At 55.2% G+C, this 115,343-nt stretch carries 101 protein-coding genes and 7 tRNA genes (2 of these 108 running past the window's edge); 44 read left to right on the top strand and 64 right to left on the bottom strand.

The annotated features are described in order from the left end of the window. From Q3Y66_RS15015 to Q3Y66_RS15035, 5 genes are all read left to right on the top strand, one after another. Positions 1-123: the 3' end of an efflux RND transporter permease subunit gene (locus Q3Y66_RS15015; protein WP_008956037.1), read on the top strand. The gene continues 3,015 nt to the left of window position 1, outside the view; the window shows 123 of its 3,138 coding nt (coding positions 3,016-3,138); its start codon lies off the left edge, out of view; it ends in the stop codon at positions 121-123. Beyond that, complete coding sequence (locus Q3Y66_RS15020; protein WP_008956036.1) at positions 123-1,529, top strand: ATP-binding protein; 1,407 nt, start codon at positions 123-125, stop codon at positions 1,527-1,529. The genes Q3Y66_RS15015 and Q3Y66_RS15020 overlap by 1 nt, the downstream gene beginning before the upstream one ends. A 74-nt stretch (positions 1,530-1,603) precedes the next feature. After that, complete coding sequence (locus Q3Y66_RS15025) at positions 1,604-2,299, top strand: response regulator (RefSeq protein ID WP_008956035.1); 696 nt, start codon at positions 1,604-1,606, stop codon at positions 2,297-2,299. 166 nt (positions 2,300-2,465) lie between these two features. After that, complete coding sequence (locus Q3Y66_RS15030; protein WP_008956034.1) at positions 2,466-2,756, top strand: hypothetical protein; 291 nt, start codon at positions 2,466-2,468, stop codon at positions 2,754-2,756. Positions 2,757-2,785: 29 nt separating this feature from the next. Continuing rightward, positions 2,786-2,965 carry a hypothetical protein gene (locus tag Q3Y66_RS15035; RefSeq protein ID WP_008956033.1) on the top strand — a complete coding sequence of 60 codons (180 nt, stop codon included), beginning with the start codon at positions 2,786-2,788 and terminating at the stop codon, positions 2,963-2,965. A gap of 13 nt (positions 2,966-2,978) precedes the next feature. Here the strand turns inward: Q3Y66_RS15035 and Q3Y66_RS15040 are convergent, their stop codons facing one another. Continuing rightward, the gene (locus Q3Y66_RS15040; RefSeq protein ID WP_008956032.1) at positions 2,979-3,929 is read right to left on the bottom strand and encodes an alpha/beta hydrolase; all 951 of its coding nucleotides are present in this window, start codon (positions 3,927-3,929) and stop codon (positions 2,979-2,981) included. 149 nt (positions 3,930-4,078) lie between these two features. On the opposite strand from Q3Y66_RS15040, the gene Q3Y66_RS15045 reads away from it, so the two are divergent. The 3 genes from Q3Y66_RS15045 to dauA all read left to right on the top strand — a co-directional run bounded on the left by Q3Y66_RS15045 (position 4,079) and on the right by dauA (position 8,646). Continuing rightward, complete coding sequence (locus Q3Y66_RS15045; RefSeq protein WP_008956031.1) at positions 4,079-4,498, top strand: hypothetical protein; 420 nt, start codon at positions 4,079-4,081, stop codon at positions 4,496-4,498. 213 nt (positions 4,499-4,711) lie between these two features. Next, the gene (betT, locus tag Q3Y66_RS15050; RefSeq protein WP_008956030.1) at positions 4,712-6,760 is read left to right on the top strand and encodes a choline BCCT transporter BetT; all 2,049 of its coding nucleotides are present in this window, start codon (positions 4,712-4,714) and stop codon (positions 6,758-6,760) included. A gap of 149 nt (positions 6,761-6,909) precedes the next feature. After that, complete coding sequence (dauA, locus tag Q3Y66_RS15055) at positions 6,910-8,646, top strand: C4-dicarboxylic acid transporter DauA (RefSeq protein WP_008956029.1); 1,737 nt, start codon at positions 6,910-6,912, stop codon at positions 8,644-8,646. Between the two features lie 86 nt (positions 8,647-8,732). On the opposite strand, the gene Q3Y66_RS15060 is transcribed toward dauA, so the two are convergent. Further along, positions 8,733-10,253, bottom strand: a complete 1,521-nt coding sequence (locus tag Q3Y66_RS15060; RefSeq protein WP_008956028.1) for an aldehyde dehydrogenase family protein — start codon at positions 10,251-10,253, stop codon at positions 8,733-8,735. 129 nt (positions 10,254-10,382) lie between these two features. On the opposite strand from Q3Y66_RS15060, the gene Q3Y66_RS15065 reads away from it, so the two are divergent. Then, the gene (locus tag Q3Y66_RS15065) at positions 10,383-11,060 is read left to right on the top strand and encodes a response regulator transcription factor (RefSeq protein ID WP_008956027.1); all 678 of its coding nucleotides are present in this window, start codon (positions 10,383-10,385) and stop codon (positions 11,058-11,060) included. On the opposite strand, the gene Q3Y66_RS15070 is transcribed toward Q3Y66_RS15065, so the two are convergent. From Q3Y66_RS15070 to Q3Y66_RS15120, 11 genes are all read right to left on the bottom strand, one after another. Then, positions 11,057-12,448, bottom strand: coding sequence for a hybrid sensor histidine kinase/response regulator (locus tag Q3Y66_RS15070; protein WP_008956026.1), 1,392 nt, complete (start codon positions 12,446-12,448; stop codon positions 11,057-11,059). The genes Q3Y66_RS15065 and Q3Y66_RS15070 overlap by 4 nt on opposite strands. Continuing rightward, the gene (gene nosP, locus Q3Y66_RS15075; protein ID WP_008956025.1) at positions 12,417-13,583 is read right to left on the bottom strand and encodes a nitric oxide-sensing protein NosP; all 1,167 of its coding nucleotides are present in this window, start codon (positions 13,581-13,583) and stop codon (positions 12,417-12,419) included. The genes Q3Y66_RS15070 and nosP overlap by 32 nt, the downstream gene beginning before the upstream one ends. After that, positions 13,564-15,828 carry an ATP-binding protein gene (locus Q3Y66_RS15080; protein WP_008956024.1) on the bottom strand — a complete coding sequence of 755 codons (2,265 nt, stop codon included), beginning with the start codon at positions 15,826-15,828 and terminating at the stop codon, positions 13,564-13,566. The genes nosP and Q3Y66_RS15080 overlap by 20 nt, the downstream gene beginning before the upstream one ends. After that, complete coding sequence (locus Q3Y66_RS15085) at positions 15,818-16,315, bottom strand: molybdopterin-dependent oxidoreductase (RefSeq protein WP_035586018.1); 498 nt, start codon at positions 16,313-16,315, stop codon at positions 15,818-15,820. The genes Q3Y66_RS15080 and Q3Y66_RS15085 overlap by 11 nt, the downstream gene beginning before the upstream one ends. Before the next feature lie 175 nt (positions 16,316-16,490). After that, positions 16,491-17,309 (bottom strand): DUF2189 domain-containing protein, encoded by an 819-nt coding sequence (locus Q3Y66_RS15090; protein ID WP_008956022.1) that lies wholly within the window; start codon positions 17,307-17,309, stop codon positions 16,491-16,493. A gap of 346 nt (positions 17,310-17,655) precedes the next feature. Continuing rightward, positions 17,656-18,084 (bottom strand): universal stress protein, encoded by a 429-nt coding sequence (locus Q3Y66_RS15095; protein ID WP_008956021.1) that lies wholly within the window; start codon positions 18,082-18,084, stop codon positions 17,656-17,658. An 11-nt stretch (positions 18,085-18,095) separates the two neighbouring features. Beyond that, complete coding sequence (locus Q3Y66_RS15100) at positions 18,096-20,690, bottom strand: TRAP transporter permease (protein WP_035586009.1); 2,595 nt, start codon at positions 20,688-20,690, stop codon at positions 18,096-18,098. Positions 20,691-20,847: 157 nt separating this feature from the next. Next, positions 20,848-21,828 (bottom strand): TAXI family TRAP transporter solute-binding subunit, encoded by a 981-nt coding sequence (locus Q3Y66_RS15105; RefSeq protein ID WP_008956019.1) that lies wholly within the window; start codon positions 21,826-21,828, stop codon positions 20,848-20,850. A 394-nt stretch (positions 21,829-22,222) separates the two neighbouring features. Then, positions 22,223-23,527 (bottom strand): TRAP transporter large permease, encoded by a 1,305-nt coding sequence (locus tag Q3Y66_RS15110; protein ID WP_008956018.1) that lies wholly within the window; start codon positions 23,525-23,527, stop codon positions 22,223-22,225. Then, entirely contained in the window at positions 23,517-23,996 is a 480-nt protein-coding gene (locus tag Q3Y66_RS15115) for a TRAP transporter small permease (RefSeq protein ID WP_008956017.1), read from the bottom strand. Before Q3Y66_RS15115 ends, Q3Y66_RS15110 begins: the two co-directional genes overlap by 11 nt. A 61-nt stretch (positions 23,997-24,057) precedes the next feature. Next, entirely contained in the window at positions 24,058-25,068 is a 1,011-nt protein-coding gene (locus Q3Y66_RS15120; RefSeq protein ID WP_008956016.1) for a DctP family TRAP transporter solute-binding subunit, read from the bottom strand. Positions 25,069-25,347: 279 nt separating this feature from the next. Between Q3Y66_RS15120 and Q3Y66_RS15125 the strand changes: the two genes are divergently transcribed. Together Q3Y66_RS15125 and Q3Y66_RS15130 are read left to right on the top strand one after the other, a co-directional pair. Next, complete coding sequence (locus Q3Y66_RS15125) at positions 25,348-26,082, top strand: ParA family protein (RefSeq protein ID WP_008956015.1); 735 nt, start codon at positions 25,348-25,350, stop codon at positions 26,080-26,082. Positions 26,083-26,257: 175 nt separating this feature from the next. Beyond that, on the top strand, positions 26,258-27,118 hold the full coding sequence (locus tag Q3Y66_RS15130; RefSeq protein WP_008956014.1) for a DMT family transporter: 861 nt from the start codon (positions 26,258-26,260) through the stop codon (positions 27,116-27,118). Here the strand turns inward: Q3Y66_RS15130 and Q3Y66_RS15135 are convergent. The 8 genes from Q3Y66_RS15135 to puuE all read right to left on the bottom strand — a co-directional run bounded on the left by Q3Y66_RS15135 (position 27,115) and on the right by puuE (position 34,111). Then, entirely contained in the window at positions 27,115-27,645 is a 531-nt protein-coding gene (locus Q3Y66_RS15135; RefSeq protein WP_008956013.1) for a DUF192 domain-containing protein, read from the bottom strand. The genes Q3Y66_RS15130 and Q3Y66_RS15135 overlap by 4 nt on opposite strands. A gap of 2 nt (positions 27,646-27,647) precedes the next feature. Further along, positions 27,648-28,796, bottom strand: coding sequence for an ABC transporter ATP-binding protein (locus Q3Y66_RS15140; RefSeq protein WP_238528406.1), 1,149 nt, complete (start codon positions 28,794-28,796; stop codon positions 27,648-27,650). After that, complete coding sequence (gene modB, locus Q3Y66_RS15145) at positions 28,789-29,457, bottom strand: molybdate ABC transporter permease subunit (RefSeq protein WP_008956011.1); 669 nt, start codon at positions 29,455-29,457, stop codon at positions 28,789-28,791. The genes Q3Y66_RS15140 and modB overlap by 8 nt, the downstream gene beginning before the upstream one ends. A 13-nt stretch (positions 29,458-29,470) precedes the next feature. Next, positions 29,471-30,262 carry a molybdate ABC transporter substrate-binding protein gene (gene modA, locus Q3Y66_RS15150; RefSeq protein ID WP_008956010.1) on the bottom strand — a complete coding sequence of 264 codons (792 nt, stop codon included), beginning with the start codon at positions 30,260-30,262 and terminating at the stop codon, positions 29,471-29,473. After that, entirely contained in the window at positions 30,240-31,724 is a 1,485-nt protein-coding gene (pyk, locus tag Q3Y66_RS15155; protein ID WP_008956009.1) for a pyruvate kinase, read from the bottom strand. The genes modA and pyk overlap by 23 nt, the downstream gene beginning before the upstream one ends. Before the next feature lie 105 nt (positions 31,725-31,829). After that, a complete protein-coding gene (locus tag Q3Y66_RS15160) occupies positions 31,830-32,318 on the bottom strand; it encodes an ureidoglycolate lyase (protein ID WP_008956008.1) in 489 nt (162 codons plus the stop codon). Between the two features lie 9 nt (positions 32,319-32,327). Beyond that, positions 32,328-33,161 carry a bifunctional allantoicase/(S)-ureidoglycine aminohydrolase gene (locus tag Q3Y66_RS15165; RefSeq protein WP_008956007.1) on the bottom strand — a complete coding sequence of 278 codons (834 nt, stop codon included), beginning with the start codon at positions 33,159-33,161 and terminating at the stop codon, positions 32,328-32,330. Between the two features lie 11 nt (positions 33,162-33,172). Then, positions 33,173-34,111 (bottom strand): allantoinase PuuE, encoded by a 939-nt coding sequence (gene puuE / locus Q3Y66_RS15170; protein ID WP_008956006.1) that lies wholly within the window; start codon positions 34,109-34,111, stop codon positions 33,173-33,175. A gap of 319 nt (positions 34,112-34,430) precedes the next feature. Between puuE and Q3Y66_RS15175 the strand changes: the two genes are divergently transcribed. From Q3Y66_RS15175 to Q3Y66_RS15190, 4 genes are all read left to right on the top strand, one after another. Beyond that, positions 34,431-35,186 carry an aspartate/glutamate racemase family protein gene (locus Q3Y66_RS15175; protein WP_008956005.1) on the top strand — a complete coding sequence of 252 codons (756 nt, stop codon included), beginning with the start codon at positions 34,431-34,433 and terminating at the stop codon, positions 35,184-35,186. 180 nt (positions 35,187-35,366) lie between these two features. Next, positions 35,367-36,725: an NCS1 family transporter gene (locus tag Q3Y66_RS15180; protein WP_008956004.1), complete on the top strand. Its 1,359-nt coding sequence runs from the start codon at positions 35,367-35,369 to the stop codon at positions 36,723-36,725. A 29-nt stretch (positions 36,726-36,754) separates the two neighbouring features. Then, positions 36,755-38,224, top strand: coding sequence for an NCS1 family nucleobase:cation symporter-1 (locus tag Q3Y66_RS15185; RefSeq protein WP_008956003.1), 1,470 nt, complete (start codon positions 36,755-36,757; stop codon positions 38,222-38,224). A 563-nt stretch (positions 38,225-38,787) separates the two neighbouring features. Next, entirely contained in the window at positions 38,788-39,366 is a 579-nt protein-coding gene (locus Q3Y66_RS15190; protein ID WP_008956001.1) for a hypothetical protein, read from the top strand. A 1,278-nt stretch (positions 39,367-40,644) separates the two neighbouring features. Here the strand turns inward: Q3Y66_RS15190 and Q3Y66_RS15195 are convergent. Genes Q3Y66_RS15195 through uraH form a run of 4 tightly spaced genes read right to left on the bottom strand, consistent with a single transcriptional unit; the run spans position 40,645 to position 43,229 of the window. Continuing rightward, positions 40,645-40,866, bottom strand: a complete 222-nt coding sequence (locus Q3Y66_RS15195; protein ID WP_008955999.1) for a hypothetical protein — start codon at positions 40,864-40,866, stop codon at positions 40,645-40,647. 41 nt (positions 40,867-40,907) lie between these two features. Further along, positions 40,908-41,642, bottom strand: coding sequence for a GntR family transcriptional regulator (locus Q3Y66_RS15200; protein WP_008955998.1), 735 nt, complete (start codon positions 41,640-41,642; stop codon positions 40,908-40,910). 15 nt (positions 41,643-41,657) lie between these two features. Next, entirely contained in the window at positions 41,658-42,860 is a 1,203-nt protein-coding gene (locus tag Q3Y66_RS15205; protein ID WP_008955997.1) for a urate hydroxylase PuuD, read from the bottom strand. A gap of 15 nt (positions 42,861-42,875) precedes the next feature. Further along, a complete protein-coding gene (gene uraH, locus Q3Y66_RS15210) occupies positions 42,876-43,229 on the bottom strand; it encodes a hydroxyisourate hydrolase (RefSeq protein ID WP_008955996.1) in 354 nt (117 codons plus the stop codon). A 146-nt stretch (positions 43,230-43,375) separates the two neighbouring features. Here uraH and uraD point away from each other — a divergent pair, with 146 nt between their 5' ends. Continuing rightward, the gene (gene uraD / locus Q3Y66_RS15215; RefSeq protein ID WP_008955995.1) at positions 43,376-43,912 is read left to right on the top strand and encodes a 2-oxo-4-hydroxy-4-carboxy-5-ureidoimidazoline decarboxylase; all 537 of its coding nucleotides are present in this window, start codon (positions 43,376-43,378) and stop codon (positions 43,910-43,912) included. Between the two features lie 119 nt (positions 43,913-44,031). Further along, on the top strand, positions 44,032-45,402 hold the full coding sequence (locus Q3Y66_RS15220) for a uracil-xanthine permease family protein (protein ID WP_008955994.1): 1,371 nt from the start codon (positions 44,032-44,034) through the stop codon (positions 45,400-45,402). Between the two features lie 88 nt (positions 45,403-45,490). Here Q3Y66_RS15220 and Q3Y66_RS15225 read toward each other — a convergent pair whose 3' ends face one another. The 3 genes from Q3Y66_RS15225 to Q3Y66_RS15235 form a co-directional block, all read right to left on the bottom strand. Next, positions 45,491-45,847 carry a phasin family protein gene (locus Q3Y66_RS15225; protein ID WP_008955993.1) on the bottom strand — a complete coding sequence of 119 codons (357 nt, stop codon included), beginning with the start codon at positions 45,845-45,847 and terminating at the stop codon, positions 45,491-45,493. 180 nt (positions 45,848-46,027) lie between these two features. Then, the gene (locus Q3Y66_RS15230) at positions 46,028-46,717 is read right to left on the bottom strand and encodes a glutathione binding-like protein (protein WP_008955992.1); all 690 of its coding nucleotides are present in this window, start codon (positions 46,715-46,717) and stop codon (positions 46,028-46,030) included. Between the two features lie 114 nt (positions 46,718-46,831). Further along, a complete protein-coding gene (locus Q3Y66_RS15235; RefSeq protein WP_008955991.1) occupies positions 46,832-47,524 on the bottom strand; it encodes a glutathione S-transferase family protein in 693 nt (230 codons plus the stop codon). A gap of 389 nt (positions 47,525-47,913) precedes the next feature. On the opposite strand from Q3Y66_RS15235, the gene Q3Y66_RS15240 reads away from it, so the two are divergent. Then, positions 47,914-49,605 carry an L-lactate permease gene (locus Q3Y66_RS15240; RefSeq protein ID WP_008955990.1) on the top strand — a complete coding sequence of 564 codons (1,692 nt, stop codon included), beginning with the start codon at positions 47,914-47,916 and terminating at the stop codon, positions 49,603-49,605. A 96-nt stretch (positions 49,606-49,701) separates the two neighbouring features. Here Q3Y66_RS15240 and Q3Y66_RS15245 read toward each other — a convergent pair whose 3' ends face one another. Both Q3Y66_RS15245 and glcC read right to left on the bottom strand, forming a co-directional pair. Then, the gene (locus Q3Y66_RS15245; protein ID WP_008955989.1) at positions 49,702-50,226 is read right to left on the bottom strand and encodes a gamma carbonic anhydrase family protein; all 525 of its coding nucleotides are present in this window, start codon (positions 50,224-50,226) and stop codon (positions 49,702-49,704) included. Between the two features lie 44 nt (positions 50,227-50,270). Then, positions 50,271-51,050: a transcriptional regulator GlcC gene (gene glcC / locus Q3Y66_RS15250; protein WP_008955988.1), complete on the bottom strand. Its 780-nt coding sequence runs from the start codon at positions 51,048-51,050 to the stop codon at positions 50,271-50,273. Between the two features lie 215 nt (positions 51,051-51,265). On the opposite strand from glcC, the gene glcD reads away from it, so the two are divergent. The 4 genes from glcD to Q3Y66_RS15270 all read left to right on the top strand — a co-directional run bounded on the left by glcD (position 51,266) and on the right by Q3Y66_RS15270 (position 55,618). Continuing rightward, positions 51,266-52,765, top strand: a complete 1,500-nt coding sequence (glcD, locus tag Q3Y66_RS15255; protein WP_008955987.1) for a glycolate oxidase subunit GlcD — start codon at positions 51,266-51,268, stop codon at positions 52,763-52,765. A gap of 17 nt (positions 52,766-52,782) precedes the next feature. Further along, positions 52,783-53,883, top strand: a complete 1,101-nt coding sequence (gene glcE / locus Q3Y66_RS15260) for a glycolate oxidase subunit GlcE (RefSeq protein WP_008955986.1) — start codon at positions 52,783-52,785, stop codon at positions 53,881-53,883. A gap of 14 nt (positions 53,884-53,897) precedes the next feature. Then, a complete protein-coding gene (gene glcF / locus Q3Y66_RS15265) occupies positions 53,898-55,130 on the top strand; it encodes a glycolate oxidase subunit GlcF (protein ID WP_008955985.1) in 1,233 nt (410 codons plus the stop codon). Between the two features lie 86 nt (positions 55,131-55,216). Continuing rightward, positions 55,217-55,618 carry a heme-binding protein gene (locus tag Q3Y66_RS15270; protein ID WP_008955984.1) on the top strand — a complete coding sequence of 134 codons (402 nt, stop codon included), beginning with the start codon at positions 55,217-55,219 and terminating at the stop codon, positions 55,616-55,618. A gap of 116 nt (positions 55,619-55,734) precedes the next feature. On the opposite strand, the gene Q3Y66_RS15275 is transcribed toward Q3Y66_RS15270, so the two are convergent. From Q3Y66_RS15275 to Q3Y66_RS15300, 6 genes are all read right to left on the bottom strand, one after another. Then, positions 55,735-55,811, bottom strand: a tRNA-Asp gene (locus tag Q3Y66_RS15275). Between the two features lie 79 nt (positions 55,812-55,890). Continuing rightward, positions 55,891-55,966: transfer RNA gene (locus Q3Y66_RS15280), tRNA-Val, on the bottom strand. A 52-nt stretch (positions 55,967-56,018) separates the two neighbouring features. After that, a tRNA-Asp gene (locus tag Q3Y66_RS15285) sits at positions 56,019-56,095 on the bottom strand. Positions 56,096-56,153: 58 nt separating this feature from the next. Then, positions 56,154-56,230 (bottom strand) — tRNA-Asp (locus Q3Y66_RS15290). 69 nt (positions 56,231-56,299) lie between these two features. Then, a tRNA-Val gene (locus Q3Y66_RS15295) sits at positions 56,300-56,375 on the bottom strand. Positions 56,376-56,445: 70 nt separating this feature from the next. Then, a complete protein-coding gene (locus Q3Y66_RS15300; protein ID WP_008955983.1) occupies positions 56,446-57,201 on the bottom strand; it encodes an alpha/beta fold hydrolase in 756 nt (251 codons plus the stop codon). A gap of 164 nt (positions 57,202-57,365) precedes the next feature. Here Q3Y66_RS15300 and ccoN point away from each other — a divergent pair, with 164 nt between their 5' ends. The 11 genes from ccoN (at position 57,366) to fnr (ending at position 68,477) form a co-directional block, all read left to right on the top strand. Beyond that, positions 57,366-58,790 carry a cytochrome-c oxidase, cbb3-type subunit I gene (gene ccoN / locus Q3Y66_RS15305; RefSeq protein ID WP_008955982.1) on the top strand — a complete coding sequence of 475 codons (1,425 nt, stop codon included), beginning with the start codon at positions 57,366-57,368 and terminating at the stop codon, positions 58,788-58,790. 19 nt (positions 58,791-58,809) lie between these two features. Continuing rightward, a complete protein-coding gene (gene ccoO, locus Q3Y66_RS15310; RefSeq protein ID WP_008955981.1) occupies positions 58,810-59,418 on the top strand; it encodes a cytochrome-c oxidase, cbb3-type subunit II in 609 nt (202 codons plus the stop codon). 3 nt (positions 59,419-59,421) lie between these two features. Then, positions 59,422-59,646: a CcoQ/FixQ family Cbb3-type cytochrome c oxidase assembly chaperone gene (locus Q3Y66_RS15315; protein ID WP_008955980.1), complete on the top strand. Its 225-nt coding sequence runs from the start codon at positions 59,422-59,424 to the stop codon at positions 59,644-59,646. Then, positions 59,643-60,572: a cytochrome-c oxidase, cbb3-type subunit III gene (ccoP, locus tag Q3Y66_RS15320; RefSeq protein ID WP_008955979.1), complete on the top strand. Its 930-nt coding sequence runs from the start codon at positions 59,643-59,645 to the stop codon at positions 60,570-60,572. The genes Q3Y66_RS15315 and ccoP overlap by 4 nt, the downstream gene beginning before the upstream one ends. A gap of 147 nt (positions 60,573-60,719) precedes the next feature. Then, positions 60,720-62,159 (top strand): cytochrome c oxidase accessory protein CcoG, encoded by a 1,440-nt coding sequence (ccoG, locus tag Q3Y66_RS15325; RefSeq protein WP_008955978.1) that lies wholly within the window; start codon positions 60,720-60,722, stop codon positions 62,157-62,159. A 6-nt stretch (positions 62,160-62,165) separates the two neighbouring features. Then, complete coding sequence (locus Q3Y66_RS15330; RefSeq protein ID WP_008955977.1) at positions 62,166-62,699, top strand: FixH family protein; 534 nt, start codon at positions 62,166-62,168, stop codon at positions 62,697-62,699. Next, complete coding sequence (locus Q3Y66_RS15335; RefSeq protein WP_008955976.1) at positions 62,696-65,155, top strand: heavy metal translocating P-type ATPase; 2,460 nt, start codon at positions 62,696-62,698, stop codon at positions 65,153-65,155. The genes Q3Y66_RS15330 and Q3Y66_RS15335 overlap by 4 nt, the downstream gene beginning before the upstream one ends. Further along, the gene (ccoS, locus tag Q3Y66_RS15340; RefSeq protein WP_008955975.1) at positions 65,152-65,394 is read left to right on the top strand and encodes a cbb3-type cytochrome oxidase assembly protein CcoS; all 243 of its coding nucleotides are present in this window, start codon (positions 65,152-65,154) and stop codon (positions 65,392-65,394) included. The genes Q3Y66_RS15335 and ccoS overlap by 4 nt, the downstream gene beginning before the upstream one ends. Beyond that, positions 65,391-66,086: a sulfite exporter TauE/SafE family protein gene (locus Q3Y66_RS15345; RefSeq protein ID WP_008955974.1), complete on the top strand. Its 696-nt coding sequence runs from the start codon at positions 65,391-65,393 to the stop codon at positions 66,084-66,086. The genes ccoS and Q3Y66_RS15345 overlap by 4 nt, the downstream gene beginning before the upstream one ends. A gap of 101 nt (positions 66,087-66,187) precedes the next feature. After that, on the top strand, positions 66,188-67,627 hold the full coding sequence (gene hemN, locus Q3Y66_RS15350) for an oxygen-independent coproporphyrinogen III oxidase (protein WP_008955973.1): 1,440 nt from the start codon (positions 66,188-66,190) through the stop codon (positions 67,625-67,627). Positions 67,628-67,730: 103 nt separating this feature from the next. After that, positions 67,731-68,477, top strand: a complete 747-nt coding sequence (gene fnr / locus Q3Y66_RS15355) for a fumarate/nitrate reduction transcriptional regulator Fnr (RefSeq protein ID WP_008955972.1) — start codon at positions 67,731-67,733, stop codon at positions 68,475-68,477. Here the strand turns inward: fnr and ttcA are convergent. From ttcA to Q3Y66_RS15370, 3 genes are all read right to left on the bottom strand, one after another. Then, positions 68,470-69,381, bottom strand: a complete 912-nt coding sequence (ttcA, locus tag Q3Y66_RS15360) for a tRNA 2-thiocytidine(32) synthetase TtcA (protein ID WP_035586014.1) — start codon at positions 69,379-69,381, stop codon at positions 68,470-68,472. The genes fnr and ttcA overlap by 8 nt on opposite strands. A 106-nt stretch (positions 69,382-69,487) precedes the next feature. Further along, positions 69,488-70,141: a DNA polymerase III subunit epsilon gene (locus tag Q3Y66_RS15365; protein ID WP_008955970.1), complete on the bottom strand. Its 654-nt coding sequence runs from the start codon at positions 70,139-70,141 to the stop codon at positions 69,488-69,490. A gap of 5 nt (positions 70,142-70,146) precedes the next feature. Beyond that, complete coding sequence (locus tag Q3Y66_RS15370; RefSeq protein WP_008955969.1) at positions 70,147-71,976, bottom strand: DUF294 nucleotidyltransferase-like domain-containing protein; 1,830 nt, start codon at positions 71,974-71,976, stop codon at positions 70,147-70,149. Between the two features lie 675 nt (positions 71,977-72,651). Here Q3Y66_RS15370 and Q3Y66_RS15375 point away from each other — a divergent pair. From Q3Y66_RS15375 to Q3Y66_RS15390, 4 genes are all read left to right on the top strand, one after another. Then, positions 72,652-72,912, top strand: coding sequence for a DUF4212 domain-containing protein (locus tag Q3Y66_RS15375; protein WP_008955968.1), 261 nt, complete (start codon positions 72,652-72,654; stop codon positions 72,910-72,912). 6 nt (positions 72,913-72,918) lie between these two features. Beyond that, a complete protein-coding gene (locus Q3Y66_RS15380) occupies positions 72,919-74,700 on the top strand; it encodes a sodium:solute symporter family protein (RefSeq protein ID WP_008955967.1) in 1,782 nt (593 codons plus the stop codon). A 135-nt stretch (positions 74,701-74,835) separates the two neighbouring features. After that, a complete protein-coding gene (locus Q3Y66_RS15385; protein ID WP_008955966.1) occupies positions 74,836-75,345 on the top strand; it encodes a hypothetical protein in 510 nt (169 codons plus the stop codon). A gap of 157 nt (positions 75,346-75,502) precedes the next feature. Then, positions 75,503-79,444 carry a NahK/ErcS family hybrid sensor histidine kinase/response regulator gene (locus tag Q3Y66_RS15390; protein ID WP_008955965.1) on the top strand — a complete coding sequence of 1,314 codons (3,942 nt, stop codon included), beginning with the start codon at positions 75,503-75,505 and terminating at the stop codon, positions 79,442-79,444. A gap of 27 nt (positions 79,445-79,471) precedes the next feature. Here the strand turns inward: Q3Y66_RS15390 and Q3Y66_RS15395 are convergent, their stop codons facing one another. The 3 genes from Q3Y66_RS15395 to Q3Y66_RS15405 all read right to left on the bottom strand — a co-directional run bounded on the left by Q3Y66_RS15395 (position 79,472) and on the right by Q3Y66_RS15405 (position 83,110). Further along, the gene (locus Q3Y66_RS15395; protein WP_007113812.1) at positions 79,472-80,134 is read right to left on the bottom strand and encodes a response regulator transcription factor; all 663 of its coding nucleotides are present in this window, start codon (positions 80,132-80,134) and stop codon (positions 79,472-79,474) included. A 232-nt stretch (positions 80,135-80,366) separates the two neighbouring features. After that, positions 80,367-82,316: an acetate--CoA ligase gene (gene acs / locus Q3Y66_RS15400; protein ID WP_008955964.1), complete on the bottom strand. Its 1,950-nt coding sequence runs from the start codon at positions 82,314-82,316 to the stop codon at positions 80,367-80,369. Positions 82,317-82,561: 245 nt separating this feature from the next. Next, complete coding sequence (locus Q3Y66_RS15405; protein WP_008955963.1) at positions 82,562-83,110, bottom strand: SprT-like domain-containing protein; 549 nt, start codon at positions 83,108-83,110, stop codon at positions 82,562-82,564. Positions 83,111-83,181: 71 nt separating this feature from the next. Here Q3Y66_RS15405 and Q3Y66_RS15410 point away from each other — a divergent pair, with 71 nt between their 5' ends. Continuing rightward, entirely contained in the window at positions 83,182-83,841 is a 660-nt protein-coding gene (locus Q3Y66_RS15410) for a YecA family protein (protein ID WP_008955962.1), read from the top strand. Positions 83,842-83,856: 15 nt separating this feature from the next. Here Q3Y66_RS15410 and Q3Y66_RS15415 read toward each other — a convergent pair whose 3' ends face one another. The 7 genes from Q3Y66_RS15415 to ampD form a co-directional block, all read right to left on the bottom strand. Further along, the gene (locus Q3Y66_RS15415; RefSeq protein WP_008955961.1) at positions 83,857-84,978 is read right to left on the bottom strand and encodes a phosphatidylserine/phosphatidylglycerophosphate/cardiolipin synthase family protein; all 1,122 of its coding nucleotides are present in this window, start codon (positions 84,976-84,978) and stop codon (positions 83,857-83,859) included. Between the two features lie 33 nt (positions 84,979-85,011). Next, on the bottom strand, positions 85,012-85,755 hold the full coding sequence (locus tag Q3Y66_RS15420; RefSeq protein WP_008955960.1) for a class I SAM-dependent methyltransferase: 744 nt from the start codon (positions 85,753-85,755) through the stop codon (positions 85,012-85,014). Beyond that, the gene (tsaB, locus tag Q3Y66_RS15425) at positions 85,752-86,450 is read right to left on the bottom strand and encodes a tRNA (adenosine(37)-N6)-threonylcarbamoyltransferase complex dimerization subunit type 1 TsaB (protein WP_008955959.1); all 699 of its coding nucleotides are present in this window, start codon (positions 86,448-86,450) and stop codon (positions 85,752-85,754) included. Before tsaB ends, Q3Y66_RS15420 begins: the two co-directional genes overlap by 4 nt. Before the next feature lie 123 nt (positions 86,451-86,573). After that, positions 86,574-87,227: an adenylate kinase gene (gene adk, locus Q3Y66_RS15430; RefSeq protein ID WP_008955958.1), complete on the bottom strand. Its 654-nt coding sequence runs from the start codon at positions 87,225-87,227 to the stop codon at positions 86,574-86,576. Between the two features lie 242 nt (positions 87,228-87,469). Further along, complete coding sequence (gene aceF / locus Q3Y66_RS15435; protein ID WP_008955957.1) at positions 87,470-89,500, bottom strand: pyruvate dehydrogenase complex dihydrolipoyllysine-residue acetyltransferase; 2,031 nt, start codon at positions 89,498-89,500, stop codon at positions 87,470-87,472. 57 nt (positions 89,501-89,557) lie between these two features. Beyond that, positions 89,558-92,230 (bottom strand): pyruvate dehydrogenase (acetyl-transferring), homodimeric type, encoded by a 2,673-nt coding sequence (gene aceE / locus Q3Y66_RS15440; protein WP_008955956.1) that lies wholly within the window; start codon positions 92,228-92,230, stop codon positions 89,558-89,560. A gap of 402 nt (positions 92,231-92,632) precedes the next feature. Beyond that, entirely contained in the window at positions 92,633-93,214 is a 582-nt protein-coding gene (gene ampD / locus Q3Y66_RS15445) for a 1,6-anhydro-N-acetylmuramyl-L-alanine amidase AmpD (protein WP_008955955.1), read from the bottom strand. A 93-nt stretch (positions 93,215-93,307) separates the two neighbouring features. On the opposite strand from ampD, the gene nadC reads away from it, so the two are divergent. Further along, positions 93,308-94,162, top strand: a complete 855-nt coding sequence (nadC, locus tag Q3Y66_RS15450; RefSeq protein WP_008955954.1) for a carboxylating nicotinate-nucleotide diphosphorylase — start codon at positions 93,308-93,310, stop codon at positions 94,160-94,162. A gap of 6 nt (positions 94,163-94,168) precedes the next feature. Here nadC and Q3Y66_RS15455 read toward each other — a convergent pair whose 3' ends face one another. Continuing rightward, the gene (locus tag Q3Y66_RS15455) at positions 94,169-94,693 is read right to left on the bottom strand and encodes a GNAT family N-acetyltransferase (RefSeq protein ID WP_008955953.1); all 525 of its coding nucleotides are present in this window, start codon (positions 94,691-94,693) and stop codon (positions 94,169-94,171) included. A gap of 164 nt (positions 94,694-94,857) precedes the next feature. Here Q3Y66_RS15455 and tsaA point away from each other — a divergent pair, with 164 nt between their 5' ends. Next, entirely contained in the window at positions 94,858-95,595 is a 738-nt protein-coding gene (gene tsaA, locus Q3Y66_RS15460) for a tRNA (N6-threonylcarbamoyladenosine(37)-N6)-methyltransferase TrmO (RefSeq protein WP_008955952.1), read from the top strand. Between the two features lie 15 nt (positions 95,596-95,610). Here the strand turns inward: tsaA and purC are convergent, their stop codons facing one another. The 3 genes from purC to dapA form a co-directional block, all read right to left on the bottom strand. Next, a complete protein-coding gene (purC, locus tag Q3Y66_RS15465) occupies positions 95,611-96,327 on the bottom strand; it encodes a phosphoribosylaminoimidazolesuccinocarboxamide synthase (protein WP_008955951.1) in 717 nt (238 codons plus the stop codon). A gap of 32 nt (positions 96,328-96,359) precedes the next feature. Further along, positions 96,360-97,343 carry an outer membrane protein assembly factor BamC gene (bamC, locus tag Q3Y66_RS15470; protein WP_008955950.1) on the bottom strand — a complete coding sequence of 328 codons (984 nt, stop codon included), beginning with the start codon at positions 97,341-97,343 and terminating at the stop codon, positions 96,360-96,362. A gap of 78 nt (positions 97,344-97,421) precedes the next feature. Further along, complete coding sequence (dapA, locus tag Q3Y66_RS15475; protein WP_008955949.1) at positions 97,422-98,306, bottom strand: 4-hydroxy-tetrahydrodipicolinate synthase; 885 nt, start codon at positions 98,304-98,306, stop codon at positions 97,422-97,424. Between the two features lie 283 nt (positions 98,307-98,589). Here dapA and Q3Y66_RS15480 point away from each other — a divergent pair, with 283 nt between their 5' ends. Then, a complete protein-coding gene (locus tag Q3Y66_RS15480) occupies positions 98,590-99,066 on the top strand; it encodes a peroxiredoxin (protein ID WP_008955948.1) in 477 nt (158 codons plus the stop codon). Between the two features lie 53 nt (positions 99,067-99,119). Here Q3Y66_RS15480 and Q3Y66_RS15485 read toward each other — a convergent pair whose 3' ends face one another. Both Q3Y66_RS15485 and Q3Y66_RS15490 read right to left on the bottom strand, forming a co-directional pair. After that, positions 99,120-100,220 (bottom strand): AI-2E family transporter, encoded by a 1,101-nt coding sequence (locus tag Q3Y66_RS15485; RefSeq protein ID WP_008955947.1) that lies wholly within the window; start codon positions 100,218-100,220, stop codon positions 99,120-99,122. Further along, complete coding sequence (locus tag Q3Y66_RS15490; protein WP_008955946.1) at positions 100,217-100,480, bottom strand: sulfurtransferase TusA family protein; 264 nt, start codon at positions 100,478-100,480, stop codon at positions 100,217-100,219. Before Q3Y66_RS15490 ends, Q3Y66_RS15485 begins: the two co-directional genes overlap by 4 nt. 218 nt (positions 100,481-100,698) lie before the next feature. On the opposite strand from Q3Y66_RS15490, the gene Q3Y66_RS15495 reads away from it, so the two are divergent. Further along, a complete protein-coding gene (locus tag Q3Y66_RS15495) occupies positions 100,699-102,162 on the top strand; it encodes a M48 family metalloprotease (RefSeq protein ID WP_008955945.1) in 1,464 nt (487 codons plus the stop codon). A 291-nt stretch (positions 102,163-102,453) separates the two neighbouring features. On the opposite strand, the gene Q3Y66_RS15500 is transcribed toward Q3Y66_RS15495, so the two are convergent. The 8 genes from Q3Y66_RS15500 to Q3Y66_RS15535 all read right to left on the bottom strand — a co-directional run bounded on the left by Q3Y66_RS15500 (position 102,454) and on the right by Q3Y66_RS15535 (position 109,915). Further along, the gene (locus Q3Y66_RS15500) at positions 102,454-103,503 is read right to left on the bottom strand and encodes an IS110 family transposase (RefSeq protein WP_303319501.1); all 1,050 of its coding nucleotides are present in this window, start codon (positions 103,501-103,503) and stop codon (positions 102,454-102,456) included. A 177-nt stretch (positions 103,504-103,680) separates the two neighbouring features. Further along, a complete protein-coding gene (gene nadA, locus Q3Y66_RS15505) occupies positions 103,681-104,709 on the bottom strand; it encodes a quinolinate synthase NadA (protein WP_008957530.1) in 1,029 nt (342 codons plus the stop codon). Positions 104,710-104,979: 270 nt separating this feature from the next. After that, positions 104,980-105,055 (bottom strand) — tRNA-Lys (locus Q3Y66_RS15510). Positions 105,056-105,147: 92 nt separating this feature from the next. After that, positions 105,148-105,223 (bottom strand) — tRNA-Lys (locus tag Q3Y66_RS15515). A gap of 147 nt (positions 105,224-105,370) precedes the next feature. Beyond that, positions 105,371-106,246 carry a 23S rRNA pseudouridine(2605) synthase RluB gene (gene rluB, locus Q3Y66_RS15520; RefSeq protein WP_008957531.1) on the bottom strand — a complete coding sequence of 292 codons (876 nt, stop codon included), beginning with the start codon at positions 106,244-106,246 and terminating at the stop codon, positions 105,371-105,373. After that, positions 106,233-107,072 (bottom strand): SMC-Scp complex subunit ScpB, encoded by an 840-nt coding sequence (scpB, locus tag Q3Y66_RS15525; protein ID WP_008957532.1) that lies wholly within the window; start codon positions 107,070-107,072, stop codon positions 106,233-106,235. The genes rluB and scpB overlap by 14 nt, the downstream gene beginning before the upstream one ends. Continuing rightward, positions 107,069-108,019, bottom strand: a complete 951-nt coding sequence (locus tag Q3Y66_RS15530) for a ScpA family protein (RefSeq protein ID WP_008957533.1) — start codon at positions 108,017-108,019, stop codon at positions 107,069-107,071. Before Q3Y66_RS15530 ends, scpB begins: the two co-directional genes overlap by 4 nt. A gap of 99 nt (positions 108,020-108,118) precedes the next feature. Further along, positions 108,119-109,915 carry a DEAD/DEAH box helicase gene (locus Q3Y66_RS15535; RefSeq protein WP_083832226.1) on the bottom strand — a complete coding sequence of 599 codons (1,797 nt, stop codon included), beginning with the start codon at positions 109,913-109,915 and terminating at the stop codon, positions 108,119-108,121. A gap of 109 nt (positions 109,916-110,024) precedes the next feature. Between Q3Y66_RS15535 and Q3Y66_RS15540 the strand changes: the two genes are divergently transcribed. Next, the gene (locus Q3Y66_RS15540; protein WP_083832227.1) at positions 110,025-110,264 is read left to right on the top strand and encodes a hypothetical protein; all 240 of its coding nucleotides are present in this window, start codon (positions 110,025-110,027) and stop codon (positions 110,262-110,264) included. Positions 110,265-110,362: 98 nt separating this feature from the next. Here the strand turns inward: Q3Y66_RS15540 and purL are convergent, their stop codons facing one another. Further along, a complete protein-coding gene (purL, locus tag Q3Y66_RS15545) occupies positions 110,363-114,325 on the bottom strand; it encodes a phosphoribosylformylglycinamidine synthase (protein ID WP_008957536.1) in 3,963 nt (1,320 codons plus the stop codon). Positions 114,326-114,509: 184 nt separating this feature from the next. Between purL and mltF the strand changes: the two genes are divergently transcribed. Further along, positions 114,510-115,343: the 5' portion of a membrane-bound lytic murein transglycosylase MltF gene (gene mltF / locus Q3Y66_RS15550; protein ID WP_008957537.1), read on the top strand. It continues 630 nt past the right edge of the window; the window shows 834 of its 1,464 coding nt (coding positions 1-834); its start codon is at positions 114,510-114,512; its stop codon lies beyond the right edge, outside the window.

Here is a 115,343-nt window from a genome sequence, read left to right on the forward strand (position 1 = left end):
CTGGTGCCCTGCCTCTATCTGGGCATGGAGAATGTTCGCGAACGGCTTAGTGCCCCGCGCCAGCCCTCACCCAGCAACAAATTGAGCGACAACAAATCGAGTCAAGAAGAGGGAGCTCATTAATGGCAGTGCTCACCGCGATACGCCAATGGCGGCCCTCTCGGCTGGGCCTGAAGCTGTTTGTGATTATCTTAAGCGTCAATGTGGCCATCTCAGCCAGTATGTTTCTGGCCGTCTCCTACAGTATTGACCGTGGCTTTCTCGACTATCTCAACCAAGCTCAGGAGCGCCGCGCCACGCTGCTGGCAGACGGTCTTGTCACACGCTGGGAAACCCAGCAGAGCTGGGAGTGGTTGGAGCAGTCACCGGAACGCTGGCCGTTTATTGTTCGTTTTGAGCTTGGCCAGGAGCATCGCGACCGACCCTCACCGCTTGGCGAAGCGCGGGATTTTAGCCTGCGCGCAGCAGATGGTCGCTTTGTCGTGCCACCCCATAGCGGGCGCGAAAACTCGGGCAACTGGCATTGGCTAACCCTGCAAAGCGGTGAAACCACTATCGGTTCGCTGGGGTTCAGGCCGCCGCGGGAAATGATGGAGCGCATGGAGAGCCGCTTTCTGGAGCGCCAGCAGCGTAATCTGGTGCTTATCGTCATCTCACTCTGCGTTGCTTCATTGCTACTGGCGGGCGGGCTTTCCTGGTGGCTGGGGCGTCGTACCCGGGCATTGGCCGGCGCTACGCTGCGCCTTACCGAAGGCGACTACCACACCCGGCTACCGGAACGCGGCCGCGACGAGCTCTCGCGCCTGGCGCGGGATTTCAATGTGCTTGCCGCCACGCTGGAAGCCAGCCGTGATGCCCGCGCCCGCTGGGTATCAGATACGGCCCATGAGCTGCGCACGCCGCTGGCGGTGCTGCGCGGAGAGATCGAAGCCATGCAGGATGGCATTCGACCCCTGAATCAGGAGAACCTCGGCTCGCTCGCCCAAGAGGTGGGTCAACTAGAGCGTTTGGTGGCGGATTTACGCCTGCTTTCCCAAAGCGACGCGGGCGCGCTGGATATACAGCTGGCCCCGATGGATCTTAGCGACTGCCTGGCTAGCCGCCTGGCTGACGCTGACCGCTGGTTAGTGGACAGCGGCTTAACGCTGACCGAACAGATCGAGCCTGGCATTATGATTCGTGGCGATGCCCAGCGTCTGCGCCAGCTGTGGAACAACCTGTTGGATAACAGCTGCGCTTACACTCAGCCGCCGGGAGAGCTGCGTGTTACGCTCACGACTCAACAAGGGGAAGCGGTGGTCACTTGGGAAGATAGTGCGCCGGGGGTACCGGAAGGTGAGCTGGCCCGTTTGACCGAGCGACTCTATCGAGTGGAAGGATCACGCAGCCGTGCTAGTGGCGGCAGCGGTCTAGGGCTCTCTATTGCGAGCGCCTTGGTCAATGCCCATGGTGCAACGCTGACGCCCTCTACCTCAACGCTAGGTGGGCTGCGCTGGACGCTGCGCTTTCCTCTGTTGGCCGCTAATTAATGTTTTTCAGAGTTCGTGTTTAAAAACTGTTTTAAGCCATGCTTTCCCGTTCACTGCTAAGCGAGTCTACCGCTATGTCTCATGCTGCCTCTTTGCTCGTTGTCGAGGATGAACCGAAAATTGCCCGCCTGATGGCGGACTACTTAACCACCCATGGCTTTGAGGTGACGACCCTGGGCCACGGGGATGAAGTGATGCCGTGGCTGGAACAACACTCCCCAGCCCTGGTGCTGCTCGATATTATGCTACCGGGTAAAGATGGCCTTACTCTGAGCCGGGAAATTCGCCAGCTGTGGCCCTCCATTGCACTCATCATGGTCACCGCCAAGGTAGAAGAGGTCGACCGCCTGCTGGGACTGGAGCTAGGCGCCGATGACTATATCTGCAAGCCTTTTAGCCCTCGTGAAGTCGTCGCTCGGGTCAAAGCCGTACTGCGCCGCAGCCAAGCGGCAGCCGAGGCGCCGAGTGAAGTACAAAACGCCCCGGTGGTGTTAAACGAAGACGGCTGGCAAGCCCTCGCCCACGGACAGGACCTGGGCCTGACCGCGGTGGAGTTTCAGTTATTGCGCGTAATGATGCAGGCACCGGGGCGCATCTTCAGCCGCGAACAGCTGATGGATCACATGTACCGCGATAACCGCATCGTCTCAGAGCGCACCGTGGACAGCCACATTAAAAAACTGCGCAAGAAGATCCACGAAGCGCTGCCAGAACTGGAAATCATCCGCTCGGTATATGGTGTCGGCTATAAGTATCAGCCGGAGGGGTAAGGTTATTAGCTAGGCGAGATACTCACGCTTATCAGTGTAAGCTAAAGTATTGTCTCGGGCTGTCGATAACACTATTAGCCTGCTTAGAACCTAATTTCCCTAAGCAAGTCTGTGTAGACGCAGTCGCGCCTGCTTAAAATAGCCTTAACACTAACGAGAGATTGCCATGACCATCTCTTTATCTACCGGGAGTGCCCCTTTAAACGCACATCCTTTACGTAGTGAGCCGTTAAATGTCGATAAGGTAACAACTACACCGATCACTTCTAACGCCGCAACGACGGATTCCAACACCAGCATTCACTTGGATCTTTCTCCCGTGGCTAGAGGCATCGCCTCAGCTTCAGAAAAGGCTGGCAATACACAGGAAGCCAAGAACACCAAAATCGATGAAAGCGATCTCCCGCAGGAGATTAAAGAACTACTAAAGCGAATTGTTGAAATAGAGAAAAATTAAGGGAGAAACAGCAGGAACTGGAAGAGGTTATGCGCGACCAGTCCCTAAACGATGAGCAACGCCAAGCAAAACTCGACGCCCTGCAACAGGAAATCAGTAGCCTCAATAATTCGCTTCAAGAGGCTATGAGCCAACTAAGCAAACTCGTCACTCAGCTGGATCTTGATGATGATGCTGTTGTCGGAATGATGTCATTGGCCATGTCTTGATGACGTACAGCCGTTAAGGATTGACCTGCCGATTAAGAAACGCGATGCCCGCATCTATGGCGCCGCCACGCAGCAGGAAGCTGGTGATGTGGCCGCGCCAGCGCTGCAGGTATAGTTCGCTTTCGATGTTGTTAGCCTGCAGGGCTTGATAGAAGTCCGTAGCGTGATCCACCGGCACGAGTTTGTCCCACTTGCCGTGAAAGAGAAAAAAAGGCGGTGCCTGTGGGGTAATTTGCCAGGCAGGCGACGCTAGCCGGTACGTCTCGGTCTCTTCTGCGCGGGTGCCGCCAATAAAATCAACCACCAGCGGCCCATCCTCAAACTTGAGCAAATCACTGGGAAGACCACCAGCAAGCACCGCGGCCAGACGGCTCTGCTCACCGCCGTATGGCTCCGCCAATGGCCCTTCGACGCCCGCTAGCGCCAACAAACTTACCAGGTGAGCACCGGATGAAAAGCCAACGCCCACAATGCGATCGGTATCCACCTGCCACTCATCGGCGTTAGCGTGAATCCAGCTCATGGCCTGCTGCAAATCGTGTAACTGGTTGGGAAAGCGGTATTCCGGCGCAAAACGGTACTCAACATTCACCGTCACATAACCTTGCCCGGCTAGCTGTTCGGCAATGCCCTGCATATCTTGCGGTGTACGATTGCGCCAGCCGCCGCCATGCACTACTAATGCCGCGGGTCGCCGCGTATCCGTTGATCCATTGGGCAGATAAACAGTCGCCTTTAACGCCTGTGGCCATGCCTCGGGTGTGTAAGTAACTGGGGCCAAGCGCTCAAAAGGCTGGGGTTCATGCAAAGGGTTACTCTCAACAGCAGGCTCGCCCTGGCTAATATGTTGGGAAGCGCTACAGCCATTTAATAGCAAGGCAAGCGCCCCCAGGCCAGTAACACGACGTAGGGTGGTAAACGCGCAACGCTGTTGCCACACGCGAAAGTATTCGATTCGCGACATTAAGTTGCTCCTTGATAATTAGGTAACCCCTCACCTATCGACTACGACCTGCCACGGGCTAATAAGATCATGATTGTTGCACACTATCTGCAAACGGTTTGCACGCCTCCTAGCGATACTGGCATCGTCAACTCACCAGGAGAGAACTTATGAAACTTACAAATGCTAAGAAACTGTCAATTCGCCAACTGTTCGCCCCGGCCCTGCTAGCTATTGCGATTGCCCCGCTAGCGCTTACCGCTCAAGCGGATAGCCACGGTGACCATGAAGGTAAAGGCCCTGATCGCGAGCGCATGGAAGAGCGCATGGAGGAGCGTCGCCAAGAGGTATATCAGCGCGCTGAAATCTCTGAAGAGAAGCAGGCTGAGCTCAACGAAGCTCACGCTGAGCATCGTGAAGCCATGCACGCGCTGCGTGAAGAGCACCACGAGCGGGTCGCCGAGATCCTCTCTGAGGAAGAGCAGGAAGCGCTGCGCAACGCCATGCACGAAGCCCATGAAGAGTATCGGGGTAAGCACGGCAAGCGCGGCCACCACGGTGATAACGACGACAACGCCGATAGTGAATAAGCGTTGATTAGTTTTTAAACGTTAGCGTGAACGCCCGGCTTGCCGGGCGTTTTTGCATCTGCCTTTGCATTTTTCTCATCGCTCACTGCACGCTTATTCACCCCACACAAGGGAGGTTAACTTGAAGGGGATGGTTTAATCGCGTATTTTATTTGAACGTTCATTCAAAATAAATATTACCGCCCCCCCCTTCAACAAAAGGAGTCCACCCCGATGGCGAAAGACAATCCCGTCCTTCCCTCACGCGACCGCCTCAATCCCGTGGTTTTCCACGGCAGTGTGGCGGGCATACTTATTTTTCTAGTGCTCACTATGCTGTTTACCGAGCAAGCTGGGGCCTTTTTCGATGCCGGGCTTGCCTGGGTGAGCAAAACCTTTGGCTGGTACTACATGCTCGCCATCGTGGCTTACTTGGTTTTCGTGGTCGCCATTGGTATGTCCCGCTTTGGCAGCATTCGTCTGGGGCCTGATCACTCTCGGCCTGAGTTCTCGCTACTCTCCTGGTCGGCCATGCTGTTTGCCGCGGGTATCGGTATCGACCTGCTATTCTTCAGCGTTGCCGAACCGGTTGCCCACTATTTGGCACCGCCGGATTTAACCCCGGAAAGCCAGGAAGCGATGCGTAACGCCGTCGTTCAAACCTATCTGCACTGGGGGCTCTCCGGCTGGGGGCTGTACGTGTTGATGGGTATGGCGCTGGCCTACTTCAGCTACCGTCACCGTTTGCCGCTGGCGATTCGTAGCGCTCTCTACCCAATCCTCGGTAAACGTATCCACGGCCCGATTGGTAACGCGGTGGACATTACCGCAGTGATCTCCACCGTGTTCGGCATTGCTACCAGTCTCGGTATTGGGGTAATGCAGCTCAACTACGGCCTCACCTATATGTTCGGTGTGCCGGAAACCCTCACCGTGCAGGTGATCTTGATTGTGCTGGTGGTCGTATTAGCGACTATTTCCGTGGTGACCGGGGTTGAGAAAGGCATTCGCCGCTTATCAGAGTTCAACATGCTGCTGGCGTTGGCGCTGATGCTGTTTGTACTCTTTTCGGGCGACACACTGATGTTGCTGGATAAAGTGGTCAACAACGCCGGTGATTATTTATCGGGCTTTGTCGGCGCTAGCTTCGACACTTACGCCTTTGCCGATGAGGGCGCACAAGAGTGGAAGATGTGGTGGACGATCTTCTTCTGGGGCTGGTGGATTGCCTGGACGCCTTTCGTGGGGCTGTTCCTGGCACGTATCTCCCGTGGCCGTACCATTCGCGAATTTGTCGCCGGTGCACTGTTTATTCCGCTGGCCTTTATGATGGTGTGGATGTCGGTCTTCGGTAACAGCGGCATTGAGCTGGTCGCCAACCAAGGCGTTGCCGAGCTGGGTGAACAGGCCCTTAACACCCCGCAAACCACGCTTTACACGCTGCTTGAGTACTACCCATACGTTGGCCTTACCGCGGCGGTCGTCACCGTACTGGGTATTGTGTTCTTTATTACCTCAGCGGACTCCGGTGCACTGGTATTGGCCAACTTCACCTCTATTTTGAGCGATGTGAACCACGATGCGCCGGTGAAGCTGCGTATTTTCTGGTCGGTGATGATCGGTTTGATCACCATAGCTCTGCTGATGGCAGGTGGCTTGAATGCCCTGCAGAGCGCCGTGGTCATCACCGCACTGCCCTTCTCGCTGGTGATTTTCGCGGTCATGGTAGGCATGTATAAAGCCCTGAAAATGGAAGGCAGCAAGGCCGATGCGCGCCGCATGATTGCCGGTAGCGCCCCTGGCGGCGACTGGAAAGAGCGTTTGGATCGCGCCCTGGATACCTCTAACCGCGCGGGTGCGGCCGCCACCATCGAGCATGCGATTCGCCCGGCGATGACGCAGTTCGCCCAGGAGCTTGAGAGCCGAGGCCAAACCGCCAATGTGACCGAAGAGCACGTTGAGGGTGAAACGCTTCCCAACTTGATGCTCCAGGTCGATTTTGGCGAAGCCACCAGTTTTGTTTACCAAGTGTGCCCGCATCGCATGCGTACACCGAGCTTTATCCCGGCAGACGATGACTTCTATGTACGCCTGGATGTGTACTTGGCGGAAGGCGGGCAGGATAAAGACCTTAACGGCTACACCCGTGGTCAGGTGATTGGTGATTTGGTCTGCGAATATGAGCGCCATCTTCACTTCCTCACCCTGGCGGGTCAGCAGATGGGCCATATGCAGGCAATGCCAGGCACGATTGGCGAGCCGCCTGAAGACGCTCAGATGTAACGGCGTCCACATTGAAGCAACCTTAATCCCGGCCTCTGTGCCGGGATTTTTTGTGCGCGAACGGCTCTGAAAAAACGCTTTGTTGTGGGAACTCCAGGGTAGGCGTAGCTTGGTAGCCTGTTTTCCCAAACACTTAGGAGGCTGGCCACATGTCCCGCGCACATCGACCCTCGGGGTACGTTTTCCCGATGCCTGGCAGTGCGTTACTCAACGCCTGGCGTGAAGGTTATTCGCTGGGTAAATTAAAGCGCGACGTGATGGCGGGGCTGACAATTGGCGTCGTTGCCGTACCGCTTTCCATGGCGCTGGCGATTGCCACTGGGGTGCCGCCCCAACACGGGCTCTATACAGCCATTGTGGCGGGGGCGGTGATCGCGCTAACCGGCGGCTCACGATTTAACATCTCCGGCCCCACCGCTGCGTTTGTGGTTATTCTCTTCCCGATTGTTGCCAACCATGGCTTGGGGGGGCTGCTGATTGCCACCTTTATGGCGGGCGCTATTTTGGTCGCGCTGGGTCTTTCGCGATTGGGCAGTCTCATTCAGTACGTGCCTTACCCGGTCATTCTTGGCTTTACGGCGGGCATCGGCGTGGTGATTGCGCTGTTACAGCTGCCGGACTTTTTGGGTTTGGCGGGTGTCGAGCTTGGCGATAGCACCCTGGATAACTTGATGCTGATCGGCCAAGCGCTGCCCACGCTGTCGCTGGCGGAGATCAGCGTCGGACTTATCACCTTAGCAACACTGCTCGTTTGGCCGCGCTTAAATACCCCAATACCTGCCCCGCTGGTAGGGTTAGCGGTGGGTACGCTGGCAGCCTCGCTACTGCTGATGAGTGGCGTTGAAGTGGATACGATCGCCTCGCGGTTTAGCTGGGAGTTTCAGGGTGAAAGCGGCAGCGGCATTCCGCCCTTTGCGCCCAGTTTCGTGGCCCCTTGGCATCTCCCGGGTGCAGATGGCACGCCGCTTGAAATCGACTTTGCGTTGATTCAAGCGCTGCTGGGCCCGGCACTGGCGATCGCTTTACTCGCTGCGATTGAATCGTTGCTGTGCGCCGTTGTCGCAGATGGCTTAACCCGCACCCGCCATGACCCCAATGCAGAACTAATTGGCCAAGGGCTCGGCAATCTAGTGGTGCCCTTCTTTGGCGGTATTACCGCCACGGCCGCACTGGCACGCACCGCGACCAACATCAAAAGTGGCGCGTTTTCACCTGTTGCGGCGCTGGTGCACTCGTTAGTGGTGCTGCTGTCCGTTGTCGCGCTGGCGGGCGTGTTGGGATATGTACCGATGGCTGCGTTGGCCGCGCTGCTGTTTATTATTGCCTGGAACATGAGTGAAGCGCGGCATTTTATGCATACGCTAAAAAGCGCACCTGCCAGCGATGTATGGGTATTGGTAATCTGTTTCGCACTGACGGTTATTTTCGACATGGTGATCGCCGTGGCCGTCGGTATTGGCCTAGCCGCCGCGCTATTTATTCGCCGAATGGCGCAGCTAACCCATACCCAGCGTCTAGACGCCCTCTCTACGGGTGAGCACTTCCCACCAGAAGTAGCGCTCTACAAAATTAGCGGCCCGCTGTTTTTTGGCGCCGCAGAAAAAGCCATTGCCACGCTGCGGATCATTGATCACAGCGTGAGAATCGTCGTTTTGGATATGCGCGATGTGCCTAGCCTGGATACCACTGCGATGGTGGCGCTAGACACACTGCGCCGCGAGCTCGGCGAGCAAGGCGTGGGAGTAATGTTTGTTGGGCTGCCGCCGCGCTTGGCGTTGAAAATAAAGCGTGCGGGCATTCGTCGCGAAGTGGGTAAATTAGCCGTGGTTAACAACCTTGCCCACGCCGAGCGTATGTCACGCCGCTGGTTAGGAACGACTGATTAGAAAGGGCTGGCCAGGCAAGTTGGGGCTACAAAAAAGCCTCCCGGCAAACAGCGCAGGGAGGCTATTAAGTTACAAAACGTCAGGCTTTAAAAGAAGCCTAGCGGATTGATATCGTAGCTGACCAGCAGGTTTTTGGTTTGCTGGTAGTGCTCAAGCGCCACCTTGTGGGTTTCACGACCCACACCGGATTTCTTGTAACCACCGAAGGCTGCATGGGCCGGATATTGGTGGTAGCAGTTGGTCCACACACGCCCGGCTTGAATGCCTCGGCCCATGCGGAAAGCGACGTTGATATCGCGGCTCCACACGCCTGCGCCCAAGCCAAACTCGGTGTCGTTGGCAATCGCCAGGGCTTCTTCTTCATCTTTAAAGGTAGTGACGGCCACCACCGGGCCAAAGATCTCTTCCTGAAAGACGCGCATCTGGTTGGTACCCTTCAGCAGCGTGGGCTGAATGTAGTAACCGCTGTTAATGCTGTCGTCCATGGTCTCTTTATTACCGCCGGTGAGGAATTCGGCCCCTTCATCCCGGGCGATATCCATGTAGGACATGATCTTGTCGAACTGCTCCTGGGAAGCCTGGGCACCTACCTGTACATCGGTATCTAGCGGGTTACCGCGCTTGATGGTTTTGGTGCGCTCGATGACCTTGGCCATGAACTCGTCGTACATGCTCTCTTGGATCAGCGCGCGCGAGGGGCAGGTACACACTTCGCCCTGGTTGAAGAACGCCAGCACCAAGCCCTCTACCGCTTTATCAATAAACGTCGGTTCGGCGTTCATGATGTCAGCAAAGTAGATGTTGGGGGATTTGCCGCCTAGCTCCACGGTAGAGGGAATAATGTTTTCTGCCGCGCATTTCAAAATATGCGAACCGACAGGCGTGGAGCCGGTAAAAGCGATCTTGGCGATACGCTTGCTGCTGGCCAGTGCCTGACCCGCTTCAGCGCCAAAGCCGTTGACGATATTGAGAACGCCAGGCGGTAGCAGATCGCCAATCACTTCCATCACTTTCAGAATCGACGCGGGGGTTTGTTCCGCGGGCTTCAAGACCACACAGTTACCCGCAGCCAGCGCAGGCGCCAGTTTCCAGGCGGCCATTAGGATCGGGAAGTTCCAGGGGATGATCTGGCCCACCACGCCTAGCGGTTCGTGGAAGTGATAGGAAACCGTGTTGGCATCGATATCCGCTGCAGTGCCCTCCTGCGAGCGCAGGCAGCCGGCAAAGTAGCGGAAGTGATCGACAGCCAATGGAATATCGGCATTGATGGTTTCGCGTACCGCTTTACCATTATCCCAGGTTTCGGCGACGGCGAGCATTTCCAGATTTTGCTCAATGCGGTCGGCGATTTTCAACAGAATATTGCTGCGCTCTTGAACAGAGGTTTTACCCCAGGCAGGCGCCGCTTTGTGGGCAGCATCTAAGGCCTTATCGATATCTTCTGCCGTCGAGCGGGGAATTTCGCAAAAAACATGGCCATTAACAGGGCTGATGTTATCAAAGTACTGGCCTTTGACCGGGGCAACGAATTCGCCGCCGATATAGTTGCCATAGCGCTTTTCAAATGACACCAGTGAACCGGTGTCACCAGGGTTGGCGTAGATCATTGTCATGCTCCTGAGTATTATGATTATTAAAGGTGCTTTTTTAAGATGCCTAAACAGTGTTGTTCACTAAAGCAAATGGCGATATAGCCCGATGGCAGGATTAGCCCTCATCCCTTGGTAGGAGACGCCATGTATTCCCTGTTAGTGGCAGATGACCACCCGCTGCTCCGTGATGCGCTGCAAACCGTGATTAGCGGGGGCTTGGCAGGCAGCCAACTGGCGGAAGCGGAGAGTCTCGCTGATGCGATGACGTTGGTGGAACAGCATGCGGAGTTGGATTTGCTGCTACTGGATTTAAGCCTGCCTGATGCCGAGGGACTAGAAGGGCTGACCCGCCTGCGCGAGGTGTTTCCATGGCTGCCGGTAGCAATTGTCTCTGCGCATCAAGAGCGCCAACTGGTGCTGGATGCCATTACCCTGGGCGCGGTGGGCTATATCCCCAAATCTACGCCCCGGGAAGCAATGCTGGCAGCCTTAACGCAGATTCTTGAAGGCCAGCTTTACCTGCCGCCCGACATCATGCGACGGCCTGCGCCCCGCGCGTCATTGCCCCCCACGACCGTCACCGCCACAACGCCCAGCGAGCGCCTGGCGCGCCTGACCGAAAAGCAGTTGATGGTCTTGGGCTGTATGGCCAAAGGCATGTCCAATAAGCATATTGCGCGAGAATTGTTGATTGCCGAAACCACCGTTAAAACCCATGTCTCGGCGATTTTGCGTAAATTAAATGCGACCAGTCGGGTACATGCGATCGTCATTGCCGGAGAGGAGGATTTAAGTTTTTATCGCGCCAACCGGGCTCACTAATGCTTATGCAACAGCGAGCCAAGCAGCATGCGCAGCCGCAGCGGTTTGAGCGGTTTTAGCAAACAGTGCATGCCCGCCTCACGGGTGGCCCGCTTAATCTCTGCCTCATGATTCGCCGTTATGACCACGGCGGCCAACCCGGGATAGCGCCGCTGTAAGCGCGCGGCCAGATCAATACCGGTTTCACGATGTTCACCCAAGTGGTAATCGACCAGCAGCACCGCAGGGCGCTCACCATCGCTGGCGGCCTCAAGGGCGCTCACCGTGGCGGCCGCACGTACCCGGCAACCCCAACTGCTTAGCAGTGCCTGCATGCCCTCAATAATGGCCAAATCATCATCGATCACCCAGACGATACAGCCCTGCAGCGGATCACCTATCTCAGACGAAGGCGAGGCATAGCGCGTGGGCAGTGCCGATGACGGGACCGCCGCGTAAGGCACGGTGATCGAGAAAAGAGCTCCTGCACCGGGGCGGGAAGCAAGGGATACCGGTTGCTCCAGCATGCTACTGATCCGGTCAACGATGGCTAGCCCCAGCCCTAATCCACGGCTATTAGCACTATGGGGCTGGTTAACCCGCCGGAACTCCAGAAAGATCGCTTCGCGCTGCTGCTCTGGAATGCCAGGGCCGGTATCGCCCACCATAATTTCCAATCCATGAGGGCGTCGTCGGCAGCCCAGCAGCACGCGGCCATGTTCGGTATAGCGCACCGCATTACTGAGGAAGTTGCGTATGACCCGTGCTAGCAGCGCCAAGTCTGATTCAATCATCATACTGGAGGGCACATAGTGCAACGCTAAGCCACGCACGCCCGCCACTTGGCGGTACTCTTCAGCCAGCGTATCGAGCAGTGTACTCACCGCGAACGGTGATTTATCGGCGCGCAGCACCCCCGCATCCAAGCGCGAGATATCCACCAGCGTGCCGATCAGGCCTTCCACATCTTTCAGCGAGCGGCCGATATGGCCCACTAGTTTTTGCGAGTTTTCAGGCAGTGAGTGGGTTTCTAAAGCGCTGGCAAACAGGCGGGCCGCGTTAAGCGGTTGCAACAGGTCATGGCTGACCGCCGCAAGGAATTTTGTTTTAGAGAGGTTGGCCGCTTCAGCCTCGGCTTTGGCCGCCAGTAATCGCGTATTGACCTGACCCAATTCATCCAAGGTACGGTGCAAGGTATCGGTACGTTCCCGAACTTGCTCGGCAAGTAGCACTGAACGCTCAAAGGCGGCATAAGGGGCGCCCTCGGCACTACCATCACCTTCCACCCGCTCCATTAGCGCTTGGCAGACTTTTCGCAGGCGACGGTTCTCTTCGCGCAGCGCAGCGACCTCGGCCTCGTCCTGGCTATTGGTGGCTTCAGTGGTTGTCGTTAGTTGGAAGAGATCCAAACGCCACCCCCGTAAACGTTTGATTCACATGCATGCCATGGTGCTGCTCACCGTAGGTATTGAACCCCACTACCCCAGCCTGGCGCAGCAGCTGCGACGCCTGATCTAGATGGGCTAGCGCTTCAAGCTCCATACGGCGTAAAAAGCAGTCGCAGGCAATGATCACACTAGGCGTACCCAGCCTGGCGCTCACCCCGGCAAGCATCTCTTCAAGGTTATCGAGTAGCGGCGTTGGTTGCATCGCCGTCAGCACGATGCCATTTTCTACTGCACAGTAAAAACTTAGGCTGCTATCGCTATTAACGCGCTGAATGGAGCGCACATAGTGCTGCCCACCGATACGTACCGCCAATGGATGATGGGCAAAAATCGCCGCATTGAGCTGCGCAGGTGCCACGCCCACTAAGTCGGCATATACCTGCGCGGCGGGTAGACCATTGAGCTCGATTACCCGACGCTGCTCACGATTCGCCTCCGTTACCACGAGTTTGTGGGCCAATGGGGTCAAATGATGAGTCGAAAAGACGTCAAAGGGCAGCTGGGTATTAATCATCACCACCACCGCAGCCCGGGTATGAAAGCGCCCGGCGGTGTACACATGGGTATGGCTGAGATGATTATCATCGCCAGCAGAGCCGCCAAAGCTGGGTATACGCCCCAGCGCGGCATCCAAGGTGGCAAGCACTTGCTCTTCGCGACTCGATAAGCCATCCAATAAGGTGAGCGCAAAGCTGTGCTCATTAATGGGCGCGACGGCTTGTCGACGGCAACGCTCCAATAGGGTATCGACTAGCGGCTGAGCGTTGGCCAACTCAAAATGATCCAGGTCATCGATCAGCGCTGTTTCGATGGCAAACCAACGACGATCAAAGCCCATCGCGACGATCGAACCGCGATCATAACCAAGCGGCGTTATTTCCCCAGCGGTAGTGCAGCCGCTAAGCGGCGTGGAGGGAAAGCTTCGCTCTAAAGCGGCCGCCAGCCCCGCTAAATCATACTCCGCACTGCAGAAGAACAGCACGAAGCCCAAATGCTCGTGACATAGGGCGCAAGCTAGCTCGGCTGCAGCGTAGGAAGCGTCGGGATGCTGGCTAGCCGCCGTAATAATGCCCTTTTCAACGGGATAAGTGGTCACGACACCACCTCTCCAGTGCGGCATGGGTATGCGCCGCAGAAAGCCTTAACGTGCTGAACACATCATTGAGTTGGCGGGCAGTGGCTTGCTTTGTCTTGGCCAATATCTCCAACTGCTTCGCCAATTCGGCAAGCTGGTCAGCGCCCATGCTCACTGACTCGCCGCGCAGCTGGTGCGCCAAACGCATGACTTGATGATGCTGTTCTGGTGTCAGTGGGGTTGCTGCCAGGCAGGCAGCCAGTTGCTCGGTGTAATCGCTGACTTGCTGATGGTAAAGCATCGCCAGTTGGATCAGGCTCGATTCTCCCAGTGACGCTTTCAGCATGGAGAGAGTGTCGTCATTCAGTAACGGCGGCCCCTCGGTTGGCGTTTGTGTTCCCGCTAATGCTTGTACAGGAGCCGTGTCGGGAGTGGCAAAAAGCTGTAACGCCAGCACGTTACTTAACACCGAAAGTGACAGTGGCTTGGTAATGTAATCGTTCATGCCCGCCGCCAGGCAGCGTTGTCGGTCATCTTCAGCGCCGCCTGCCGTCATGGCGACGATAGGAACACTCGCCAGCCAGCCACCCTGTTCGCGTAAGCGCTGAGTGACTAACAAGCCATCCATATCGGGCAACTGGATATCCATAAAGATGAGTTGTACCTGCTGTGACTGGGCCATTGCCAAGGCGTCATGACCGTTCTCGGCCCAGACCACATCGCAGCCTAGGCGCGATAACAAGCCAATGGCGACTTTGCGGTTGACCGCATTGTCCTCCACCAGCAGCAGCGTTGTGCCGGAAAAATCGCGTTTAGGCATTACGGGCAGTGACGCTGAAACAGGGTCAGCTTCAACCAAGGGCAACTGGCACCAGAAGGTACTTCCCTGGCCTACTTGGCTCTTGACCCCTAACCGCCCTTGCATGGCTTCGCTTAACCGCTTGCAGATTGCAAGCCCCAACCCCGTTCCACCAAAGCGGCGGGCCACTGACTCATCCGCCTGCTGAAAAGGCTGAAAAAGCCGCTCTTGCTGCTGCTCGCTTAAGCCACAACCGGTGTCGATCACCTCAAATAATAGCTGCTCTACCGTAGAGGAGACCTTGACGCTTACCTCGCCATGGTCAGTGAACTTGATCGCATTGGCGATCAGGTTTAGCAGTATCTGCCGCAGGCGGGCAGCATCGACCAACACCCACGCAGGCACCAGGGGGTCGACGTTAACCGTAAGCGTCAATCCTTTAACTTTTGCCCTGGGTGCAAGCAGCACCACCACACTATCGATAAGTGGTTTTAGCGCAGTAGGCGATGTTTCCAGGGTTAAGTGACCGGCTTCGATTTTAGAAAAATCGAGGATTTCATTAATCATTGCCAGCAGTTGATTGGCACTATCGTGAATCGTGTGAGCGTAATCCTCTACCTGAGCGGGACTCGCCGATTCCCGTAATAACTCACTCATACCAATCACACCGTTCAGCGGGGTACGAATTTCGTGACTGACCATGGCGAGGAAGTCTGACTTAGCTTGATTCGCCGCCTGCGCCTGTTTGGCAGTAACTTCCAATTGCTGGCCTAATTGCTCCTGCTCGCGCCTGACCGCCGCACTTTCGCGCATTTCGCGCACCAGGAAAGCAATCACCAGAAAAGCCGCTAAGCTCATTCCGACGATTAGTGACATGAGGAGCTTGTAGAGCAGGCTGAGCTGGGCGCGCTCTTCGGTCGCCGACTCGGCCAAATAGCCATTAATCGCAATAACCAGACGCTCTGTTAACTGCGTTAGCGCCTGCAATTCCTCTTCCAGCACCGCCACCGGTAATGGATCAATTCTCCCATCGATTTCAGGCCCACCATAGGGATAAAACATACTATCCAGCACATCCAGCTGTTGCTGGATTTGGCCCAATAATTCCCGAGCCGTACCAATCTGTTGCAATAACGTGCTGACCTCACCCTCATTGAGCAGCGTAATGCGGCTATATAACAGCTCAAAGCGTAGGTTTAGCTCATCATGCGTCTCGGACGTAAGCGGCTCACGCGTCACTGCCAATAGATGGTTCAGGAGCTGTACCGCATCGCGGTCCAGCTTATAAACCACCCAGGCGGTATCTTCACGCAGGCTCTGAGTGAGATTTTCCTGCCGCCAGGCAGCCAGGGTAGCGACGACCAACGCCGCGGCAAATAGCGATACCGCAACGATGGCAACGAGCTTAAAACGGCGAGGATAACGCAGCAGGTTGGAAGCCTGTGCGGTTGAAGCGCTAGCGGACATCAATATGCATAACCTGCCATACCGCCCTGAAGCGTATTTTCTCGCTTAACAGCGCTTCATCCTGATCAAAGGGATAAAGTACCCATAACGGACCGTATTCACGAATCGGGATCGCTTTTTCATCCTTTTCAAGGGCTAAGATAACGTCATACTCTTCGAAATCGCTCACCGGTATTTCCGCTTCGTAGCCGTTCAGGGCGGCGACATGTACCGTATCGCTTTCCGCGTTTAAACGCGCCAGCAGTTCGCGCATTAAAGGTCCACGATAGTGGTTACTAGCTTCTGTCCAGGGTGTGGTGGTATCGAACTCGTGCTGTGGTAACGCCTCTAACATGGCGCGGTCAAACTGCGCCTCACTACCAACGTTCGTAAGGCCAACATTACCGCTAACGGTCAAAATAACCGGCCCACTGGGTTCCTCTAAGTCATCGGCTGTTTCAGCGAGTCCCGCTAGGGGAATGCTGAATATCAGCACAACCCACCCCATTAATAACGCTTTCACAGTCAACACCTCACGCCAAAAGACCCGTTGGTTTAAATGCCCAGAAATAAAAGGAGACAGCATAAAGATTACGCTATCTCCTTAAATAGGTCAGGCTCAATACTGTTTTTGGGTAATGTTTTTTTCGTAATGGAAGCGTTATTCGCTATTCACAGTCGAGTTACGAGCTAATTTTCTCAATCGGGTCGAAGCGCACTAAATCTTCATAGGCATGCCAGCTGGCGTGACCTAATACTGGCAAGATTAGCGCCAAGCCAATATAGAATGTCATCACACCCACCAACACACACAGCGTTAAAATCACCGCCCACAACAGCATCACGCGAAAGTTCCGGGCAACACAGCGTACGCTGGCTTCAATCCCTTCCATAAAGGTTAAGTCTTGATCCATCAATGTGGGTATCGCCACGACGCTAATAGCAAACGCGCCGAAGGCTAAAATGCCACCAGCGACCGTACCGACAGCGAGCATGCCCAACCCTTCAGACGTCGTCAGTAGCGCGGTATACAGTGTGGCGGGGCTGGGAACTTCGAAACCAAAAAACAGGGCAAACAGCAGAGTAGCCAAACGAATCCAGGCCAGAAAGAAGATCATCATCATGACCCCCATCATCGCCAATTGACCGGCGTGGGGTCTCCAGCTTCCGAATGCATCCCCCAGGTTAGGCACTTGCCCCCGTTCTAAGGCTCGGCTGATGCCATACGAACCTACCGCGACCAAGGGCCCAATAAACATAAAGCCAGCAATCATGGGTAGCAGCCAATACCAGTACCCCAGCGTGAATGCGCCCAGGGTGATAGCAATACTCAAGCCGACCCAAAACATGCCATACGAAAGACTGACCACCGTTGCGCGGCGAAAATCCTCTACACCCGCGGCCAACCACGCTCTAGGCCGATCCAATCCGACCTTATTAATAGTAATTTTAACGCTGGGCTGATCTGAATGGTGGTTTGTTTTTGTTGTAGCCGCATTCATGGCATCACTCCTGTTGTACCTGATACTAGGTCCTGAATTCAGGATTTACCTCAAAGCATCAGCGCTTGTTAGCGCTGCTGGCATTAATGCCAACTTAATGGCTTAACACTATTTTCAGTGCATTCTCTCAGTGCTTTCTTAATGCTCTCTTAATGTAGCTGACCTGAAGACACGAGGCGTTGCCTGAAAGGTTATGCGTACAAAAAATCCATGAGAAGGTCTTAAAACGCCAATTTAATTGCTGCGTTAGCAAAAGCGTATGTAGCTAACTTTAGGTACCAGCCATAAAAAACTCCGGACTAGCTGCCCGGAGTTTTTGGTTTTTGCTACGTGACGCTTTGAATGTCTAGCGCACAATCATTACCGACATTTTGGCATGGTGCACAACGTGCTCTGCATTAGGGCCGAGCACATAATCGACAAACTTACGCTTATTGTGAGAGGCCATGACGATCAGATCCACATCCAGTTTCTTAGCGGCTTTGATAATGGCCTCCCAAGGCGAACCATCCACAATGACACTTTGCACCTGAATATCATCGGGCACATTCGTTTTGATGAACGCGTGAAGCGCATCGGTGATCGCAATATGCGCTTTTTGGGCGAAGTCCTTGGGGAAGTAGGAACCCACCATGGGCATGCGATAGTCCGGCAGTACCGTGACCACATGAAGCGAGGCGCCGAAAGTTCGGCATAGCGTCAATGCCGTGGGCAGCGCCTTCGTCCAGGAAGCCTCCTCGTTCAAATCCACCGGCAACATGATCTTACTGTACATGGCACTCTCCTTCATGCGGTGGCGGTCGCTTGGGTGTCATCACGACGCCGACGCTGCATCAACACAATCAACCCAAAGAGCAAGAAGGCAGGAATCCACATGATCTCTTTCGTCCAGCGGTTCACGGGGGCTAACACTTCGATGATTTCTTGATCGAAGTCGAAACCGAGTTCAGCCGCTTGGCTGCCGTAGGTCACCATATCAACGGTCGCCGTGCCATCTTCAATAAATAGCTCCATACCCAAGTTATCAAGCCGCTCTTGACCTGTTTCACCTTCAGGCACCGGCAATGTCATGTAAGTGGTCATGGGATCGCCATAATCATCAAGACCGGCAATCTGCAAGCGCAGCGTCGAGTCTTCATCGACACCACCCAATGCTTCGACAAATTGCGCGGGCGGGATGGACTCGTAGGGATCATGAATCATGTCCATCCAGAAGCCGGGGCGGAACAGCGTGAACGCAATCAGCAGCAGTACAATAGACTCATACCAACGGTTGCGCGTAATCATGAAGCCCTGGGTCGCCGCGGCGAAAATCAGCATCGCGATGGTCGACACCACAAAGATCAGCACTCCCTGAAGGAAGGTCACATCGATGAGCAGCAGGTCGGTATTAAAGATGAACAGGAACGGCAGCGCTGCGGTACGAAGGCTGTAATAGAACGCCTGAAAGCCGGTTCGAATAGGGTCACCACCGGATACTGCCGCCGCCGCAAAGGACGCAAGCCCCACCGGCGGGGTAACGTCGGCCATGATGCCGAAATAGAACACGAACAGGTGTACCGCAATCAACGGCACCAGCAAGCCATTTTCAGCGCCCAAGTTAACGATGACCGGCGCCAGTAGTGCCGAGACGACGATGTAGTTAGCCGTTGTAGGTAGCCCCATGCCGAGAATCAAACTAAGCACTGCGGTAAGCAGCAAGATCAGCATCAAGTTGCCCATGGCCAGCGTTTCCACCACCTCGGCTAGCACCAGGCCCACCCCGGTCTGCGAGACGGCACCGACGATAATACCGGCGGTAGCCGTCGCAATGCCGATGCCGATCATGTTGCGGGCGCCGGTGACCAGGCCATTCCATAGATCCATCGCACCTTCACGCAGATCCGCACGCATATCGCTGCGTCCGCGAAAAATCGACGTGATCGGGCGCTGAGTAAGAATGATAAAAATCATGAACACAGTGGCCCAGAACGCCGACAATCCTGGCGATAAGCGCTCCACCATCAGACACCAGACCAGCACAATCACCGGCAGGATGTACTGCAAGCCAACCAGCACCGTGGGCTTGGTTTGCGGCAGCGAATAAATCGGTTCGTTAGGATCATCGAGCTCAAGCTCGGGGTAACCGGCCGCCAGCTTGAGCAGGGCGATATAAATAACCGTAAGCCCAACAGCCACCACCCAGGGCGTCGCCTCACCCAACACCGGCTTGAGCCAGCCAAGACCGTAATAGACTGCCAACGCGGTGACCATCATCAGTAGCAAGCCACCAAGAAAACCGATCACTTTATTGACCAGCGGCTTAGGTGGATTGCTGCTTTGCAGCCCCTTCATATTGGCTTTTAGGGCCTCAAGGTGAACGATATAGACCAGCGCGATATAGGAGATTAGCGCGGGCAGGAAAGCATGCTTAATCACTTCGACATAAGAAATACCGACATACTCGACCATCAAGAAAGCGGCCGCCCCCATCACCGGCGGCATAATCTGTCCATTGACCGATGACGCCACTTCGACAGCACCCGCCTTTTCCGCGGAAAACCCAACACGTTTCATCATCGGCACCGTAAAGGTACCGGTGGTTACCACGTTAGCAATAGAGGACCCGGAAATCAGACCGGTCATGGCCGACGCCACCACGGCGGCTTTCGCTGGCCCACCGCGATAGTGACCAAGCAGCGAAAACGCCACCTTGATAAAGTAATTGCCAGCGCCCGCCTTATCGAGCAGAGCACCGAACAACACAAATAGGAATACGAAGCTGGTTGAGACGCCCAGCGCAATACCGAAGACCCCTTGAGTTGTTAACCACTGATGATTAATCAAACCAAAGAGACTCACCCCACCATGGGAAAGAATCCCCGGCATCCAAGGGCCAGCCAAGCTATAGAGAAGAAAAACAGACGCCACAATCATTAACGGCGGGCCAAGCGCTCGACGTGTCGCCTCGAGCAACAGCAGTATCCCGGCTATACCAATAATAACGTCCTGCAGTATCGGTGCGCCGGGGCGTTGCGATAACTGCTCATAAAACATGAACATGTAAGCGCCACAAAAGGCCGCCGCCGCCGCCAGTACCCAATCCTGGATCGGCACACGGTCTCGCGGCGAGCGCTTGAGTGCCGGATAGGCCATATACGCCAGGAACAACGCAAAGGCTAAATGAATAGAGCGGGCTTCCGTGGCACTAAACACGCCAAAGCCCAGAACGAAGGGCACTGGGGATGCAATCCACAATTGAAAAAGGGACCACGCTGCCGCAATGCTTACCAAGAGCTTGCCGGGCATACCGGCCGGTTTGCGGGCTCCCGTATCGCTGGAGGCGACCATATCCTCCAAGTCTCCTCCGACTCCCGAAGGCCTGTTCTTATCTTCTGTCATATGCCTGCCCTTCTCCGAGTCGATTGACGCATCATTGCCATATCGAAATGCCCTATCAACATTCTAAGTGCCCTATCAACATTCTAAACCAAAATGCGCGGCACCCTGGGGTAACCGCGCATTTCTTACTAAGGTAGCAACACCTCAGGCTGAAGGATTACTCAATCCAGCCTTGCTCACGGTAGTAACGCGCCGCCCCATCATGCAACGGTGCGGAAAGGCCCTGAGTTACCATCTCTTCTGGAACTAGGTTCTCGAAAGCCGGATGCAGCTGCTTGAAACGATCAAAGTTATCAAAAACCGCTTTTACAGTCTGGTAGATAACTTCTTCGTCAGCTTCAGCAGTGGTGACAAATGTCGCTGCTACACCGAAAGTTTCGACATCTTCGTCATTGCCGCGATACAGACCACCCGGAATAACCGATGCGGAGTAGTACGGGTATTCATCGATGATGCCCTGAATGTCTTCGTCATTCAGCGGAATCAAACGAGCATCAACAGTGGTGGTCGCTTCTTGGATGGAACCATTGGGGTGACCAACGACATACACCATGGCATCGACGTTATTGTCGGAGAGTGCCGCTGCTTGCTCGGCCGCATCAAGCTGAGATGCCAAAGAGAAAGTATCTTCGGTCCAGCCCTTGGCGTCCATCACCACTTCCATGGTGTTGCGCTGGCCTGAGCCTGGGTTACCGATATTGACGCGTTTGCCCTCCAAATCATCGAGTGTCTCGATGCCTGAATCAGCACGTGCAAGCAGGGTCAATGGCTCACCGTGGACACGGAACACAGCCCGCAGGTCCTCATAGGGCTCGCCTTCGAAATTCCCGGTACCATTGTAGGCTTGGTACTGAACATCCGATTGAGCGACACCCATGTCCAATTCGCCGGACTTGATGCCATTGATATTGGCGACAGAACCACCGGTGGAAGGTGCGTTACACTTAATATCAGCGTCTTCAAGACGATTAACCAAACGACAGATCGACTGCCCTACGACGTAGTAAACGCCGGTTTGGCCACCGGTGCCGATGGTGATGAATTGCTCGTCATCCTGTGCCATCGCCGGAGAGGCGAAAGCAGCGGCGGCCAGTAGCGCACCGGAGAAAGCAGCGGTAGAAAACGTATGGCGTTTCATGAACACACCTCTTTATATTGATGTTATGAGCACTACACGCTTTGGGCTCACCTAGTGAATTGTTCCCATAGGTGATTCTGCTCCAAAACGTTTTTCAAGACATTCTATTTTCAAGACAAACTGTTTTTAAGACAATCTGTTACAAGCACCCGTTGGATGCCTGCTAATACTACTTTAGCGAAAAACTAAGCCTTTAGCGAAAAAAGCGTGCTTAACGACATGCCGCAGTACCTATCGCTATTTAAAACGCATTTCAGCTTGGTAGATAGTAGTTTAGTGGTTGGTAACGTTTAGTAAGCGTTAATCCCTATACCGTTTTGGCATAGGGGATAAGGATATGCGCTGCTTGTTAGACATGAGCAATGCCTTGTGATCACTAATTTCTGAGCCCGCATCAAATGTTATAGCCCAACACGGTAGGCAACCACAGCGCGATAGCGGGGAAAATAGCCACCAGCGCCAGCGCACACCCCATTGCCACCACAAACAGCAGCGCCCAGCCGAGCGTTTGCTCCAAGCGAATTTTGGCCACCTCGGTCGTCACCATCAAATTCACCGCCACCGGCGGGGTAAACTGGCCAATAGCAATGTTCATTGCCAATAGAATGCCGAACCACACCGGGTTCCATTCAAAGTGCTGCATCACGGGTATCAAGATCGGCATCATAATCAGATAAATCGAGATCGCATCCAGCAGCATCCCGGCGACCAGCACCGCCAACATCACCAGAATAAGCAGCAGCACGCCGTTATCGGTCAGGCTAATGATCCACTCCGCCAAGTGGCGGAAGGTGCCCAGCATGGTGCCCGCCCAGGCAAAAATACCAGCCAGCGCGATAATCAGCATCACCACCCCCGAGATAATCGCCGCCTCGCCTAACAGCTCCCACAAATCGCGTAGCGACAGTTCACGAGTAAGAAAAAGCCCGACAATCGCGCCATAGGCCACCGCCACCACGGCGGCTTCAGTGGGTGTAAACAAGCCTGAACGCAAGCCGCCTAAAATCAGCACAGGAGCAAACAGCGCCGGTATCGCCTGCTTAAAAGTGGTTTTTACACTGAGTCGTTCGGCACCTTCTACTGGCGTGCCGCCCTCCCAACCGTAGTGTTTGGAAACGATCATGGCAGGCACCAGCAGTGCTATCCCCGCCAACATGCCAGGAAACAGCCCCGCCGCAAACAGCGCCCGCAAATCAACACCGGGCACCACAATCGAGTAAAGAATCAGCGCCACAGACGGCGGAATCAGAATAGCGGTCGAGGCAGAGGCCGCAATCAGCGTGGCCGAAAACGGCTTGGGGTAGCCCGCTTTGGTCATGCTGGGCAGCATCACCATCGCCACGGCCGCCGCATCGGCAGGGCCAGAGCCGCTCATGCCGCCCATAATCATACACACCAACACCGCGACCAGCGCCAAGCCGCCGTGGCGAGGACCAATCAGCGCCTGGGCAAAACGCACCAAGCGAAGCGCCACACCGGAACGCTCAAAGATAAGCCCGGTTAAAATGAATAACGGAATCGCAATCAAGGGGTACTTGGCGATGCTGTTATAGGTATTAGTGCCCAGGGTCGCCAGCATATCCGGCGACAAACCCAGCAAGATGCCGACAGCCCCGGAAAGCGCTAATGAAAACGCCACCGGCACACCCGCAATCAGCAAGCCTGCAAAGGCCAGAATCATCCAAACATCAGGACTCATCGGTGAGCCTCCCCGTCAAACGGTCAGCGGTTTGCTGGAACAAGCGCCATAACATGGCCGCGGAAAGCATCGGCAACCAGACTAAATACCACCACTGAGGTAACCCCAGCCCCGGCGAAAGCGACTCCCACTGGTACTCCTGCCAAGCCAACTTGCCGCCATGCCAAGTGATCAAACCCAGCACAATGGCAACGCACAGCGCTTGAAAAAGGATTAAGGCACGGCGGTATTTAGGCGGCAAGGCACGCTCCAGAAAGCCAATACGGATATGGCGATTGCGCCGCAACGCCACCGAGGCCCCGGCAAACGTCAGCACTACCAACAAAAACACCGAAAACTCCTCCGTAAATGAAAAAGAGCCACCGGTCAGATAGCGGGTAATGACATTACCCAGGCTGATCAATGAGATAATGATTAACGCCAGCGCGCCCAGCCAGCGCTCGGGGCGTGCATCAGGAAAGCCTTTCATGGCAGCCTCACAGCAAAAAACTCCCAGCCTTGAGGGCCGGGAGTTAGAACATCATAGGTAATTAACGTGCGTCGATAGCCGTTTGTGCGGCGTTGACCACCTCTTCACCAATGCGCGGCGCCCATTTCTCATAAACGGACTGTGTCGCATCGACAAACGCCTGGTACTGCTCATCAGAAAGCTTGGTCACCGTTACACCGCGCTCTTGAATCGCCGCTAAGCGTTCGCTCTCCTCTTCACGGGTCATGGCGATTTCCCACTCGCCAGCTTCCTTGGCGGTTTCACGCAGCATGGTTTGCTGCTCTTCATCCAGCGACTGCCATACCTGCTGATTGACGGCAAAAATCAGCGGATCATTCATGTAGTTCCAGAGCGTTAAGTGCGCCTGGCCCACTTGATCAATACGCGCTACGTCAAACACCGAAAGCGGATTTTCCTGGCCGTCCACCGCGCCAGTCGTTAACGCTGGCTGAGCATCGGTCCAGCTCATTTGGGTGGGGTCGGCGCCCAGTGCAGAGAAGGTATCCTGGAACAGTGGCGAACCCACCACACGAATTTTCAGACCGTCCAGGTCATCCGGCTGACTGATTGGCCCGCGTGAGTTGGAGACCTGACGGAAACCGTTTTCACCCCAGGCTAACGGGATAACCCCACGTGATTCGATTGCTTCAAACACTAGCTCCCCCGCTTCACCACCGGTGACCGCATCCACGGCGGCTTCACCGGGAATGAAGAACGGTAAGGAGAATAGATTGAGTTCCGGCACCTGGGGCGACCAGTTAATCGTCGAGCCCACAGCAGCGTCGATTAGCCCAGAACGCATAGCGGAAAATTCGCGGGTTTGGTCGCCGGAAACCAGTTGAGAGTTGGGGTAAACACGCAGCGTGAGTTCACCACCGCTGCGTTCCTCGACCAATTCTGCCCACTTCTCCGCCGCCTGACCCCAGGGGAAAGCGTCAGACAAAACGGTAGAAACCGAGAGTTCACGAGCTTGTGCTGATAGAGAAGCGGAAAGCAGTGCCGCACCGGCCAAGCCGGCAGTGAAACGAGCCATTGAGCGTTTCAGCGTCATAGTAGATCCTTTTTTATCGATTTTTATGGTGACTTTATTAGGAGGTCTATCACTGTATCGCCTAAATAACGGTGCGCATTGCGTGCATGTTGGCGATAAGCACTCCATTGTAGGTATTCTTGAGGGGAAGGAAAGCCATTCTATCGGCTATTAACGACCGACTTTCGGCGTGTATCACAGCGGTGTGGAGCTACTAACACCAACGCCGTCATAGAAACGTCACGTATCCGTGTGGGCCAATCGGTTAGACTAAAACAGTTACCAATCAAGGAGTTTCCCATGCAGATGCTGGCGCTTTACAGTATCAAGGGCGGCGTGGGCAAGACCGCTTCCGCCGTCAATCTCGCCGCTGAAGCGGCACGCGACGGCAAGCGAGTATTGCTGTGGGATATCGACCCCCAGGCAGCCACCACCTTCTACCTGCGTAGCAAACCCAAAGTGCGCGGTGGTGTCGACAAACTGGTCAAGGGCAAGGCCGACCTTGATCGGGCGATCCGCGAGACCGACATTGAGCGGCTCGACCTGCTGCCTGCGGCGCTGGGTTCACGCGATCTGGAAGCGTCGATGGAAACCCGCAAACCTAGTCGACTGCGCAAGATCCTCAAACCAGTAATGACCAGTTACGACCTGGTGATACTCGACTGCCCGCCGAGCCTGTCGGCACTCGCCGACCAGATATTCTCCAGCGTCGATGCCCTACTGGTGCCGGTGGTGCCGACGACCCTGTCTTTGCGCACCCTCGAGCAACTGGACGGTCATCTTGACGCGGTCGAGCAGGCCTGCCCGATCTGGCCGTTCGTCACCCTCGCCGACCGCCGCAAAACCCTCCACCGCGAGGTGATGGAGAGTCTCAGCGAGCGCTGGCCGAGGCGCCTGTCCACGACCGTGCCAAACGCCAGTGCGGTCGAGCGCATGGGTGTCGAACGCGCGCCGGTCGGGCATTTCGCCCGCAGCAGTCCTGGCGGTCGCGCCTACACCGCACTATGGCGAGAGATCGCGCAGCGTCTGCAATAACCTGGATGTCTCGCTCCTGGGTGTGGCGATGACGATCGAACTTACAACACATCCGCACCCTAAAAGCAGCAAATTTGTCAGTTAGCAGCGGCAGGACTCAGCACTACCCCGTTATTTTTGTAGAGAAGCAAACTGGTACAATGGCTATCGTTTCCATCTACTAACGGACATCAACGTGCCCCTACGCGACCTGCTGCTTGGCCTATTTGTTATCGTCATTTGGGCGCTGAATATCATTGTGATCAAGGTCGGTGTGGTGGAGCTGCCGCCGCTGTTGATGACCACGCTGCGCTTTATGCTGGTCGCGGCGCTGCTGGTGCCCTTCTACCCGGTAGCGCGGGCACAGCTGCCGTTTTTGCTGCTGTTATCCATCACCTTCGGCAGTCTCCACTTTGCCCTGCTATTTATTGGCTTGGGGCAGGCCGAAGCAGGCACGGGGGCGCTGTTGGTACAAATGGGTACGCCTTTTGCGACGCTGCTAGCCGTGGTATTTCTTAAAGAGAAGCTGGGACCCAAACGTATCGCGGGGCTGCTACTCTCGTTTGCCGGAGTGATCGTGCTCGCCGGAGGGCCCACACTGCCTTCGCCTCTGCCGCTCAGTATTTTATTGATGAGCGCTCTCGGTTGGGCGGTATCGCAGCTATTGATTAAACGTGGCCCACCCATCGCCCCCTTAGCGCTTGCAGGTTGGGTGGCGCTATTTGCAGTGCCCCAGGTAGCGCTGGGCTCGTGGCTGTTTGAAAGCGGTCAGTGGCAGGCGATGCGGCAGGCAAGCTGGGTAGGCTGGGGGGCGATGGTGTACACCGCGGTCATGTCATCGATTGTGGCTTACGGGATTTGGTACGCGCTGTTGCGCCGCCATCCGGTTAATCGCGTAGTACCCATGACGCTGCTCGTACCGGTATTGGCGGTCGGCCTAGGCGCGCTATTGATGGGCGACAGCCTAGGCTTTCATAAACTGGTGGGCGGTGGCTTAGTAGTCGCGGGTATCGCTCTGATTGTGCTGAAGTTTCGCCGCAACCCTCGCCCCGCTTAATTCTCAGGTTGGCAGAAGCCGGCGTCTTCAGGGATGGAAACACAGTCGCCTACTTTGATGCCGCGCTCGGCAAAGTAGCCGCCATTAACCTCTAGCGCTGAATGATACGTCGCACCCGCTGGATAAGAGGGGCATTCACTCGGTGAAGTGGTCTCACAGGGCGGCATGGTATTAATCGCCACGATACGGCCACTCGCATCGATAAAAGCAATGTCGAGAGGAATCAGCGTGTTATACATCCAAAAGGCGTTACTGGCCGATTGCTCATTCTCAAAACGAAATAGCATGCCCTGCGCTTCCGGCAGGCTCTCACGCCCCATCAATCCGCGCTGTCGCTGAGAGGATGTTTCCGCCACCTCAACGTCTAAGCGGTGCGGTCCGCCCTCGCTATGAATAGCCAGCGCCAGCGTCTGCATCTCTTTCGTTGCCTGCCCCCAGGCAAACGAGCTGAGTAACGACATCGGCAGCAGCGCTGCCAGCGGTAACAGTAACGATGCTTTAAGCAGCGTGCGACGCGTGTGATCCATGCTTACTTCCTTTTATCATGCGCATCTGCGCGAACTCGGTGGCCTGGCAACAGGTGTATTCCTGCCGCCAGCAGTGAAACATTCACTACTGCCCCGCGGGTTAACTGATTGCGACGTGCAGCATGAGTGGCGATGTCGAAACGTAACATATCACCGTGGCCAACGCTTAAGGAAACTGACGTAATGCCGCCCAACACCACTACCTCACTGACCGTGGCAGCCAGCGGGTTTTCCCGCTCGCCTTGCGAAGGCCGATCACGACGGTGAAGCACAATATCGGAGGGCGGCAAATACCAAGTCACGGTCTCTCCCAGTGGCAGGTTGGCGAGTTCTTCAGCAACTTCCAGGTAAGTTTCCCCCCACTGCAGGCGGCGCTGCCCTTCTAACTCTACAACAGTGCCTTCAAACAGATTATGGCGGTCCAGCAAGCGTGCCACTAACGGCGAGGCTGGGCGACTGAACAGTGCCTCGGGCGAATCCTGCTGAAGGCTTACACCGTTATGCAACACGCAGATTTGATCAGCCAGTGCAGTGGCTTCCTCCAGGTCATGCGTCACCAGCACGATGGGAATCTCGATTTGCTGGCGGAGCAGTGCCAGTTCGCGCTGCAAACGCCGACGGGTCACTTGATCCACCGCTGAAAACGGTTCATCGAGCAACAGCACTTTCGGATCGCGGGCCAAGGCGCGGGCTAGCGCGACACGCTGGCGTTGCCCACCGGAAAGCGCGTTGGAGTAGCGCTTGCCCAGCCCGTCTAAACGCACCTTGGCCAGCCACTGTTCCGCTTGTTCTCGGCGCTGAGGTTGAGGCAGATGACGCAGCGGCAGTTGAATATTTTCTAACGCGGTTAAGTGGGGAAACAGCGCATAGTCCTGAAACACCATGCCGACTTGCCGACGCTGGGGCGGAAGTGAATGCTTACGTTCAGCATCAAACCAAACGTCGCCAGCGCATTCCACACGCCCATTTTGAGGGCGATAAAGCCCGGCAATAGTCCGCAGCAGCGTGGTTTTCCCGCTGCCCGACGGCCCTACCAGCGCCAGCAGTTCGCCGGGTTGGCAGATAAACTCGGCGGCCAGCGGAATCGGCCCCGTTTGGTGGACCGCCACGCCTAGTCCTTCGATCGGCCCGGTGATGCGCGAATTAGCCACGTACCCACCGCCTGCGCCCGGCCAGTCCATAGACAAGCCCCAAGGTAATAAACGACACCAACAGCAACAGCGCCGACATCTGTGCCGCGCCCTGTTCGTCAAAGGCTTGAACGCGATCATAGATGGCAATGGCAAGGGTGCGGGTTTCGCCATCAATAGCGCCCCCCACCATCAAGATGACGCCGAATTCGCCCAGCGTATGGGCAAAGGTGAGCGCTGCCGCTGACATAATGCCTGGCCACACCAAGGGCAGTTCGATACGCAGCAGCGTTTGCCAGGGGCTCAAGCCGCTGCACCAGGCCGCTTCTCGTAGGTTGTGGGGCACATGTTCAAAGGCGCGCTGAATGGGCTGCACGGCAAACGGCAGATTGGCGATCAGGGAGGCCAGTAATATGCCTGTGAAGGTAAAATTCAGCCCGCTGCCGGTCATTTCTGCCCAAAACGAACCCACCGGCGCATCGCGGCCAAAGCTCAACAGCAGATAAAAGCCCAGTACGGTAGGCGGCAGTACTAGCGGGAGGGCAATCAGCGCTTCGCATAGACCTTTGCCCCGGAAACGCGCGTAGGCCAGGGCGCGGCCTAGCCAAATAGCGATGGGGATAAGTAGTAAGCAGGTAAAGCCTGCAAGGCGTAGCGAGACCGAGAGTGCCGACCAATCCATTAAGAGCCATCCATTATTCGACGCTAAACCCGTAGCGGCGCAAGATGGATTGCCCTTCGTCTTGCTGTAACCAGTGATAAAAATCACTGGCCACTTCTCCCGCCCGATTAGTCAACACCATGCGTTGTCGAAGCGGGCTATGCCAGCCCTCAGGTATAAGTACGTACTCACTTCGTTCACTAAGCGCAGGCGCTAAGGCCAAGGAATAAGCCACCAGACCACCGCGCGCATCATCGGAAAGCGCAAACTGCGCCGCTTGTGAGACATTTTCGCCCAGCACTCGCAGCGGCTCTGTTGGCTCCCAAAGCCCGGCGTGCTCAAGCGTCTGCTTCGCCGCCACGCCATAAGGCGCGTGCTCAGGATTCGCCAGGGCGATACGTTCCGTAGTTCCTTGTGCTTTCAGCGCGGCCTCTACCCCAGTAAGCGGCTCATCAGCACTGGGCAAATCACCGCGCCCTGCGCGCTTCAGCCACACTAACCGACCAATGGCGTAAATAACGCCCTCGTCTTTGGTGTGGCCCTCATTATAAAGCGCCTGAACATAGCGCTCATCAGCAGAAAGATACAGCTCGAAAGGTGCGCCCTGGGCGATTTGGCGACGGAAGTTGCCCGACGAACCAAAGTTCAACCGCAGCGCGTGGCCGGTTTCTTGTTGAAACTGCTCCGCGGCCTCCGTCAGCGCAAACTGCAGATCAGAGGCCGCCGCCACAATAGGAGGTTCCCCTGCTTTCACGGGGGAAGCTGTTAATAACAAGCAGACCAGCAGCAGCCCGCGAGCTACATTAGCTGTTGCTAGGCTCAGCATGCTGATCGGTAATCTCCATCACCTTCATGGTATTGGTACCGCCATGAGCGTTCATATGGTCGCCGCGGGTAAGGATCACGTGATCCCCTGCCTTGGAGATACCGGTCTTCACCAGCAGTTCCAGCGCACGGTCGTTTAGCTCGGTGGGTGTCATATCAGAGGTATCGAACGGCAGCGAAACGACCCCACGGTAGAGTGCCATGCGGCGCTGAGCGATAGGGTTATGCGCCAAGCCCACAATCGGTAGGCCGGAACGAATGCGCGACGCGATCAATGGCGTATAGCCCGACGATGTCATGCAGGCAATCGCGGTAATGCCAGTCATATGGTTCGCAGCATACATAGCGGAAAGCGCGATGGTTTCATCTGGGCGAGTAAAGCCTTCATGAATACGGTGACCAGACTCCTGGGCAGATTTTTCACGCTCAGCGCCCAGGCAAACACGCGACATTGCTTCTACCGTTTCCAACGGATAGTCACCCGCGGCGGTTTCCGCTGAGAGCATGACCGCATCGCTGCCATCCAATACCGCGTTGGCCACATCAAACACTTCGGCACGAGTGGGTAGCGGCGCCGAAATCATGCTTTCCATCATCTGCGTTGCGGTAATCACAGCACGGTTAAGAGAACGCGCCCGCTTGATCATACGTTTCTGAACGCCAACCAACTTGGCATCGCCAATTTCTACGCCTAAATCACCGCGTGCCACCATGACCGCTTCGGAAGCTTCGATAATGCCGTCCAGGGTGGCGTCATCAGCGACCGCTTCAGCGCGCTCGACCTTGGCGACCAGGCCAATGTCCTTACCCGCTTCGCCCAGTAAACGGCGTGCTTCCAGCATATCTTCGGCATGACGAGGGAAGGAAATCGCGAGATAGTCGACGCCAATATCAACAGCGGTTTTGAGGTCTTCTTTGTCTTTCTCGGTCAACGCCGGGGCGGAGAGGCCGCCGCCCTGCTTGTTGATGCCTTTATGGTTGGAGAGCTTGCCACCCACAACCACGGTGGTATGTACCTGTTGCCCTTCAACGCGAGCCACATCCAGCACCAAACGTCCGTCATCTAGCAGCAGACGATCACCAGCAGCCACATCTTGTGACAAGGTTTTGTAGTCACAACCCACTTGGTGGATATCACCGGCATCGCCGTCGAGTTCCATATCGAGAATAAACGGCTGGCCTTCTTTAAGCACTACGGAGCCATCTCTAAACCGCGCAATGCGGATCTTGGGGCCTTGGAGGTCGCCTAGAGCCGCTACGCTGCGGCCCAGTTTGGCAGCAATTTCACGTACCTCGGTTAACCGGCGGCGGTGATCATCGGCGGTACCGTGAGAGAAATTAAGACGCACCACATCAACACCCGCCTTGAGCATGGCCTCCAATACGCCTTCACGGTCGCTGGCAGGCCCAAGGGTGGCGACAATTTTGGTACGACGGATCGTAGAGAAGTGCAGTGCGTTCATAATATTCCAACCATGCTAATGAGCGTGTAGTGACTTTGTTTAATAACACTAGCTTATCAGTTTAACGCGTTCTATATGACAGCCCTGCAACACGAAATGTACGTATTATTCCAACGTAACGGTAATTGCCAGGGGAAACTCATCGCAGTTATTGCCATCGCCGCCCCGATCCACCACCAAGAACTCGCCCTCACGTTCTAGCACTGACTGAATGGCGTGCCAAGTGCCTGCGCGGTAATTCACGCCTTGTCGGCCATCGGTCACATAAGCACGCACTTCGTCAGGATTGATATGTTCACCGGGCGGCGCCACTACAACGATAAAGCGCTCCTCATGCAGCGGCATAAACGCCTGACTGCCCTGGGGATGGCGCTCTAAAAACGTGAGCTCCAACGGCAGTGTAATCGGCTGGCTCACGAAGATATTAATCAGCGTGTGAGCGTTTTCGCCCAGGGTTTCCACCTTGGCCAGATCGTGATGGCGCTGGGTGCGCCCGGCATTAATGGGAAACGAGGCGGAGGTGCGCGCATCCATCACATCGCCAAAAGGGGCAAAGGCCTCGGCCGTCAGCGGCTCGGCGTTCAGTGTCAACATTACAGCTCCTTAGCGTGACGACAATTTGAGAGAAGCGTGGCGGTTAACATCTTTATACAACAAATAACGGAACGGCCCTGGGCCAGCGGCGTAGCAGGCCTGGGGACAGAAAGCGCGTAGCCACATAAAATCGCCCGCCTCTACTTCTACCCAGTTTTGATTCAAGTGATAAACGGCTTTGCCTTCCAGCACGTAAAGCCCGTGTTCCATGACATGGGTTTCATCAAAGGGAATCACGCCGCCGGGCTGGAACGTCACGATATTGACGTGCATATCGTGGCGGACGTCCGCCGGGTCGACAAAACGCGTGGTAGCCCAGCGCCCTTCGGTGCCCGGCATCTCGATAGGCGCAATATCCTGCTCGTTGGTCACAAACGCTTGTGGCACCTCGAGCCCTTCCACAAATTCATACGCCTTGCGTACCCAGTGGAAACGCACCGGCACGTTAGATTCGTTTCGCACCTGCCAGTTACTACCAGAAGGAATAAACGCATAGCCGCCGGGCTGCATAACGTGGCGCTCGCCTGACAAAGTAAGCGTTAACTCACCTTCCACAATAAACAGCACGCCTTCCGCCTGGGGGTCTGGCTCAGGCTTATCACTACCGCCCTGGGGCTGGACTTCCATAATGTACTGGGAGAACGTTTCAGCAAACCCTGACAGCGGCCGCGCCAGCACCCACAGCCGAGTGCTTTCCCAAAACGGTAGGTTGCTGGTGACGATATCGCGCATCACGCCTTTAGGAATCAGCGCATAGGCTTCAGTAAATACAGCACGGTCAGCGGTTATTTGGGTTTGCGGCGGGTGCCCGCCGGCGGGGGCGTAGTAAGTAGGTTGTTTCATTATTTTGCCTTTCAACGGGTTGGCGCCGGGTGGTGCTCTGCCCAGTGAAGGGCGATATCGACCCGGCGGGCCACCCAAACGCGGTCGTGGGTTTCGATGTAATCCAAAAAGCGCTGCAGCGCGCGAAAACGCCCCGGGCGCCCCAACAAGCGGCAGTGCATACCTATTGAGAGCATTTTGGGCGCCTCCTCCCCTTCTGCGTAAAGCACATCGAAGGCATCGCGCAGGTAGGTAAAGAAGTGATCCGCGGTGTTAAAACCTTGCGGGGCAGCAAAGCGCATATCGTTGCTGTCCAACGTGTAGGGCACAATCAGGTGGTTGTGGTCACTGCCCTGACTATCGGTCACCTGCGTCCAAAAAGGCAAGTCGTCGCCGTAGTAGTCGCTATCGTAAAGGAAACCGCCTTCGTCTAGCACCAGCCGCCGGGTATTGGGGCTATCGCGGCCGGTGTACCAGCCTTGGGGCTTTTCGCCGTAGAGGCGCTGAAAAATCTCCATGGCCTGCTGCAGATGCTCCCGCTCCACGTGTTCGGGCACTTCCTGATAATGAATCCAGCGATAGCCGTGGCAGGCAATCTCATGGCCTAGCTCTTTAAAGGCCATAGCCACCTCTGGATTGCGCTCCAGCGCCATAGCCACGCCAAACACCGTGAGCGGTAGATCGCGTTTTTCAAACTCGCGCAAAATGCGCCACACCCCGGCGCGGGAGCCATATTCGTAAATAGACTCCATACTCAAGTGGCGATCTGGATAAGCCGGTGCACCGATGATTTCCGACAGAAACTGCTCCGAGCCGGTATCGCCATGCAGCACGCTATTTTCGCCGCCTTCTTCGTAATTAAGCACGAACTGGACGGCAATTTTGGCTTTATTGGGCCAATTGGCGTGAGGCGGGTTGCGTCCGTAACCGATCAAATCACGGGGGTAATGCACCATGGATGAGGACGACATCGTTATCTCCTTCGGTCATATTTCTGACCAACACTGGTTAGCTTCTATTCGATGAGCAATGCCAGTGCGGCAACTAATTATTTGTATACAAAATAGCGGCATTAATAGCGTACCGCAACGCAGCTTGCCGCTAATCCTCTGACACTAATAGCGTTTCTCAGTTTAAACGTCGTTAAACCTTTGAATCCTGAACAATTGGTCAAACTTTTAGCCTATCACTTTCGTCGTGTATTCGCGGCTAGACCCTTGCGTCTCGCTAGAAACCGCCCTATTTTTGTATACAAGAAAAGTTATATTGTTTACATGCGGATTATTTAACGTGCATATACGAATTATTAACCCTAACACCACGGCCTCGATGACCGCTGCTATTCATCAGGCAGCACAGCAGCATGCAGGCCCTGGCATCTCGGTGAGCGCTTCGCAGCCTGACGCAGGGCCGGTTTCAATCGAGAGCCATTTTGACGAAGTGGTCAGTGCGGTAGGGGTGGCCGAAGAAGTCCTCAAGGGCGAGCGCGAAGGCGGCATTGATGCCTATATAGTGGCCTGTTTTGGCGACCCTGGCTTGCTTGCCGCACGAGAACTGACCCGTGCGCCGGTGATTGGGATTGCCGAAGCAGCATTTCATCTGGCCACGCTGGTAAGCACTCGCTTTTCCATCGTCACCACCCTGGGACGCACCGGCATTATCGCCGAGCATCTGCTTCAGCAGTATGGCTTTAGCCACCACTGCCGTCGTATACGTGCCGCTGAAATCCCCGTGTTGGATCTTGAGCATCACCCTGACGCGGCGTTTACGCGCATTGTTGAAGAGTGCTGCCGCGCGAGGGATGAAGATGGCATTGGCGCCATCGTTTTAGGCTGCGGCGGTATGGCCAACTTGACCCAACAGATTAGTCACGAAGTGGGCCTACCGGTAGTAGAAGGTGTTACCGCCGCGCTGAAACTGGCGGAATCGCTGGTCAGTTTAGGACTGCATACCAGTAAGCATGGTGATCTTGCCTACCCACGGCCAAAGACCTTCACCGGTAAGTTTTCTGAACTTTCCAATCTGCATTTACCGCATAAGTCATAACAGCTGAAAAAAACATAACAACGACTACAAAACATCCAATAACAATAGCTTAAACAGAATTTCGAAAACTATATTTAAAAAAACCAGTACGTCCATTAGCACGCCACGCCGCAAGCGTTGCCTGGGTAATCAAATTACCCAAGCTGCCAATAAAACCGATAATCTTGCGAGGACGACATCATGAGCGCTTCACCCTCGGCTCTTGCGTCAGAAGAACGATCCGATGCTGGATCAAAAGCACTCGGGGCAGAAAGCCTGGCCCCTCAACAGACCCGGATTATGGGGCGAGGCTCCTACTTTCTGGCTTGGTTCGGCGGCTGCGTTTCCATCGGCACCTTTGCCATGGGCTCCAGCGTGGTCGGCACCCTGAACCTGTTACAAGCCACCCTGGCCATTGCCATCGGCTGCTTCGTGATCGGTATAGCACTCGCCATTAACGGGGCTGCGGGCTACAAGTATGGCATTCCGTTTATGGTGCAGGCGCGCAGCGCGTTTGGCTTTACCGGCACGCGTTTACCGGGCCTAGTGCGCGCGGTACCGGCGGTAGTGTGGTACGGCTTTCAAAGCTGGATTGGGGCCGGGGCGCTCAATATGGTCTCGGCTACCCTGTTCGGTTTCGACAACCTTATCTTCTACTTCATTACCTTCCAGTTTCTGCAAATTGGCCTGTCGGTGATGGGTTTCCAGGGCATCAAGTGGTTAGAGAATATCGGCAGTGCCTTTATCCTCGCCTCGCTGGTGTATATGTTTTACGCCACGGTGCAACGCTATGGCGATGAGCTTTCCGCCAGCCTGCTGACCATGGAAGGCTCCTGGGGCATGCCGTTCTGGGGCGCGACCATGCTGTTCCTGGGCATCTACAGCACCATGATGCTCAACGTCAGCGACTACTCCCGCGAGCATAAGAAGGGCACCGCCCAGAGCCTGCTGACCACCATCTACGCCATGTCGATTCTGCCCTGTACGCTGTTTATGGGCTTGATCGGCTATATGGTCTCCCAGGCTACTGGCACCGCCGATCCTATTCAGGTGTTTGCCAATGCCGTCGACAACACCCCGCTGTTAATGACCACCCTGCTGTTCATCGCCTTTGCCCAGGTCACCACCAACGTCCTTAACAACGTGGTACCGCCGACCTATGTGTTAATGGCCATCTTCAAGATCAAGTTCTCGGTCGCCACGGTGATCGTCGGGCTGCTGGCCTTCGCCACTTTCCCCTGGAAACTGGTTCAACCGGGTTCTGCGGCAGGCCTTCAGCTGTTTGTACAAACTTACTCTGCTTTCCTAGGCCCCATCTTCGCCATTCTGGTGGTCGATTATTATGTGATTCGCCGTCGCACGCTGGATATCGACAAACTGTATGACGTTAACGGACCTTATCAGGGTATTAACTTGGCCGCTTTCATCGCCACGGCGGTGGGTATTGTGGCGGCGCTCTCTTTCTCGGCGATCTCGTGGTACGCCAGCCTGATCCCCGCCGGTGTTACCTACTATCTGTTGATGAAGTACTGGGCTCCCTGCCAGCGCTTTAGTCAGTAACTCCATTTGCCAACCGAAGAGCTAATAAGATGAAAGAGAGTAACGACGTTAGTGACCTGGATATTAAGCACATTGATCCCAAGCTGTATAACGAGGATCTCGCGCCGCTTAAACCCCAGGATCGTAACTGGGGCGCGTTTGAGATATTTAACGTTTGGTCTAACGATATCCAGAGCCTGTTTGGTTATACACTCGCCGCCTCACTGTTTTTAACCTACGGCCTGAACGGCTGGGCGGTAATGGCGGCGATTATTCTGGCGGGGGTGATCGTGATGTTTCTGGTCAACCTCACCGGTAAGCCCAGCGTTAAATACGGCATTCCTTTCCCCGTCATGGTACGCGCCAGCATGGGCGTCCGCGGTGCGAACCTACCCGCGATGCTGCGCGCCATCGTGGGAATTTTCTGGTATGGCGTGCAGACCTACTTCGCCTCCACCGCTGTCACCCTACTCATTACCGCCTTTGTGGGCGCAGGCAGCGGCAGCACCTTCCTGGGGCTTTCCGGCGTGGCCTGGGTGTCGTTTGTGATTGTATGGCTGTTTCAGATCGCAATTTTCTGGCAAGGCATTGAGCGCATTAAGCACTTCCTGAACTGGGCGGGCCCGCTGGTCTACGTGGTCATGTTAGTGCTGATGGTCATTGTCTGGTACCAGGCGGGAAGTGAGCTGATTCCTGCCATTGGCACCATCTTCAGCGGCGGCAGTGAAACCAGCGGAAGCTCAATCGCGGCCTTTATGGCGATTGTGGGCACCATGGTGGCGTACTTCGCAGCGGTGGTGATCAACTTCGGTGACTTCACCCGCTTTGTAAAAACCGAACGCCAGATGAAGCTAGGCAACCTGTTGGGCTTGCCACTCAATGTGGCGTTCTTCTCGTTTATCGCACTGATTATTACCGCCGGTACTTTGGTGCTGTTTGGCGAGGCGCTGACCAACCCCGCTGATATCGTTGAACGGGTCGATTCGCTGCCGCTGACGATTATCGCCGCCCTCACCTTCTTTGCCGCCACGGTAGGTATCAACCTGGTCGCCAACTTCATTCCCCCCGCCTACGACCTTGCCAACCTGTTTCCCAGCAAAATCAGCTTTAAGATGGGCGGCCTGATTACCGCGGTGATTGCGTTTTTTGTCGGCGCGCTATGGCTTTCGGTGATCAGCCAGATTGGCGTTCCCGGCTTTGTAAATGCGCTAGGCGCCATCGTCGCGCCCTTCTACGGCATTATCGTGGTTGATTATTACCTGATTAAGCGTCAGCACTTGAACATGCAGGAGCTATTCTCATCAGCACCCGGCAGCGCCTACTACTACGTAAACGGCTGGAACACTCGTGCGCTTATCGCCTTTGGCGTAGCAGCACTGTTCTCGCTCTCAACCGTGTTAGTACCTGCGCTATCCGCGCTTGGCGGCTACGGCTGGCTGATCGGTGCAGGCTTAGGTGGGCTGTTCTACTACGGTTTGATGCGGCAGTTTAAGGCTGCACCTGCATTTTCTGGGCAGTAAGTAGGTAGGTTGAGACAGCAAAACCGTCACTGACGGCTCAAGCCAACTGCTCGCACAAGCGCCGTCGGCCTTGTACCGATGGCGCTATTAATTTTGCAATACGCCTGCTCCCTTGAACATGGAAAACATTTTTAACCTGCAATGCGCGTTTTTCTGCCATGATTAACAGAGCACATACACATTGTTTTAGCGATCTTCATCCGGAGAAAAATTTAGGAATTACAGAAAATTGCGCATGCGTATTAACAATAACGCTACAAATCTCACGCTTTAGTGCAACCTCTGCAGACTGGACAATTGACGGTGTGCTATGCTGAGTTAATAAATAAAGCACTGCTGAAAATTTTACTCAACGTGTTGATATAGACAGCCCTTTGAGGTGAAAGGAATGGAAAAGCTACGAAAAGTTAAACTTAATCGAAGATCGTCTGGAAATTACCGTTTTGTGAAGGTCAACGGTGAGATGACCAAAGTTAGCGTCAGTGCGGCCGATTCTGCGTTCGAAGCTGCAATGAAAGTGAGGAATGGGAAGCGTAAAAACTTGGATAAGGAGCTTCTGATTCATGGTGTCACAAGCTAACACAAGCTCGCATCCTGATTACAATAACATCTTTGAAAAATTGGTAGTGGAGGCCGGTCCTGATTCCAAAGAGCGATTAATTGGGATGCTCGCGTATGCTGACTACAAAGAAGAAAAGTATCAGTGGAAGGAGCAATATCGGTTAACCCAACAAGTTGACACAATTCCAGCTGACGATGTTAATAAATTTTTATTGGCCTATCATGATGGAAAGTTAGAAAAGTTGCGCAGTGACGCCGAGGAAGTACTGTACGTATTCGCAGAACATTACGCAGAAGAGCGAGCTGAAGAGGCATACAATGAAGCTTTAGGAAGTGAATTGCTATCCCAAGTAAAAGCCCAAAAAGATGGTTGGTGGATATCTGGGGGAAAGGGGGCATTGGGATCATTCTTATTTGCATCTTTTGCAGTGGTTGTTTCCATATTTTTTTCTGTAGCTAGCCCTGATTCCAATTATGCAAAATTAGTACATTTTGTTATTGGAAATAAAGATTTTTTAGTTCTGGAAGAAGACGACTGTAGGCTCAAAAGCTCGGACGTTGACTGTATCAACAGAGAGTAAGGCTCAATGAACATTCTTCGTCCCCTAATCCATTGCGGCTTTTCCTCCTTCCGTAGCCGCGCATTCTGTTGTCGTTATGCAGCTTGAGAAGGGCTGTAAAAACAGCCCCAGAATCTGTAGCTAGTTTTTGCAGCCATTTTTGTTACACGTAATAGCGCTATTGGTGTTAGTCCAATGAGAGGAATTATCGTTGGTATTGACCCCGCAACCAGTGAATCCGCCTTTTTGCCCTTTGTGAACGATGCTTTCTCCGCTTGGTGGAGAATGTTTTACGGCCATGGTCTTATTCCTTATTCTGGTTTAATTTAAATGCCGGTCAATAATAACCAAAACCAATCATTAGCAAAGCAATATATCTAAGTCAATAAATTCGTTCTCTAAACCATTTTTGAGAAGAATTTGCATCACTAAGCCAATCACGGCGACAGATTTTTCGTTGGGCTGCGACTCCGCTACTAAACTGTCGGTGGCGTTGAGGCTGTAGAAAAACCCCGCTGACGTCTAAGTATTGGTAGGATCGAGAAAAAAACGATGACTGGTCAGCATACCGCGCTTCAAGGCTTATAACTACGATCAGAACGCCATGGTGGTTATTAACTACCAAGATTAGCTCCTGCCAAGCACCTTTGAACACACAGTGCACTATATCCAAACGAGCACAAGCTCGACTTGTCCGTTTTGCCATCCTGCTTAAGATCATCTTGTTTGACTACTTCAAAAGCATTATCTCCAGACGCGGGATGTAGAGGCGCTTGAATACCGTTCCACATTTCACACACTGGCAAGCTTCTTCAGCCGCGATGCCAAAGAGATTGAAGCACTGTCGAAAAAATACTGGTGGTGTGCCATGAACAAAGCTTGTTGGCTGGGACATTAAAATAGGGCGACAAGCGGCAGAGGTGGTTCGAAATTGGGTTTTCTACAGATTTTTTATGAGCAAAAGAGAGTAGATGAATGACTAGCATATACAACTATAGGGGCAATGAAGCTGAAGAGGAAAAGGCCTCAGGTGTACCAGGGGTTTTGTTTTTGTGCAGGGATTCGGCAGGAAGCTATTTCTTCAGGCTGTATCACTCGGACACGTCTTTTACGGACTACGATTTGCTCCACGACGATTTGTCAGTGACAATTTCACCAGACGCATTAGCATCATTTTACAAAGTAAACGGACACAATTTTCTCGATCACAGCCCCGAGGTCTTGGGGTTGAAACGAAAATAAATGTCCTTCCTTCTTCTGCTCCTAAGGGCCGGGATCAGCATTAACTCTTTGGCAGCTTTAACCAAAATCGTAGGGCTCCAGCTTCCCGGCTTCACGTTCTGTTTTTGCAATAATAGCTTGCTTCACGAATTCATAAGGCAAATCAGGATTGTCTTCCACCTTTTCACCGATTTTTGCCCAATGCTCGATTTGCTCAGGAGTCGTTCGATTAAGCGTTTTGGCTATAATGGCTGCCTTTTCAATTAGACGCTGATCTAAGCGGATGCTATTAGTGGTCATTTGGATGCCCCTTTAAAATTGTTGAAATGCGCCTAGCGCAATTACCCCCCAAATATCTGCTGCAAATCCGGTACATTCTCCTCCTCTTCGACCATCGATAGCGACGCTTCAATCGCTTTTAAGTGACGGCTCATAAAGGCTTTGGCGCGCTCGCCGTTGCCCGTTTCCAGATAGCCGATCAGGTCATCGTGGTCATGGGATTCGCAGCCTAAATGGCCACGATGGCCGTAGACAGCGAGAATCAGAGATGAGCGCGAGCAGAGCCGTTCCACAAACTCTGCCAGGGTGGCGTTGCCTGAGAGCTGTGCTAGGCGCACATGGAAATCTGCAGAGAGCCGAATGGCCACGCTCTGCTGGCCACTGCGCAGCGCTTGGCGCTCTTGGCGGGCCATTTCGCGCAGCTCTGCCGCTTCTTTTTCGCTCATGCGCCGCGCCACATCGGGCATCAGCCCGCACTCGATTAACTGGCGTGCATCGAATACGTCTTTGGCTTCGTCGGCGGTAGGCCGGGTAACGCTGGCGCCACGACGCGGTGTCAGCGTGACTAATTGCTCCAACGCCAGGCGCTGCAGGATTTTACGAATACCGGTACGGCTAATGCCGAATACGTCCGCCAGCGCATCTTCGCGCAGCCGTGCGCCGGGTTTTAAGCGCTGCTCGACAATGGCATCGCTCACGGAGCGGTAGATAGCATCGTGGCGCTCATCGCCCTCTTTGCTATTTTTAGCTTCTTTAGCAGGAGCGCGCCGTTTTTCCGGCGCCTGCGCATCACTCATAGCTAGCCTCTTTGATCATTCCTCCCAAGCGGCAATGATATCGCGCTCTTCGTCACTCATGTTGGTCATATTGCCCAACGGCATATATTGGCTGGCGACAACCTGCTGAATTTGCGCCTTTTGGCCCAAAATCTCGTCCCAGCTATCGAAAGCAAACCCGGCGGGCGGTGCTGAAAAACCGGCATGTTCAGGGTTGCGAGCGTGACATTGAACACAGTGCTGCTCGATTAGGCCGGTGATTTGAGCCTGGTCCGGCCCTTGCGCACCTGCATCGCCGCTCGGTGATGACGCACTCGGCGCCGCCACCCAAAAGGCTAACAGAATAAGCCCTACCCCAAAGGCGGGATAGGCGGGCTGGGTTTTGCCTGCATGCATCAAGACAAAGAACTGACGGATCAAGGCACCGGCAAAGATAAACAGCACCATCACCACCCAGGCAAGCTCGTGGGAGTAGATGAAGGAGTAGTGATTACTCACCATCAACAACACGACCGGTAGCGTGAAGTAGGTGTTATGCACCGAGCGCTGTTTACCGCGTTTGCCATCCAGCGGATTGGGGGCATCGCCCGCCTTCATGGCTTTTACCATGCGGCGCTGGCCGGGAATAATCCAGAAGAAGACGTTAGCCGACATCGCCGTCGCCATCACCGCGCCGGTGAGTAGGAAGGCGGCGCGGCCGGTAAACATTTGCGTGCTCAGGTAGGCAACGATCACCATCATCACGGCAACCGCGATGCTGAGCAGGCCGTCGCGATCCATATTGGGGCTAATGCGCTTACACAGCTCGTTATAAACCACCCAACCACCGAGCAGGAATGCCAGGGCCAGAACGTTGGCCTGCCAGCCGGTCATGTTGGCGGCCCACTCCCAGGGGCTATTGGGGTTTACCAGATAGAAGCCCGGATTGACCATGTAGAGAATCACAAACAGCGCAAAGCCGGAAAGCCAGGTGGTATAGGCTTTCCAGAATGACCAGTGCAGATCATTGGGAAGCTTGGCGGGCGCGGTGGCGTACTTCTGGTTGTGGTAAAAACCACCACCATGCACCGACCACATTTCGCCAAAGACGCCCTTCTCGCGGTCTTCCTCAGCCTTCGGTGTGCGCAGGCTATTATCCAGCATCACAAAATAGATCGACTCACCGATCCAGGCGATGGCGGCAATCACATGCAGCCAGCGAAGCAGTAAATTAACAAAATCGATTAGATACGCTTGCATAACGGACGTCCCCTATCAGCTACCGCGGTAAGTTGAGTAGCCATAGGGCGAGAGGAGTAGCGGCACATGGTAGTGCTGGCTGGCATCCGCAACGCCAAAGCGCAGCGGGATTACGTCTAAAAAGCGCGGCTCATTAGCTTCAACGCCTTGGGCACGCAGGTAATCACCGGCATGGAACACCAGCTCGTACTCCCCTGATGTGAGCGCATCACCTTCTAAAATGGGTGCATCACAACGCCCGTCACTGTTAGTAATCACTGTACTCAGGTGTTGGCGCTCACTGCCTGTAAGGCGAAACACCTCAATAGTAATCCCCTGACCGGGCTGTCCTTTGGCGGTATCCAGTACGTGGGTGGTTAAACGGCCCATAGCCACTCCTTATTTATAACGTTGTTTGCTTTGCTTAACCTATTGGTCAAAGAGTACCGTTACTGCCATTTATTGTATACAGTAATTCCATCCACACACCTTTTGAACCACCGTCGCTTTAACATTACCCGCTTTGGAGAGTGTCAATGCCAACATCTCACCCGTTACTGCTTTCACCCGCGCCTAGCAAGTGCAGCCTTGAAATGCTTACCCACCATTATGGGGATATTTATGAACACTCCCCCTGGGTGGCCGAAGCGGCCTGGCAGCACGGCCTGACGGAAGCCCACGACACCCCAGATGCACTGGCCGAGTTGATGGGGCTTATGTTGCAGCAGGCAAGCAGCGAACAGCAAATCAAGGTGATTCAGGCGCACCCAGATTTAGCCGGTAAAGCCGCGATGGCCGGTGAGTTAACTCAAGATTCCACCAGTGAGCAGGCAGGCGCCGGGCTCGACCAGTGCAGCCCTGAAGAGTTTGCGCGCTTTGAGTATCTTAATGCGGCGTACAAGGAGAAGTTTGGTTTTCCCTTTGTGGTTGCCGTGAAAGGGCTTGATCGACATGGAATTCTAGCCGCCTTTGAAGAGCGTCTGCACAACGATGCAGCCACCGAACGACAAACGGCAATTGAGCAAATTATCCGTATTGCACGTTTTCGGTTAAGGGCGCGTGCCGAACAATAAGCTGAAGCATTAACGACTATTCGCCAATGGCCGCTTGCATTTATTTCTTGTATACACTTTTATCAGTAACTGGATGCAATAAATAAACAATGCCACCCACTGCGAATAAAGGCTCCCTAATGTCTTCTCCGCCCAATGCCCAAACGCGGCCTTCGCGTACTATCAATCAAAATCCTGATGCGATGCCGCCGCTTTCCAAGGCGATCCCGCTAGGCCTGCAGCACATCATGGCCATGTTTGCTGGCAACGTCACACCACCGATTATTATTGCAGGCGTGATTGGCGCCAATCCGGCGGAGCAGATCTTTTTAATTCAAGTGGCGCTGTTTGTGGCGGGGGTTTCCACGCTGGTACAAACCATCGGTATCGGCCCGATAGGCGCCCGCCTGCCGATTGTGCAGGGCACCAGCTTTGGTTTTTTGCCGGTGGCACTACCGTTGGCTAAAGCATTTGGCCTGCCCGCTGTGCTCGGTGCTTCCTTTGTGGCTGGGCTGCTGCAAATTGTTCTCGGCGCTTTTTTAAAGAAGATTCGCCACTGGTTCTCGCCGGTGGTGACCGGCATCGTGGTGCTGCTGATCGGTATTACGCTGATGCCGGTTGGCCTCAATTATGCCGCAGGCGGTGTGGGTGCGGATGACTTTGCATCACCCGGCAACTTACTTCTAGCACTCTTTGTGCTCAGCGTGACGATTGCCATTCACCAGTATGGGCGGGGCTTTATTAAAGCGTCTTCCATTCTGTTTGGCTTAATGGCTGGCTACGCGGTGGCCATCGCTCTTGGCAAGGTCGATTTTACCTCGCTAAGTAACGCTGCTTGGTTCGCGCTACCCAAACCACTGGAATACGGCATGACGTTTTCAGGCACCGCGATCATCGGTATGACGCTGATTATGTTTGTGGTGGGACTAGAAACGATTGGCAATATCTCCGCGATTACCACCACCGGCGCTGGCCGCCCCGCTAAAGACCGTGAACTTTCTGGCGGCGTTATGGCTGATGGGGTCGCGACTTCATTTGCTGCCGTTTTCAACACCCTGCCCAATACCGCTTATGCGCAGAACGTTGGCCTGATTACCTTGACCGGCGTGGTTAGCCGCCATGTGGTGACTATTGGCGGGCTGCTATTAATCGCCATGGGGCTATTTCCCAAGCTGGGTGGGCTGGTGGCCGCCATGCCGCCTGCGGTACTTGGCGGAGCAGGCGTAGTGATGTTCGGCATGATCGCGTCGGCGGGTCTTAAAATCATCAAAGAGTGCGAGCTGGATCAGCGCAATATGCTGATCATCGCCGTGTCGCTAAGCTTGGGGATCGGCCTGCCTGCCGTCGAGGCAATTTCTGAAACCATGCCTGGGCAGTTGGGGCTGTTGCTTAAGTCGGGCTTAGTGCCTGCCGCCCTCGCCGCTTTATTGCTGGATGCCATCTTACCGAGCAAGCCTGACCGGCAGGCCAAGTTAGCTGCTGCAGAAGCTGAATTTACAGCTAAGCTTTAACGGTCATTACACTTTTTGCCGTTAGCTAGATGCAAAAAAGCGCCGCGCCCCTATAGGGCAAAGCGCTTTTAGATAGTCTAAAGCTAACTTATTGTTTCGCTTTTTCTACCACATTCTTCGTGGATTCTTCCGCATGTTGCTGGCTATCTTGCGCGAAACTTTTACCGATTGATGTCACTTTTTCAGTGTCACCTTTTACGCGCTCAATGAATTCACTGGCTGTTTTCTGCTGACTTTCCATCGCTTTCTTGAAACTATCAGCGTCTTTTACATCAAGCCAAGTGCGCGCTTGTGAAATTGCCATATCAGAGTAGGCACGGAAAGCGTCCATTTGCGCACTGAAAAGCTGATCGTAGTAATCAAGGGCGGTTAACGTGTAAGAACGCATGGGTGAAACAAAAGCGGATTCAAACTGTTGCGTTGTCTTATCAGTAGCTTTCGTCATCTTCATATCTCCAGGTGTGAGCTAGCACATAAACACGTCTCATTAGGCGGTTGTTAGCCAGGCTGTTGCCTCTGCTGCCATTAAAGCTAGCAGTGCTTTTTGTGCAGCGCAACATGGTTTTTACTCATGCTGCGCCTGCTCACTTCTGGTTAGTGCAAAACGCTGTCGGCACCCCGACGACTAGCGGTTACCGAACAAATGCTTACGCGCTTGCTCGTCCATTTCCACACCTGCCTGGGGATTTACTTCTTCAACCAATGCGTACGCCCGGCGCACGGCTGGGCGTGCTTTGACCATCTCAAACCAGCGCTCCAGGTCGGGAAACTCTTCAATGGTTTGACGCTGTTTTTCCCAGGGCACAATCCAGGGGTAGATCGCCATGTCGGCAATCGAATAGTCATCGCCGCCCACATAAGTGTGATTCGCCAGGCGCTGATCCAACACGCTGTAAAGGCGATTGGTTTCACGCACGTAACGCTCGATGGCGTACTCAATTTTCTGCGGGGCGTAGTGGCAAAAGTGGTGGTTTTGGCCTGCCATCGGGCCTAAACCGCCCATTTGCCAGTGTAGCCACTGCAGCACGATGTAGCGTTCGCGGCCCGCAGCAGGCAGGAAAAGACCGCTCTTATCGGCGAGGTATTCCAGAATCGCGCCAGACTCAAACATCGAAAGCGGCTGCCCGCCATCCTTTGGCGCGTGATCGACAATGGCGGGAATGCGGTTATTAGGGGCGATGGTGAGAAACTCAGGGTCAAACTGCTCACCGCGGCCGATATTAATTGGCTTCACTCGATACGCCAGTTTGGCTTCTTCGAGCATGATGGAGATTTTGTGGCCGTTAGGTGTTGTCCAATAGTACAGGTCAATCATTGCCATCTCCTTGTTGAAAACGTTGATTCACTCGCCATGAGTTTACCAAGCTTTCATATTAATCAGGCGGTACGTTAGCGTACCGCCCCTGTCAGCTATATCGCGCAGTTGGCGTTATAGATCACGCACGGTCAGGGCCTTGCTAGCTTCCCCACCGTGTACGCTGAGCATACGCTTAAACCACTCATCGACCGGGTCGCCAGCCTCTACTAGCGTCTGTGTCGATACGACGTGCGCCCACATCATGCTGCCGAACAGTAGGTAATCGGAACCGGCTGGTGCATCGCCGTCTAAAAAGGCGCTGTCCCGTAGCAGGTCGCGCACAGGTGCTAATACCTGCTTGAGCTGCTGTTTGCCCTGCTCTGGCTGATGGAACTCTTCTAATGTGCAACCAAACCGCGCTTCACGAGTTTTGCGGAAATAGTCGCGATCGTTTGGGTGAATGGCCGCAAGCAGATCCATGGCAATAATGCGAAACAGTGCTGGTGTTACGCTACGTTCAACAAAGTATTTGAACAGTAAAACCCGCTGATAACTGGCCCCTTCACCCAGCATGGGGGCGTCGGGATAGGCTTTATCCAGGTAGCGCATGATTTCAAAGCTATCGGTCACCACTTGATCGCTATCACAGAGCACCGGCACTTTGTCGTAGTCAGCAAACTCCAACGCTTTTTTGTCGAGGAATCGCCACGCCACGGTGGTGAATTCCAGGCCTTTGTGGGCGAGCGCCATGCGCACGCGCCAGCAGTAAGGTGAGAAGCGTAGCCGTTCATCTCGGCCGCACAGGTCATAAAGCTTTAGTGCCATCACTACCGCCTTTTTGTTGAGAGGATCGTTGGTAAAAAATTATGGGTAAAAGGGCTTAGAAGGCTCTCTTACACACTTAGCGTAGTTAACAATGAGCCCAACCATCTAACCGTGCAAGAGAGACTACTTAGCACTGTCTATTAGTCTAATGGGCCAGCGGGGCACCCGCCTTGAAAATATATCTAAAAATATTTTAAAAACAATAAATTAGGAAAAAACCAGTAGCGTAATCTTACATTCAAAACAAGCGTTACACTGGTAAGACCAATTTTCCAATGTAGTCATCTGGTTAGCCTAAACGTATCTTTCCCCTACACCCGGCAAGCGATACAAATGCTGGGCGGTTATTGCGGAGCATACCAAATTAATAACAAGGGGCAGTTCCTTCCATGAATGAAACGATACTTGCACTTCTGGCCTTCTTGCCGCTGTTGATGGCCGGTATTTTACTCGTTGGGTTTAAAATACCTGCCAAGATAGCGATGCCTCTCGTCTTCCTGACAGCCGCCATCATTGGCTTAACCGTTTGGGATATGTCGTTTAGCCGTGTCGCGGCTTCCACCATTCAAGGCTTGATCCAAACCGCTGGCCTTTTATGGATTATCTTTGGTGCCATCCTGCTGCTTAACACGCTTAAGCACTCCGGCGGCATTACGGCTATCCGTAATGGCTTCTCCGGCATTAGCCCTGACCGTCGCGTACAGGCGTTGATTGTTGCTTGGCTGTTCGGCTGCTTTATCGAAGGCGCGTCTGGCTTCGGTACACCCGCCGCCGTGGCGGCACCGCTGATGGTCGCGCTCGGCTTCCCGGCTCTTGCGGCAGTCGTCGTGGGTATGATGATCCAATCAACACCGGTCTCCTTTGGTGCGGTCGGTACACCTATTGTGGTGGGTGTTGGTAGCGGCCTGGATCGAGCGGGCATTACCACTGAACTTGACTCGGTAGGCTCCAGCTGGGATGTCTTCTTCCAACTGGTAACCAGCGAAGTGGCGATCACTCACGGCATCGTGGGTATTTTAATGCCGCTGATTCTGGTCACCGTCATGGTGCGTTTCTTCGGCGCTAACCGCTCCTGGAAAGAGGGGCTGTCGATTACTCCCTTCGCCATCTTCACCGGTATCTGCTTCGTGGTGCCTTACATGCTGGTAGGCGTGCTGCTCGGCCCTGAGTTCCCGTCGATGATCGGCGCCATGGTAGGCCTGGCGATTGTGGTTCCGGCGGCCAAACGCGGCTTCCTGATGCCTAAAGATACCTGGGACTTCCCTGAATCGACTTCGTGGCCAGACGAGTGGATCGGCAACCTGCAGATCAAGCTGGATGACGTTGTCGGCAGAGCCCCGATGTCCACTTTCAAAGGCTGGGTACCCTACGTATTGCTGGCGCTATTCCTGGTCGCTTCGCGCACCATCGAACCGCTACGCGTCGCGCTGACCTCGATTAACCTTAGCTGGAACAATATTCTGGGTGAAGCGGGTGTTAGCGGCGGTGTTCAGCCGCTCTACCTGCCGGGCGGTATCATCCTGGCCGTGGTTATCGTGACCTACTTCCTGCATCGCATGAATCCGCAAAAAATGAGCGCAGCGGTGTCGGAATCCACTAAAACCATTTTTGGTGCTGGCTTCGTGCTGATCTTTACCGTGCCGATGGTACGTATCCTGATCAACTCCGGCGTTAACGGTGCGGACCTGGTCTCGATGCCGGTGATGATGGCACAGGCGGTGGCCGACAGTGTTGGCGGCATCTACCCCTTCTTTGCCCCGGCGGTCGGTGCGATGGGTGCCTTCATCGCAGGCTCCAACACGGTTTCGAACCTGATGCTGGCAGAATTCCAGTTCAGTGTTGCTGAAACCCTAGGTCTATCCACCGCCATGATGGTGGCACTACAAGCAGTCGGTGCGGCGGCAGGTAACATGATCGCTATCCACAACGTGGTTGCGGCATCAGCAACGGTGGGTCTGCTTGGCCGTGAAGGGGCCACCATCCGTAAGACGATTCTGCCGACGATCTACTATCTCATCTTTACCGGTATCATCGCCCTTATTGCGTTCTACGTGATTGGCGTAACGGATCCGTTAATGTGACCGTGAAGTAGCTCTGGCTAAAATAACGACGCTAGAAACGCAAACCCCCAGGCCAAGGCCTGGGGGTTTGCTATTTAGCACATCTGGTTTTACGCATTAATCGATGCGTTTTAGCTGCTGGCTATGGAGTTTGCCGCGTTCAACATAGCTTTGAGCGTTCTTCTTCAGTCCCACAACCGCTTCTTCGGAAAGCTCCCGCACTACCTTGGCAGGCGAGCCAACGATTAGCGAGTTGGGCGGAAACACTGCGCCTTCCTTAATAAAGGCACCGGCACCCACCAGGCTGTTCTCACCAATCACTGCCCCATTAAGCACTACGGCTTGAATCCCGATTAAACACCCATCGCCGATGGTGCAGCCATGCAGCATTGCCTGATGCCCAACAGTTACGCCTTTACCTACCTTGAGCGGAAAGCCTGGATCTGCGTGAAGCACCGCGCCATCCTGAATATTACTCTCTTCGCCTACTTCAAGATGGTCGGTATCACCGCGCAACACGGCTTGATACCAAACGCTTGAGCGCGCCTTTAACGTGACCTGGCCGATTACATCGGCCGTTTCCGCAATGTAAACATCGTCGTGAATCTCAGGGCGATGCTCGCCGTATTGATAAAGTGCCACATTAACCTCCTGGGTTGTTATTAGTGTTTTGGTTGTTGGCTTTTCTATTGCCACTCCTCAAGGCGCATGGAGGAGCGCTCCAGCCGATCATGCTCTACCTCCAGATCACGCAGCAGTTGGCTAATGCTGGAGAGATGCTCCAGCGCAACCTGTTTTGCCTGCGCCGCCTCGCCGCTGACAACGGCATTATGCAATTGGGCATGCTGCTGATTGATCATCGCCCGCGGTACCGGCAAATGATAAAGGTGTTTGACCGAAGCGAAAACCGAGCTAAGCAGTAAGTCGGTCAGGCTTTGCAGCGTGTGTACCAGTACCGGGTTGTGCGAGGCTTGGGAAACCGCTAAATGAAAAGCGTGATCGAGCCTGGCAAGACGCTCGACATCGATCGTCTCGGCTGATTCCACGTAGTCGGCCATTTCACGATAACGCCGCGTGATCAACACTCGGTCGGCCGAAGTGCCTCTGTTTGCCGCTAACCACGCCGACTCCCCTTCCAGTAGAGCACGCACTTCCAGCAGATCAAACAGCGTACGTGGATGGTCTTTAAACAAGTGCATTAAAGGGCTTTGATTGCTGACGGGCAGCAGCGTAGCTACCGTTGAGCCGTGGCCCTGCCGGGTATCGATAATTCCTTTGCTGCGCAGAATTCTTAATCCCTCACGCAGCGATGCGCGGGAGACGCCCAACCGGTCACACAGCCGTCGTTCAGAAGGAAGCAGCTGGCCGGGGCGAAAAACGCCATCAAGAATAAGGCGCTCAAGCCGGGTGGCCACTTGATCCGGCCTTCGCTGCCCGGGTGACAAGGCTTGATTTTCTGCTGCCATTCTTTCTCTCCTGATGGGCAATATGACCAGCTTGCCAGTACTTCACCCAGTACTAAACAAAGAAGGCATCACTGTCGACCAATTACTGGTCAGACCAATGCACCACCACCTAGACAGATGGATAAAAAAAGCTCAAATTGAGGCCATGCTAGCTGGCGGTATGCGCCTAAATTTTCAACGTTTGCCTTTAATGATAATAAGCATGGGATGTCGTGATGAATATCCTCTTTGATGAGCGTCTGGACGGCGAATTGGTTCAGCGAGATAAAAGCGAGGTCTTGAGCGACCTGCAGCAAGCGGTCCCGGATATGACGCTGCTGCACCGTGAAGAAGACCTCCGCCCCTTTGAGTGCGATGGGCTAGCGGCCTATCGCGTGCTACCGATGCTGGTGGCACTGCCTGAAACCCTGGAGCAGGTAAAAGGGCTACTGAAGCGCTGCTATGCGCTGGGCGTGCCCGTCGTTACCCGCGGTGCGGGCACTGGCCTTTCTGGCGGTGCGCTGCCACTGGAGCAAGGCGTGCTGCTGGTCATGTCGCGCTTTAGCAAAATACTGAGTGTGGACCCTGATGCGCGCATGGCCCGTGTACAGCCCGGCGTGCGTAATCTGGCGATCTCCGAGGCCGCCGCGCCTTACGGGCTTTATTATGCCCCCGACCCCTCCTCACAAATTGCCTGCTCGATCGGCGGTAACGTGGCTGAAAACGCTGGCGGCGTTCACTGCTTAAAATATGGCCTAACGGTGCATAACGTGATGCGGGTGGACGTACTCACCATTGAGGGCGAAGCCATGACACTGGGCGCCGAGTCGCTCGATGCCCCCGGCTTCGACCTATTAGCCTTGATGAACGGCTCTGAAGGCATGCTCGGCGTGGTCACCGAAATTACCGTTAAGCTGCTGCCCAAGCCGGAAACCGCCAAGGTACTGATGGCCAGCTTCGACGATGTCGAAAAAGCCGGCCGTGCGGTGGGCGATATCATCGCGGCGGGAATCATTCCTGGCGGCTTGGAAATGATGGATAAGCTCGCCATCAAAGCCGCCGAAGATTTTGTCAAAGCGGGTTACCCCCTCGACGCCGAAGCCATTCTGCTCTGCGAGCTGGACGGCGTTGAGGCCGATGTGGACGACGATTGCGACACCGTGCGTCGCGTGCTGGAAAAAGCCGGAGCCACCAATATTCAGCAGGCCCGCGATGAAGCCGAGCGCGCCAAGTTCTGGGCCGGGCGTAAGAACGCCTTCCCGGCGGTGGGTCGTATGTCACCCGACTACTACTGCATGGACGGCACGATTCCACGCCGCGAACTCCCCCGCGTACTCAAAGGCATTGCCGCGCTTTCCGAGGAGAGCGGCCTGGCAGTTGCCAACGTATTCCACGCTGGCGACGGCAACATGCACCCGCTGATCCTGTTTGATGCCAATAAAGAGGGCCAACTGGCGCTTGCCGAAGAGGTGGGCGGCAAGATTCTTGAGCTTTGTGTCGCGGCAGGCGGCTCAATTACCGGTGAGCATGGCGTTGGTCGCGAGAAAATCAACCAAATGTGCAGCCAGTTCCAGCCGGATGAGATCAGCGTTTTTCATGCGCTGAAAGCCGCTTTTGATCCACAGCGACTGCTCAACCCCGGCAAGAATATTCCTACCCTGGCGCGCTGTGCGGAATTTGGCGCCATGCATGTGCATAACAACGAGTTACCGCATCCGGAGCTGCCACGCTTCTGATGCCACAAGGAACCACCATGACCGAACTAGCGATACACGCTGCCGACCAAGATATCGCCGATCAGCTGTGCGAACAGGTCAGCAGCGCCTACGCCGACCGAACACCGCTGCGTATTGTAGGCGGAGACACGCGCGCCTTTTATGGCCGCCCGGTGGAAGGCCAAGCGCTCAATTTAGCGGCCCATAGCGGCATCGTCTCTTACGATCCCGTGGAGCTGGTCGTCACCGTCCGTGCCGGTACGCGGCTAAGCGCGCTCCACGCAGCGCTGGCGGAAAACCACCAAATGCTGGCCTTCGAGCCGCCTATCTTCGGCGAAGCTTCTACCATTGGTGGCGCGGTCGCCACGGGGCTCTCCGGCCCACGCCGCCCCTGGGCGGGTGCCGCGCGTGATTTTGTACTGGGTACGCGGGTGATCACCCAAGAGGGCAAGCTGCTGCGCTTTGGCGGTGAAGTGATGAAGAACGTCGCCGGTTACGACCTGTCGCGCTTAATGGCCGGCGCCCAGGGCACCCTCGGCGTGCTAACCGATATCTCGTTTAAAGTGCTGCCTATTCCCACTGCCACGCACAGCTTACGCCTGTCTCTCAACCTAGCCGACGCGCTTAAAAAACTCGCCGAGCTGGGTCGCCAGCCGATGCCGATTACCGCTGCTGCTTGGCATAACGGCGAGCTCTTTCTGCGCTTAGAGGGTGGCAAAAGCTCGGTCAGCGCGACCCAATCACATCTGGGTGGCGAGCCGCTTGACGCCAGCTTCTGGTCCTCGCTGCGCGATCATAGCCACGCGTTCTTTCAGCTTAGCGATGGCCAAGCCCTGTGGCGGCTATCGCTGCCGCCACACACCGCGCCACTGACGCTGGATATCCCTGAAACAGATATCTTCTATGACTGGGCAGGCTGTCAGCGCTGGCTAAAAACCTCCCTAGACGCCAGTACGCTGCGCGCCGCCTGCGAAGCGGCAGGCGGCCATGCCACCTGCTACACGCCGCACGCTCAGGGCGGCGCCGCCGAGCCTTTCACTCCGCTCAACAAGGTAGTGGAAAAATATCACCGTAACCTGAAGGCGGAGCTGGATGCCCATGGCATTTTTAATCCCGGTCGTCTTTATGCGGCGTTTTAATCAGGAGAGCTGACATGCAGACGCAATTTACCGACGCCGACCGTCAGAAGCCGCACATTCAGGAAGCAGATCGTATTTTGCGCACCTGCGTTCACTGCGGTTTCTGTAATGCCACCTGCCCGACTTACCAACTGCTGGGCGATGAGCGTGACGGCCCCCGCGGACGCATCTATCTAATGAAGGAGCTGCTTGAGAGCCGCGACGATGACGACCAAGTCACCGAAGAGACTCGCCTGCACCTTGACCGCTGCCTGACCTGCCTTAACTGTGAAACCACCTGCCCTTCAGGCGTGGAGTACCACAAGCTGCTCAACATTGGCCGTGCCGAAATTGAGCGCCGGGTGCCCCGCCCTGCTGGCGAGCGGGCTCAGCGCTATGCGCTGCGTAAGATGATGGTCGAGCCTAAACGCTTTCAGGCACTGCTAAAGCTGGGCCAAACCTTTAAGCCGCTGGTGCCTAGCAAGCTACGCAATAAAATGCCCGCTGAACCGATAGATGCAGGCGTACGCCCTGATGCGCACCGTCATACCCGGCAAGTGCTGATTCTGGAAGGCTGCGTGCAGCCGGGGCTGTCACCCAATACCAATGCGGCTACCGCGCGGATCCTAGATCGGCTCGGCATTAGCGTAACGCCGGTAGCTGAAGCAGGCTGCTGTGGCGCGGTTGATTTTCACCTCAACGCCCAGGACGATGGGCGGGCTCGTATGCGCGCCAATATCGACGCTTGGTGGCCCTATATTGAACAAGGCGCTGAAGCCATCGTTCAAACCGCCAGCGGTTGCGGCGCTTTTGTTAAAGAGTATGGCTATATGCTCAAGGATGATCCTGAGTACGCCGTTAAAGCGCAAAAGGTCAGCACCCTGGCCAAAGACATTGTCGAAATCTTGCGCGATGAGCCCCTGGAAGCATTGAACGTTAAAGAATCCAAGCGGCTGGCATTTCACTGCCCTTGTACGCTGCAACACGCGCAAAAGCTTAACGGTGCAGTGGAAGGCGTACTCACCAAGCTCGGCTTTTCGTTAACGCCGGTGCAGGATGCGCACCTCTGCTGCGGCTCGGCGGGCACTTACTCGATTACTCAACCGGAAATTGCCACCCAACTGCGCGACAATAAGCTCAATGCCCTGGAGGCCGGTAATCCAGAGATGATTGTCACTGCCAATATCGGCTGTCAAACCCACTTGGCTGGCGCCAACCGTACGCCGGTGCGCCACTGGGTTGAAATCGTCGATGCGGCACTTCCCTAGCGCTAGTGGTTACTCTTTAACCCCTACCGCCGCGCTGCTACTTAATAGCGCGGCGACTCACTCCCTGCCTTAAAAAGGATTACACCATGCAAACAAAAGCCATCCTCGCTCAAGCCGATGTCATCAATGTATTAGACGCGGCGCAAAAAGAAGCCGACAGCAATAACTGGCCGGTCACTATCGCAGTAACCGACGACGGCGGCCACTTATTGGGCCTGCGCCGCTTAGATGGTGCCGCCCCTTTCAGTGCCGATGTTGCCACGCAAAAAGCGCGCAGCGCAGCGCTAGGTCGTAAAGAGACCCAGGTATTTGAAGAGATGATTAACGGCGGCCGTACAGCGTTTATTTCTGCACCGCTGCAGGGTCTACTTTCAGGTGGTGTGCCGATCACAGTGGATGGCCATGTGGTGGGTGCCGTGGGCATTTCCGGCGTTAAACCCGACCAGGACGTACAAGTTGCCAAAGCGGGTGTCAGCGCTATCGGCTAAGGCTAGCGTGCAGCCTACGGGCTGCACGCAATAAAAAAGCCCGGATCAATGATCCGGGCTTTTTTTGGAATTCGTTCGGCTGATGCCGATATTACATTTTCAATCTAAACGCTTAATGGCGGACCGGACGAGACTCGAACTCGCGACCTCCGGCGTGACAGGCCGGCATTCTAACCGACTGAACTACCGGTCCACGTTAAGGCGCATTACTACTACAACCATCATATGCATAGCATTTGCAGCGGTTCAGAGGCGCTTTAAATGGTAGGCGATGGTGGGTGGTACTGGGTTCGAACCAGTGACCCCCAGCTTGTAAGGCTGGTGCTCTCCCAACTGAGCTAACCACCCAATCTGCTAATAAGTCCTACAGGCACTTATCAACCTTGCTTAGCAGTTATCGTGGCGGACCGGACGAGACTCGAACTCGCGACCTCCGGCGTGACAGGCCGGCATTCTAACCGACTGAACTACCGGTCCGAATAGCGATAACGTACTTTAATGCTACTTGCTCATAAAGCAGATACTGATTTGATGTTGGCGGACCGGACGAGACTCGAACTCGCGACCTCCGGCGTGACAGGCCGGCATTCTAACCGACTGAACTACCGGTCCGTTATGCACATCAAAGCTTAATCTTACTTTTTACTTCACGATTCCAACCATTTTAGCGATTACTAAATATGGTGGGTGGTACTGGGTTCGAACCAGTGACCCCCAGCTTGTAAGGCTGGTGCTCTCCCAACTGAGCTAACCACCCGCTGGTCACGTGGCGCTGCATTCTACAGAAGGTTGTTTCAATGTCAACATGCTGCGCTTAAAAACTGCTTTTAAGCTAGCGCGTTGCCCTCTTCTTTCAAGCCTTGGCTGTGAACGCGGACGAAGGATGCCGCAACCTGGGTGGCTTCGTCAATCAAAAACGTTTGCGTTAGCCCAGAAGAGCGCCGTGGCTTGAAATCGTGATCGCCATCTTTCAGCCAAGCCAGCTGTGCATTAGCGGGCAGCGTATAGCTTGTGACCTCCTCCTGAGTACCGAAAGGATCTCGCTCGCCTTGTATCACTAGCATGGGGCAAGTAATCGTCGGCCAGTGTTCCAAACGAAGCTTTTCCGGCACTTTGGTGGGATGAAACGGGTAACCGGCCACCACGACACCAGGGCACGGTTGTTGACTGGCTAACAGCGTCGCCACGCGGCCGCCCATTGATTTCCCCCCAACCCAAAGCGGCCCGTCAAACAGGGAATCAAGTAGCGCATACCACTCGGCAAACTGGGCAAGCGTCTGCGCGATCGGAGGCGGTGGGCGTCGCTTGCCGGTTTCCTGCATTTGCTGCATATAGGGGAAATCAATACATAGAACTTGTATGCCCCGCCCAGCCAAAGAGGTGACAAATTGACGCATGAAAGCGGACTGCTGGCCGGCGCCAGCGCCATGGGCAAACAGCAAGCGTCCTATTTTGGCCTCACCATGAACCGCCAACGGCCCCATGCCCTGCACCAAATAACAGCCGTTTGAGTCGAGATGAGTCTCTTCGCTTAATGCGTCTGGCGTTAGCGAAATGTAGTCAGACAAAGCGTAATGTGACATGCACCGCTCCTAATAATTCAATGATTAACCTATTGGCATGTTCAGCTTAAGCCTCGGCTGCGCTAGAATCCTCGTCGGATCTTGACCTGCATCATCAAGCGGGTGGCCGCATCCGTGCAAAATGCCACGGGTTACCCCCTAACCGCGTTCGATGGGAACATGAAATGAGCACAGCACTTGAACACCCGACCTACAACTACAAGGTAGTTCGGCAGTTCGCGATTATGACCGTTGTGTGGGGCATCGTGGGAATGACCGTTGGTGTCATCCTCGCCTCGCAACTGGTTTGGCCGCAACTGAACCTCGGCATACCTTGGACCAGCTTCGGGCGACTGCGTCCGTTACACACTAACGCCGTTATTTTCGCTTTTGGTGGCTCGGCGCTCTTTGCAACGTCCTATTACGTTGTTCAACGAACGTGCCAGACACGGCTATTCTCGGACAGGCTGGCGGCCTTTACGTTCTGGGGCTGGCAAGCCGTTATTATCTCAGCGATCGTGTCGCTCCCCATGGGCTACACCACGACCAAGGAGTACGCTGAGCTAGAGTGGCCGATCAATATATTGATTGCAGTCGTTTGGATCAGCTATGCCATCGTGTTCCTGATGACGCTTAAAAAGCGCACCACGTCGCATATTTATGTGGCGAACTGGTTCTTTGCGGCGTTTATTTTAACCGTTGCAGTGCTGCATATCGTCAACAACGCGGCGATCCCGGTTACCCCGATGTACTCCACCTCGATCTACGCTGGTGCGGTGGATGCCATGGTGCAGTGGTGGTACGGCCATAACGCGGTAGGCTTTTTCCTGACCGCTGGCTTCCTGGGCATGATGTACTACTTCGTGCCGAAGCAGGCTGAGCGACCGATCTACTCTTACCGTCTTTCCATCGTCCACTTCTGGGCGCTGATCATGATTTACATGTGGGCAGGTCCGCACCACCTGCACTACACGGCGCTGCCGAACTGGGCACAGTCGCTGGGCATGATCATGTCGATCATCCTGTTGGCGCCCTCTTGGGGCGGCATGATCAACGGCATGATGACCTTGTCAGGGGCCTGGCATAAGCTACGCACGGATCCGACACTGCGCTTCTTGGTAGTGGCCCTATCGTTCTACGGCATGTCGACGTTTGAAGGCCCGATGATGGCCATTAAAACGGTCAACGCGCTGTCGCACTACACGGACTGGACCATTGGCCACGTTCACTCCGGTGCGCTCGGCTGGGTAGCGATGATCACTATCGGCTCAATGTACCACCTGATCCCGCGCGTATTCGGTCGCACTGAAATGCACTCCGTCAACCTGATTGCCGTGCACTTCTGGCTGGCCACTATTGGCACCGTGCTCTACATCGCCTCCATGTGGGTTAACGGCATTCTGCAAGGCCTGATGTGGCGTGCGATCAACCCTGACGGCACCCTGATGTACACCTTCGTTGAAGCCGTTGAAGCCAGCGCGCCGGGCTACTTTGTGCGCTTAATCGGCGGCCTCTTCTGGGTTACCGGCATGCTGATCATGGCATTTAACGTTTACATGACCGTTAAGCGTCGTGAGGCCATCAGCCATTCAGCGCCACAAGCTGCTTAAACCGGGGAAGTTGAGACCAATGAAACACGAGATTGTCGAAAAGAACGTTGGCCTGCTTGCCGTGTTGATCCTTGTCGTGATCAGTTTCGGCGGCTTGGCTGAGGTGGTGCCACTGTTTTTCCAGAAGCAGACCACCGAGCCGGTTGAAGGTCTGGAGCCTCTATCAGCGCTGGAACTGGAAGGCCGTGACATCTATCGCCGTGAAGGCTGCGTGGGCTGTCACTCACAAATGGTTCGCCCGTTCCGCGCTGAAACCGAGCGCTACGGCCACTACAACGTGGCGGGTGAGCAGGTTTATGAGCACAATTTCCTGTGGGGTTCCAAGCGTACCGGGCCGGATCTGGCGCGTGTAGGCGGCCGCTATAGCGACGACTGGCACCGTGCTCACCTCTACAACCCGCGGGATGTAGTACCCGAGTCAATTATGCCGGCTTACCCCTGGCTGTTTGAAAACACCCTCGATGGTGACGCCACACCGAGAAAGATGCGCACGCTGCGTCAGCTAGGTGTGCCGTATACCGACGAAGATATCGCCAATGCAACTGCAGATGTCCGCGGCACCCAGGAAATTACTGCCCTGGTCGCGTATCTACAGCAGCTCGGAACCGTGCTCGAGGGCACTCGTTAAGTTATGGATACGGGAACTTTTCGCGGACTCATCACGCTGATCTTGATTTTCGCTTTTATCGGCATCGCCCTTTGGGCGTACTCCAAGCGACGCAAGCCAGACTTCGACGAAGCGGCCAACCTGCCCTTTGCCGATGAAGATGAGCAACCGACCAGTGACAAGCACGCGTCGCATGAACGCGATAGCGAAGCGCATTCCCGCCAAGACAGGGGAGATAAGAAGTTATGAATAATTTATGGGGTGACTCCCTATCCGGCTTCTGGAGTGCCTGGATCATTATCATTACGCTGGGCACAATTGCGCTGAGCGTATGGATATTGCTCTCCAACCGTCGTACCGATAAAACGCCGGATGCTGAAGGCAACGTAGAAACCACTGGCCACGCTGCCGACGGTATTGAAGAGTATGACAATCCACTGCCTCAGTGGTGGTTCAAACTGTTCATTCTGACGGTGATCTTTGCGCTGGGTTATCTCGTTCTTTATCCCGGCCTTGGCAACTACGCCGGGGTGCTGGGCTGGTCGCAAGAGGGCCAGTGGGAAGAGGAAGTTGCACAAGCAGAAGAACGCTTCACACCGATTTTTGCCCAGTATCAGGAAGTGCCTATTCCTGAGCTAGCCGAAGATAACGAAGCGATGCAGGTGGCGGAACGCATTTTCCAGAACAACTGCGCAGTGTGTCACGGTTCTAACGCGCAAGGTGGCTACGGCTTCCCGAACCTGACCGATGACGACTGGTTATACGGCGGAGAGCCCGACAATATCGTTCAAACGCTGACGAATGGCCGTAACGGTCTGATGCCTTCCTGGCAGCAGCTAGGGCAGAACAATATTGAGAACCTGTCTCAATACGTGCTCTCGCTGTCTGATGAAGCGCATGACGAGGCACAAGCTGAACAGGGCGAAAGCACTTTCACAGCAGTCTGTGCGGCTTGCCACGGCCCAAGCGGCACGGGTAATACAGCCCTCGGCGCGCCTAATTTGACCGACAATACCTGGCTCTACTTGGCGCCCGGCCAAGAGGTAGGTGACTCCATCCGTCAAACGCTACGCAATGGCCGTAACGGTCATATGCCGGCGCAAGCGGCTTATATTGGTGAAGAGCGTGTTCACCTGGTCGCTGCCTACGTATATAGCCTGCGCTTAGCGGACTAATTGACTAGTCAGCCCTACTAGCCAAGCAAGGGTGCGGCCTCAAACCGCACCCTTTCTTTATGCGCAAACCGATACAATATTGACCATGCACCGCCTTTACGAGACTAGGGTGCACTCTCTCCTGCCTTCTGAGCCGGGAATACCGCCATGGAAAAGATACCGACCCAAGACGTCACGCCGAATCCGGTGGGGCATCACACTCCTCCACAACAACCGGTTACTCAGGAAATGTACGCCAAACGGCGTCACATTTATGTGCGAGAAATTAAAGGTATTTTCCAGAAACTACGCCGCAGTACTAATTGGGCGTTAATGATGATGTTTTTCCTAGTGCCCTGGATTAACCTTGGCGGCCGGCCACTCATTCTATTCGACCTGCCTAATCGTGAATTCCATATCTTTACCGCCACGTTTTATCCGCAGGAGTTCATACTGCTGTCGTGGCTGTTGATCATTTGTGCTTTTGGGCTGTTCTTTATTACCGTTTTTGCTGGTCGGGTGTGGTGTGGTTATACCTGCCCGCAAAGCGTTTGGACCTTTCTGTTTATCTGGCTTGAACACCGCATCGAAGGCTCGCGTAATCGGCGCATCAAGCTCGACGATCAGCCGATGACAGCGGATAAGGCGTGGCGTAAAACTGCCAAGCACACCGCTTGGCTACTGATAGCGCTCGCTACCGGCATCACCTTTGTGGGCTATTTCACACCGATTCGCGATTTAGTGGCGGAGTTACCAACATTTGAAGCCCATGGCTGGTCCTACTTCTGGGTGGGCTTTTTCCTGGTATTCACCTACCTGAACGCGGGTTGGCTGCGTGAACAGGTGTGCATTTATATGTGCCCCTATGCCCGCTTTCAATCGGTAATGTTTGACCGTGACACCCTGATTGTCTCCTACGATGAGTCCCGCGGCGAACCTCGCGGGCATCGCAAAAAAGGGCTGAGCCACCAGGAAGCGCGGCAATCGGGCTACGGCGACTGTATCGACTGCGACCTGTGTGTGCAGGTCTGCCCCACCGGCATCGATATCCGCGATGGGCTGCAGTATGAGTGCATCACCTGCGCCGCCTGCATCGACGCCTGCGACAGCGTGATGGACAAAATGGGCTACCCACGAGGGCTGATACGCTACACTACCGAAAACGCGCTTGAGGGCAAAAAGAGCCATATAATGCGCCCTCGCCTGCTAGGCTACTTTGCCGCATTGGTGCTAATGATAGGCACTTTTGCCTGGGCGATTAATGACCGCATGCCACTTAACTTTGACGCTGAGCGCGAGCGCACCCAACTTTACCAAACGACCCGCGACGGCCTGATTAGTAATGTGTTTACCCTGACCATTCGTAACCTTGATGACCAGGATCACACTTACCAGCTGAGCGTTTCCGGGCTGCCCAGTTTAGCCTTAGAGAGCAATATGATTGACGTGCCTGCGGGTGAGTCGCGCTTAGAAGTCGTTACGGTGACCGCTAGCCCTGACGAACTACAGCAACCCAGTCACGACATTGTATTCACACTGCAGGCTCAGCAAGACGAACGTATTCGCCTTGAGCGGGATGCCCGCTTCCTGGGCGATATTAGGAGATAAACGACGATGTCATCCCTACCCTCTAGCGAGAAGGTGATCCCCTGGTACAAGCAGTTTTGGCCATGGTTTCTGATCGGCATTCTGCTCTCATCCATTATGTTCAGCATTACCTTTGCCGTTATGTCAGTTAAAAGTTTTGATGGCATGGTAGTGCAGGAGGATTACTACGAGCATGGCAAAGCCATTAATATGGTACTTGCCAAGCAGGAGCAGGCGCGCGCTCTGAACTTAAGCGCCGAGCTACGTCTTGATCCGATGACCAGCGACATCGTGGTTGATTTAAGCGGCGATGCGCGTCCCGACAAGCTCTATCTGGACCTCATCTTCCCTACCGAGGATGACCGTGATCAATCGTTCATACTTGAGCATGTCCGTGACGGCCGCTATATCACCCAGGGGCCCGACAACCTGCGCTACCGCTGGTACCTACAGATTCAGCCCGCACTAGAAGATGCCGACTGGCGCCTGACGGGTGAAGCGACGTTCCCGAAAGAAAAGAGCGTCGCGCTATTGCCAGGAGGGCGTCCAGAAAGCGAATGAGCAACGCCGTGCCTGCCTCTGACTGCTACCACTGCGGTAACCCGGTGCCCGCTGCGGCACCCTGGACGATTACCCTGGATGACCACACCCACCCGCTTTGCTGCCCCGGCTGCGAAGCGGTGGCTCATGCCATTGTCGACGGCGGGCTAGAGAGCTACTACCGCTACCGGACCGAACTTCCCGAACGCCCCGATGAACACCAAGCCGCCAAAGCAGACACGTGGTCGGTGTTTGACGACCCCGGCCTGCAGGCGCAGTTTGTTCACCCTGATGGTGATGAGGGCAACGTCAAAGCCACCCTCGCCATTGAAGGCATTACCTGCGCCGCCTGTGCGTGGCTGATTGAACACCGCCTGAATGCGTTGGAGGGAATTACCACCAGCGCGGTTAATTTAACCCACCACCGACTGCGCGTGAGTTGGGACCCGCAGCAGCTTAAACTCTCGCAACTACTAGCCGAACTGGCTGCAATTGGCTACGACGCTCAACCTTACGAACCGGATCAAGCCCAAGCACGCATGCAGCATGAAGAGCGCATGAACGTGCGGCGATTGATCATCGCTGCAGTAGGCATGATGCAGGTGATGATGTTCTCGATCCCCATTTATGTCTCCGGCCCCGGTGAAATCAGCGACGATTTCTACGCGCTGTTCCACTGGCTCTCGTTTGCCTTAGCAACGCCGGTAGTATTTTTCTCCGCCCAGCCGTTCTTTCGCAATGCCCTGCGCGACCTGCGCACCGGCGTACTGGGGATGGATGTGCCAGTGTCGCTGGCGATCGGTGGAGCTTATCTTGCCAGCAGCTATGCGGTGCTGTTTAACGTCGGCGAGGTCTATTTTGACTCGGTCGCCATGTTCACCTTCTTTTTGCTGTTTGGGCGCTACGTGGAAGGCCGCGCCAGGCGCCGCAGTGGGCATAGCGGCAATGCGCTGAGCGGCGTACTGCCAATCTCGGCCACACGACTGGAAAGCGACGGCAGCGAACGCATTCTGCCCGCTAGCGAACTCGCCCCGGATGATCGAGTCTTGATCAAGCCCGGCCACGGCGTGCCTGCCGATGGCGTGATCGAGGAGGGTGAATCGAGCCTGGATGAATCCATGCTGACCGGCGAATATCTACCGGTCACCCGTCGGGTGGGCGACCGCATTATCGGCGGCAGTCAGAACATGGAAAACCCGCTGGTGATCCGAGTTACCCACGCCGGGCGCGATGCCCGTGTGGCGGGCATTGTCGATCTCACCGACCGCGCCTTTGCCAGCCGTCCGCGGCTGGCCCAGATGGCAGCACGCATGGCCCACCTGTTTGTACTTCGCCTGTTAGTGGTGACCGCCTGCATCACCATCGCCTGGTGGTTTATCGACCCCTCGCGGATGCTCTGGGTACTGCTTTCGGTGCTGGTCGTGACCTGCCCTTGTGCGCTGGCACTGGCGACTCCCGCGGCCCTGACCGCAGGCCACGGCCAATTGCGCAAGCGCGGCGTGTTGATCACCCGCGCCGATGCCATGGAGACGCTCTCCAACGTAACCCGGGTAATCTTTGACAAAACCGGCACGCTCACCCGCGGCGAGATGCACCTGACCCAGACCAAACCGTTCGGCGAATTAACCGCCGATCGTGCCCAGGCGATTGCCGCGGCGCTCGAAGCCCACTCAGAACACCCTATCGCCCGCGCCTTTCGTCCGTTTCGGGATGCAACGCTTCAGGCAAAAGATATTCATAGCCATACCGGTCAAGGACTAGAGGGCACGCTAAACGGCGCGCGCTGGAAGCTGGGCAAACCAGAATTTTCCACTGGAGAACCCATTTCGGCACCCGCCAGGGGGCAATGGCTGCTGCTGAGCGAAAACGGCGAACCCCGCGCCTGGTTTGGTCTTCATGATGGCATTCGTGATGACGCTGCTGCCACGATCAAAGCCCTACAGGCCCAGGGGCTAACCGTGGAGCTGCTCTCCGGTGATACCGTCGATGCTGTGGAGAGCCTGGCCAACCAACTCAACATAACGACGTGGCACGCAGGCACCAGCCCAGAAGGCAAACTGGCCCGGATGAAAGAGCTTCAAGCCGCTGGCGAAACCGTGGTGATGATTGGTGACGGCATCAACGACGTGCCGGTGTTAGCCGGTGCTGATGTGGCAATTGCCATGAACGGTGCGACGGACTTAGCCCGCACCCGCGCCGACGCGGTGCTGCTCAGCCCACGCCTGATGCGGATTTTTGAGGCTATCGAGATTTCCTGCGCGACCCGGCGTATCATGCGCCAGAACATGATCTGGTCAGTATGCTACAACTTTTCGGCGCTGCCGCTGGCGGCCATGGGGCTGGTGCCACCCTGGATGGCGGCCATTGGTATGTCGCTCAGCTCGCTAGTGGTGGTGGGTAACGCGCTGCGGCTGTCACGCTGGCGTACGACGCCGCCCGCCTCTTCGCCAAGCGCTTCAACACCGGTAACCGCATGACGATTCTGTATCTACTCATTCCGCTTTCACTTATTCTGCTGGGCCTCGCCGTCTGGGCATTCTTTTGGGCGGTGAAAAATGATCAGTTCGACGACTTGGAAGGCCCGGCGCACCGCATTTTGTTTGATGAAGATGAGAACGACCTAACCCCTGAACAGCGTCAACAACTTCAGCGCGCTAAGCAAAAGCCGACTATCCCCGCCGAAAACTCAACCGACGACCAAGAGCCCCGGCCATGAATCCAACCGGCCTTGACCTGCCGCCACTGCTGGCGGCGTTCGTGTTTGGTTTGATGGGCGGCGCCCATTGCATTGGCATGTGTGGTGGCATTATGAGCGCGCTCACTTTTGCAGTCCCCCCCAGCATGCGCCATCCGGCGCGTATGGGAGGCTTGCTGCTCAGCTATAATGCAGGTCGTATTACTAGCTATATGAGCGCAGGCGCACTGGTAGCTCTACTAGGCACACTGTTTTCCCTCTCAGCCACGGCGCGAATGCTGCTACAAGTGTTTGCGGCGCTGATGCTGATCCTGATGGCGCTGTATATCGCCAACTGGTGGAAAGGGCTGCTGAAAGTGGAAGCGGTAGGCCGCCGCCTATGGCGCTTCATCGAGCCGGTAGGGCGACGTTTAATGCCAGTAGTTCATTTACCCCAAGCCTTTGCGCTGGGGGCGATATGGGGCTGGCTGCCCTGTGGGCTGGTCTACTCCATGCTGGCTTGGAGCTTAGCGATTGCCGACCCGCTCCAGGGCGCACTGTTGATGGGTGCGTTTGGGCTGGGCACGCTGCCTGCGCTGCTGGCCACCGGGCTTGCCGCGCGCCAGTTAAGCCACCTGATTCGTCACCCGGCAACGCGCAGCGTGGCCGCGCTGACGATCATTGCTTTTGCGCTGTGGCAGCTGTGGACACTCACAGCACACAACCTGCATTAACATGACATGGCTCAATATTTATATCGGCGCCGCGCGTTAGGCTGGCTCTGGCTTTGAAAAAACAGCCTTTAAAACGCCCCTTTTAACGCCGGAGCCACTTCATGCCCGTTCATGCCCCCGCGGCTTCTTCTACGATGACTTCAACCATGGCCGGGGCAGCACCGGAGCAGAAAAAGTGGGATGAAGCCTTGCTGCGCCGTTACGATACCAGCGGCCCGCGCTATACGTCTTACCCCACGGCGTTGTCGTTTCACGACCAATTTACCCCGAGCGATTTGACTCAGGCGTTAGAGCGCAGCAATGCCAGCCACCGTCCTCTTTCGCTGTATGTGCATATCCCCTTCTGCCGCAAGATTTGTTTTTACTGCGCGTGTAATAAAATCGCCACCAAGAACACCGCCCTGGCCGAGCCGTACCTATCCCGGCTTGACCGTGAAATGGTGCTGACCGCTCGCCACCTGGATACCACACGACCGGTGAAGCAGTTGCACTGGGGTGGCGGAACACCGACGTTTCTTAACTTGAACCAGATGGGCGACTTGATTGATCGTCTGGACGCGCGCTTTGGTCTCTCGTCCGCGTCTGATCGCGATTACGCGATTGAAATCGACCCACGCGAAGCGGACGTATTTACGCTGCGCCACCTGCAATCGCTCGGTTTCAATCGCATCAGTTTAGGCGTGCAGGACTTAAGCCCGCTGGTGCAGAAAGCCATTAACCGTATTCAGCCAAGAGTACTCACCGAGACGCTGATGGATGAAGCGCACCGGCTGGGCTTTCATTCGCTCAATCTCGATTTAATATACGGCTTGCCCTTTCAGACTGAAAAAAGCTTTGCAGACACCCTGCGCCAAGTGATCGAGTTAAATCCAGCACGGCTTTCTGTGTTTAACTACGCCCACATGCCCGAGCGCTTTGCCCCCCAGCGGCGGATAAATGTCGATGACCTGCCGGGCAGCGAAGAGAAGCTGGCGATTCTGCGTACCACGATAGAGATGCTCACCGCGGCCGGTTATGTGCACATCGGTATGGACCACTTTGCTCGTCCTGATGACAGCTTGGCGATCGCCCAGCGCGAAGGCTCGCTACAGCGCAACTTCCAAGGCTACTCCAGCCACGCCCAGTGCGACTTAATCGGGCTTGGCGTGTCGGCAATTTCTCGCGTCGATGATGTCTATGCACAGAACCCTAGCGATCTGGCCCGCTATGAAGCAGCGCTGGATCAGGGCCAGCTGGCAACCGTTCGCGGGCTGCGCTTAAGTAACGATGACCTGATACGCCGGGACGTCATTGAGCGACTAATGTGTGATATGCGCATTGATCTGGCCGCCATCGGTCAACGCTGGAAAATTGATGCCCCGCATTACTTTGCGCAAGCGCTTGAGCACTTACAGGGCGCCGAGCGAGATGGCCTGCTGACGCGCAGCGGCGACCAGCTTAGCGCGACGCCTATGGGCCGACTGCTAATTCGTCACTTAGCCATGGCGTTTGATGCTCACCTACCGCAGCACTCAGGCACGCACTACTCAAAGATTGTGTAAACAAGCTATCGCTAACGAAATGAAGCTTCCATAATAAAGGAAGCCTACCTCAGCCCAGCGTGAGAATTACCTGACACCCAAGACGCTACGCAAGGAGCTACGCATGTTGGAACCCATGAGCCGCCGACGCTCGCTACTCCATGAAGCTCGCTGCCAAACCTGCAGCTTGAGCTCACTGTGCCTGCCGCTTGCCCTTGAGATAGACGATGTGGGGCAGTTCGATGCCATTATTCGACGCCGTGCGCCGCTGAAAAAAGGCGAGCCACTATTTCGCCAAGGCGACAGCTTTACCAGCGTTTATGCGGTCCGCTCAGGCAGTTTGAAACAGGTCACCTCAGAGGGAAACGGCAGCGAGCAACTGACCAATTTCTACCTCCCGAGCGAGCTAGTGGGGTTGGACGGGATTGATGAGGAGCACTACCCAGGAAGTGTAATTGCCCTGGAAACGACCACCGTTTGCGAGATTCCCTTTGATCGCTTGGACTCACTCTCAGAGGAGTTGCCCGAACTGCGTGGCCAACTGTATCGCAGCATGAGCAAAGAGTTACGCGATGACCGGCGCATGATGCGCCTGCTGTCACGTAAAACTGCCGACCAGCGGCTAGCGAGCTTTTTAATAACACTTTCGGATCGTTTTCGTCGCCGTGGCTACTCGCCCTACAGTTTCCGCCTTTCCATGCCCAGGGCCGATATCGGCAACTATTTGGGTTTAGCGGTGGAAACCGTCAGCCGTATTTTAAGCCGCTTTCAGCAGCAGAGCGTAGTGGCGGTGTCCGGGCGAGAGGTCAATATTCTTGATATGCAGCGCTTAATCACCCTCGCCGAAGAGGAGCAGCAAACGGTTAACTGACGTTAAATGCCTGAATGCGCCCGGCCAATAGCTCTGCCTGTTTGGCTTCTAGCCCTTCAAAATCAAACAGGCTGCGATCCGCCAGCTGGGAAGGCGCAATATTAGTTACCGCCTTAAACATGCTTTCCAGACGGCCGGGGAATTTTTTGTCCCACTCAGCGAGCATCTCTTTGACGACCTGGCGCTGCATATTGGGCTGCGAACCGCATAGATTGCAGGGAATAATCGGAAATTCCATCAGCCGTGAAAACTCGGCAATATCCGCCTCTTTGCAGTAAGCCAGCGGCCGAATGACGATATTTTTACCATCATCAGAAAGCAGCTTAGGCGGCATCGCTTTTAAGTTGCCGCCAAAGAACATATTGAGAAACAGCGTTTCAAGGATATCTTCGCGGTGGTGGCCCAGGGCGATTTTATTGGCGCCAATCTCTTCAGCAAACCCGTACAGCGAACCGCGGCGCAGACGTGAACAGAGCGCACAAGTCGTTTTACCTTCTGGCGTTTTTTCTTTCACCACCGAATAAGTATCACGCTCGACAATGTGATATTCCACGCCCTGCTTATCCAGATACGCAGGCAGCACGTGCTCGGGAAAACCGGGCTGTTTTTGATCCAGATTGACCGCCACCAGTGAGAAATTGACCGGCGCATTGCGCTGCAAATTGCGCAAAATCTCCAGCATCGTATAGCTGTCTTTGCCGCCGGAGAGACAGACCATCACACGGTCGCCTTCATTGATCATCTGGTAATCAATAATCGCATTGCCTACTTCTCGGCGCAGGCGCTTTTGCAGCTTGTTAAATTCACGTTTCTGCTTAGCATCGGCCAGCTCTGGCGAGTCTTGCTCAACATCAGCGAGGGCGGCTCCGAGGGAAGCAGGGTCAAAATGATCAAGAGATTGCATGGTATAAGCACTGCCGAGGGTGGAAGGCATTCAAGAAAAAAGTGACTGCTATTCTAACAACACTCACCGCCCTGACCCAACTACTCGTATGCAGAGCTGCTTATCACTAAGCAGCCTCCGCCATAATGCGCTGCAGGCGCATATAGAGCAGCGCACTGGAAGTGGCCTCGCCTAACACACCCTGCATCCCCATCGCGGGTACTTGCCAGCACGCCAGCGCTTGGGCAAAGCTACTCCGCGCCTCTATCTCCGGGTGCAAGCGCCGCAGCTGGCGCTGGTGCAGCTTTTCCACGTCGACCTGGGCATTGGGCAGCGCGAAATCCAACCGCTTTCTCAGCAACGCATTTAACGCTCCAATCCGCTTGTCTAACTGCCAACCGACAATAGGACGATTGCCAATAAACTCTACTAACGCATTTAAATTGTCGCGGTTTGGCGCCGCCACCTCCCCCGCCTGGCTCAGCAGGTGGTGGCGACGCAGCGATGCATTGCTAGCCTGCCCCGGTGCGCCTAACGTCAGCACAAAAGCACGGCTGGTACGCACCTGCTGTTGGCTAAGCACCACGGCGGCCAAACTGATCACAGGTGACGTCGGCGTTGGCGTTGATGTGCAGGCAAGCGCTACTAGTTCTTCGCCCATATAGGGCTGAAAGAGCCAGGCATAGGGAGAATCAGCACAGCGCCGCCGGTCGCTTTCGCGGCGCAATAAGGTGCGCAAGGAGCCGCTAAAAAGTGCCACGTGTCGATCTAACAGCCGCATTCCGCTCACGAATACTCCAGATGATAACGATGGGAAAGCCGCTGCTTAAAGTCTTTGACGATATGCAAAGCTTCACGTAATAAGTCGCGTTCTAGCGAAGAGAGGCTTTGCACCACGACACGATTGGTGCGGTTCGCCTCTTGCGATGTGCTACTTGCCTCTAGGGCCGTGAGCTGCTGTTTGAGACGCAGCTCGGAAAACAGCGCCAGCGCTTCGCCCAGGTCGTCGGCGAACCGGCGATCCAAGCGGCCATCGGCGGCCAGCGCGTCTAAACGATCCAGTGTTGAGGTCGCTTTGATCCGTCGCTCAAGCGCCATGGTGCGAACGCCATGAACAATGGGAAAAATGCCACCTTTCTTGATATCGATACCGTGCTGAGGCTTTTTCAGCGAGCCAAACAGCGTCAGCGGTGTGGAAAAGCGTAGCGCCGTGCGCGCAAAGTACGAAAGCAACAGCTCATCACGAGAACAGCGTTCAAATAGCTCTTCTCGTACGCTCTCAAGCAGACCGGGGTTACCGGCCACAGCATGAGCATCAAGCATAATCGCCAGCTTCATCAGGCTGTCGCCATCCCGCTCGCTTGCCCATTTGGCAATGTTGCTCTTCCACTGTGACACCGTGGCCACCCACTCAGGGTTCGAGACCATAATATTGCCGGGGCACGGCGGGTAGCCAAGCTGGATTAGGGTATCGGTGAGCGTTTGCATGTGGCTCATAAGATCCGGCCACTGCGCGTCGTCGGCGAGAATCAAGCCATTATCTTGATCGGTTTTTAGTATTTGTTCGCCGCGCCCTTCGCTACCCATCACCATCATGCAGCTCTGTTCGCGGTACTTCTCAGCAATAGTGAATTCCCATGCCTTGCTCATGATACGGCCATTCAGCGCGGCGAGTAGATCCATCGCAAAACGTAGCTTTACGCCTTGTGCCATCAGCGCCTTCACCAGCTCCGGTGTGCGCTGGCTGGCCGCCGACAGTGCTTCCAAACTGCCCGCCTGTTCGACTTGTAGACTCACCACGTAGCTGCGACTGGAGAAATAGCTAAGTACGTCGGTGAGTTCGACGACGCCTTTGAGAACGTTTTGCTCAAGCACCACTACCCGCGTCACTTTATGCCGCGTCATCAGTACCAGCACTTCAAACAAGTATTGATCCGGCGCGACGGTGACTAGATTAAAATGGGCGATCTCATCAAGCGGCGATGACACTGCGCTACCACCCAATACCAACCCATTGAGCAGGTCGGTTTTCGTCACCATGCCTAGCTTGCCTTGAGTCTCTACTAGCAGGCTGTCGGCGTGGCTGTCGTTGAGCTGCTTCACAGCGCTGGCAATATCCGTAGCCGCCGCCATTAACAGCGGCGCACGCATGCATTCGCTTACCTTGGCCAACATAAAACCCGCCATGGTGACGCCACCTTCGGCACGCTTTTCAGTCAGTAAGCGCGCTTTATGCGTTAGCGATTGGCGAAAGAAGTTACTGAAATCCGGGTAATGACGGCAAAGCTGCTGAAACAACGCTTTGGGCAGTAGGTAACACAAGCACTCCTGCTCGGCCTTAAAACGATAGCGGCTTTTACCATTGAGAATGCTGATCGCGCCAAATAGGTCCCCGGCCGTGTAATGACCAATACGCGAGGTAGACGAGGGCAGCGTGGGGTCGATTTCTGCCACTTCACCTTTATGTATCAGGTAAACAAACTCTCCCGCCTGCCCGGTCTCTAGGATTATTTCGTCGCGGTCAAAATACGCAAGATCAATGCCACGGCGAATGTGGTCACGACCTTCATCGTCAAGAAGCGTGAACGGCAGTTGGGATAGATCCACATCGACCATTGTGCATGACCTCATTCAACTAAAGGCGAACTAGAAAATAAAGTAAATAAGCACTCCGCCCGACATTGATCAACATCAAAGGAGCCTTTCCAACGCTTCAAAAACGGTAATCGATTATTATGTGAAGGTGGTGGTACGGGTATAAAGGATTCACTTCCCAACTAGCAAGTATAACGTCGTTATACCTTTAGCTATCACGCTAAGGTCGAAGCGACTTTTGATACACGACCAAAGTCTCAACACCTACTAATCACGATTAGCCTTAAAATGCTTGCCATGTATTTAAAGTAGCCAATAACCACTTATATTTGCTCACTAGACTATCGTCCTATAGCTCTGCAAACGCCTGCAAACTTCGCTTAAAAAGCGCCTAAAAATTCGTATTTTCAACCACATACAAAAACGAAAGAGCACTTTAGCTGTTTATTGATACCAAAGTCTGGGATTTATTTTTTTGTGTTTATTGCCCAGTATTAACAATGAGTCATGCAGGGTAATCGCACGTCACTTACTAACTCGAAAGTCTATATCGAATAATAAGGGGATGTGTTGACGAAAGCTGGCTCACCACTCCTTACGATTGAGTGGCTTTCGACGTGCGATTGCCCTGATGGGTCACACGCTATTCCTCGTGAACTTTCCCAACCTTAAAAATCACAAGTGGAGAGCAACACAATGGCAGACGACAAAACTAATGCTGCTGAATACTGGAAAGCTAACGTCCGCTTAATTTTCGGATGCCTAGCTGTTTGGGCATTTGTTTCTTACGGATGCGCTATCCTGTTTCGCCCACTGCTCGCCGGTATTTCGGTCGGCGGCACCGATCTTGGCTTCTGGTTTGCACAACAGGGCTCCATTTTAACGTTTATCGTGCTGATCTTCTTCTATGCCTGGAAGATGAATAAGCTCGATCAAAAATTTGGACTTGGGGAGTAAGCCGGTATGAGCCAGTTTGCAATTAACCTACTGTTCGTAGGCTCCTCCTTTGCCCTCTATATCGGCATTGCGATTTGGGCACGAGCAGGCTCGACAAAAGACTTCTACGTCGCGGGCGGCGGCGTTCATCCGATCACTAACGGTATGGCGACTGCGGCTGACTGGATGTCAGCGGCATCGTTTATCTCAATGGCGGGCCTGCTGGCCTCTGGTGGTTACGCTAACTCCACCTTCCTTATGGGCTGGACCGGTGGCTACGTTATCCTTGCGATGCTGTTAGCTCCTTACCTGCGTAAGTTTGGTAAGTTCACCGTGCCTGACTTCATTGGTGACCGCTTCTACAGCAACACCGCTCGCCTGGTGGCGATTGTGTGTTTGATTGTAGCGTCAGTCACTTACGTAATCGGCCAGATGACCGGTGCGGGCGTGGCGTTCTCACGCTTTCTTGAAGTCAGCAACACTTGGGGTATCTGGCTAGCTGCGCTGATCGTTTTCCTCTACGCCGTGTTTGGCGGTATGAAAGGCATTACCTATACCCAGGTAGCTCAGTACATTGTTCTGATCATCGCTTACACCATTCCTGCGGTATTTATTGCCTTCCAACTGACCGGCAACCCGATTCCGATGTTCGGCATGTTCAGCACGCACACTGAATCCGGTGTACCGCTGCTGGAAAAACTGGATGATGTGGTCAATGCGCTTGGTTTCCAAGACTACACCGCCGATGTGGACAATAAACTCAACATGGTGCTGTTCACGCTGTCGTTGATGGTCGGTACCGCCGGTCTGCCCCACGTTATCATTCGCTTTTTCACCGTACCTAAAGTGGCTGATGCACGCTGGTCTGCCGGTTGGGCGCTGGTGTTCATTGCACTGCTTTACCTCACCGCACCAGCGGTAGGTTCTATGGCACGCTTGAACCTGATGACCACGGTCTACCCAGAAATGGCTGGCCAAACCGAAAACTACGAAGAAGCAGCAAACAATCCGATCCTGTACGAAGAGCGTCCTGACTGGTTCCGCACCTGGGAAGAGACAGGCCTGATCAACTTTACAGATACCAACGAAGACGGCCGTATTCAGTTCTACAATGATGCAACTGACTACACCGACCGTGGCTGGGAAGGCAACGAGCTAACCGTTAATAACGACATCCTGGTACTCGCCAACCCGGAAATTGCCAACTTGCCCGGCTGGGTCATTGGCTTGATTGCAGCAGGGGGTATCGCGGCAGCACTCTCTACCGCAGCAGGTTTGCTCCTAGCGATCTCGTCGGCGATCAGTCACGATTTGATCAAGACCATGATCAATCCGAAAATCACCGAAAAAGGCGAAATGTTAGCGGCTCGAATCTCCATGGGCGGCGCGATTCTGCTGGCCACCTACTTGGGGCTTAATCCACCGGGGTTTGCGGCACAAACGGTGGCACTCGCCTTTGGTATCGCTGGTGCATCGCTATTCCCTGCGCTGATGATGGGTATCTTCTCCAAGCGGATGAACAACTCTGGCGCGATCGCCGGTATGCTGGCGGGCTTGATTTGCACCCTGCTGTACATCTTTACGTACCTGGGCTGGTTCTTCATTCCCGGCACCAACACGCTGGCCAATACGCCTGACAACTGGATCTTGGGCATCTCGCCGCTCTCCTTCGGTGCGGTGGGCGCGATGATCAACTTCGCGATTGCCTTTGCAGTTTCCAGAGTGACCGCGGCACCGCCGCAGGAAATTCAGGATCTGGTGGAAAGCGTTCGCTATCCCAAAGGTGCTGGTATGGCGGTAGATCACTAAGTCATACTACTTCCTGATGCGTTATCGCAATACAGCGATAACGCTTTGGAATCGACCTCACCATCGGGCTTCCTAACGGAGGCCCGATGGCTTTTATAGATAGCTCTTATAGACGGCTTTTAGAAAGGATATTTTATGATATGGCATTTGATCGCCGCCGTTTTTGCGGGCCTTGCGGCCGCCGGGATTGGCCTGATACTGCGCAACCTGAGCGGCAAACGTCTGCCCAAGTGGATCGTACCGGTGTTTGGCGCGCTGGGTATGTTGGGCTATCAAGTTCAGGTGGAGTACAGCTGGTTTGAACACAAGCAGGCGCAGCTTCCCGAGACTGCGACGGTTATTTCAACCGAAAGCACCACCGCCGTATGGCGTCCCTGGACTTTTGCCTTCCCGATGACCACCAAGTTCAGCATGGTGGATAGTGAAAGTATTCGTTTCAGTGAGCAGGATGGCACCCGCTTAGCAGAATTTATTCTTTATCAGTTTGAGCGTCACCACACCGATATATTGATTACCCAGCCTTATTTACTCAATTGTGAGAGCCGTGAGTTAGTGCCCTTAGATCAAGACTCCCGCGACCCTATCCTTGAAGAAATACGCACGCTGCGCGAAACATCACCGCTACTCAGCAACGTATGTGCATAGATAAAGAAAGCCGAGGTAACAACAGGCCTAAAGATAACAGTAAGTCTAAGTAGTGGTCGTACATGGCCCCCTATTTTGCCTAGAATAAAGCATTTTTTATTAGCGCACGTTTAGCACACATAATAAGTGGGTCGCACACTCTGGCGGGGAGAAAGGCATGTTTCACGGCGGGCTACTGGTAGCGGTATCGTTGCTCTATATTGCCGTTTTGTTCGGCATTGCTTGGTACGGTGACCGCCGCGCGCGTACCCATGGCGCCACTCGGCGGCGCCCGATCATCTATAGTCTGGCGCTCGCGATCTATTGTACATCGTGGACGTTTTACGGCGCTGTGGGCCAGGCAGCCACTGCGGGCTGGTCGTTTGCGAGTATCTTCGTTGGCCCGATATTGACGTTTTTACTGTTCTGGCCGGTATTGGCAAAGATGATCCGCGTTGCCAAACACCAAAACGTTACCTCCATTGCCGATTTTATCGCCTCCCGTTACGGCAAAACCCAGTCGCTGGCCGCCTTTGCCAGCCTGGTCGCTCTGGTCGGCACCCTGCCCTACATCGCGCTACAGCTGAAAGCGGTCTCCACCACCTTTAGTGTGCTCACCGATGCCTCCGATGTGACCCACACACCGCTGTTTGGCGATACGGCGTTCTACGTTGCCATTGTGATGGCTATCTTCGCGATTCTCTTTGGCACTCGGCATACCGATGCCACCGAACACCACGAAGGCTTGATCCACGCCGTCGCGTTTGAATCGCTGGTCAAACTGTTGGCCTTTGTGATCCTTGGTGTCTTTGTCACCTGGGGCATGTTCGATGGCCTGGGTGAGTTAATGGGCCACGCCGAAAGCCAGCTTGAGCTTCAGCGCCAGTTGGCCAACCAGGACTTTGGCCAGAGCTTCTGGGCGCAAACCCTGCTCGCCATGCTGGCGATTCTATGTCTCCCCCGCCAGTTCCATGTAGCGGTGGTCGAGAATATTCACCCTGATGATGCCACCAAGGCCCGCTGGCTGTTCCCGCTCTATCTATTGGCGATTGCCTTTTTCGTGGTGCCTTTGGCCGCTGCCGGGCTGCTGATGTTTTCCGAAAGCGGAGTCGAGCCGGACACCTATGTATTGGCGCTATCCATGGCGTCGGGGCAGCAGTGGCTGACGCTGCTTACCTTTATCGGTGGTTTCTCCGCAGCGACCGGCATGGTGATCGTTGCCGCGGTGGCCGTGTCGATCATGATCTCCAACGAGATTGTAATTCCGGCGCTGTTCCGGCTGCGCTGGTTTGACACCAAGGCCCGGGATTATGGCCGTCTAGTGCTGCGTGCGCGGCGTTTGACTATTGTCGCCGTACTAGCTATGGCCTACGGTTTCTACCAACTGATAGCCGAATTCACCTCGCTGGCCTCGATCGGCATGTTGTCATTTGCCGCCGCCGCGCAGTTTGCCCCCGCGGTGATTGGTGGGCTTTACTGGAAACGCGGTAATCGCCTCGGGGTCATTGTCGGCATGAACGCTGGCTTTGCCATCTGGGTATATAGCCTGTTAATGCCCGCCATGATCAATGCCGGGGTGCTTCCGACAATGTGGCTTGAAGGCGGCCCGCTGGGGCTTAACTGGTTATCACCCACGGCGCTGTTTGGGCTCAACTTGGGCGACAGCTTTACCCACGGCGTCATGCTCTCACTCGGGATTAACCTGTTCTGCTATATCTTTGTCTCTCAGGTCACTTCACAGCGCGTGGTTGAGCGTATTCAAGCCTCGCTGTTCGTGGATAGTGTGGAAACACGCCAGACATCGGTCAACCGCCCCTGGACAGGCGCGACGACCGTGGGTGATTTAAAAGTGCTTTGCGAGCGCTTCCTCGGTGCCGGCCAAGTGGATCGCGCCTTTGAAGATTACGCCCGTCGTGCAGGCAAGCCCCTGGACAACGGCACCCGCGCCTCAATCGATATTATCCAGTTTACTGAACGTTTTCTGGCCTCGGTGCTCGGCGCTTCATCGGCGCGTATCGTGGTTAACTCGGCGCTGCAGGGGCGCGGCATCGGCATCTCGGATGTGATTTCGATTGTCGATGAAGCTTCCCAGGTACTGGAGTTCAACCGGGCGCTGCTCCAAGCCACCATCGAGAACATCAACCAGGGCATCAGCGTGGTCGACCAGAACCTGCGCTTGGTGGTGTGGAACCAGCGTTACCTGGAGCTTTTCCGCTTCCCTGATCACTTGATTCGTGTGGGCGCGCCCATCGACCGCATCTTCCGCTACAATGCCCACAACGGCGAATATGGCCCAGGAGACCCGGAAGAGCACGTACAGTTGTTGCTCGACAATATCCGCGAGGGCCAGCCCCACCGCTACGTGCGCTACCGCCAGGATGGCAGCGTGCTGGAAGTACAGGGCAACCCGATGCCCGGCGGCGGCTTTGTGTATACTTATCAGGATATTACCCAGCAAAAGCGGATCGAAGAGGCACTGATCCGCTCGGAAAACAATATCCGTATCTATACCGATAATGTGCCAGCGCTGATTGCCTACTTCGACAAAGAGTGCCGCTATTTATTTACCAACCGCGCCTACGAGCAAGCGTTTAATATTGACCGCAACGCCGTTATTGGCCGTCGTTTTGAAGACGTGCTGCCGGTCAAGCAGGCGGAAGAGCGCACACCATGGGTCGCCCGTGCGCTGAATGGCGAGCGGGTCAGCTTTGAAGTCTCGCTGCGGGTGAATGAGGCCATGCGCTACATGCTGGTCACGTATACGCCGCACTTTGGCGACAGCCAGGCGATTCTGGGCTTTTTCGCCCTTTATCAGGATATTACCGAGCGCCGCCAGGCTGAAATTGCCCTGAAAGAGACCAACGAAACGCTTGAGGAGCGCGTGCGTGAACGCACTCAGGCGCTTTCTGAAGCCAACTCGGCGCTACGCCAGGAGAACCGGGTCCGCGCCGAGGCCGAGTTAGCGCTGCGTCAGGCCAAGCAGTTGGCGGAAGACGCCAACGCCTCCAAGACACGCTTTTTGGCCGCGGCCAGCCATGATTTGCTGCAGCCGCTTAACGCGGCACGGCTGTTTACCTCTGCACTGATGCAAAACGTGACGACGACCGATACTCAACGCATCGTCGGCCATATCGATAACTCGCTGCAAGCCGCTGAGGAGTTGCTCAGCACCCTGCTAGACATCTCCAAGCTGGACGCAGGCGCCCTGACGCCGCGACGTAGCCACTTTGCCCTGGCGGATATCGTTCGCCCGTTACGCGCCGAGTTTGAGGTGATGGCGGATGATCGCGGATTGGACTTAGAAGTGGTACCGACCCACCTGTGGGTCGACTCAGACCCGCAGATGCTGCGCCGAATCGTACAAAACTTCTTATCCAATGCGATTCGCTACACCCAAGAGGGACGCGTGCTGCTGGGCTGCCGCCGTCATAATGGCTGGCTCTCGATTGAAGTGTGGGACAGCGGCCCCGGCATTCCCGAATCCAAACTCACCGAAATTTTTCAGGAATTCCGCCGCCTGGATCAGGTGTCACGCCACAAAGAGAGCGAGAAAGGCCTGGGGTTGGGGCTATCGATTGCCGACCGCATGAGCCGCGTGCTGGATCACCCCATCAAAGTACGCTCGACAGTGGACAAAGGCGCCGTTTTCTCGGTTAGCGTACCGATCGTTACCGCTCGCGAGCCAAGCAATGGCGAGCTTGAACCTCAGGCACGGCGCGGCAGCCATAAGTTAAGCGGCACGCGGATTGTGTGTATCGATAACGAAACGCTAATTTTGGAAGGCATGACCGCCATGCTAAGCGGCTGGGGCTGCGAAGTGTTTACGGCTACCAGTATCGGTGGGGCCAAATCGATACTGCGCAATATGGATGGCGACCCAGACGCTATTCTGGCGGACTACCACCTGGATAACGAAGTCACCGGCTTAATGGCGCTAGAAGCGCTCAGCGAGCGTTTTGAGGGGGCGGTTCCAGGGATTGTGATCACCGCTGACCGTACCGAAGCGGTGGCTGAAGAGATCAAGCGGGCGGGCTATCAACTGCTGCTGAAACCCGTTAAACCGGCGGCGCTGCGGGCGCTATTGACGCGCACGTTGCAGGCCAATCGCGCGGCGCGTTAAGCGCGCCGCGGTTCAGGTAGTGGGTGCTTAGGAAACGACTTTCGGCGGCTCGACTTCCAGTTTCTGAGCCGCGATAACGGCCTGTGTACGCGAGTGCACGCCCAGTTTACGTAGAATCGCGGTTACGTGGGCTTTGATCGTCGCTTCAGAAACGCTCAGTTCGTAAGCGATCTGTTTATTCAGCAGCCCTTCGGTCAGCATGTTCAACACGCGAAACTGCTGGGGTGTCAGCGACGCAATCGCCTCAGCAAAGCGCGATTCTTCTTCGCTGGTCTCTTCCAGCACGTTGGCCAATGCCTCTGGCAACCAAACTTCGCCCTGCAGAATTTCACCGACGGCTTCAGCAATTAGTTGTAGAGACGATGATTTAGGGATAAAACCCGACGCGCCGTAGTCAATAGCACGACGCACCACATAGGGCTCATCACTGCCTGACACCACCGCCACGGGGATATCGGGCATCTGGCCACGCAGTTGAATCAAGCCGGAGAAGCCGTGGGCTCCCGGCATGTGCAGATCCAGCAGAATCAAATCGGCGTCTGGGTGGCGATTAACCACGTCAGTGGTGGCTTCCATGGTATCCGCTTCGACAATTTCCGCCTGGGGGGCCAACTGGCGTAACGCTTGGGTCAGCGCTGCACGAAACAGCGGGTGATCGTCAGCGACGATAAACTTATGAGCTACTGCCATGGATATTCCTCCGGTTCCTTGAGCAGCGGGGTTGTCTGCCGCCGCGACGCTAGGCTCTTACGGTTGTGAAGCATGGTACCCCATGGGCTTCATCATGCCCAAGCATCACATGCACAATTTGTAATAGATAGATCATACCAACAAAAACAACAGTGCCGACCTACACGGGTCGGCACTGTTTTTCTAGGTAAACAGCCCTTATTAGGCTAAACAGCCTACTACGGTGTCGCCGTTATTGATTGGCGCGATGCTCAATCAGCTCATCGACCACCGAAGGGTCCGCCAGTGTGCTGGTATCACCCAAACCATCGCACTCGTTAGCGGCAATCTTGCGCAGGATACGACGCATGATTTTACCCGAGCGGGTTTTCGGCAAGCCGGGCGCCCATTGAATAACATCCGGCGAGGCAATCGGGCCAATATCCTTGCGCACCCACTGGGTCAGCTCTTTTTTGAGCTCGTCAGACTCCTCAATACCGTCATTCAGGGTGACATAAATATAGATGCCTTGTCCCTTAATATCGTGCGGGAAGCCAACAACGGCTGCTTCAGCAACGGCGCTGTGCGCTACCAAGGACGATTCAATTTCAGCGGTCCCCATCCGGTGACCGGAAACGTTCAGCACGTCATCCACACGGCCAGTGATCCAGTAGTAGCCATCCTCATCGCGGCGGCAGCCGTCACCGGTAAAGTACATACCGTCATAGGTTGAGAAGTAGGTCTGGATATAGCGCTCGTGGTCACCCCAAATAGAGCGCGCCTGCCCCGGCCAGGAATCGAGAATCACCAGATTACCTTCGGTGGCACCTTCTAGAATGTTACCTTCGTTATCCACCAGCGCGGGCTTGACGCCAAAGAACGGCACGGTCGCAGAGCCGGGCTTGAGCGGTGTAGCGCCCGGAAGCGGGGCAATCATGATACCGCCGGTTTCGGTCTGCCACCAGGTATCTACAATCGGGCACTTTTCGTTGCCGATCACACGATAGAACCACTCCCAGGCTTCCGGATTGATCGGCTCACCCACAGAGCCCAGCAGACGCAGGCTATCGCGCTTGCTGGAGTCCATGACGTTGTCGCCATGGGCCATCAGGGCACGCACCGCGGTGGGCGCAGTATAGAGAATATTGACGTTGTGCTTATCAACGATATCGCCCAAACGGCCATGAGTGGGATAGCTGGGAACGCCTTCAAACATGACGGTGGTCGCACCGTTCGCCAAAGGTCCGTAAACGATATAACTATGACCCGTCACCCAGCCCACATCGGCAGTACACCAGTAAACCTCACCCTCTTGGTAGTCGAACACGTACTGATGCGTCATCGCAGCGTAGGTGAGGTAACCGCCGGTGGTGTGTTTCAGACCCTTAGGAGCACCGGTAGAGCCTGAAGTATACAGAATAAACAGTGGGTCTTCGGCGCCCATAGCTTCTGCTTCACACTCGCTGGACTGCTTATCCACCAGCTCGTCAAACCACACATCACGGCCATTTTTCCACTCAATTTCACCGCCGGTACGCTTCACCACCAGAACGTTTTTGCAAACATCGGTGCCGTCACGGGTCAGCGCGGCGTCCACGTTCTCTTTTAATGGTACGTGTTTACCACCACGCACCGATTCATCGGCGGTAATCACCAGCTTGGAATCGGCGCCAATCACCCGCTGAGCAACAGCGTCTGGCGAGAAGCCACCAAAAACGACCGAGTGCACGGCGCCAATGCGCGCACAGGCAAGCATCGCCATGGCAGCTTCGGGAATCATCGGCATATACAGCGTAACGGTATCGCCTTTACGAATGCCCAGCTCTTTCAGCGCGTTGGCCAGCTGATTCGTACGTGCGTAGAGCTCACGATAAGTAATGTGCTTGGAGTCATCGGGATTATCGCCTTCCCAGATAATCGCCGTTTGATCACCGCGTTTCTCTAGATGACGATCCAGGCAGTTGGCGCTGACGTTAAGCAGCCCATCCTCAAACCAGCGAATATCGACATTATCACGCGCAAAAGAGGTGTTTTTGATTTTAGTGGGCGCTTTAATCCAGTCAAGACGCTTGGCCTGCTCGGCCCAGAAGCCTTCCGGATCGTCCATCGACTGCTGGTACATGGCCTCGTACTTAGCTTTATCGGCCCAGGCATTGGCGGCGAAATCGTCGCGCACCGGATAGACGTTGTGTTGATCGCTCATAAAATTGCCTCTGTCCGTGAAAATGCACTCTTCTATAAAGTGCCATCTAAAGAAACTGTAGTCGATACACTAATTGAAGGCACTGCTCGAAGACGCTACTTGAAGACTTTGCTGGGTGTTATTGGCCATTATCAGGGGTATCGACTGCCATGAATGTTCCCCTAGCATAAACCTCCTCGCCCTGGCTTCCCTTTAGACATTGGTATTATCATTTTTTATTTAAAAAACAAACATTTATAGTTAAATCAAAGCTTATCTTCTGGCCTGTAGACCAAGGTCTTAGCACAGTGACGGCAACGATAACGACGGCCGTTTGCCACTAAAGCATGACGCCTGGGAGTAAATTGATGAATCCGGCAATCGCACTGGTAGCGATAAGGGGCGGGTTGCGCCTGCTGAATATCAAACTGATGGGTCACATTGGGCACTAAACCGAAAAGGTCGCGCATCACCGTCTTCCATTCACGGCCATGGGGTTTCAAGCGGGGACCATTATCTAAATGAAAGACCAACCAGTGAGCCATTTCATGAGGAATAATATCCTCAAAAAAAGCCGTGCGGTTTTCACTCAACAACACCGGGTTAAAACGCAAGCCGCCGTGCCCCAGATGCGCCTGCCCGGCCGACGCACCGCGCAGGTTAAACCACACCTTTGGCGCTGGCAGCGTAGGGCATACTTCACAACAGCGTTGCCACGCCTGCTCCACGCGAACCCGCGCGGCGTGGTGCAACTCTGTTTCCGTCATGTCGGCCAGTTCAGCAGCTGGCCAAGGGGGCAGTGGAGACGTCTTCATTAGTGATAAACTAGCCGTTATGGTTTCCTAGTGACCGATGATTACCGATTCGCATTGATGAGGCTTTACTCATGGCAGAGCGCAGCGACACGCCCGACACAAACACGCCCCCGCAGCCACTGCTCGAGGATGAGCAACTGGACAGACTGGATGACTTCCTCGACTCTGATCAAGTGGATGAAGACGCCCTTGATCTGATCTCCGCTCATGGCTTTTTAGTGGCGCTTGCCGTCGCCCCTAGCGAAGTGCCGCCCGCCCAGTGGTTGGCAGAGCTTTTTCAGGGCGAGCCACGCTATGCCGACGACGCCGAGCGCGATGAGATTATCACCCTGCTCACGCTGCTGCGTGACAATGCGGTGGCAGTACTTGAACAGGGTGGCTTACCCGAACTCCCCTTTGAGCTAACGCTTGGCGGCGAGCCTGCCGAAGAAACACCGATAGGCGATTGGTGCGCGGGCTTTATGGAAGGCGTCTTCAGCGATGAAAGCGCTTGGTTTCAAGACGATGAAGAGGCCGCCGCCACGCTGCTGCTGCCGTTTATGCTGCTTTCTGGGCTGTTCGATGATGAACCCGACATGGCTGAGCTCGCTAAGGACCAAGCGCGACAGGAGTCGCTGGTGGTACAGTTGCCGGAACTCGTTTTGGACCTTTACCTGCACTACCGCGTCCCGCCAGAAACTTCCAAGCCCAAGCCGCGCAAGAAAACGCCTGCCAAAGGCAAGAAACGCTAACGCTACCCGCGGCCCTTACTTAAGCCGCATGATGATCCCATCCAACACCCCGTAGACCCACTCACGAGCGCGCTGCCCCCAGGGGCGCGCCGCCCAGGCAGCGGCGTCAACTTCCTGGCTTGCGGCAAAGTTACGTACAAAAAGCTCACGCACATCCTCCGCCAATTGAGGGTCTAGCGCCTCTTGATTGGCCTCCAGGTTCCAGTGCAGGTTCCAGTGATCAAAGTTACACGAACCAATGCTTACCCACTTATCGGCGAGCACAAATTTGGCATGGATAAAGGTCGGCTGGAACTCAAAGATGCGCACCCCCGCTTTTAGTAGCGAATGGTAAAAGCGTTGGCCAGCAAAACGCACGCTGGGATGGTCATGCTTTGCCCCAGGCAGCAGCAGGCGCACATCGATCCCCCGCCGTGCGGCCCGCACCAAGCGACGCCGCAACGCGAAGGTAGGCACGAAATAGGGTGTACATAGCCATAGCCGCGTTTCCGCCTGGTTGACGCGCTCATGCAGTGAATGGCGTATTGCTTGGTATCGATAGCCCCGCGCCGACATCGCCCGCCCCAGCTGGCCATCGGCATGCGCTTGTGGCTCACGCCGTTCAGGCAGTGCACCCGCGCTATTATCGCCCTTCTCAGCGCGAGTTAGCCGCGAGTTCCACAGTCGTCTAAACAGCTGCTCCCAGTCCGCCACCACCGGTCCATCAATACGTAGCGCAATCTCATACCAGGCATTCAGGAACTCATCTACCGCGCCAAAGCCACCGGTAAATGCCCGTTCGCCGTCAATAACGACTATTTTGCGGTGATCGCGGCTTAAGTTAAGCGCCAAGGAGTGAAAGCCAATGGGATTAAAAAAACGCAGTTTTACGCCGCCTTGCTTCAATCGCTGGCGGTCTTCGCTAGACAACCCCATCGAGCCATATCCATCCAGCAGTAAACAGACCCTGACTCCGCGCTGTGCAGCGTCAATCAGCTCAGCAATAACTTGATCGGCAAGCTCCCCCGACTCCATCAAATAGAGTTCGACCAACACATAGTGACGAGCGCTATGTACTGCTTCAAACATGGCTGGCAGAAAGCGCGTGGCCTCTGGCAGCAGCGTAAATCGATTACCTTCTCGCCACGCATTCTGCATGGGTGCTCCTTGCATGATCACCGCGCGAACGCACTAACGCACTAATGAGCGATGGACATATAAATCATAGCGGCTGGTTTTGCCTTCAAGCGTGTGCTGCGGTGCCGGGCCCTCGATAGGTGGTGCCTTGCGGGGCCGCTTGACTACCACTCGGTGGGTGGCTACATCCAGCGCCGCTTCAAGCAGGCGCGGGGCATCGTCGTCATCCCCAGCCAACTCACGAAACAGGCGCATCTCTTTTTTCACCAGCGCCGATTTTTCGCGGTGGGGAAACATCGGGTCCAGGTGTATCACCTGCGGCGCAAAATGAGCACTGGCAACAAGCGCCGCCAGAGATTGAGCAGCATCGCCATGGCGCAGCGTCATTCGGGCGGCTATATCTGCCGTATCGCTATGTCTGGACGCACGCTTTAAACCGTCTTCCAGCAGGGCTGCTATCGCGGCCACACGTTCAATTAACAGCACCTGGGCGCCGAGGCTTGCCAACACAAACGCATCGCGGCCTAGCCCTGCCGTTGCATCAACAATGCTAGGTGACACGCCCTTGGCTAGCCCACAAGCCTTGGCGACTAGCTGGCCCCGCCCACCGCCAAAGCGTCGACGGTGGGCCGCTTTGCCCGCCACAAAATCGACGCTAAGCGGCTTGCCATAGCGTTTTTCATCACCGACCAGCGCCAATCCATCATCGCTTTGTACTAAACGCAGCCCGTCAGGCAGAGCAATGCACTCAACGTCGCTCTCGACATTGGTCTCAACTGGGCTCTTCACAAAGCTCATGCGGGCTTTTTCCAGGCGACGTCATTACGCAGATAAACCGGCTGAACCAAGTGGGCCGCCTGCCCCAACCCAGCGGCAAAATCACGCGCTGCCAGCCACGCCATCTCTTCAGCGCGGGGCTCTAAATCATCCAAATGCTGGGGCATGCTTAGCTGTAAATCGACAGTGAAGCGCTTCCACAACGTAAAGCCGCTGCCTACGCCGACCCAGTCGGTTTCGTCGCCGGGCAAGCGCAGTGCCTCTGGGGCCAGCACGGCTTCGGCGCTCATCGGCGTAATCGTGTCTTTCAGGCAGTGCCAGGTCGCGGCGTACACCTCGCCCATGCGGGCATCTAAAGCCGTCACCACGTGGCGAAGGTGATAGCGGCGGTGAGCCTGAAGCGCCAGTGCTTCCAACGTTGAGATACCCAATAGCGGGCAATCGAGGCCAAACGCCAACCCTTGAGCAGCGCCTGCGGCGATACGCAGCCCGGTAAACGAGCCCGGGCCACGACCAAACGCGACGGCATCAAGCTGGGAAGGCGTCACCTGCGCTTCGGCAAGCACTTCATCCACCATTGGCAGCAACCGGCGAGTATGGGCGCGGGGCGTCATCTCAAAGCGCGCCAGGCAAGTAGCCCCCGTCTCGTCTTGGCGCAATAGGGCTGCAGAACACGCGCTAGAGGAGGCGTCCAGGGCAAGCAGATGTAACGGCATAGCAAGTGGCCACTCGAAAGAAAGATGGCAGCATTATACCTTTGTCACGCCATCACGACGATGGCCCGCCGAAGCGGGCCATCGTTGGCAGGTAATAACGATGCGATTAAACAATAGCGTTTATTAACTTAGCGCTTCTTTCACCTGACGGGTGATGTCGGTCACGCTGCCTACGCCTTCAATGCGATGATATTGGGGAGCGCTCTGCGGATCCTGCGCGGCCCACTGCTGATAATATTCAACCAGCGGGGCGGTTTGGTCGTGATAAACCGAGAGGCGATTGCGCACCGTAGACTCCTGGTCATCCTCACGCTGAATCAGCGTTTCGCCAGTCACATCATCCTTGCCCGGCTCTTTAGGCGGGTTGTGATCAACGTGATAGACACGGCCCGAGGCTTGGTGAACACGTCGTCCCGCCAAGCGGCTAACGATTTCTTCATCGGGTACGGCAATTTCCACCACGTGATCAAGCTTAACGCCGCCCTCTTTCATGGCGTCAGCCTGGGGAATCGTGCGCGGGAAGCCATCGAATAAAAAGCCATTTTCACAGTCTGGCTGGCTGATACGCTCTTTGACCAGATCAATGATGATGTCGTCAGACACCAAACCACCGCTGTTCATGATCTCTTTTACTTTCAAGCCCAGCTCAGTGCCATCTTTAATGGCCGTGCGCAGCATATCCCCGGTGGAAATCTGCGGAATCTTGAATTGCTCGCAAATAAACTGAGCTTGAGTCCCCTTGCCCGCGCCGGGGGCACCCAACAGGATTAAACGCATGGCTCTGCTCCTTGAAATTCTTAGTATGAAGAATGAGTATGAAAAATCTGTTAACTGACAATAACCGCGCCTCTCAGGCGACACAACTCCCCAAAAGCCTGAGAGACCCGCTTTTATTTCAATTTTTTTAAATTAAAACAGCCAAGTGCCGTAAAACTACCACTTTGGTCGCGCTGCTAGCCATTTAGCAAACACAAGCGGCGCCCCGAGGGGCGCCGCTTGTAAGACTCTATCGCTACCAATTACAGCAGTAAACGACGGATATCGGTCAACACATCTGCCAGGAAGGCGGTGAAGCGAGCTGCGTCAGCGCCATTGATGGCACGGTGATCATAGGAGAGCGACAGCGGCATCATTAAGCGCGGCTGGAAGGCACTGCCATCCCATACCGGCTTCATTTGCGCTTTAGACACCCCCAAAATAGCCACTTCCGGCGCGTTAACGATTGGCGTGAACGCCGTGCCACCGATCGAGCCGAGGCTCGAAATAGTGAAGCAGCCACCGGTCATCTCGTCACGCTTGAGCTTTTTGGTTTGTGCTTTCTTACCCAGATCCGCCATTTCCTTGGCAATCTCCACCAAGGACTTTTTATCGGCGTCGCGCACCACCGGCACCATCAGGCCATCGGGGGTATCAACCGCGATACCGATATGGACGTAGTTCTTCCATACCAGCGTTTCGCCATCGCCCTTCAGGCTGACGTTGAACTGCGGGAACTTACGCAGCGCAAACGCACAGGCTTTGACCATAAACGGCAGCGGCGTCAGCTTGGCGCCTTGGGCTTCCACTTCGGCTTTCATCGCCTTACGGAACGCTTCCAGCTCGGTAATGTCCGCTTCGTCGAATTGCGTGACGTGGGGAACATTGAGCCAGCTACGATGCAGATTGGTCGCGCCCATTTTGAGCAGGCGACCCATCGGCTTCTCTTCCACTTCACCAAACTGGCTGAAGTCGACTTCCGGAATGGGCGGAATACCCGAACCACCGGAGGCCGCGGCTGTGCCGGGCTGCGCTTTGCCTTGATTGGCAATGGCTTGCTTAACGTAGGACTGTACGTCCTCTTTAAGCACACGATCTTTCGGGCCGCTCGGCTTTACCAGCTCCAGGTCGACGCCCAGCTCACGGGCCAGCATACGTACGGCGGGGCCAGCGTGAACCAGCTTGCCATCACGCGGCTTGTGGGCCGCCATCTGCGCTTCCGGGCTAGGGGTGCCCGCTGGCGATTCAGAAGGCTTGGCACTGGTTTTGCTCTGCTGGGCCTTTTCGGGCGCCGCTTTCTCAGGGGCCGCCTTTTTCGGCGCGGCTTTTTTACCACCGCCGCTGGCAGCCACTTCGATATAGCCAATGACATCGCCTTCCGAGACGGTGTCGCCCTCTTTGACGGTTAGCTCAAGGAGCTTACCTTTGTAGGGGCTGGGCACATCCATAGAGGCCTTGTCGGACTCTAAGGTGATCAGCGGGTCTTCTTCGTTGATCTCGTCACCGACTGCTACGCCGATTTCGATAATCGGTACGTCAGAGGCGCCAGAAATATCCGGCACGCGAATTTCTTTGCGCTCCGGTTCGCCACTAGCGGCTTCTTCCTGATCATCTTCTTCAGCGGGCTCTTCCGGCTCGTTGCTGGCTTGGCTAGTAGCCTGCTCTTCAGAAGCTTCTTCTGCGTCATCGCCGCCTTCGCCCGCAATCTCCATCTGGCCGATCACATCGCCTTCAGAAACCGTGTCGCCTTCTTTCACAGTGAAGCTGACGATTTTGCCGCTATGAGGGCTGGGCACGTCCATAGAGGCTTTATCAGACTCCAGGGTAATGAGCGTATCTTCAGCTTCAACCTCATCGCCTTCACTCACCGCGACTTCGATGATCTCAACGTTATCCGAGCCACCCAAGTCGGGCACCTTGATATCAACGGTTTGCTTACCACCGGCTGATTTCTTGGCAGCGGGCTTCTCGGCCTGCGGCTTTTCTTCTTGGGGCTTTTCTTCTTTTGCTGGGGCTGCTTCTGGCTCAGCGTCTTCGCTACTGCTGTCGCCGCCGCCTTCCACTTCCAGCTCAACGATATCGTCACCTTCGGAGACGCTATCGCCTTCCTTGACCAGCACTTTAAGTACCTTGCCGCCTTTCGGGGCCGGTACATCCATGCTGGCTTTGTCAGATTCCAGAGTGATCAGGGTGTCTTCCGCTTCAATGACGTCGCCTTCTGACACCGCAATCTCGATGATTTCGACATCGGTATCGCCACCGATATCGGGAACTTTGATGATTTCGCTACTCAAGGTCGCGCTCCTTTAAAATCGGATCGAGCCGGTGGGCATCCGCCCACCGGGCAGCGTTTAGCTAGTCAGCGGGTTAGGCTTATTGGCATCAATGCCATACTTCTTAAGCGCTTCACCAACGTGCTTACGATCAATCTCACCGCGATCAGCTAGCGCACGCAGCGCGGCTACAGTGACGAAGTAGCGATCCACTTCGAAGAAGTAGCGCAACTTCTCGCGGGTATCTGAACGACCAAAGCCATCGGTACCCAATACAGTGTAGTCACCCGGCACCCAGGCGCGCACTTGGTCCGCATACAGTTTCATGTAATCGGTTGACGCGATCACCGGGCCATCGCGCCCTTCCAAGCACTTAGTGACATGGGGCTTATTAGCCTCCGCATCGGGGCTTAGGAAGGCTTCACGATCAAGCAGTAGCGCTTCACGACGCAGCTCGTTAAAGCTAGTCACGCTCCAGATATCGGCGCCGATGCCCCAATCGTTCTCAAGCAGGGTGGCAGCTTCTTCGACTTCGCGCAGAATCGTGCCAGAACCCAGCAGTTGAACGCGGCCTTTGTCACCCTTGGTTTCGCGCAGCAGGTACATACCCTTGACGATATCGTCGGCCGGTACGTTCTCCAGCGCCGGGTGCTCGTAGTTCTCGTTCATCACCGTCAGGTAGTAGAAGCAGTTCTCCTTGTCGGTGAACATGCGCTTCAAACCATCCTGCAGAATCACTGCCACTTCATGAGCGTAGGTGGGGTCATAGCTGCGGCAGTTGGGAATGGTGGAAGCCTGAATCAGGCTGTGACCATCCTGGTGCTGTAAACCTTCGCCGTTGAGCGTGGTGCGCCCCGCCGTGCCGCCGACCATAAAGCCGCGCGCCTGCAAATCGCCTGCCGCCCAGGCCAAATCGCCAATGCGCTGGAAGCCGAACATCGAGTAGTAGATGTAGAACGGCAGCAGCGTGACGTTGTTGTTGCTGTAAGAGGTTGCGGCAGCTATCCAGGCCGACATGGCGCCAGCTTCGGTAATGCCCTCTTCAAGGATCTGACCTTTCTGATCCTCGCGGTAGAACATGATCTGGCCTTTATCGACCGGCTCGTACTTCTGGCCTTCCGAGGTGTAGATACCCAATTGGCGGAACATACCTTCCATACCGAAGGTACGCGCTTCATCAGGGATGATCGGCACCACGTGCTTACCGAGTTTCTTATCTTTCACCAGGCCGTTCAGAACACGCACAAACGCCATGGTGGTGGAAACTTCGCGCCCTTTCGAGCCACCCATTTGCGAGGCAAAGGTTTTATCTTCAAGGCTGGGAATCTCCAGCGCCTCAAAGTCGCTCTGACGGCTGGGCAAGTAACCACCCAGGCGCTCGCGCTGCAGGTGCATGTACTTAAGCTCGGGAGAATCATCTTCCGGCTTGTAGTAGGGAACGTCTTTGAGCTGCTCATCGGTGATCGGAATACCAAAGCGATCGCGGAAGGTTTTGAGCGCTTCGTACTCCATGCTCTTAACCTGGTGCGCTTCGTTGGCCGCTTCACCATCGCCGCTACCCATGCCGTAACCTTTAACGGTATGGGCTAGGATGACAGTAGGCTTGCCGTTAGAGGTGTTAACCGCCTCGTGGTAGGCCGCATAAACCTTGAACGGATCGTGGCCGCCGCGGTTGAGCTTCCAGATATCTTCGTCAGAGAGGTCTTTGACCATCGCTTCGGTTTCTGGATATTTGCCAAAGAAGTGCTCGCGAGTGTACGCGCCACCATTGGCTTTGTAGTTCTGGTATTCGCCGTCGACCGCTTCGTCCATGCGCTTCTGAAGGATGCCTTTCTTGTCCTTCTCGAACAGCGGATCCCAGTGGCGGCCCCAGACGACCTTGATCACGTTCCAGCCAGCGCCACGGAAGACGCCTTCGAACTCGTCCATCACTCGCGAGTTACCGCGTACAGGGCCGTCAAGGCGCTGCAGGTTACAGTTGATGACGAAGATCAGATTGTCGAGGTTTTCACGGCCCGCCAGCGAAATGGCGCCCAGGGATTCCGGCTCGTCGCACTCGCCGTCGCCCATGAAACACCAGATCTTGCGGTCATACATGTCTTTCAGCTCACGGTGATGCAGGTACTTCATCACGTGCGCTTGATAAATTGCCTGAATCGGCCCAAGACCCATAGAAACCGTGGGGAACTGCCAATAGTCAGGCATCAGCCACGGGTGCGGGTAGGAAGAGAGACCATCACCATCGACTTCCTGGCGGAACTTGTCCATCTGCGCTTCACTCAGGCGACCTTCCAAATAGGAACGGGCGTAAATGCCTGGTGCCACATGGCCTTGGATATACACCAAGTCACCAGCAAAATCGCCTTGGGGCGCGCGGAAGAAGTGGTTAAAGCCTACGTCGTACAACGTGGCAGACGACATGAAGCTGGCAATGTGGCCGCCCAGGCCAGGCTTGGCGCGGTTGTTACGAATCACCTGTGCGATGGCGTTGTAACGGATCAAGGAGCGAATACGACGCTCCATGAACAGGTCGCCAGGCATCGGTGCTTCGCGGTGAACCGGGATCGTATTACGGTGCGGGGTTGTCACCGAGAAGGGCACCTTCATGCCGTCCCGGCGCAGGCGATCCGCCAGGCGGGTCATCAGGTAGCGGGCACGATCTTCGCCCTCACGATCCAATACCGATTCTAGGGAATCAATCCATTCCGTAGTTTCGATCGGATCGAGATCTTCTCTTGTCTCCAGACTCATAGAGGTCTCTCCGAATGACGATAAATGACAATTAGCCCCGCTACCCTAATGGGCCTGGGGCGGCGGTGTGGAAGTCCACCACGCGCCAACATTCAGCCGGTGAATAAACGCCGGATAGGGGTTTTAGCTCTACATTCAACAAGCTACGTGCCGTTTTATGTAGTAAAGCTACACAAATGTCGTAAAAGTTAGCCTTTTGTATAGGGGAAGATACCGCAAAGTCGTCACGCTGCCAATTCTGTCGGGGCGGAAAAGCCTATCGAAAACAAACTATTGCACTGCAACATAAGCAAATTACAGACCTCATTCTTCAGTATCAAATAAGCCAACAATTGTAATTAAACTACTGTTTTATTGCTTTGTTATTGAAGCACTTAGTTATTAAAACACCTAATCTAACCACTACTTCTCAGCCTGTGACGTTAACCGCTGCTGGAAATACACCCAGTCAAACGCTGGGCCTGGATCTGTTTTGCGCAGCGGCGCGACATGGGCGTGGCTGGTGATACGACGGCTATTCAGCCGTGGGTAGCGCGCCATTAGCCAGATCGTTGCTTCTACCAAGGCTTTGTACTGAGCTTTGGTGTAGGGGGTAATGTCGTCCCCTTCAAGCTCAATGCCTACCGAGAAGCTGTTAAGCGCTGTTCGCCTTTTCAGCTGGTGGGCATCCCACCAGCAGGAGCGCCCGGCGTGCCATGCGCGCTGATCCGTATCAACAAATTGAACGCACTCTCCATCGCGACGTATTAGCAGGTGCGCAGAGACTCTCAGATGGGTTATTTCAGCGAAAAAGGGATGTTCATCGGCTACCAGCTGATTGGTAAACAGCGCTTCGATAGCATCACCGCTAAACACGCCTGGGGGCAGACTGATCGCATGCAGTATCAGCAGCGAGACTTCGTCGCTTGGGCGAGCGTCGCAGTTGGGTGAGACCACGTGCCGAGCGCCTTCCCACCAGCCACTTAACGGTTGTTTCTCTTCCACGCGCACGCTCTCCTCTATATTAGCGCTCTCTTTCACTGCTCATTTTCACTATAATACCGGTCACACTTGACGACGTTCTGAGAACTCACTGCCATGCATTATCAATCCGCTCTTGCAGAAGAAATCCGCGCCAGCGCTGCTCGTCTGCTAGCCGAAGACGTGGGCCCAGGTGATATTACCGCGCAATTGATCCCTGAACACCAGTGGGCCAGCGCCGATGTGATTACCCGTGAAGCCGCGGTGCTGTGCGGTGCACCTTGGGTGGATGAGCTGTTTCGCCGCCTGGATAACCGAGTAAGCCTGAACTGGCACGCCGCTGATGGCGATAGACTTGAGGCTGGCCAGTGTTTTTTAACCCTGGAAGGCCCCGCCCGCATACTGCTCACCGGCGAGCGTGCGGCGCTTAACGTGCTGCAAACGCTGTCTGCCACTGCGACTGCCACCCGTGCTTATGTCGACCTGATTGAAGGTACTGGCGTGCGCCTGCTCGATACCCGCAAAACGCTACCCGGCATGCGCTTGGCGCAAAAATATGCGGTCACCTGCGGTGGCGGCCATAACCACCGCATTGGTCTATGGGACGCGTTTTTGATCAAAGAGAACCACATTGCCGCCTGTGGGGGCATTCAAGCAGCCGTTGCACAAGCACGCAAGCTGGCCAGTGACCTCCCAGTGGAAGTGGAAGTAGAAACTTTTGAAGAGCTGGATCAGGCGTTGGCAGCGGGTGCCGACATTATTATGCTCGACAACTTCGCCATTGAAGACCTGCACGTTGCGGTAGAAATTAACGGCGGCAGAGCCACCCTGGAAGCATCAGGCAATGTGGACGACGCTACGCTACGGGCAATCGCCAACACCGGCGTTGACTGTATCTCTAGCGGTGCGCTAACCAAGGATATCGCCTCAATCGACCTATCGATGCGCATTACCCGCAGCTATAGCGTGTAGGTAGACTTACGTTTCCACGGCGTTAAGTGCCTTGGAAAGTCGATACCGCTTGAGCGATTCACCACTGCGCTCCACCCACTGCTCGCCGTGGTTTTCCCAGCCGCGGCGCATTAGACGCTCGTAAAGCATCGAACTGGCCTCAATCTCCACCTTGCCTTTGCCCTGTTCGAGCAGCATACGCTCAGCGTGAACCAGCAACGTGGTGCCAATGCCACGCCCAGCAAGAGAAGGCCAGACATAGAGCGTTTCAATCCGCCCGGCATCTAAATCTACTTCCAAAAACCCCACGCAGCGTCCATCACAGGTAGCAATTAACGTGGTATACAGCGCTTGCCGCACTGCCCAGGCACTGCCTTCACGGGGTAGCGCTTGCGCCCATGCCCGCCGCTCATCCAGCGTATAGTGGGTAGCAGCCCCTTGCATGACGGCGTGGTAAAACACTTCTGCCTGATCGGCGGCATCGCGTGCCAGTGCCGCGCGATACATAACCCGCGCACTCGTTGGCGCTTGCTGCTCATCGCTATTACTCATGCGTCACCTCTGCACTGTTCAGCTAACATTTGGTCAATGCCTATTCAAGCAAGACCTCTTCGATCACGCCGCTTTAGATCACACTCTATTTGGTCACGCTTAAGCCATCGGCTGCTTTATACTGTTTTATACTACGCCAATAAATCCTAGCAAAAGGCAGTGTGATGGACGATGCCCCTAACAGCGAGCACTTTACGCTATCGCCCATTGGCCACATGGTCAGCGACTACCCTGACAAATTCGGCATTCCGCGCCAACCAGGGCTCGCACCCGCGGCTAACGCCAAGCTTGTGCTCACCGCACCCTACAATGACCCTCTCGCCGTGCGTGGTTTAGAAGACTTCAGCCACCTGTGGTTAAGCTTTATATTTCATCAAAGCCCGCAACGCTGGTCGCCGCTGGTGAGGCCGCCACGGTTGGGCGGTAATAAAAAAGTGGGCGTTTTTGCCAGCCGTAGCACCCATCGCCCTAATCGTCTGGGGCTATCACTGGTAAGGCTAGTCGGTATCGACACTCAGCAAGGCGTCGTTTTGGCGTTACAGGGCTGCGACTTAGTGAGCGGCACGCCGGTGGTTGATATCAAACCCTACTTGCCCTGGGCTGAATCTCAGCCTGATGCAAAGGCTGGTTTTGCGCCACAGACGCCGTCACTGTTGGCGGTGTCGTTTCACCCAGCGGCACTGGACACCCTCACCCAACGCTCAGACAGCGCCACGCTGCATGCATTAATTGAGCAAGTACTAAGCCAGGACCCACGGCCCGCCTATAAGCAAAAAGAGTTAGCGTCTGATCGACTTTACGGGGTACGCCTGCGCGATGTAGACGTTAAGTTTCGTCAGCGCCAACAAGGCGAAGCCACCACCTTAGAGGTGATGGCTATCGAACCTTACGACGAGCGATAAAACAATGATGACGTTTTAAGCGGGAAAGGTAATACCCAGGCGGCGACCAACTTCTTCATACGCCTCAATCACGCCGCCCAACCCCTGGCGGAAGCGATCCTTATCCAGTTTTTCACGGGTGTTAGCGTCCCAAAGGCGGCAACCATCCGGCGAGAACTCATCCCCCAATACCACCTCACCCTTGAAGACACCAAACTCAAGCTTGTAATCCACCAGCAGCATATCGCCCTCGGCAAACAGCGCTTTGAGGATATGGTTAACCTTGAAGGTCAATGCTTTCATTTTGGCGAGCTGCTCGGGCGTTGCCCAACCGAAGGTCTCCGCCAACGACTCGTTAATCATCGGGTCGCCCTTCTCGTCGTTCTTCAAGAACAGCTCGAAGGTAGGCGGTGTTAGTGCAATACCCTCTTCCACACCTAACCGTTTTACCAAACCACCGGCGGCGATATTGCGCACTACGCACTCCACCGGGATCATCTGCATTTTTTTGACCAGACTCTCCGTATTGGAGAGCTGTTTTTCAAAGTGAGTGGGAATGCCCGCTTCCTGCAGCCGCTCCATAATGAAGGCGTTAAAGATGTTATTGACCATTCCCTTACGGGCCAGCGACTCCACTTTTTTGCCATCGAAGGCGCTGGTGTCATCACGAAAGTTAAGCACCAACAAATCCGGATCGTCGGTGGTATACACAGATTTCGCCTTACCGGCGTAGAGTTCTTGGCGCTTTTCCATAGGGGCTCCGTAAGGGATCAAGGGTCAATAAATTAACGTAAATAACCGGAGACACGCTCAAGCAGCTCGCGCTGATCATCGGCGCTGAATGCCCGTTCGCTGGCGTTGATGGCACGCAGGATCGTCTTGTCGCCATCAGGCTGTAGGGCAAGGCGGATCTCTTGGGACATCTTGCGTACGTCCGCGCTGAACACGATTTGCAGCGGGTTACGATTGCGCTCGGTTTCGGTCATATATTCAACCAGGAACTCGTGGCTACTGGGGTCAGAGGCAAGCAAGTCGCGCTGTCCTTCCTGAGCAAAATCCAGTTCAAGATAATGGTTCAGTTCAGCCCATACGCGGTCTACCGGCTGCGGAATAACCACTTCCCACTCTTCACCCTGCTGGCGAACTTGTAACGTTTGCTCATCGGTAAGGCGCTGAGCGGTCCAGGAAGATGACACGCTGGCAGAAGCGCTGCGTGCACTTAGATGGCTTTCCAGTGCGTCCAGACAGCTAGTCATGGTTTGCCCACCGCTTTCACAGCGAACTTCGCTACTGCCTGCGCGCAGCGCACTCTGCAGGCGTATTTCCCCCTGGGACGTCACGATAACGCCCTGAGAAGCGCTGCTCTGCAGCACATTCAGCTGCCGGCTGCGTACAAACTCTTCCAACTGCGGCCACACCGTACCGGTGTCGGCGGCCACCACTAGCCAAGTTTGATCACCGACTTCGCGGCGCTCAACGTACTCAGGCTCTAAGCCACTGCCAATAGCCAGTGATTGGGGCGGACGAATTTCTGCCGCTTCGTCAAGCCGTGTCCCTTGGGTGGCGGCTTGAGGAACCGGCAGCGCATCGCGGTAACGTTGGGTATTACGGGTCTCTGGTAACACCAACGGAGGCGCCGGAGCAGCCTCGGTGTAGTCCAGGTTACGGTCGTGGTAAAAACCATCCCGTGCGCAACCAGAGAGCGCGACAGCCGCTGCGAGTGCCAGCGGAACCCATTTAAGCGCACGTATTTCAAGCACAGAGCTCATCAAGCCACCTTAAGTCAACAAATCAGGTACCCAGCTCAACTTATCGCTGAGCTGGGTAGCAAAGGGTATTGCGCCAGGTTACTCCTCTACGACGCCTGCCATCTGCAGCGCTTCGCTCACCGTGGCGTGGTACTTTTCAGACAGCCAGGTTAGCGGTAAACGAAGGCCTGCGTCCGCATAACCCATGCGATTAAGCGCCCACTTCACGGGAATAGGATTCGACTCTATGCCCAAATTGGTGTGTAGCGGCATCAGACGGGTATTAATCTGGTGGGCTTTATCAGCATCACCGGCCACGGCAGCGGTGCACAGATCATGCATCGCCCGTGGGGCAACATTCGCCGTCACGGAGATATCGCCATGGCCACCCATCAACATAAAGTCACAGGCGGTCGCATCGTCGCCGGAGTAGAGCATAAAGCCACTGCCCTTTAGACGTGAGATTAGATCTTCCGCACGCTCCAGGTTCCCTGTAGCGTCTTTCAAACCAATAATATTATCGACATCGGCCAAGCGTAAGACGGTCTCGTTGTAGAGGTCAGAGCAGGTACGGCCCGGCACGTTATACAGAATCACCGGCAGTTTGCTGCCTTCCGCGACCGCTTTAAAGTGCTGATACAGGCCTTCCTGGGTGGGCTTATTGTAGTAAGGGCACACTGACAAGCAGTAATCGGCCCCGACTTCCCCGGCGTAACGCGCCAGCTCAACCGCCTCAGAAGTGGCGTTAGCCCCCGTCCCTGCGATAACCGGAATACGACCATTGACCTCTTCGACAACGCTGCGAATCACATCAAAGTGCTCCGCGAAGGACATGGTAGTAGGTTCGCCCGTCGTGCCAGCAGCCACAATGCCATCGGTGCCATTTTCGAGATGGAAGTTCACCAGACGACGAAGCGCCTCCCAGTCGATGTCGCCATTGACCTTCATAGGCGTCGCCAGGGCGACAATGCTGCCTGTGATCATCCGTTTATTCCTCACCAGCCAAAGTGTGATATCAACTATCTGTGTTTTAAGTGCTATGTATTTTACGTGCTATGTCTTTAGCAAACTGGGCGCCATCGCGATACTTTGTATAAGGCGCTGGCGTTCCACAGAGAGCAAATGGTACTCAGGCGATTCGAGCCTGTACAGCGTAAAGCGGTGCAAGTTTGTCACCGGCCTGGTTTGAGCTTTGACAACTGCCCCTGGCTTACGTGTAATCGCGCGTGACTACTAATCTTAACACCCACCCTCAAAAGGACGCCTTATGTCTGTTGAAATTGGTCAACCCGTTGCTGACTTTTCCGCTACTGCAACTGGTGATTCCACCGTGACGCTATCGGAACTGCGCGGCAAACAAGTGGTTATTTATTTCTACCCCAAAGCCAGCACCCCAGGCTGCACCACCGAGGGGGGTGACTTTCGCGACCGTAAAACCGCCTTCGATGCTGCCAATACGGTCATCCTCGGCGTCTCTCGCGACGGCCTACGTGCGCAGGAGAACTTTAAAGCCAAACAGGATTTTAATTTTGATCTTATCTCTGACAAGGACGAAAACGTCTGCACGCTGTTTGACGTTATCAAGCTCAAGAAAATGTACGGCAAGGAGCATCTCGGCATAGAGCGCAGCACCTTCTTGATTGATAAAGAGGGCAAGCTCGCCAACGAATGGCGTGGTGTTAAGGTGCCTGGTCATGTTGATGAGGTACTCGCCGCGGCTGAACAACTTAACGCTGCCAGTTAACCCCTATGCCCGCGCTGAGGATACCCAGCGCGGGCCGTATTTAAGCGCCACGCTTACTCTTTTGCTGGGGCTTGCAAGCTACGACGCTCCTCTCGCTCCTGCATACTACGCGGCCAAGCATAGATCAGCGCTTTCAGCAGCGTCGCTAATGGAATAGCAAAGAAAATACCCCAGAACCCCCAAATCCCGCCGAAGAACAACACCGCCACAATGATAGAAACCGGATGGATGTTGTTGGTTTCAGAAAATAATACCGGGGCTAATACGTTGCCATCCAGCGCTTGAATCACTCCATAAGCTACCAGCACATACACAAACTCCTCGCTGAGCCCGAAGTGAAACCCAGCGACCGCAGCCACCGGCAGTGTTGCCACCGCCGCCCCGATATACGGCACCAATACAGAAAACCCCACCAGAACGGCTAACAACGCCGTATAAGGCAATCCAAAGAAGGCAAAGGTAAAGAACGTTACGGTGCCTACGATAATGATTTCAATGAACTTGCCGCGGATATAGTTGGCAATTTGATCATCCATTTCACGCCAAATACGTGATAACAGCGTGCGTTTTTGGGGCAGCAGCGACAGCATAAAGCCAACCAATACGTCGCGATCCTTGAGCATGAAGAAGACCAAAATCGGCACCAGCACCAGATAAATAATCAGCGACATAATATTGCCTAGCGATGCCAGCGAAAGCGTTAAGGCGCGCTGCCCTAACTGGCTGATCTCGCGGCTCGCCACGCCTATCCAGTTCTGCATCTGGTCCGGCGTAATAATGTTGGGGTAGCGCGCCTGCAGCTCATCCAGCCAGCCTTGACCACTGGCGAACATCCTCGGTGTTTCTTGTACCAACCCCACTAACTGATTCCAAATCAGCGGCATTAAAATAAACGCCAGGGTTAACAAGACACTAATAAACGCCAGGAATACCATGATCACCGCCAGCAAATGCGGCAACCCACGGCGGGTAAGTGCGCTCACCACGCCTTGCAGTAGAAAAGCAATTACCAGTGCAGTGAAAAACGGTGCCAGCATACGGCCAAACCAAATGATCGCCGCAAAACCTGCCACCAATACTACCAGCAGAATCAGCGCCTCTTCGTCGGAGAAGTAGCGCTCAACCCAGCTTTTTAAAATCGTACGCAGGGTCATGAGTGACCATCCCCGGCTTTACGAATCCAGTACACATAAACATCGTCACGCTGTTCACGGCCTTCCAGGGTATGCGCACTTTGATCGGTAAACGACGCCATATCCCGCCACGATCCGGCGTCCGTTGAACGCACCTCCAGCAACTGACCGGCTGCCAAGGTAGCTAAGGCTTGCTTAGCTTTCAGCAGTGGCAATGGGCAATGCAGCCCACAAGCGTCAAGCACCGTATCGGGTTGAAAGCCCCCGGTTTGCTCAGACATACACTCTCCCTCAAAATGACCTGCCTATTCACGGCATAAATTTGTAAATGTTGCTGCATATACATTGTGTAATAGACGCCGCCGCATAAACTGTCTTGTTAGCGATTGATTTCACTAGGTCGTCGATTTAACGGCACTTCCCCGTCTTTATCAATGTCATAGTATTAATCAATGTCATACCCTGACTGTAGCGTTTAACCATCACCCATGAGGATGCCATGCCGACCTTTCGTACCGCTTACCCAGGCTGGATATGTGCGTTCGCTTGTGCCTGTGGCAGTTTACTTTTTAGCCTCCCAAGCGTTGCCATCAACGATTACGGCCTGCCAAGCCTGGGGGCGGCGTCTACCTCGGTCAGCAATGAAGAGTACCGCCTGGGCCGCGCTTGGTTACGACAGTTTCGTGCCCAAGCCCCCCAGTGGCAAGATCCTATTACCAGCGACTACCTGGAAAGCCTGATTGCCCGGCTCGCCCCTCATAGCAAGATTAACGGTCTACGCACTATTACCGTGATGGTGGATAACGAATCGCTTAACGCCTTTGCCGTGCCTGGCGGGGTGGTAGGCATCAACTCAGGGCTGTTCGCCTTTGCCGAAGATGAAGGCGCCTTCGTTTCAGTGCTGGCCCATGAGCTGGGCCATCTCTCTCAACGCCATTATGCGCGGGGAAGCGCACGGGCAGCACAAACCCAACTGCCCGCCATGGCGGCCATGCTAGCCGGCATGCTCATTGCCGCGAGTGGCGGCGGTGACGCGGGCATAGCGGCCGCCATGGGCTCCCAGGCAGCGCTCATACAGGATCAGCTCAGCTATTCACGTTTATTTGAACAGGAAGCCGACAACCTAGGCCTCCAGGCGATGGCCGACGCGGGCTACGACCCAGAGGCCATGGTGCGCATGTTCGCCGCTATGCAGCGCATGGCCCGCCTGCAGGGCGATACACCGCCGGAGTTCCTGCTTAGCCACCCGGTTACCGATAGCCGCTTAACCGCTGCACAGGATCGCGCTGCCCAACTCAATGTCGCTGATGCCTATACCAGCGACACCCTTTACGACATGATGCGCGCCCGCGCCCTGTTGAGCATTTATGCCAACACGCCTCAGCAAGCGGCCTCGCGCCTTGCCCAAGAAGGCGCTGACGAGACTGCCCAGGGCTACCTGGACGCCTTGATCGCTGCCCGTAACGGCCAGACTGATAATGCCTTACAACGCCTTGATCAACTTGCCAGTCAGCAGCCTGACTTTGCTATGCTCCCTGCCTCTGCCGCGAGCGTCGCCTTAGAGGCCGGCCAGTTCGATGAGGCCATCCAGCGCAGCCAGCGATTGCTGCGTTTTATGCCTAACTACCTACCGGCTCAACTGATATTGGCCGAAGCACAGCTACAGCGTGACCCTCAATCGGCTTATAACGTGTTACGGGACATGGCCGATCAGCACCCAGAAAACCCTCAGGTCTTCAATCTATTAGCTGAAGCCGCCGGACGCAGTGGTCATGATGGCTGGGGGCATTTGGCTCGCGCTGAGCACCTGCAATTGACGGGCCGGGTAGACCGCGGCATTCGCCAGCTCTCCATTGCTCGCGATGCTGCGGAACGTGAAAATGATCAACAGGTAGTAGCCAGGATTGAACAGCGCCGCGAGGCCTTTATTGAATATCGCGAAGCGCTGGAAGATTTCAACTAAATCTAGGTCAACAAAACCTGTGTCATTGCGTATAGGGACTCCTCCCCGGTTGCAAACGACGATGATGGAAAAACATAAGCCGATGCGTGCGTATAGTCGGTCTCTTGATGGGGACGCTATCCCCTGACCCTGATGAACGTCGCGCACCTTCTCTCCTCAACGAGGCGTAGGCTTTTTCAGCCATCGCAATGATCAGGTTGCGAGAAGGTCGGTCTGACCTGTTTTTCATCGATCGTTGCCCGGCAACAAGGTAGCCGCCTCTCGGCGCTTAGCCGCTGATGGTGCTACCGCTTAGCTCACCATCAGCGCTGAACCGTCGTTAAACTCTCTACAATAGGACTGTCCGCTGTGCAGAACCGCCCAGGCGGTTCGTACTGTCTTGTTCGCTAACGCGACAGCCGCTTTGTTCTTGCCCACGCGTGCGACCAGCGCGCGTAGCCAACGGCTTTTGGCATCCTGCTTGTCACCCACGGTGTTGATGGCCGAGTGTGCGCCGCGTATCAGGGCGGCTTTCAGCGAGATTTGCCCCGTTCGGCCAATGCCCTTGATCTTCGCGATGCCACCACTGCTGTGTTGTGTCGGCGTCAACCCCAGATAGGCTGACGCTTGGCGACCTTTCTTGAAGGCGTTGCCGTTACCGAGGGCGCTATAGAGCTGGGTGGCGACCACCGGTCCCACTCCCTCAATCGCCAACAGTTGGCGACAAGGCATCACCGCACGGCTCATCTGCTCCACGCGCTTATCCAGTGACTGAATACGCTCGTTGAGTCGATCCAGCTCCGCCATTTGCTCGGCAATCAAGTCACGCATCAGCATCGAAAGCTCGTTATCGGCATCTTCCAGGGCGAGCCAGACACGTTGCTTTAACGCTTTCTGTCCCCGACCGCTGATCACTCCATATTCCTGCAATAACCCATGAACCTGATTGATCAACTGGGTGCGCTGATGGATGTACCTCTCCCGAATGCGGTGCAGGCTCTGAATATCCTGCTGCTCTACGCTTTTGAGTGGTACAAAGCGCATGTCCGGACGACATCCGGCTTCTACAATAGCGAGGGCGTCATTGGCATCTGTCTTGTGCCCTTTGCGAAAAGGCGTCACAAACTGGGGCGAAATGAGGGCAACGGTATGGCCGAGGGCCTGCAGTTGTCGCGCCCAATAATGCGATCCACCGCACGCTTCCATAAATACCCGACAGGCCGGTTGGCGGCGCATAAAATCCAAGACCTGATGCCGTTTAAGCTCTTTGTTGACCTGAACACGCGAGGAGCGGGTGTCGACAACACACACTTGAAAAACACGCTTTGCCAGATCAATACCTATCGTCGTATGCTTGTTCATGGCTCTTCCCCTCCGCATTGATGTGGTTCAACTATCAATGTAGCTCGCTGAAGCTTCGAGAGGGGAGGAGTCCCTTTCATTGAGGAGCGCAGCGACGCGGCAATCTTAACCAGCGGTTGCAATAACCCCAAGATTGCTTCACTTCGTTCGCAATGACATTCGGTTAATCTTTTCTCGCTAGGCGTTGAAATTAAGCATCCGCTCCAGCGGCATCAGGGCCTTCAAACGCATCGACTCATCGACCTGAATCTCACCACTTCCCTCGCGCAATGCACCCGCCAGGTTATCCAGCGCGTTCATGGCCATCCAGGGGCAGTGCGCGCAGCTGCGACAGGTAGCGCCGTTACCTGCGGTGGGCGCTTCAAACAGGGTTTTATGGGGCACCGCCTGCTGCATCTTGAAAAAGATGCCTCGGTCCGTCGCCACAATCAGCTTATCGTTAGGTAGCTCTTTAGCGGCCTTGATCAATTGCGAAGTGGAACCTGCCACGTCGGCCAGCTTCACCACCGGCTCGGGCGACTCGGGGTGCACCAAGACAGCCGCATCGGGATAGATCCGCTTAAGGTCTTCAACGCCTTTGGCCTTGAACTCTTCATGGACGATACAGGCGCCGTCCCACATCAACATATCGGCGCCGGTTTTCTTCTGGATGTAGCCGCCTAAATGCTTATCAGGTGCCCAGAGAATTTTCTCGCCCCTGGCCTGTAGGTGCTCAATTACCTCTACTGCAATTGATGAAGTCACCACCCAATCCGCTCGCGCCTTAACCGCCGCTGAGGTGTTGGCATACACCACCACGGTGCGATCCGGGTGCGCATCACAAAAAGCGCTGAATTCATCGGCAGGGCAGCCAATATCCAGTGAACAGGTCGCTTCCAGGGTGGGCATGAGCACGCGCTTTTCAGGCGACAGTATCTTGGCGGTTTCGCCCATAAAGCGAACCCCGGCAACTACTAGCGTGGTGGCGTCGTGGCGGGCACCAAAGCGTGCCATTTCTAGCGAATCGGCAACGCAGCCGCCGGTCTCTTCGGCGAGCTGCTGAATAGCATCATCGGTGTAATAATGCGCGACCAAAACAGCGTTATGAGCTTTCAATAGCTGCTTGATTTCTTCGACCCTTGCCAAATCTTCCGCCGGAATCCGGGTCGGACAGTACGCAACGGGCAACGGAGCACTCAGCTCTGCTTGAGTAGTCATAATAGTCATCGTGTCTACCACTGTGACGAACAGGGAATCCCCCTGCTAAACACTGGGTCACGGCACAGGCGCGTTTCGCTCTATTCCCGCACCGCTCGCGTGCGATCGGCCGCTACGTCTCTCGTGGTGGCCTATCGTCTGAATATCTATTCTAGCCCATTCTGATTGGAAATAGCTGCCCGCTGCAAACAGATTGTCACGTAGCGGCATTACCCAAAAGTGCTTATCACCCGCATAGCAAAACGCCCCTGGCAGCTATACTGCCAGGGGCGTTGAATTTGGTGGGTCGTGCAGGATTCGAACCTGCGACCAATTGATTAAAAGTCAACTGCTCTACCAACTGAGCTAACGACCCAAATTTGCGCTACTACATCATCATACTGTCTTCGTTCACAACCACCCGACGCCACTTGTTGTTCAAACATATTGTAAAAACAACGGCTTTGATGGTGGGTCGTGCAGGATTCGAACCTGCGACCAATTGATTAAAAGTCAACTGCTCTACCAACTGAGCTAACGACCCGCCTGAACGGATGCATATCCTACGCTTACACCCTTTTGATAGCAAGTGTTTTTTAGTCTCGGATAACAGAAATGAACCATACAACGTGCCTGACTGATCAATACAAACCGGTTCAGGCACGTTCACTTGCCTGCTTAACGGGCTTTGTTAACGGGCTTTGCTTTTCGGTTTACGCATCGCTTGAACCGGCTTACGCTTGTGCTTATCGCGGTTCCAGCGGTTCTTTTCATCGGGCGTCAACGCAGGCACTTTACGGGTTTCTAAGTTAGCCAATGTCGCTAAGTCATCCACCTCATCCTGGTTAAGTTCAACCCATTCACCGGCTTTAGCGCGCTTATCGAGGAAGATGTTGCCGTAACGCACGCGTTTCAGGCGACTCACCGTGAGGGCTTGCGACTCCCAAAGGCGCCGCACTTCGCGGTTACGACCTTCCAAAATTACCACGTGGAACCAGGTATTGATGCCTTCGCCGCCAAACTCCTGCACATCCGTGAAGCGAGCCGGACCGTCTTCCAGCATCACGCCATCAACCATTGCCAGGATATGCTCACGCTTCACTTCACCCATTACGCGAACGGCATACTCACGCTCCACCTGGGTAGAGGGATGCATCAAGCGGTTGGCCAACTCGCCATCCGTGGTAAACAGCAGCAAACCGCTGGTGTTGATATCCAGACGACCAATCGCAATCCAGCGCTCGCCTTTCAAGCGCGGCAAGCGTTCAAATACGGTGCGCCGACCTTCCGGGTCTTTGCGTGTGCACAACTCGCCTTCCGGCTTGTTGTACATAATCACTCGACGCGGCACTTCCTCTTCAGGGCGCAGCGATACCGGGCGGTCATCAAAGCTGACTTTATCCCGCGCTTCAACACGGTCACCCAGCTTGGCCACCTGGCTATTCACCTTTACACGGCCATCGGAAATTGCCGTTTCCATCTCACGCCGTGAGCCAAGGCCTGCGCGGGCCAGGACTTTTTGCAGCTTTTCGCTGGTAGGGGGCGTGGTGCTATCACTCTGACTCATGGTCGTCTGACCTCACATCGGTAGTCTGCGTGCGCTCGCGCTCTTCTTCGTTCGCGCGCTGCGCACGTGCCGCCAACCGTGCCTGTAAATCGGCAAAGCTTAGCGGCTGGGTTAACGCCGTCTCGGCGTGCGTATCGGCTGTTTCAGCCGACGTTATCTCTTCTCTCTGGGGTGGCGCATCCTGCACCGTTTTGATCGTTCCGTCTAGTGCTTCGTGGTCTGAGCCGGTGTCATTCTCTTCATGAATGTCAGCCTCCTGTGTCATCCCTGTGTCTTCAGGTATTGCGCTCTCATCCCAACTTGCCAGGGTATGCATTGGCGGCAGCGCATCGAGCGTTTTTAACCCGAAATCGTCTAAAAAGCTGCGCGTAGTGGCATACACCGCTGGACGCCCCGGCACATCCCGGTGTCCCACTACCCGAATCCAACCACGCTCTGCCAGCGTCCGCATAATCGAGCTACTCACGCTGACCCCACGCACTTCTTCAATATCACCCCGGGTGACCGGCTGGCGATAGGCGATCAGCGCCAGCGTTTCCAGCAGCGCGCGTGAGTAGCGCTGGGGGCGCTCATCCCATAGCCGCGACACCCATTGCGACAGACGCGGGCGAATGCGTAGCTGATAGCCTGATATCGTTTCCAACAACTCTAGCGCCCCAGCCGAATGGCGCAGCTGTAAGCGTTCAAGGACATCGCGAAACTCTTTCCGAGTCGGGCATTCGCCGTCAAGAAAAAGCGTTTCTAGACGTTCAAGGGGTAACGGTTCACCAGCGGCCAGGAGCGCTGCTTCAATAATGTCATCTAACGCGTTGGCGGCGTTACTCATGGCGTCTCTTCTCCAGTTTCAAAGGCGGACTCACCATAGGCATCGTCTTCTATCTCGTTCTCCTCAAAAGCGCCCTCTTCGTCGTCGGCCAGGGCGGCACGCCGAGCACGTACGTGGATCGGCGAAAGCGGTGCATTCTGAACAATTTCAATCATGGCTTCTTTGGCCAGTTCTAAAATCGCCATAAACGTGACCACCACGCCAGGCCGCCCTTCTTCTAAAGTGAACAGCGCTTCAAAGGGAGTATAGCGATGATGCGCATCATCGTGACTGAGTAACTCCATAATCTTGAGCATGCGCTCACGGGTAGATAGCACCTCGCGACTGATCTGGTGGGCCTGCACCAGCTCAGCGCGTTTGAGTATATCGGAGAGCGCGCTGAGCAATTCATCCAATTCCACCTCAGGGTGAATCACACGAGATTCCAGTGGAGGCAAGCCCGCCTGCACGCTGAACCAGTCACGCCCCATGCGCGGCAGTGTATCCAGTGTCTCGGCTGCCTCTTTGAGGCGTTCGTACTCCTGGAGGCGCCGGATAAGCTCTGCACGAGGATCCTCCTCATCGTCGCCCTCGGCCTTCGGCGGGCGGGGTAACAAGGTACGCGACTTGATCTCAGCGAGCATAGCGGCCATCAGCAGGTATTCACCCGCTAACTCAATCTCCATGGCCTTCATCAGTTCCACGTATTCGATGTACTGGTGGGTGATAGTGGCCACATTGATGGTCAGGATATCCAGGTTCTGACGCCGAATCAGGTAGAGCAGTAAATCCAGCGGGCCTTCAAAGGTCTCCAGAAAGACGCGTAGTGCCTCGGGAGGAATATACAAATCCTCCGGCATTTCCGTTATCTGCTCATTGAACAGGCGCCCAAACGAAACCGCCACTGGGTCAGTGGTCGCAGCGTCAGGATTTTCTAGCTCAGTCGTATCGCTTGGCGTCTCGCTCACGCGGGTCGGCTCTCCTGGTAAAAGGGGGTCAACACAATCGCACAGTTTAGCAAAGTCGACACCCTTGGCGACGCCCAAGTCGCAGGTAATGAAAGCGCATCACCCTGCCTCCACCGCTTTACGATAGCGTCCTTCGTAATCAAACAGCTTGTCGCGGATTTGGAAATGGCGGCCCACTTTACGGCCTACGACAAAATCAGGATGGCGCAGGCGGCGCTGCTCGGCGACTACCTCATCAGCGCTCAACGGCTGCCATTTGCCGCCAGGTGCGCGCAGGTGATAGCGCAGAAATGCGGCATAGAAGGCGCGCCGTTGAGCAGGCGTTTCCAGTGCGAACCACTCGGAGAGCTGGGTGCCATCTTCATCGTGGTAAGTCACTTTCAAACGCGGCAGGCCACGACCATTGGTCGTCGCTTCCAGTTGCATACCGCTTACTCGCAATACTTTGGCATCTTTCAGCTTTAGGGCATCTTTTAGCTTGTCATCTGCGTCCACCAACAGCTTGTCGCAGCCATGGCAGCGCCGGGCAGCGATATCATTTTCGGCACCGCACTCATCGCAAACTTTAAAGCGAAACCGGAAGTCACACTGATGGCGCTTACCCTCATCATCTTCAATTAGCCCCTGGCACCGGCGGCCAAAGTGCTCGATGACGATGTCACCATCTCGCTTGCCCCAGTATAGGTTGGCATGGCCGCAGGCGGGGCACTCGACTTGAACCGGCTCGCTATCGCTATCTGGCTTCGGTTCGCCCACTTCCGGCGCGAAGATATCCCAGGGATTACCGGCGTAATCCAGAATCAGGCAGTCTCTTTTGCCCGGCGACAAACGCAGTCCTCTACCCACCATCTGTTGATAAAGGCTAACCGACTCAGTGGGGCGTAAAATAGCGATCAGATCCACGTGGGGAGCATCGAAACCAGTGGTCAGCACCGCTACATTAACCAGGTACTTCAGCTCCCGTGCTTTGAAGGCATCAATTAGCGCTGTGCGCTCCTGGGAGGGGGTCGCGCCGGTGATAAGCGCCGCTTCGGCTCGCGGCAAATAACCGATAATTTCTTCGGCATGGGCCACCGTGGCGGCAAAGATCATTATCCCCTGGCGATCAGCCGCGCGTTCGACGATTTGTCCGATAATACCCGGCGTTGCCCGGCTACCCGCCACCACGCGATTGAGTTCCTCTTCCTGAAAAAAACCGCTTGAAGAGGGCTTAAGGGCTGAGAAATCATAGCCCTCAATGGCCATATCCAGGCGTTTGGGGGCCGCCAGATAACCCTGCTTCACCATCAGCCGTAGCGGCTGCTCAAAGACACAGTCGCGAAAAAAGCTCTCTTCGCTGCCCCTGACCATGCCGTGGTGATGGCGATAATAGATAAACCCCTGCCCTAACCGATACGGCGTCGCAGTGAGCCCGAGAATTTTAAGCTTGGGGTTTTGGGCCCGCAGATGCTCAATCACTTGGCGGTAGCTGGCGTCTTCGTTAAGCGATACGCGGTGACTCTCATCAATGACCAGCAAGGTAAAGTTTTCGTCATTAAAGCGATCTAAATTGCGCACCACCGACTGCACCGAGCCAAAGACCACTTGCCGATTCGCCTCTTTACGCTTTAGGCCCGCGCTAAAAATATCGGCCTCAAGCCCATAAGCCTGATACTTGGCATGGTTCTGCTCCACCAGCTCGCGTACGTGAGCGAGCACCAGTACACGCCCACGCGCAAGACGCGCCAGCTCGGCAATCACCAGGGATTTACCGCTGCCGGTAGGCAGCACCACCAACGCCGGCTCACTGGAAGCACGAAAATGCACGACCACCCGTTTTACCGCTTCGTGCTGATAGGGGCGAAGCTGAGGCGTTAGAAGGGACGCTTGTAAGGAGTTAGATGACGGCAAATTAATTAGCCTGCTATTGAACTATTAAGACTTTCGTCGAATCGTAGTAATGATAGTTTAAATAATCCCTAAACTCGCAACGTTTATTAGCGAGAAGATAATAGTGAGATAAGTCATGACTACCAACCATTTCAGCCCTGAATGCCCAGAATGCAATAGCCGTTTAAAACGCTTGCCCGCCACACGGCGTGGTCAAGCCCATGTGTTCTGTATGGATTGCGGGCATGATTTTGGACGCTTCGAGTACCTCGTTGAGCGCTACCGGTTAGAGCTTGAAACACTGGAGGCTAAGCTAGGAGTAACGTCGACAGGCGCGGAGGAAACACCGGCGAGCGCTCCCCAGCAGCACTCTTAATAACGGTTGTCACGGCTAGCGAAACTGTTAACGGCGGCAAAGAAGCCGCCGTTAACATGGGCGCTATACCCATCGCATTATTTGGAGCATCACTGGAATCAGTTGAGCCACACCCGCGCATTGCGGAATAGGCGCAGCCAAGCACCATCTTCAGTCCACTCCGCCGGACGCCAAGAGTTGGTGACCGCCCGAGCGACACGTTCAGGGTGCGGCATCATGATCGTCACGCGGCCATCGGGCGTGGTTAGCCCAGTAATGCCCGACGGAGAGCCGTTAGGGTTCGCCGGGTAGCGGGTCGTCACTTGGCCATAGTTGTCGATGTAGCGAAGCGCAATCTGGCTACTCGACTGCATGCTACGCAGATGCGCGCTGTCACGGAACTCCGCCTGCCCTTCGCCATGGGCAACTGCAATGGGCAGCTTAGAGCCTTCCATGCCGGCGAGCAGAATCGAAGGGCTCTTTTCGACCCGCACCATAGAGACCCGCGCTTCAAACTGCTCGGACTCATTGCGCACAAACGTCGGCCAATTTTCCGCGCCAGGAATCAGCGATTTCAACTGCGAGAGCATCTGGCAGCCATTGCAGACGCCCAACGAGAAGCTATCGTCACGGGCAAAGAATGCCGCGAACTGTTCACGGGCGCGTTCGTTGAACAGCACCGATTTAGCCCATCCGCCGCCTGCGCCTAGCACGTCGCCATAAGAGAAGCCGCCACAGGCGACAAGGCCCTTGAATTCATCCAGCGAAACACGCCCTTCAAGGATGTCACTCATATGGACATCCACCGCCTCAAAGCCAGCCTTATCGAAGGCCCAAGCCATTTCTACCTGACCGTTAACCCCCTGTTCGCGCAACACGGCCATGGCCGGTTTGGCGGTATTAACAAATGGCGCGCTGATGTCGTCATTGATATCAAAGGTCGGCGTGGCGGAAAGTCCTGGATCACGGCTATCGAGCAGGTTGTCGAATTCGTTCTTGGCGCACTCAGGGTTATCGCGCAGCGCCTGCATACGATAACTGGTTTCCGCCCAGGTACGCTGGGTCAGCTGACGCGTAGTTTCCAGCAAGGGCTCTTCAAATAGCGTCACGCGCACTTGGTCATCGTAACGGGGACGAGCAATCACGCCACAGGTTTCAATACCGGCCACGGCAAACTGCGCCAGCACTTCTTCAGTGTGTTGACGATTGACCTGAATGACCGCGCCCAGCTCTTCGGAGAACAGCGCATTTAACGCCTCGACCGGCTCATCGATCATCCAGTCAAGCTTGATCTCAAGCCCTGCATGGGCAGCAAAGGCCATTTCCAGTAGGGTGACCAACAGGCCGCCATCGCTGCGATCGTGGTAGGCCAGTAGCTTACCGTCGCGGTTAAGGCCCTGAATGACCTCGAAGAAGGCTTTAATATCCTCCGGGTCGTCTACATCAGGGCAATCGTTACCCACCTGGCCGTATACCTGCGCCAAGGCAGAGCCACCCAAGCGGTTCTGACCACTGCCCAGGTCAATCAAAATCAGATCAGACTCATCTTGATCCAGGTTGATCTGCGGCGTAAGTGTTGCCATTGCATTGGTGACCGGCGCAAAGCCCGTGACGACCAGCGAAAGCGGCGACGTAACGCTTTTGTCTTCGCTTTCACCCTGGTCGTTCTCATCGGTCCATGCGGTGCGCATTGACATGGAGTCTTTGCCCACCGGAATCGCAATACCTAACGCCGGGCACATCTCCATGCCCACGGCGTAAACAGCATCATAAAGCGCTTGGTTTTCACCGGGGTGGTCAGCAGCACTCATCCAGTTAGCGGAGAGTTTGATATCGCTAAGCTTGGCGATTGGCGCGGCCGCCAGATTGGTAATAGCCTCAGCGACGGCCAAGCGAGCGCTTGCCGCGGGGTTGATCAACGCCACCGGCGGACGCTCGCCCAGCGCCATGGCTTCACCGGCGAGGGTGTCATAGCTTGCCGTGGTGACCGCCACATCGGCTACCGGCACCTGCCAGGGGCCGACCATTTGATCACGGGCCACTTGGCCGGTAATCGAGCGATCACCAATGGTGATCAGGAAGCTTTTGGAGGCGACTGTCGGCAAACGCAGTACCCGATCCAGCGCTTCGCGAAGGTCAAGATTATCCAGCATCATGCCGGAAAGCTCGGGATCGTGGCGCTCAAACTCACGCTGCATTTTAGGTGCTTTGCCGAACAGCACACTCATCGGCAAATCGACCGGCTTGCTGCTGAAATGACCATCGCGCACTTCCAAATGGTGCGCTTCCAGCGCTTCACCGACCACTGCATAAGGGCAACGTTCGCGCTTACACAGTGCGTCAAAGGTATCCAAGTCTCCTGGCGCTACGGCGAGCACGTAGCGCTCTTGCGCTTCATTGCACCAAATTTCCAGCGGGCTCATGCCAGGCTCGGCATTCGGCACCGCGCGCAAGTCAAAACGGCCGCCACGGTTGCCGTCTTTGACCAGCTCCGGCAACGCGTTGGAAAGCCCGCCTGCGCCTACATCGTGAATAAAGCGAATGGGGTTGTGATCGCCCAGGGCCCAGCAACGGTCAATAACTTCCTGGGCACGACGCTCTATTTCCGGGTTTTCACGCTGCACCGAGGCAAAATCCAAATCGGCGCTGGAGGTGCCGGACGCCATACTGGATGCAGCGCCACCGCCCAAGCCAATCAGCATCGCCGGGCCGCCCATTACGATCAGTTTGCCGCCGACAGGGATATCGCCCTTTTGGACGTGGTGAGCACGAATATTGCCGTAACCACCGGCAAGCATGATCGGCTTGTGGAAACCACGCCGCTCTATACCACCTTCGTTCAGGGACTCCTGCTCGTAAGTGCGGAAATAGCCGGTTAGATTGGGGCGACCAAACTCATTGTTAAATGCCGCGCCGCCAATCGGGCCTTCGAGCATAATGTTGAGCGCCGACTCCATGCGCCCCGGCTTGCCGTAATCAAAGGCTTCCCAGGGCTGTACGAACTCAGGAATACGCAGATTAGAGACGGTATAGCCAGAAAGACCCGCTTTGGGTTTGCCACCGATACCCGTCGCACCCTCATCGCGAATTTCGCCCCCGGAACCTGTGGCTGCACCTGGGAAAGGGGCAATCGCGGTGGGATGATTGTGGGTCTCCACCTTCATCAGAATATGAATGGGCTCCTGATGGGTGCCATAAAGCGCCCGCTCGTCTTCCGCCCCGGTAAGTGGTGTCGCAAAGAAGCGGCCGCCCTGGCTGCCCTTGATGACAGCGGCATTATCACTGTAAGCGGACAGCACGTTGTCCGGCGACGACGCAAAGGTGTTCTTGATCATCTTAAACAGCGAGTGGCTTTGCGGCTCGCCGTCGATCACCCAGTCGGCATTAAATATCTTGTGACGGCAGTGCTCGGAGTTGGCCTGGGCAAACATCATCAATTCAACATCGCTGGGGTTACGCCCCAGTTCGTTGAAGGCGTCTACCAAGTAATCAATTTCATCTTCTGCCAGCGCCAGTCCCAGCGCTTGGTTGGCTGTCGCTAAGGCTTCCCGGCCCCCTTCTAGAATATCCACACTACCCAACGGCGCCGGGTCGTGCTGGGCAAACAGCTTGGCAGCGTCTGAAGCATCGGATAGCACGGTTTCAGTCATACGGTCATGCAGCAGTGCCGCTAGTGCGTTCAGGCTCTCTTCATCCGGCATGTCGGTAAAGCTGACCCGATAATCGATGCCGCGCTCAATACGGCTAATCTGGTTCAATCCGCAATTATGGGCGATATCCGTCGCTTTAGACGACCAGGGCGACTGGGTACCCAAACGCGGCACCACTAAAAACCGCTGGGCGCTTTTCGGAACCTCTACGCTCGAGTGAGTGCCATCGCCCGGCACATAGTCAAGTAACTGCACCAAACGCTCGTGGGCGGTATCGTCCAGCGTCTTGCTGTGGTTATGAGCGTTAAGGTCGATGAAATGAACATAGTGGGCAGACAGCGCTTCCACCTCGGGAACACGTTCACGCAGCACCGTTAACAGCCGAGCATAACGGAAGGCAGAAAGGGCGGGCGCGCCTCGCAGTTCGAGCATATCCTGAAGCCTCTAGAGCAGGGAAATTCGAGCAGGGAAATCACCGGGCCGCTAAGCGGCCGTGCTTTTATGATAGCGAAAAACGCCTATGATACTGGAAACCAGCCACCACACGAAATCAACAAGGTGACAGCGTAACCCGGGCTGGGTATCGTGGCAGCTTGTTTCATGCCAACAAGACGCCATGCTGACGTTGATTTGCCGACATTTTATAGCCCGTGCCAGCGCTTATTATGCGTTAATCACTATTACGCTTTTGACCATGGTACCCACTCTCTCTCTTGCTCCCCCAGGCGAGCATTTAACGCATATCAGCACAAAAGACTTTATTACCGTTCATACCCGCAACACCCCCACGACCTATTACGAAGGCCGCCAAGGCCCTACCGGCTTTGAATACGAACTGATGCACCGTTTTGCCGATTACTTGGGAGTGAGTCTTAACCTTGACGCCAGCCACCACCCAGAAAGCGTCCTGCCGGCGGTGCGTGAAAAAGGCGACCTGGGCGCGGCAGCGCTGCCATTACTGCCTGACAGCCCTGGCGTCCACTACACTCGGCCGATTATTCAAATGCAGCCGCTGGTGGTTTACCGCCGCGGCCTGAATGGCATTAAAGAGCCGAGTGACCTTGTCGGCTTAGAACTTGGCACGCTAAGCGAAGCCGGTACTGATGAAGCGCTGCGCGACCTTCAGCGGCGTCATCCTACCTTGAGCTGGAAAGAGTCTCACGAGCTTGAAGTCGCCGAACTGCTGGCACGCGTTGAAGACGGCACCCTGGACGCCGCGGTCATTTTCGAGCATCAGTTTCGTTTAAATCGGCTGTTTTTCCCCAATGTGGAACGTGGCTTTATACTCGGCGACCCGCTCTCCATGGCATGGGCGGTGCCTAGCGGTCGCGGCTTAGGGTTGCTTGAAGCCGCCAATCGGTTCCTACAAGACCTTCAAGAAAGCGGCACGCTTGATCGGCTGGTAAGCCGCTACTTCGGCCACGACGACTATTTAGAGTATGTCGGCACG

Source organism: Halomonas sp. HAL1, from assembly GCF_030544485.1.
GTDB lineage: Bacteria > Pseudomonadota > Gammaproteobacteria > Pseudomonadales > Halomonadaceae > Vreelandella > Vreelandella arctica.

Bases quoted from the DNA above. Each gene is read 5' to 3' on its own strand.
- Q3Y66_RS15020 (WP_008956036.1), top strand. From the start codon at position 123: ATGGCAGTGCTCACCGCGATACGCCAATGGCGGCCCTCTCGGCTGGGC.
- Q3Y66_RS15025 (WP_008956035.1), top strand. From the start codon at position 1,604: ATGTCTCATGCTGCCTCTTTGCTCGTTGTCGAGGATGAACCGAAAATT.
- Q3Y66_RS15030 (WP_008956034.1), top strand. From the start codon at position 2,466: ATGACCATCTCTTTATCTACCGGGAGTGCCCCTTTAAACGCACATCCT.
- Q3Y66_RS15035 (WP_008956033.1), top strand. From the start codon at position 2,786: ATGCGCGACCAGTCCCTAAACGATGAGCAACGCCAAGCAAAACTCGAC.
- Q3Y66_RS15040 (WP_008956032.1), bottom strand. From the start codon at position 3,929: ATGTCGCGAATCGAATACTTTCGCGTGTGGCAACAGCGTTGCGCGTTT.
- Q3Y66_RS15045 (WP_008956031.1), top strand. From the start codon at position 4,079: ATGAAACTTACAAATGCTAAGAAACTGTCAATTCGCCAACTGTTCGCC.
- betT (WP_008956030.1), top strand. From the start codon at position 4,712: ATGGCGAAAGACAATCCCGTCCTTCCCTCACGCGACCGCCTCAATCCC.
- dauA (WP_008956029.1), top strand. From the start codon at position 6,910: ATGTCCCGCGCACATCGACCCTCGGGGTACGTTTTCCCGATGCCTGGC.
- Q3Y66_RS15060 (WP_008956028.1), bottom strand. From the start codon at position 10,253: ATGATCTACGCCAACCCTGGTGACACCGGTTCACTGGTGTCATTTGAA.
- Q3Y66_RS15065 (WP_008956027.1), top strand. From the start codon at position 10,383: ATGTATTCCCTGTTAGTGGCAGATGACCACCCGCTGCTCCGTGATGCG.
- Q3Y66_RS15080 (WP_008956024.1), bottom strand. From the start codon at position 15,828: ATGTCCGCTAGCGCTTCAACCGCACAGGCTTCCAACCTGCTGCGTTAT.
- Q3Y66_RS15085 (WP_035586018.1), bottom strand. From the start codon at position 16,315: ATGGGGTGGGTTGTGCTGATATTCAGCATTCCCCTAGCGGGACTCGCT.
- Q3Y66_RS15090 (WP_008956022.1), bottom strand. From the start codon at position 17,309: ATGAATGCGGCTACAACAAAAACAAACCACCATTCAGATCAGCCCAGC.
- Q3Y66_RS15095 (WP_008956021.1), bottom strand. From the start codon at position 18,084: ATGTACAGTAAGATCATGTTGCCGGTGGATTTGAACGAGGAGGCTTCC.
- Q3Y66_RS15100 (WP_035586009.1), bottom strand. From the start codon at position 20,690: ATGACAGAAGATAAGAACAGGCCTTCGGGAGTCGGAGGAGACTTGGAG.
- Q3Y66_RS15105 (WP_008956019.1), bottom strand. From the start codon at position 21,828: ATGAAACGCCATACGTTTTCTACCGCTGCTTTCTCCGGTGCGCTACTG.
- Q3Y66_RS15110 (WP_008956018.1), bottom strand. From the start codon at position 23,527: ATGAGTCCTGATGTTTGGATGATTCTGGCCTTTGCAGGCTTGCTGATT.
- Q3Y66_RS15115 (WP_008956017.1), bottom strand. From the start codon at position 23,996: ATGAAAGGCTTTCCTGATGCACGCCCCGAGCGCTGGCTGGGCGCGCTG.
- Q3Y66_RS15120 (WP_008956016.1), bottom strand. From the start codon at position 25,068: ATGACGCTGAAACGCTCAATGGCTCGTTTCACTGCCGGCTTGGCCGGT.
- Q3Y66_RS15125 (WP_008956015.1), top strand. From the start codon at position 25,348: ATGCAGATGCTGGCGCTTTACAGTATCAAGGGCGGCGTGGGCAAGACC.
- Q3Y66_RS15135 (WP_008956013.1), bottom strand. From the start codon at position 27,645: ATGGATCACACGCGTCGCACGCTGCTTAAAGCATCGTTACTGTTACCG.
- modB (WP_008956011.1), bottom strand. From the start codon at position 29,457: ATGGATTGGTCGGCACTCTCGGTCTCGCTACGCCTTGCAGGCTTTACC.
- modA (WP_008956010.1), bottom strand. From the start codon at position 30,262: ATGCTGAGCCTAGCAACAGCTAATGTAGCTCGCGGGCTGCTGCTGGTC.
- pyk (WP_008956009.1), bottom strand. From the start codon at position 31,724: ATGAACGCACTGCACTTCTCTACGATCCGTCGTACCAAAATTGTCGCC.
- Q3Y66_RS15160 (WP_008956008.1), bottom strand. From the start codon at position 32,318: ATGTTGACACTGAACGCCGAGCCGCTGACGGCCGAGGCCTTTGCCCCT.
- Q3Y66_RS15165 (WP_008956007.1), bottom strand. From the start codon at position 33,161: ATGAAACAACCTACTTACTACGCCCCCGCCGGCGGGCACCCGCCGCAA.
- puuE (WP_008956006.1), bottom strand. From the start codon at position 34,111: ATGTCGTCCTCATCCATGGTGCATTACCCCCGTGATTTGATCGGTTAC.
- Q3Y66_RS15180 (WP_008956004.1), top strand. From the start codon at position 35,367: ATGAGCGCTTCACCCTCGGCTCTTGCGTCAGAAGAACGATCCGATGCT.
- Q3Y66_RS15185 (WP_008956003.1), top strand. From the start codon at position 36,755: ATGAAAGAGAGTAACGACGTTAGTGACCTGGATATTAAGCACATTGAT.
- Q3Y66_RS15190 (WP_008956001.1), top strand. From the start codon at position 38,788: ATGGTGTCACAAGCTAACACAAGCTCGCATCCTGATTACAATAACATC.
- Q3Y66_RS15195 (WP_008955999.1), bottom strand. From the start codon at position 40,866: ATGACCACTAATAGCATCCGCTTAGATCAGCGTCTAATTGAAAAGGCA.
- Q3Y66_RS15200 (WP_008955998.1), bottom strand. From the start codon at position 41,642: ATGAGTGATGCGCAGGCGCCGGAAAAACGGCGCGCTCCTGCTAAAGAA.
- Q3Y66_RS15205 (WP_008955997.1), bottom strand. From the start codon at position 42,860: ATGCAAGCGTATCTAATCGATTTTGTTAATTTACTGCTTCGCTGGCTG.
- uraH (WP_008955996.1), bottom strand. From the start codon at position 43,229: ATGGGCCGTTTAACCACCCACGTACTGGATACCGCCAAAGGACAGCCC.
- uraD (WP_008955995.1), top strand. From the start codon at position 43,376: ATGCCAACATCTCACCCGTTACTGCTTTCACCCGCGCCTAGCAAGTGC.
- Q3Y66_RS15220 (WP_008955994.1), top strand. From the start codon at position 44,032: ATGTCTTCTCCGCCCAATGCCCAAACGCGGCCTTCGCGTACTATCAAT.
- Q3Y66_RS15225 (WP_008955993.1), bottom strand. From the start codon at position 45,847: ATGACGAAAGCTACTGATAAGACAACGCAACAGTTTGAATCCGCTTTT.
- Q3Y66_RS15230 (WP_008955992.1), bottom strand. From the start codon at position 46,717: ATGATTGACCTGTACTATTGGACAACACCTAACGGCCACAAAATCTCC.
- Q3Y66_RS15235 (WP_008955991.1), bottom strand. From the start codon at position 47,524: ATGGCACTAAAGCTTTATGACCTGTGCGGCCGAGATGAACGGCTACGC.
- Q3Y66_RS15240 (WP_008955990.1), top strand. From the start codon at position 47,914: ATGAATGAAACGATACTTGCACTTCTGGCCTTCTTGCCGCTGTTGATG.
- glcC (WP_008955988.1), bottom strand. From the start codon at position 51,050: ATGGCAGCAGAAAATCAAGCCTTGTCACCCGGGCAGCGAAGGCCGGAT.
- glcD (WP_008955987.1), top strand. From the start codon at position 51,266: ATGAATATCCTCTTTGATGAGCGTCTGGACGGCGAATTGGTTCAGCGA.
- glcE (WP_008955986.1), top strand. From the start codon at position 52,783: ATGACCGAACTAGCGATACACGCTGCCGACCAAGATATCGCCGATCAG.
- glcF (WP_008955985.1), top strand. From the start codon at position 53,898: ATGCAGACGCAATTTACCGACGCCGACCGTCAGAAGCCGCACATTCAG.
- Q3Y66_RS15270 (WP_008955984.1), top strand. From the start codon at position 55,217: ATGCAAACAAAAGCCATCCTCGCTCAAGCCGATGTCATCAATGTATTA.
- Q3Y66_RS15300 (WP_008955983.1), bottom strand. From the start codon at position 57,201: ATGTCACATTACGCTTTGTCTGACTACATTTCGCTAACGCCAGACGCA.
- ccoN (WP_008955982.1), top strand. From the start codon at position 57,366: ATGAGCACAGCACTTGAACACCCGACCTACAACTACAAGGTAGTTCGG.
- ccoO (WP_008955981.1), top strand. From the start codon at position 58,810: ATGAAACACGAGATTGTCGAAAAGAACGTTGGCCTGCTTGCCGTGTTG.
- Q3Y66_RS15315 (WP_008955980.1), top strand. From the start codon at position 59,422: ATGGATACGGGAACTTTTCGCGGACTCATCACGCTGATCTTGATTTTC.
- ccoP (WP_008955979.1), top strand. From the start codon at position 59,643: ATGAATAATTTATGGGGTGACTCCCTATCCGGCTTCTGGAGTGCCTGG.
- ccoG (WP_008955978.1), top strand. From the start codon at position 60,720: ATGGAAAAGATACCGACCCAAGACGTCACGCCGAATCCGGTGGGGCAT.
- Q3Y66_RS15330 (WP_008955977.1), top strand. From the start codon at position 62,166: ATGTCATCCCTACCCTCTAGCGAGAAGGTGATCCCCTGGTACAAGCAG.
- Q3Y66_RS15335 (WP_008955976.1), top strand. From the start codon at position 62,696: ATGAGCAACGCCGTGCCTGCCTCTGACTGCTACCACTGCGGTAACCCG.
- ccoS (WP_008955975.1), top strand. From the start codon at position 65,152: ATGACGATTCTGTATCTACTCATTCCGCTTTCACTTATTCTGCTGGGC.
- Q3Y66_RS15345 (WP_008955974.1), top strand. From the start codon at position 65,391: ATGAATCCAACCGGCCTTGACCTGCCGCCACTGCTGGCGGCGTTCGTG.
- hemN (WP_008955973.1), top strand. From the start codon at position 66,188: ATGCCCGTTCATGCCCCCGCGGCTTCTTCTACGATGACTTCAACCATG.
- fnr (WP_008955972.1), top strand. From the start codon at position 67,731: ATGTTGGAACCCATGAGCCGCCGACGCTCGCTACTCCATGAAGCTCGC.
- ttcA (WP_035586014.1), bottom strand. From the start codon at position 69,381: ATGCAATCTCTTGATCATTTTGACCCTGCTTCCCTCGGAGCCGCCCTC.
- Q3Y66_RS15365 (WP_008955970.1), bottom strand. From the start codon at position 70,141: ATGCGGCTGTTAGATCGACACGTGGCACTTTTTAGCGGCTCCTTGCGC.
- Q3Y66_RS15370 (WP_008955969.1), bottom strand. From the start codon at position 71,976: ATGGTCGATGTGGATCTATCCCAACTGCCGTTCACGCTTCTTGACGAT.
- Q3Y66_RS15375 (WP_008955968.1), top strand. From the start codon at position 72,652: ATGGCAGACGACAAAACTAATGCTGCTGAATACTGGAAAGCTAACGTC.
- Q3Y66_RS15380 (WP_008955967.1), top strand. From the start codon at position 72,919: ATGAGCCAGTTTGCAATTAACCTACTGTTCGTAGGCTCCTCCTTTGCC.
- Q3Y66_RS15385 (WP_008955966.1), top strand. From the start codon at position 74,836: ATGATATGGCATTTGATCGCCGCCGTTTTTGCGGGCCTTGCGGCCGCC.
- Q3Y66_RS15390 (WP_008955965.1), top strand. From the start codon at position 75,503: ATGTTTCACGGCGGGCTACTGGTAGCGGTATCGTTGCTCTATATTGCC.
- Q3Y66_RS15395 (WP_007113812.1), bottom strand. From the start codon at position 80,134: ATGGCAGTAGCTCATAAGTTTATCGTCGCTGACGATCACCCGCTGTTT.
- acs (WP_008955964.1), bottom strand. From the start codon at position 82,316: ATGAGCGATCAACACAACGTCTATCCGGTGCGCGACGATTTCGCCGCC.
- Q3Y66_RS15405 (WP_008955963.1), bottom strand. From the start codon at position 83,110: ATGAAGACGTCTCCACTGCCCCCTTGGCCAGCTGCTGAACTGGCCGAC.
- Q3Y66_RS15410 (WP_008955962.1), top strand. From the start codon at position 83,182: ATGGCAGAGCGCAGCGACACGCCCGACACAAACACGCCCCCGCAGCCA.
- Q3Y66_RS15415 (WP_008955961.1), bottom strand. From the start codon at position 84,978: ATGCAGAATGCGTGGCGAGAAGGTAATCGATTTACGCTGCTGCCAGAG.
- Q3Y66_RS15420 (WP_008955960.1), bottom strand. From the start codon at position 85,755: ATGAGCTTTGTGAAGAGCCCAGTTGAGACCAATGTCGAGAGCGACGTT.
- tsaB (WP_008955959.1), bottom strand. From the start codon at position 86,450: ATGCCGTTACATCTGCTTGCCCTGGACGCCTCCTCTAGCGCGTGTTCT.
- adk (WP_008955958.1), bottom strand. From the start codon at position 87,227: ATGCGTTTAATCCTGTTGGGTGCCCCCGGCGCGGGCAAGGGGACTCAA.
- aceE (WP_008955956.1), bottom strand. From the start codon at position 92,230: ATGAGTCTGGAGACAAGAGAAGATCTCGATCCGATCGAAACTACGGAA.
- nadC (WP_008955954.1), top strand. From the start codon at position 93,308: ATGCATTATCAATCCGCTCTTGCAGAAGAAATCCGCGCCAGCGCTGCT.
- Q3Y66_RS15455 (WP_008955953.1), bottom strand. From the start codon at position 94,693: ATGAGTAATAGCGATGAGCAGCAAGCGCCAACGAGTGCGCGGGTTATG.
- tsaA (WP_008955952.1), top strand. From the start codon at position 94,858: ATGGACGATGCCCCTAACAGCGAGCACTTTACGCTATCGCCCATTGGC.
- purC (WP_008955951.1), bottom strand. From the start codon at position 96,327: ATGGAAAAGCGCCAAGAACTCTACGCCGGTAAGGCGAAATCTGTGTAT.
- bamC (WP_008955950.1), bottom strand. From the start codon at position 97,343: ATGAGCTCTGTGCTTGAAATACGTGCGCTTAAATGGGTTCCGCTGGCA.
- dapA (WP_008955949.1), bottom strand. From the start codon at position 98,306: ATGATCACAGGCAGCATTGTCGCCCTGGCGACGCCTATGAAGGTCAAT.
- Q3Y66_RS15480 (WP_008955948.1), top strand. From the start codon at position 98,590: ATGTCTGTTGAAATTGGTCAACCCGTTGCTGACTTTTCCGCTACTGCA.
- Q3Y66_RS15485 (WP_008955947.1), bottom strand. From the start codon at position 100,220: ATGACCCTGCGTACGATTTTAAAAAGCTGGGTTGAGCGCTACTTCTCC.
- Q3Y66_RS15490 (WP_008955946.1), bottom strand. From the start codon at position 100,480: ATGTCTGAGCAAACCGGGGGCTTTCAACCCGATACGGTGCTTGACGCT.
- Q3Y66_RS15495 (WP_008955945.1), top strand. From the start codon at position 100,699: ATGCCGACCTTTCGTACCGCTTACCCAGGCTGGATATGTGCGTTCGCT.
- Q3Y66_RS15500 (WP_303319501.1), bottom strand. From the start codon at position 103,503: ATGAACAAGCATACGACGATAGGTATTGATCTGGCAAAGCGTGTTTTT.
- nadA (WP_008957530.1), bottom strand. From the start codon at position 104,709: ATGACTATTATGACTACTCAAGCAGAGCTGAGTGCTCCGTTGCCCGTT.
- rluB (WP_008957531.1), bottom strand. From the start codon at position 106,246: ATGAGTCAGAGTGATAGCACCACGCCCCCTACCAGCGAAAAGCTGCAA.
- scpB (WP_008957532.1), bottom strand. From the start codon at position 107,072: ATGAGTAACGCCGCCAACGCGTTAGATGACATTATTGAAGCAGCGCTC.
- Q3Y66_RS15540 (WP_083832227.1), top strand. From the start codon at position 110,025: ATGACTACCAACCATTTCAGCCCTGAATGCCCAGAATGCAATAGCCGT.
- purL (WP_008957536.1), bottom strand. From the start codon at position 114,325: ATGCTCGAACTGCGAGGCGCGCCCGCCCTTTCTGCCTTCCGTTATGCT.